The 113,755-nt window shown below is 67.0% G+C and carries 104 protein-coding genes, 1 tRNA gene, 1 other RNA gene and 1 riboswitch (2 of these 107 only partly in view); of the genes, 41 read left to right on the top strand and 65 right to left on the bottom strand.

The window, feature by feature from the left end; all coding sequences use genetic code 11:
• The 3 genes from QMF22_RS05430 to QMF22_RS05420 form a co-directional block, all read right to left on the bottom strand.
• Positions 1–753, bottom strand: the 5' portion of a protein-coding gene (locus tag QMF22_RS05430; RefSeq protein WP_283451164.1) for a hypothetical protein. Its footprint begins 663 nt before the window's first position; the window shows 753 of its 1,416 coding nt (coding positions 1–753); its start codon is at positions 751–753; its stop codon lies off the left edge, out of view.
• 82 nt (positions 754–835) lie between these two features.
• Positions 836–2,152, bottom strand: a complete 1,317-nt coding sequence (locus QMF22_RS05425; RefSeq protein WP_283451162.1) for a sensor histidine kinase — start codon at positions 2,150–2,152, stop codon at positions 836–838.
• Between the two features lie 96 nt (positions 2,153–2,248).
• Positions 2,249–3,430, bottom strand: a complete 1,182-nt coding sequence (locus QMF22_RS05420; RefSeq protein WP_283451160.1) for an Rv2578c family radical SAM protein — start codon at positions 3,428–3,430, stop codon at positions 2,249–2,251.
• 259 nt (positions 3,431–3,689) lie between these two features.
• Between QMF22_RS05420 and QMF22_RS05415 the strand changes: the two genes are divergently transcribed.
• From QMF22_RS05415 to QMF22_RS05405, 3 genes are all read left to right on the top strand, one after another.
• Positions 3,690–4,856 (top strand): DNA topoisomerase IB, encoded by a 1,167-nt coding sequence (locus QMF22_RS05415; RefSeq protein WP_283451158.1) that lies wholly within the window; start codon positions 3,690–3,692, stop codon positions 4,854–4,856.
• On the top strand, positions 4,856–5,365 hold the full coding sequence (locus QMF22_RS05410; protein ID WP_283451156.1) for a collagen-like domain-containing protein: 510 nt from the start codon (positions 4,856–4,858) through the stop codon (positions 5,363–5,365). The genes QMF22_RS05415 and QMF22_RS05410 overlap by 1 nt, the downstream gene beginning before the upstream one ends.
• Before the next feature lie 125 nt (positions 5,366–5,490).
• The gene (locus QMF22_RS05405) at positions 5,491–5,772 is read left to right on the top strand and encodes a hypothetical protein (RefSeq protein ID WP_283451155.1); all 282 of its coding nucleotides are present in this window, start codon (positions 5,491–5,493) and stop codon (positions 5,770–5,772) included.
• An 88-nt stretch (positions 5,773–5,860) separates the two neighbouring features.
• On the opposite strand, the gene QMF22_RS05400 is transcribed toward QMF22_RS05405, so the two are convergent.
• Together QMF22_RS05400 and QMF22_RS05395 are read right to left on the bottom strand one after the other, a co-directional pair.
• Positions 5,861–6,157 (bottom strand): hypothetical protein, encoded by a 297-nt coding sequence (locus QMF22_RS05400; RefSeq protein ID WP_283451153.1) that lies wholly within the window; start codon positions 6,155–6,157, stop codon positions 5,861–5,863.
• Positions 6,158–6,342: 185 nt separating this feature from the next.
• The gene (locus QMF22_RS05395) at positions 6,343–7,821 is read right to left on the bottom strand and encodes a malate:quinone oxidoreductase (RefSeq protein WP_283451151.1); all 1,479 of its coding nucleotides are present in this window, start codon (positions 7,819–7,821) and stop codon (positions 6,343–6,345) included.
• A gap of 87 nt (positions 7,822–7,908) precedes the next feature.
• Between QMF22_RS05395 and QMF22_RS05390 the strand changes: the two genes are divergently transcribed.
• Positions 7,909–8,871 carry a response regulator transcription factor gene (locus tag QMF22_RS05390; protein ID WP_283451149.1) on the top strand — a complete coding sequence of 321 codons (963 nt, stop codon included), beginning with the start codon at positions 7,909–7,911 and terminating at the stop codon, positions 8,869–8,871.
• A gap of 141 nt (positions 8,872–9,012) precedes the next feature.
• Here the strand turns inward: QMF22_RS05390 and QMF22_RS05385 are convergent, their stop codons facing one another.
• The 8 genes from QMF22_RS05385 to QMF22_RS05350 form a co-directional block, all read right to left on the bottom strand.
• Positions 9,013–9,363 (bottom strand): Hpt domain-containing protein, encoded by a 351-nt coding sequence (locus QMF22_RS05385; protein WP_283451147.1) that lies wholly within the window; start codon positions 9,361–9,363, stop codon positions 9,013–9,015.
• Between the two features lie 115 nt (positions 9,364–9,478).
• Complete coding sequence (locus QMF22_RS05380; RefSeq protein WP_283451144.1) at positions 9,479–10,657, bottom strand: GGDEF domain-containing protein; 1,179 nt, start codon at positions 10,655–10,657, stop codon at positions 9,479–9,481.
• 22 nt (positions 10,658–10,679) lie between these two features.
• The gene (locus QMF22_RS05375) at positions 10,680–12,314 is read right to left on the bottom strand and encodes a sensor histidine kinase (protein ID WP_283451142.1); all 1,635 of its coding nucleotides are present in this window, start codon (positions 12,312–12,314) and stop codon (positions 10,680–10,682) included.
• Entirely contained in the window at positions 12,311–14,680 is a 2,370-nt protein-coding gene (locus tag QMF22_RS05370; RefSeq protein ID WP_283451140.1) for a putative bifunctional diguanylate cyclase/phosphodiesterase, read from the bottom strand. Before QMF22_RS05370 ends, QMF22_RS05375 begins: the two co-directional genes overlap by 4 nt.
• 188 nt (positions 14,681–14,868) lie before the next feature.
• Complete coding sequence (locus QMF22_RS05365) at positions 14,869–15,939, bottom strand: aspartate-semialdehyde dehydrogenase (RefSeq protein WP_283451138.1); 1,071 nt, start codon at positions 15,937–15,939, stop codon at positions 14,869–14,871.
• Between the two features lie 100 nt (positions 15,940–16,039).
• Positions 16,040–17,317, bottom strand: coding sequence for an aspartate kinase (locus QMF22_RS05360; protein WP_283451136.1), 1,278 nt, complete (start codon positions 17,315–17,317; stop codon positions 16,040–16,042).
• Between the two features lie 240 nt (positions 17,318–17,557).
• Positions 17,558–18,157: a recombination mediator RecR gene (gene recR, locus QMF22_RS05355; protein ID WP_283451135.1), complete on the bottom strand. Its 600-nt coding sequence runs from the start codon at positions 18,155–18,157 to the stop codon at positions 17,558–17,560.
• A 3-nt stretch (positions 18,158–18,160) separates the two neighbouring features.
• Positions 18,161–21,004 carry a DNA polymerase III subunit gamma and tau gene (locus QMF22_RS05350; protein ID WP_283451134.1) on the bottom strand — a complete coding sequence of 948 codons (2,844 nt, stop codon included), beginning with the start codon at positions 21,002–21,004 and terminating at the stop codon, positions 18,161–18,163.
• A gap of 373 nt (positions 21,005–21,377) precedes the next feature.
• Here QMF22_RS05350 and QMF22_RS05345 point away from each other — a divergent pair, with 373 nt between their 5' ends.
• From QMF22_RS05345 to QMF22_RS05325, 5 genes are all read left to right on the top strand, one after another.
• On the top strand, positions 21,378–21,995 hold the full coding sequence (locus QMF22_RS05345) for a SipW-dependent-type signal peptide-containing protein (RefSeq protein WP_283451133.1): 618 nt from the start codon (positions 21,378–21,380) through the stop codon (positions 21,993–21,995).
• 6 nt (positions 21,996–22,001) lie between these two features.
• Positions 22,002–22,658, top strand: coding sequence for a SipW-dependent-type signal peptide-containing protein (locus QMF22_RS05340; RefSeq protein WP_283451132.1), 657 nt, complete (start codon positions 22,002–22,004; stop codon positions 22,656–22,658).
• A gap of 56 nt (positions 22,659–22,714) precedes the next feature.
• Entirely contained in the window at positions 22,715–23,407 is a 693-nt protein-coding gene (locus QMF22_RS05335) for a S24/S26 family peptidase (protein WP_283451130.1), read from the top strand.
• On the top strand, positions 23,404–23,919 hold the full coding sequence (locus tag QMF22_RS05330; protein ID WP_283451128.1) for a hypothetical protein: 516 nt from the start codon (positions 23,404–23,406) through the stop codon (positions 23,917–23,919). The genes QMF22_RS05335 and QMF22_RS05330 overlap by 4 nt, the downstream gene beginning before the upstream one ends.
• Positions 23,920–24,292: 373 nt before the next feature.
• On the top strand, positions 24,293–25,138 hold the full coding sequence (locus QMF22_RS05325) for a putative endonuclease domain-containing protein (RefSeq protein WP_283451125.1): 846 nt from the start codon (positions 24,293–24,295) through the stop codon (positions 25,136–25,138).
• A 109-nt stretch (positions 25,139–25,247) separates the two neighbouring features.
• Here the strand turns inward: QMF22_RS05325 and QMF22_RS05320 are convergent, their stop codons facing one another.
• The 4 genes from QMF22_RS05320 to ffs form a co-directional block, all read right to left on the bottom strand.
• Positions 25,248–26,498: an acetate/propionate family kinase gene (locus QMF22_RS05320; RefSeq protein ID WP_283451123.1), complete on the bottom strand. Its 1,251-nt coding sequence runs from the start codon at positions 26,496–26,498 to the stop codon at positions 25,248–25,250.
• Positions 26,495–28,699, bottom strand: coding sequence for a phosphate acetyltransferase (pta, locus tag QMF22_RS05315; protein ID WP_283451121.1), 2,205 nt, complete (start codon positions 28,697–28,699; stop codon positions 26,495–26,497). The genes QMF22_RS05320 and pta overlap by 4 nt, the downstream gene beginning before the upstream one ends.
• A gap of 47 nt (positions 28,700–28,746) precedes the next feature.
• Complete coding sequence (locus QMF22_RS05310) at positions 28,747–31,218, bottom strand: phosphoketolase family protein (protein ID WP_502846907.1); 2,472 nt, start codon at positions 31,216–31,218, stop codon at positions 28,747–28,749.
• A 248-nt stretch (positions 31,219–31,466) separates the two neighbouring features.
• Positions 31,467–31,563: signal recognition particle sRNA small type (gene ffs / locus QMF22_RS05305), an RNA gene on the bottom strand.
• Between the two features lie 121 nt (positions 31,564–31,684).
• Here ffs and QMF22_RS05300 point away from each other — a divergent pair.
• Positions 31,685–31,772 (top strand) — tRNA-Ser (locus tag QMF22_RS05300).
• A 151-nt stretch (positions 31,773–31,923) separates the two neighbouring features.
• Here the strand turns inward: QMF22_RS05300 and QMF22_RS05295 are convergent.
• The 8 genes from QMF22_RS05295 to QMF22_RS05260 form a co-directional block, all read right to left on the bottom strand.
• On the bottom strand, positions 31,924–32,436 hold the full coding sequence (locus QMF22_RS05295) for a mycothiol transferase (RefSeq protein ID WP_283451119.1): 513 nt from the start codon (positions 32,434–32,436) through the stop codon (positions 31,924–31,926).
• A 407-nt stretch (positions 32,437–32,843) separates the two neighbouring features.
• Entirely contained in the window at positions 32,844–33,347 is a 504-nt protein-coding gene (locus QMF22_RS05290; protein ID WP_283451117.1) for a hypothetical protein, read from the bottom strand.
• Positions 33,344–35,095, bottom strand: a complete 1,752-nt coding sequence (locus QMF22_RS05285; RefSeq protein ID WP_283451116.1) for a hypothetical protein — start codon at positions 35,093–35,095, stop codon at positions 33,344–33,346. Before QMF22_RS05285 ends, QMF22_RS05290 begins: the two co-directional genes overlap by 4 nt.
• Positions 35,096–35,097: 2 nt before the next feature.
• Complete coding sequence (locus tag QMF22_RS05280) at positions 35,098–35,361, bottom strand: hypothetical protein (RefSeq protein WP_283451115.1); 264 nt, start codon at positions 35,359–35,361, stop codon at positions 35,098–35,100.
• A 70-nt stretch (positions 35,362–35,431) separates the two neighbouring features.
• Positions 35,432–36,595 (bottom strand): sulfate/molybdate ABC transporter ATP-binding protein, encoded by a 1,164-nt coding sequence (locus QMF22_RS05275; protein WP_283451114.1) that lies wholly within the window; start codon positions 36,593–36,595, stop codon positions 35,432–35,434.
• A 181-nt stretch (positions 36,596–36,776) separates the two neighbouring features.
• Positions 36,777–37,559 carry an ABC transporter permease gene (locus QMF22_RS05270; protein ID WP_283451113.1) on the bottom strand — a complete coding sequence of 261 codons (783 nt, stop codon included), beginning with the start codon at positions 37,557–37,559 and terminating at the stop codon, positions 36,777–36,779.
• A gap of 283 nt (positions 37,560–37,842) precedes the next feature.
• Positions 37,843–38,610 carry a molybdate ABC transporter substrate-binding protein gene (gene modA / locus QMF22_RS05265; protein WP_283451112.1) on the bottom strand — a complete coding sequence of 256 codons (768 nt, stop codon included), beginning with the start codon at positions 38,608–38,610 and terminating at the stop codon, positions 37,843–37,845.
• A complete protein-coding gene (locus tag QMF22_RS05260) occupies positions 38,607–39,011 on the bottom strand; it encodes a TOBE domain-containing protein (RefSeq protein WP_283451111.1) in 405 nt (134 codons plus the stop codon). Before QMF22_RS05260 ends, modA begins: the two co-directional genes overlap by 4 nt.
• A gap of 328 nt (positions 39,012–39,339) precedes the next feature.
• Here QMF22_RS05260 and QMF22_RS05255 point away from each other — a divergent pair, with 328 nt between their 5' ends.
• The 6 genes from QMF22_RS05255 (at position 39,340) to QMF22_RS05230 (ending at position 44,059) form a co-directional block, all read left to right on the top strand.
• A complete protein-coding gene (locus QMF22_RS05255) occupies positions 39,340–40,629 on the top strand; it encodes a ThiF family adenylyltransferase (RefSeq protein ID WP_283451110.1) in 1,290 nt (429 codons plus the stop codon).
• 3 nt (positions 40,630–40,632) lie between these two features.
• Positions 40,633–42,204, top strand: a complete 1,572-nt coding sequence (locus QMF22_RS05250) for a molybdopterin molybdotransferase MoeA (protein WP_283451109.1) — start codon at positions 40,633–40,635, stop codon at positions 42,202–42,204.
• On the top strand, positions 42,201–42,710 hold the full coding sequence (moaC, locus tag QMF22_RS05245) for a cyclic pyranopterin monophosphate synthase MoaC (protein ID WP_283451108.1): 510 nt from the start codon (positions 42,201–42,203) through the stop codon (positions 42,708–42,710). The genes QMF22_RS05250 and moaC overlap by 4 nt, the downstream gene beginning before the upstream one ends.
• Positions 42,711–42,867: 157 nt before the next feature.
• Positions 42,868–43,551 (top strand): molybdenum cofactor guanylyltransferase, encoded by a 684-nt coding sequence (mobA, locus tag QMF22_RS05240; RefSeq protein WP_283451107.1) that lies wholly within the window; start codon positions 42,868–42,870, stop codon positions 43,549–43,551.
• Positions 43,548–43,820, top strand: coding sequence for a DUF6457 domain-containing protein (locus QMF22_RS05235; RefSeq protein ID WP_283451106.1), 273 nt, complete (start codon positions 43,548–43,550; stop codon positions 43,818–43,820). The genes mobA and QMF22_RS05235 overlap by 4 nt, the downstream gene beginning before the upstream one ends.
• Positions 43,820–44,059, top strand: coding sequence for a MoaD/ThiS family protein (locus QMF22_RS05230; protein WP_283451104.1), 240 nt, complete (start codon positions 43,820–43,822; stop codon positions 44,057–44,059). The genes QMF22_RS05235 and QMF22_RS05230 overlap by 1 nt, the downstream gene beginning before the upstream one ends.
• 123 nt (positions 44,060–44,182) lie before the next feature.
• On the opposite strand, the gene QMF22_RS05225 is transcribed toward QMF22_RS05230, so the two are convergent.
• Together QMF22_RS05225 and QMF22_RS05220 are read right to left on the bottom strand one after the other, a co-directional pair.
• Complete coding sequence (locus tag QMF22_RS05225) at positions 44,183–44,623, bottom strand: molybdenum cofactor biosynthesis protein MoaE (RefSeq protein WP_283451102.1); 441 nt, start codon at positions 44,621–44,623, stop codon at positions 44,183–44,185.
• The gene (locus QMF22_RS05220) at positions 44,623–45,138 is read right to left on the bottom strand and encodes a MogA/MoaB family molybdenum cofactor biosynthesis protein (protein ID WP_283451100.1); all 516 of its coding nucleotides are present in this window, start codon (positions 45,136–45,138) and stop codon (positions 44,623–44,625) included. Before QMF22_RS05220 ends, QMF22_RS05225 begins: the two co-directional genes overlap by 1 nt.
• 128 nt (positions 45,139–45,266) lie before the next feature.
• Here QMF22_RS05220 and QMF22_RS05215 point away from each other — a divergent pair, with 128 nt between their 5' ends.
• Complete coding sequence (locus tag QMF22_RS05215; protein ID WP_283451098.1) at positions 45,267–46,592, top strand: MFS transporter; 1,326 nt, start codon at positions 45,267–45,269, stop codon at positions 46,590–46,592.
• Positions 46,593–46,686: 94 nt separating this feature from the next.
• The gene (locus QMF22_RS05210) at positions 46,687–46,824 is read left to right on the top strand and encodes a hypothetical protein (protein WP_283451095.1); all 138 of its coding nucleotides are present in this window, start codon (positions 46,687–46,689) and stop codon (positions 46,822–46,824) included.
• Between the two features lie 231 nt (positions 46,825–47,055).
• Here QMF22_RS05210 and QMF22_RS05205 read toward each other — a convergent pair whose 3' ends face one another.
• The 7 genes from QMF22_RS05205 to QMF22_RS05175 form a co-directional block, all read right to left on the bottom strand.
• Complete coding sequence (locus QMF22_RS05205) at positions 47,056–48,468, bottom strand: dicarboxylate/amino acid:cation symporter (RefSeq protein WP_502846906.1); 1,413 nt, start codon at positions 48,466–48,468, stop codon at positions 47,056–47,058.
• 133 nt (positions 48,469–48,601) lie between these two features.
• Complete coding sequence (locus QMF22_RS05200) at positions 48,602–48,952, bottom strand: DUF488 domain-containing protein (protein ID WP_283451091.1); 351 nt, start codon at positions 48,950–48,952, stop codon at positions 48,602–48,604.
• 9 nt (positions 48,953–48,961) lie between these two features.
• Complete coding sequence (gene narI / locus QMF22_RS05195; RefSeq protein WP_283451089.1) at positions 48,962–49,720, bottom strand: respiratory nitrate reductase subunit gamma; 759 nt, start codon at positions 49,718–49,720, stop codon at positions 48,962–48,964.
• Complete coding sequence (narJ, locus tag QMF22_RS05190; RefSeq protein WP_283451086.1) at positions 49,717–50,487, bottom strand: nitrate reductase molybdenum cofactor assembly chaperone; 771 nt, start codon at positions 50,485–50,487, stop codon at positions 49,717–49,719. Before narJ ends, narI begins: the two co-directional genes overlap by 4 nt.
• Positions 50,484–52,145, bottom strand: coding sequence for a nitrate reductase subunit beta (narH, locus tag QMF22_RS05185; RefSeq protein ID WP_283451084.1), 1,662 nt, complete (start codon positions 52,143–52,145; stop codon positions 50,484–50,486). Before narH ends, narJ begins: the two co-directional genes overlap by 4 nt.
• On the bottom strand, positions 52,145–55,957 hold the full coding sequence (locus tag QMF22_RS05180) for a nitrate reductase subunit alpha (RefSeq protein WP_502846905.1): 3,813 nt from the start codon (positions 55,955–55,957) through the stop codon (positions 52,145–52,147). Before QMF22_RS05180 ends, narH begins: the two co-directional genes overlap by 1 nt.
• A 138-nt stretch (positions 55,958–56,095) precedes the next feature.
• Positions 56,096–56,806 carry a helix-turn-helix transcriptional regulator gene (locus tag QMF22_RS05175; RefSeq protein WP_283451081.1) on the bottom strand — a complete coding sequence of 237 codons (711 nt, stop codon included), beginning with the start codon at positions 56,804–56,806 and terminating at the stop codon, positions 56,096–56,098.
• Between the two features lie 152 nt (positions 56,807–56,958).
• On the opposite strand from QMF22_RS05175, the gene pdhA reads away from it, so the two are divergent.
• Genes pdhA through QMF22_RS05160 form a run of 3 tightly spaced genes read left to right on the top strand, consistent with a single transcriptional unit; the run spans position 56,959 to position 60,365 of the window.
• On the top strand, positions 56,959–58,035 hold the full coding sequence (gene pdhA, locus QMF22_RS05170) for a pyruvate dehydrogenase (acetyl-transferring) E1 component subunit alpha (protein ID WP_283451079.1): 1,077 nt from the start codon (positions 56,959–56,961) through the stop codon (positions 58,033–58,035).
• Entirely contained in the window at positions 58,035–59,048 is a 1,014-nt protein-coding gene (locus QMF22_RS05165) for an alpha-ketoacid dehydrogenase subunit beta (RefSeq protein WP_283451077.1), read from the top strand. Before pdhA ends, QMF22_RS05165 begins: the two co-directional genes overlap by 1 nt.
• Positions 59,049–59,057: 9 nt before the next feature.
• Positions 59,058–60,365 (top strand): dihydrolipoamide acetyltransferase family protein, encoded by a 1,308-nt coding sequence (locus QMF22_RS05160; protein WP_283451075.1) that lies wholly within the window; start codon positions 59,058–59,060, stop codon positions 60,363–60,365.
• Here the strand turns inward: QMF22_RS05160 and QMF22_RS05155 are convergent.
• Genes QMF22_RS05155 through QMF22_RS05145 form a run of 3 tightly spaced genes read right to left on the bottom strand, consistent with a single transcriptional unit; the run spans position 60,362 to position 62,668 of the window.
• On the bottom strand, positions 60,362–60,595 hold the full coding sequence (locus QMF22_RS05155) for a putative acetyltransferase (protein ID WP_283451073.1): 234 nt from the start codon (positions 60,593–60,595) through the stop codon (positions 60,362–60,364). The genes QMF22_RS05160 and QMF22_RS05155 overlap by 4 nt on opposite strands.
• Positions 60,592–61,290 (bottom strand): potassium channel family protein, encoded by a 699-nt coding sequence (locus QMF22_RS05150; protein ID WP_283451071.1) that lies wholly within the window; start codon positions 61,288–61,290, stop codon positions 60,592–60,594. Before QMF22_RS05150 ends, QMF22_RS05155 begins: the two co-directional genes overlap by 4 nt.
• Positions 61,283–62,668 carry a TrkH family potassium uptake protein gene (locus tag QMF22_RS05145; RefSeq protein ID WP_283451068.1) on the bottom strand — a complete coding sequence of 462 codons (1,386 nt, stop codon included), beginning with the start codon at positions 62,666–62,668 and terminating at the stop codon, positions 61,283–61,285. Before QMF22_RS05145 ends, QMF22_RS05150 begins: the two co-directional genes overlap by 8 nt.
• 217 nt (positions 62,669–62,885) lie before the next feature.
• Here QMF22_RS05145 and QMF22_RS05140 point away from each other — a divergent pair, with 217 nt between their 5' ends.
• Positions 62,886–63,383 carry a hypothetical protein gene (locus tag QMF22_RS05140; RefSeq protein WP_283451065.1) on the top strand — a complete coding sequence of 166 codons (498 nt, stop codon included), beginning with the start codon at positions 62,886–62,888 and terminating at the stop codon, positions 63,381–63,383.
• Between the two features lie 29 nt (positions 63,384–63,412).
• Here the strand turns inward: QMF22_RS05140 and QMF22_RS05135 are convergent, their stop codons facing one another.
• The 4 genes from QMF22_RS05135 to QMF22_RS05120 form a co-directional block, all read right to left on the bottom strand.
• The gene (locus tag QMF22_RS05135) at positions 63,413–64,810 is read right to left on the bottom strand and encodes an NAD(P)/FAD-dependent oxidoreductase (protein WP_283451063.1); all 1,398 of its coding nucleotides are present in this window, start codon (positions 64,808–64,810) and stop codon (positions 63,413–63,415) included.
• Positions 64,811–64,853: 43 nt separating this feature from the next.
• The gene (locus QMF22_RS05130; protein ID WP_283451061.1) at positions 64,854–65,558 is read right to left on the bottom strand and encodes a phosphatase PAP2 family protein; all 705 of its coding nucleotides are present in this window, start codon (positions 65,556–65,558) and stop codon (positions 64,854–64,856) included.
• Positions 65,559–65,731: 173 nt separating this feature from the next.
• Positions 65,732–67,009, bottom strand: a complete 1,278-nt coding sequence (locus QMF22_RS05125) for a multidrug effflux MFS transporter (protein ID WP_283451058.1) — start codon at positions 67,007–67,009, stop codon at positions 65,732–65,734.
• Between the two features lie 94 nt (positions 67,010–67,103).
• Positions 67,104–68,294 (bottom strand): ROK family transcriptional regulator, encoded by a 1,191-nt coding sequence (locus tag QMF22_RS05120; protein ID WP_283451057.1) that lies wholly within the window; start codon positions 68,292–68,294, stop codon positions 67,104–67,106.
• A gap of 136 nt (positions 68,295–68,430) precedes the next feature.
• On the opposite strand from QMF22_RS05120, the gene QMF22_RS05115 reads away from it, so the two are divergent.
• A complete protein-coding gene (locus tag QMF22_RS05115; RefSeq protein ID WP_283451055.1) occupies positions 68,431–69,435 on the top strand; it encodes an aldo/keto reductase family protein in 1,005 nt (334 codons plus the stop codon).
• Between the two features lie 35 nt (positions 69,436–69,470).
• Positions 69,471–70,316 (top strand): NAD-dependent epimerase/dehydratase family protein, encoded by an 846-nt coding sequence (locus QMF22_RS05110; protein ID WP_283451053.1) that lies wholly within the window; start codon positions 69,471–69,473, stop codon positions 70,314–70,316.
• 93 nt (positions 70,317–70,409) lie between these two features.
• On the opposite strand, the gene QMF22_RS05105 is transcribed toward QMF22_RS05110, so the two are convergent.
• Positions 70,410–71,723: an FAD-binding protein gene (locus QMF22_RS05105; protein WP_283451052.1), complete on the bottom strand. Its 1,314-nt coding sequence runs from the start codon at positions 71,721–71,723 to the stop codon at positions 70,410–70,412.
• A 195-nt stretch (positions 71,724–71,918) separates the two neighbouring features.
• Here QMF22_RS05105 and xylA point away from each other — a divergent pair, with 195 nt between their 5' ends.
• On the top strand, positions 71,919–73,133 hold the full coding sequence (xylA, locus tag QMF22_RS05100; protein ID WP_283451050.1) for a xylose isomerase: 1,215 nt from the start codon (positions 71,919–71,921) through the stop codon (positions 73,131–73,133).
• Positions 73,134–73,369: 236 nt separating this feature from the next.
• Here xylA and QMF22_RS05095 read toward each other — a convergent pair whose 3' ends face one another.
• Together QMF22_RS05095 and QMF22_RS05090 are read right to left on the bottom strand one after the other, a co-directional pair.
• Positions 73,370–74,566 (bottom strand): ROK family transcriptional regulator, encoded by a 1,197-nt coding sequence (locus QMF22_RS05095; RefSeq protein WP_283451047.1) that lies wholly within the window; start codon positions 74,564–74,566, stop codon positions 73,370–73,372.
• 95 nt (positions 74,567–74,661) lie between these two features.
• Entirely contained in the window at positions 74,662–75,654 is a 993-nt protein-coding gene (locus QMF22_RS05090; RefSeq protein WP_283451045.1) for an IS1595 family transposase, read from the bottom strand.
• 250 nt (positions 75,655–75,904) lie between these two features.
• Between QMF22_RS05090 and QMF22_RS05085 the strand changes: the two genes are divergently transcribed.
• On the top strand, positions 75,905–78,067 hold the full coding sequence (locus QMF22_RS05085; RefSeq protein ID WP_283451044.1) for a PQQ-dependent sugar dehydrogenase: 2,163 nt from the start codon (positions 75,905–75,907) through the stop codon (positions 78,065–78,067).
• Between the two features lie 32 nt (positions 78,068–78,099).
• The gene (locus QMF22_RS05080; RefSeq protein ID WP_283451043.1) at positions 78,100–79,080 is read left to right on the top strand and encodes a sugar phosphate isomerase/epimerase family protein; all 981 of its coding nucleotides are present in this window, start codon (positions 78,100–78,102) and stop codon (positions 79,078–79,080) included.
• Between the two features lie 79 nt (positions 79,081–79,159).
• On the opposite strand, the gene QMF22_RS05075 is transcribed toward QMF22_RS05080, so the two are convergent.
• Genes QMF22_RS05075 through QMF22_RS05045 form a run of 7 tightly spaced genes read right to left on the bottom strand, consistent with a single transcriptional unit; the run spans position 79,160 to position 87,583 of the window.
• Entirely contained in the window at positions 79,160–80,572 is a 1,413-nt protein-coding gene (locus tag QMF22_RS05075) for an alkaline phosphatase family protein (RefSeq protein ID WP_283451042.1), read from the bottom strand.
• Complete coding sequence (locus QMF22_RS05070) at positions 80,569–81,447, bottom strand: TatD family hydrolase (protein WP_283451040.1); 879 nt, start codon at positions 81,445–81,447, stop codon at positions 80,569–80,571. The genes QMF22_RS05075 and QMF22_RS05070 overlap by 4 nt, the downstream gene beginning before the upstream one ends.
• 53 nt (positions 81,448–81,500) lie before the next feature.
• Positions 81,501–82,262: an EboA domain-containing protein gene (locus tag QMF22_RS05065; protein WP_283451038.1), complete on the bottom strand. Its 762-nt coding sequence runs from the start codon at positions 82,260–82,262 to the stop codon at positions 81,501–81,503.
• Positions 82,259–83,146, bottom strand: coding sequence for an SCO3242 family prenyltransferase (locus QMF22_RS05060; protein WP_283451037.1), 888 nt, complete (start codon positions 83,144–83,146; stop codon positions 82,259–82,261). Before QMF22_RS05060 ends, QMF22_RS05065 begins: the two co-directional genes overlap by 4 nt.
• Entirely contained in the window at positions 83,143–85,035 is a 1,893-nt protein-coding gene (locus tag QMF22_RS05055) for an FAD-dependent oxidoreductase (protein WP_283451035.1), read from the bottom strand. The genes QMF22_RS05060 and QMF22_RS05055 overlap by 4 nt, the downstream gene beginning before the upstream one ends.
• The gene (locus tag QMF22_RS05050; protein ID WP_283451034.1) at positions 85,032–86,066 is read right to left on the bottom strand and encodes an ABC transporter permease; all 1,035 of its coding nucleotides are present in this window, start codon (positions 86,064–86,066) and stop codon (positions 85,032–85,034) included. The genes QMF22_RS05055 and QMF22_RS05050 overlap by 4 nt, the downstream gene beginning before the upstream one ends.
• Positions 86,063–87,583: a sugar ABC transporter ATP-binding protein gene (locus QMF22_RS05045; RefSeq protein ID WP_283451033.1), complete on the bottom strand. Its 1,521-nt coding sequence runs from the start codon at positions 87,581–87,583 to the stop codon at positions 86,063–86,065. The genes QMF22_RS05050 and QMF22_RS05045 overlap by 4 nt, the downstream gene beginning before the upstream one ends.
• A gap of 189 nt (positions 87,584–87,772) precedes the next feature.
• On the opposite strand from QMF22_RS05045, the gene QMF22_RS05040 reads away from it, so the two are divergent.
• From QMF22_RS05040 to QMF22_RS05025, 4 genes are all read left to right on the top strand, one after another.
• Positions 87,773–88,813 (top strand): substrate-binding domain-containing protein, encoded by a 1,041-nt coding sequence (locus QMF22_RS05040; protein ID WP_283451031.1) that lies wholly within the window; start codon positions 87,773–87,775, stop codon positions 88,811–88,813.
• 83 nt (positions 88,814–88,896) lie between these two features.
• The gene (locus tag QMF22_RS05035; protein ID WP_283451029.1) at positions 88,897–90,075 is read left to right on the top strand and encodes a Gfo/Idh/MocA family protein; all 1,179 of its coding nucleotides are present in this window, start codon (positions 88,897–88,899) and stop codon (positions 90,073–90,075) included.
• A 9-nt stretch (positions 90,076–90,084) separates the two neighbouring features.
• Positions 90,085–91,089, top strand: a complete 1,005-nt coding sequence (locus tag QMF22_RS05030) for a sugar phosphate isomerase/epimerase family protein (RefSeq protein ID WP_283451027.1) — start codon at positions 90,085–90,087, stop codon at positions 91,087–91,089.
• Positions 91,090–91,261: 172 nt separating this feature from the next.
• Entirely contained in the window at positions 91,262–92,149 is an 888-nt protein-coding gene (locus QMF22_RS05025; protein ID WP_283451025.1) for a DsbA family protein, read from the top strand.
• A gap of 36 nt (positions 92,150–92,185) precedes the next feature.
• Here QMF22_RS05025 and QMF22_RS05020 read toward each other — a convergent pair whose 3' ends face one another.
• The 4 genes from QMF22_RS05020 to QMF22_RS05005 all read right to left on the bottom strand — a co-directional run bounded on the left by QMF22_RS05020 (position 92,186) and on the right by QMF22_RS05005 (position 94,148).
• Positions 92,186–92,566: a fluoride efflux transporter FluC gene (locus QMF22_RS05020; protein WP_283451024.1), complete on the bottom strand. Its 381-nt coding sequence runs from the start codon at positions 92,564–92,566 to the stop codon at positions 92,186–92,188.
• Positions 92,563–93,000 (bottom strand): CrcB family protein, encoded by a 438-nt coding sequence (locus tag QMF22_RS05015; protein ID WP_283451023.1) that lies wholly within the window; start codon positions 92,998–93,000, stop codon positions 92,563–92,565. Before QMF22_RS05015 ends, QMF22_RS05020 begins: the two co-directional genes overlap by 4 nt.
• A gap of 41 nt (positions 93,001–93,041) precedes the next feature.
• Positions 93,042–93,111: riboswitch (Fluoride riboswitch) on the bottom strand.
• 9 nt (positions 93,112–93,120) lie between these two features.
• Complete coding sequence (locus tag QMF22_RS05010; RefSeq protein ID WP_283451022.1) at positions 93,121–93,621, bottom strand: universal stress protein; 501 nt, start codon at positions 93,619–93,621, stop codon at positions 93,121–93,123.
• A gap of 152 nt (positions 93,622–93,773) precedes the next feature.
• Entirely contained in the window at positions 93,774–94,148 is a 375-nt protein-coding gene (locus QMF22_RS05005; protein WP_283451021.1) for an ArsR/SmtB family transcription factor, read from the bottom strand.
• Between the two features lie 180 nt (positions 94,149–94,328).
• Here QMF22_RS05005 and arsB point away from each other — a divergent pair, with 180 nt between their 5' ends.
• Together arsB and QMF22_RS04995 are read left to right on the top strand one after the other, a co-directional pair.
• Entirely contained in the window at positions 94,329–95,357 is a 1,029-nt protein-coding gene (arsB, locus tag QMF22_RS05000) for an ACR3 family arsenite efflux transporter (protein ID WP_283451641.1), read from the top strand.
• Between the two features lie 16 nt (positions 95,358–95,373).
• Entirely contained in the window at positions 95,374–95,775 is a 402-nt protein-coding gene (locus QMF22_RS04995) for an arsenate reductase ArsC (protein ID WP_283451019.1), read from the top strand.
• Positions 95,776–95,875: 100 nt separating this feature from the next.
• Here QMF22_RS04995 and QMF22_RS04990 read toward each other — a convergent pair whose 3' ends face one another.
• From QMF22_RS04990 to QMF22_RS04970, 5 genes are all read right to left on the bottom strand, one after another.
• Positions 95,876–96,166: a metal-sensitive transcriptional regulator gene (locus QMF22_RS04990; protein WP_283451017.1), complete on the bottom strand. Its 291-nt coding sequence runs from the start codon at positions 96,164–96,166 to the stop codon at positions 95,876–95,878.
• 1 nt (position 96,167) lies between these two features.
• The gene (locus QMF22_RS04985; RefSeq protein ID WP_283451014.1) at positions 96,168–96,470 is read right to left on the bottom strand and encodes a rhodanese-like domain-containing protein; all 303 of its coding nucleotides are present in this window, start codon (positions 96,468–96,470) and stop codon (positions 96,168–96,170) included.
• The gene (locus QMF22_RS04980) at positions 96,467–98,131 is read right to left on the bottom strand and encodes an FAD-dependent oxidoreductase (RefSeq protein WP_283451012.1); all 1,665 of its coding nucleotides are present in this window, start codon (positions 98,129–98,131) and stop codon (positions 96,467–96,469) included. Before QMF22_RS04980 ends, QMF22_RS04985 begins: the two co-directional genes overlap by 4 nt.
• A 142-nt stretch (positions 98,132–98,273) precedes the next feature.
• Positions 98,274–100,508, bottom strand: coding sequence for a heavy metal translocating P-type ATPase (locus QMF22_RS04975; protein WP_283451010.1), 2,235 nt, complete (start codon positions 100,506–100,508; stop codon positions 98,274–98,276).
• Positions 100,508–100,729, bottom strand: coding sequence for a heavy-metal-associated domain-containing protein (locus QMF22_RS04970; RefSeq protein WP_283451008.1), 222 nt, complete (start codon positions 100,727–100,729; stop codon positions 100,508–100,510). The genes QMF22_RS04975 and QMF22_RS04970 overlap by 1 nt, the downstream gene beginning before the upstream one ends.
• Before the next feature lie 131 nt (positions 100,730–100,860).
• On the opposite strand from QMF22_RS04970, the gene QMF22_RS04965 reads away from it, so the two are divergent.
• Both QMF22_RS04965 and QMF22_RS04960 read left to right on the top strand, forming a co-directional pair.
• A complete protein-coding gene (locus tag QMF22_RS04965; RefSeq protein ID WP_283451005.1) occupies positions 100,861–101,169 on the top strand; it encodes a metal-sensitive transcriptional regulator in 309 nt (102 codons plus the stop codon).
• A gap of 92 nt (positions 101,170–101,261) precedes the next feature.
• Positions 101,262–101,948: a response regulator gene (locus tag QMF22_RS04960; RefSeq protein ID WP_283451004.1), complete on the top strand. Its 687-nt coding sequence runs from the start codon at positions 101,262–101,264 to the stop codon at positions 101,946–101,948.
• Here the strand turns inward: QMF22_RS04960 and QMF22_RS04955 are convergent.
• Together QMF22_RS04955 and QMF22_RS04950 are read right to left on the bottom strand one after the other, a co-directional pair.
• A complete protein-coding gene (locus QMF22_RS04955) occupies positions 101,848–103,602 on the bottom strand; it encodes a GAF domain-containing sensor histidine kinase (RefSeq protein WP_283451003.1) in 1,755 nt (584 codons plus the stop codon). The genes QMF22_RS04960 and QMF22_RS04955 overlap by 101 nt on opposite strands.
• A gap of 63 nt (positions 103,603–103,665) precedes the next feature.
• On the bottom strand, positions 103,666–104,520 hold the full coding sequence (locus tag QMF22_RS04950; RefSeq protein WP_283451002.1) for a universal stress protein: 855 nt from the start codon (positions 104,518–104,520) through the stop codon (positions 103,666–103,668).
• Positions 104,521–104,774: 254 nt separating this feature from the next.
• Between QMF22_RS04950 and QMF22_RS04945 the strand changes: the two genes are divergently transcribed.
• The 3 genes from QMF22_RS04945 to QMF22_RS04935 all read left to right on the top strand — a co-directional run bounded on the left by QMF22_RS04945 (position 104,775) and on the right by QMF22_RS04935 (position 107,406).
• On the top strand, positions 104,775–105,830 hold the full coding sequence (locus QMF22_RS04945) for a zinc-dependent alcohol dehydrogenase family protein (protein ID WP_283450999.1): 1,056 nt from the start codon (positions 104,775–104,777) through the stop codon (positions 105,828–105,830).
• A 26-nt stretch (positions 105,831–105,856) separates the two neighbouring features.
• Positions 105,857–106,417, top strand: coding sequence for a flavodoxin family protein (locus tag QMF22_RS04940; protein WP_283450997.1), 561 nt, complete (start codon positions 105,857–105,859; stop codon positions 106,415–106,417).
• A gap of 125 nt (positions 106,418–106,542) precedes the next feature.
• The gene (locus tag QMF22_RS04935; protein ID WP_283450995.1) at positions 106,543–107,406 is read left to right on the top strand and encodes a universal stress protein; all 864 of its coding nucleotides are present in this window, start codon (positions 106,543–106,545) and stop codon (positions 107,404–107,406) included.
• A gap of 107 nt (positions 107,407–107,513) precedes the next feature.
• Here QMF22_RS04935 and QMF22_RS04930 read toward each other — a convergent pair whose 3' ends face one another.
• On the bottom strand, positions 107,514–107,870 hold the full coding sequence (locus tag QMF22_RS04930) for a VOC family protein (RefSeq protein ID WP_283450993.1): 357 nt from the start codon (positions 107,868–107,870) through the stop codon (positions 107,514–107,516).
• Between the two features lie 264 nt (positions 107,871–108,134).
• On the opposite strand from QMF22_RS04930, the gene QMF22_RS04925 reads away from it, so the two are divergent.
• Positions 108,135–109,061: a hypothetical protein gene (locus tag QMF22_RS04925; RefSeq protein ID WP_283450991.1), complete on the top strand. Its 927-nt coding sequence runs from the start codon at positions 108,135–108,137 to the stop codon at positions 109,059–109,061.
• Positions 109,062–109,209: 148 nt separating this feature from the next.
• Here QMF22_RS04925 and QMF22_RS04920 read toward each other — a convergent pair whose 3' ends face one another.
• Positions 109,210–109,941, bottom strand: a complete 732-nt coding sequence (locus QMF22_RS04920) for an NUDIX hydrolase (RefSeq protein WP_283450989.1) — start codon at positions 109,939–109,941, stop codon at positions 109,210–109,212.
• Between the two features lie 153 nt (positions 109,942–110,094).
• Here QMF22_RS04920 and QMF22_RS04915 point away from each other — a divergent pair, with 153 nt between their 5' ends.
• Both QMF22_RS04915 and QMF22_RS04910 read left to right on the top strand, forming a co-directional pair.
• Positions 110,095–111,150 (top strand): 2,3-butanediol dehydrogenase, encoded by a 1,056-nt coding sequence (locus QMF22_RS04915; protein WP_283450987.1) that lies wholly within the window; start codon positions 110,095–110,097, stop codon positions 111,148–111,150.
• 64 nt (positions 111,151–111,214) lie between these two features.
• Positions 111,215–111,979 carry an MBL fold metallo-hydrolase gene (locus QMF22_RS04910; RefSeq protein WP_283450985.1) on the top strand — a complete coding sequence of 255 codons (765 nt, stop codon included), beginning with the start codon at positions 111,215–111,217 and terminating at the stop codon, positions 111,977–111,979.
• A gap of 520 nt (positions 111,980–112,499) precedes the next feature.
• Here the strand turns inward: QMF22_RS04910 and QMF22_RS04905 are convergent.
• On the bottom strand, positions 112,500–113,755 hold the 3' portion of the coding sequence (locus tag QMF22_RS04905) for a class I SAM-dependent methyltransferase (protein ID WP_283450982.1). Its footprint extends 58 nt past the window's final position; 1,256 of the gene's 1,314 nt are visible here — the last part of the coding sequence; its start codon lies beyond the right edge, outside the window; it ends in the stop codon at positions 112,500–112,502.

Raw genomic sequence — 113,755 nt, 5'->3', positions numbered from 1 at the left:
GGTGAGCTCCTGCCGCTCGAGGACGTCGGCCAGAAAGGGCAGCACATCGGTGCCGAGGTTCTTCAGACGCTGATCGACCACCTCGGTAGCGAGGAGACCGCGGCTCTCTTCGGTGCGCGCGCGGATGGCGCGGCGGGCATCCGTTTGCCAGCGGTGAATGGAGTTGACGACCTGGCGAGAATAGGCCGCCGAGGCCAGGGCGGGGGCGAGCACCTGGGTCATGGCGATGATGGCGAAGAGGATAGGCGGGGTCTGGATGCCGAGAAACGGCGATTGGGCCAGGGCCGTGACGCCGACGACGAGCGCGGAGCAGACGCCGAGCGCGAGGATCTCTTTCCACGGGCGGAACGGGGCGAGGGCGAGGAGCAGCAGGCCGAGTCCGATCGGGGCGAAGTCGTCCTGGATCATGCCGTTGAACTGCCAGGTGCTCGCCGCGGCGAGCAGGTGCGCCGCGAGCCCCAGGGAGACGATCACAACGGCGCGCGTGCGGGTGAACGGGGCCAGGTCGGGGCGCGCAGCCCAGACCAGCAAGGCGGCCGCGATCGTGAGCACGGCGACGGAAGCCGCGGCAAGCTCAGTGATCTGGATCTCGTGCATGCGCGAAATCGTCGCGACGATGGCGTAGGTCACGACGATGAGGGCGACGACCGGCGCGAGGGGCCAGGCGGCGAGGCCGCCGATGGGGTCGAGGCGCTGCTGCGATGCGGATGCCGGCGCGCGAGGCCGGCGCGGAGTGGGGGTCGCGCGGGTCATCGGGGGCTCCGCCGGGTCGGGCAGTTGGGGCTGGGCGGGGTCGCGCGGGTCATTGGGGCGTGGCCGGGCGGGGTCGCGCGGGTCATCGGGGCGTCCGCGGGGTCGGGCGGTTTCGCGCGTTCTGGCTGGTGGCAGGGTTCATGGTCGTGTGTGTTGCGGCCGGGACCGTCAGGCGCACGCTGGTGCCGGCGCCGGGGCGGCTCCAGATCAGCACGGATCCGCCGAGCTGTTCGATGCGGCGCCGCACGGACTGCCGCAGACCGAGACGGTCTGCGGCAGATTCCGATTCGGTGAAGCCGCGGCCGGCATCCGTTATGAGCAGTGAAATGGTGGTTGCGTCGGATTCGATGGCGACCTCGGCCGAGGCGACTCCGGCATGCAGGATGACGTTGACGAGGCACTGCTCCCCGGCGAGGCCCACGTCGCGGTCGCTGCCGGCGTCGAGGCGGGCGAGGGCGGCGCGGTCGCCGGTGACTTCGACCACGAGTCCGCGGTCGCGTGAACGCTCGATGGCGGTGTAGACGGCGCTCGACAGCCAGGCGTCGCTGGCGGCCGGAGCGGCGAGAGGCGGTTGCGGGGCGATCTCAGTGGCTTTGCGGGTGAGGGTCGGTTGCGGGGCGGTGTTGGTGCGGGCGTCGATGTCGGTGAGCCAGTTGGTGTCGTGCAGGGTCGCGAGCGTGTAGTTGAGGCTCGCCTTGAGGCCCGGCGAGAGGGCGCCGGGTTCGGCCAGGGACAGAGCCACGAGCTGGGCCACGGTCGTGTCGTTGAGTAGGGCGATGGCGCGGGTGTCGAGGGCGTCGCGGAGCTGGCGGTTGGATCCGTCTTGCACGGCACGGTGGATTGCGGGCTGGGCGGCGTTACTCGCGCGCCGGTCGATTCCGGCGAGCACCATGGCGCCGACGAGCACGAGGTAGGTGGAGAGGGTGAACAGGTCGGGTCGGTAGGGCACGGTGGTATTGAGGATGCCGAGGAACGCGGCGGTCTCGGCGAGCATGAAGGCCGCGGTGCTCCACAGCACCCCGGCGAGGGCGGTGGTTCCGGCTCCGCCGACCATGACGAGTGCCATTTTCGGCAGGGCCACAAGGAACATATTCGACGCCGGGAATACTTCGGGAACGCCGAGCACGTTCCTGGTGAAGACGTATACGCCCAGGGTTCCGACGATGAGATAGGCGACCGCGAGTGCGATTCGGCGGTGCCGGGTGAAGAGAATGAGCAGGGCACCCATGGCGGCCACGACCACGATGGTGATCCAGAGTTCGGGGCTGCGGGTGAGGCTGAGAATGCCGACAGACACGACCGCGGCCATCAGGCAGGTCAGCGCGAACCAGTGCGCCGCCCGCGCGAGGGCGCGCGCCAGCGTCAACTGCACCAAGTGGCCGGGTAGACCTAGCGACATATTTTCCCCCTGGTCAAGTATGCCACCGGGGCGGAGTGGGGCGGTTGTGCGGGTGGGACCCAGTTTTCGGGCCCGGGGCCCGTAAATTTTGACCGGTCAGAACAGGGTGGGTGAGAGTTCGGGCGGGAGCTCGGCGGCGATCAGCGACCGCGGGGACTCGGAGCCCAGGGCCCACCCTGCGACCCCGGGCCCAGTTTCTAAACTGGGTGCTGCGCCTGGGCCCGGTGCCGGGAACTGAGCGGGCGCGCGGGAGGCGGGCGCGGGCATCCGATCCGGGGAGGACGGGAGGGCGCTGGAGCGCAGCCCGCCGGTGGAAGGGTCGACGACCCCGCGCTCGAGGCCGTGCGCCCGAATGAGGGGTGTGATACGGGCGGCGAGCCAGGTGCGGTACTCCTTGGGGGCGTACTGTCCGCGGGCGTAGAGCTCCCGGTAGCGGCCGACCAATTCGGGATGCTCGCGGTCGAGCCAGTGCAGATACCAGTCCTTGACTGCGGGCTTGAGGTTGAGCCCCGAGTAGAGCACGCTCGTCGCCCCGGCAGCCTTGGCCTGGCGCAGCGCCTCGTCGAGGTGGGCTCGGGTGTCGGTGAGAAAAGGCAAAATGGGCATAAGAAAGATGCCGCAGTCCAGGCCGCGTTCGCGCACCGCGGTGACCGTGGCGAGGCGTGCCGTGGTCGTGGGGGTGCCCGGCTCGACCGATTGCTGCAACTCGTCGTCGTAGATGGCGATCGACATGGCCAAATCGACCGGAACATGCTCGCTCGCCTCGACCAACAGGTCGAGATCGCGGCGCAGCAGGGTGCCCTTAGTGAGAATGGAGATGGGTGTCTTGCTGTCGGCGAGGGCCGCGATGATGCCCGGCATGAGGCGGTAGCGTCCCTCGGCGCGCTGGTACGGGTCGGTATTGGTACCGAGCGCCACCGGATGCTTCCCCCACGTCGGTTTCGCCAACTCTTTTCTCAAGACCTCGGCCACGTTCACCTTCACGATGATCTCGCTGTCAAAATCCTTGCCGGCATCAAGGTCGAGGTATTGGTGCGTCGGGCGGGCGAAGCAGTAGGTGCAGGCATGGGAGCATCCGCGATAGGGATTGATCGTGTAGCCGAACGGCAGCGCGCTCTGCCCGGGCACGTGGTTGAGCGCCGACTTGGCGAGGATCTCGTGGAACGTGATCCCCGCGAACTCGGGCGTCTGCACGCTGCGCACGAGGTTGTTCAGGCGGGCCAGTCCCGGCAGGGCGCCTGGCCGCTCGGTCTGTAGTTCTTGTGAGCTCCACCGCATGCGGCAAGTCGAACACAAGTACGATTGAATTGCAAGTGTCGGTCGAGAAACCCGGAGCGAGCGGATGCCCGCTGCCCGCGCCTTGCTCGCGGCACTCAGTAGAGTTCGCGGAACTCCTACGTAGGGGTGCCGCGAGCAGTAACAGGTGCCGCCAGCGCGTTCAAGGGTCACGAGCGGGCACGGGCGGGCCGCGCCCACGGCATCCGCTCGGCTGCGAATCGCACTAGTGTGCCGGCATGCGACCAGAAGCCACACCGGCATGACCCGGCTACGACGCAGTGACCCGACCCGGCCGGGGTACACACGAAGGCGCGCCGGCACGGGCTTCAGCTACCGCGACCCCGCCGGGCAGAACGTCACCGAGACGGCGCTGCGCGAGCGATTCGCGGCGCTCGCGATTCCGCCCGCGTGGAACGACGTTTGGATCTCGCCGCACCCGAACGGGCATATCCAGGCGATCGGCATCGATGCCGCCGGGCGCCGCCAGTACATCTACCATCCGGTTTGGCGCGAACAGAAGGACCGTCTCAAGTTCGAGCGCGCGCTGCAGCTGGCCGAATCGCTGCCACGGGTGCGCGGCCAGGTCACCCGGGAGCTGCGTGGCGACGGCCCGCCGCGCACCCGGGCCCTCGCGGCCGCGTTTCGCATGCTCGACCTCGCCTCGCTGCGCATCGGCAGCGAGCGCTACGCCGACACCTACGGCAGCCACGGCCTTTCCACCCTGCTCTGCTCCCACGTCACGGTACGCGGCCACGTCGTGCGGCTGAATTTTCCGGCGAAGAGTGGGCAGCAGTTTCAGGGCGTCATAACGGATGCCGACCTCGCGTTGTATCTGCGCGCCCGCCTGCGCGAACGGCCGGCCGCACCGCTACTGTCCTGGGTGCTGGACGACATCGAGGACATCGTGTCGGCCGCCGACATCAACGAGTTCATCAAGGAACGAACCGGCGGCGAGTTCACGGCCAAGGACTTTCGCACCCTGCGGGGCACGGCCGCCGCCGCGCAGAGTCTGGCGGTCAGTCTCGCCGAGAGCTTGAAGTCAACCTCGGAGTCGACCGGGCTCCCGGCGGTATCCGGTGCGGCGGGCTCTGCTGGGCGGCCACGCTCGTCTGGCGGCGCAGGTGCTGCAGGTTCGCCGGGCGCGCAAGCCTCAGCTGGTGGGCCGGCGGGATCGACCGCGCCCGCGGCATCCGCTGCCCGGCCGCCGCGTGCTGCGACGCGCAGCCGGCGTCAGGACAACCGTGCCATCGCCGAAGCCATGCGGCAGGCAGCGGATGCGCTGGGCAACACGCCCGCGATCGCTCGCACCAGCTACGTGGATCCGCGTGTGGTCGACCTGTATCTTGCCGGCGAGACCATCGACCCCGTGGGCCGGGTCTCGGTCGAGACGGCGCTTCGTACACTTTTGCTCGGCGATGCGACCTGATGGATGTCACCCGTTCGGGGTATAACTTGAGTGCCGCCCGCCCGGTCGCCGCCGCGACCCGACCGAACCAGAAAGGTATCACCGTGAATAACGACTCCGACCCCGACAACCAGCCGCCGCTCGACGCCCCCGACACGCAATCTGCGCCCGACGCCCCGGCGTCGCCGACCAACCCCGACCAGCTGGTCGGGCCGGACGGGCCGGACGGGCCTGACGAAGAGCACGCAGATTCAGCCGTTCCGGCCCCGAGCGCGGGCACCGGTCCCGACGGGCCGGCCCCGAGCGACGACGGTTCGACCGCCGGGGAAGCCGCCGCGGCCCAGCCCGACAGCGATGCCGAAGACGAGCAAGACAACCTCGACAACGAGCCGAACCTCGACGACATCGACCCGGCAGACAACGAGCCGAACCTCGACGACATCGACCCGGCAGACAACCCCTCGAACCCTGATCTCGTCGGACACGACGCCGACGAGGAAGACCCCCGCCTCGCTGAACCCACGGCGTAGACCCGCCGCGCGTATCCTCGAGGCCCGATCTCGTCAGCCGCGACCGGCCGACGGCGACGCCACCCGCGCCGAGCCGACCGCCCGACGTCCCGACCTCTATACCCCGCAACCCCTAAGGAGTTCCAATGAAAGGCAAGCTGTTGTTCCTCGCCGGTACCGCGACCGGCTTCGTTCTCGGATCCAAGGCCGGCCGCCAGGCCTATGACCGGCTCAGCGCGAAAGCCCACGAAATGTGGGGCGACCCGGCCACGCAGAAGGTCATCTCGCAGGCCGAGACGATCGCGCGCGACGCCGCCTCCGTGGCGCAGACCAAGGTAAGCGATCTGCTGGATCGCACCGAAGCATCCGTCAAGAAAGAGGAGCGCAAGACCGACCCCTCAACAGATGGCGATAATTACGAGGTCTAGACCGCCTCGCGTCACCCCGCGAGGGCGCGCAAGTGCCCGGTTGAGATGCTCAATCGGGCACTTTTTGCGCTCTCGCGACCCGGCGAAGCTAGTCGGTGATCTGGGAGACTCGCTGGCGCGTCTGCCGCGGGGCGGCGGTGCCGCGCACCAGAAAGCTGGCCTGGGCCCGATCGAACGAGGAATAGAACCACCTCGTGGTCAGCACGCCGAGCTTGGTCACCTCATAAGCGTCTCCGCTCTGCTGGATCACTCCGAGCAGGGCGGCTGGGTCGCCATCGAGCATTTGCGAATCTCGCACCAACCATTCGGTCGGGGTGAGCTGGAGAATGCCGAGCTGCGATACGCGCAGATTCTGGGCATCCGAAACGCCATTGTTCGGGTTCACGTGCCGCCTCCTGGGCCGCTTTGGGCCTTAAGTAGACATCTGCTGACTCTCGCATTCAAGGGGTTGACAGCACCCTCCTACGCGATTCCCACCCGGCTCCAATTTTCGTTCCGCGAGAGCGCAAAAAGTGCCCGATTGGACACTCCAATCGGGCACATTTTGCGCTTTCGCGAGGCGAGCTGGTACTAGTTCGTGAGGTTCAATACTTCGGCGGTGGCGGCCAGGGACGCGGCAGCAGCAGCAGGGTCGTCAGACAGGCGGGTGCCGTAGCTCGGGATCATCTGACGGATGCGCGGCTTCCAGCCCTCGATACGGTCGGGGAAGCAGCGGGCCAGCAGATCCACCATAATCGGCGCGGCCGTCGAGGCTCCCGGCGAGGCGCCGAGCAGGCCGGCGATCGAGCCATCGCTCGAGGTGATGACCTCGGTGCCGAACTGCAGCACTCCCCCAAGCTTGGGATCCTTCTTCATGACCTGAACGCGCTGGCCGGCTGTGATCAGCTCCCAGTCCTTCGAATCCGCAGCGGGAATGAACTCGCGCAGGGCCTTGATCTTGGCGGACCGCGACGCGAACACCTCGCCGATCAGGTATTTCATCAGGTCGAAGTTGTTCTTCGCGACGGCGAGCATCGGGCCGAGGTTGTGCGTGCGAATGGAGAACGGCAGGTCGAACCAGGTGCTCGTCTTCAAGAACTTGGGACTGAACCCGGCGTACGGGCCGAACAACAGCGACATTTCACCATCGACCACGCGGGTGTCCAGGTGCGGCACCGACATCGGCGGGGCACCCTTGGCCGCCTTGCCGTAGACCTTGGCCTGGTGCTGGGCGACGAGCTTCGGGTTGGTGGTGCGCAGAAACTGGCCGCTGATCGGAAAGCCACCGAAGCCCTTGATCTCGGGAATCCCGCTCTGCTGCAGCAGCGCGAGTGCGCCGCCACCGGCTCCGACGAACACGAAGCGGGCGTTGACGGTACTGCGGGTCTGCCCGACCTGGCGCAGCAATTTAAGGTTCCAGGTGCCATCCGCTTTGTGCTTGAGGCCGACGACCTGCTCATTCATGTGCATCGTGGCTCCCTGCTGTTCGAGATTCTCGAATAGGAGCCGGGTGAGGGCACCGAAGTCGACGTCGGTGCCGCTCGTGATGCGGGTGGCGGCGATTTTCTGGCCGGCGGGGCGCTTGCGGGTGAGCAGCGGGGTCCAGGTGCCGATGGTGGCGGCGTCATCACTGAATTCCATGCCGGCGAACAACGGCTCGGGCGCGAGCACGGCGTGACGCTTGCGCAGGTATTCCACGTTGGCTTTGCCGTGCACGAAGGTCATGTGCGGAGTGGAGTTGATGAACTTACCCGGCTCAGGCAGGGCGCCGATCGAAACCAGGTGCGCCCACAGCTGGCGGCTGATCTGAAACTGCTCATTGATGACGACGGCTTTGTCGGCGGTGACCGAACCGTCCGCAGCCTGCGGCATGTAGTTGAGTTCGCAGAGCCCGGCGTGGCCCGTGCCGGCGTTGTTCCACGGGTTCGAGCTCTCCTGGGCCAGCTCGCCGAGGCGCTCGTACACCTCGATGCGCCAGTCGGGCTGCAGCTCCTTCAGGAGCGTGCCGAGGGTGGCACTCATGATGCCGCCACCAATGAGGACTACGTCAACGGTTCCCTGAGAATTCACACTGTCGAGTGTATCGCTGCGAGCGGATGCGCCCGACCGCTCCAGATGGTCCCCAAACCGCCCCCTGTATAAGGGATACTGGTGGGTATGCTTTCTGACAACGCCGAGCGGCGCGTCGCCGTCATCATTGAGGATGACGCCGACATTCGCAACCTGCTCGAGGCCGTGCTCACCCAGGCGGGGTTCGAGACGATCGCCACGAGCAACGGCCTCGACGGCATTGCTGCGGTGCGCGCTTACGATCCGATCGTCACGACCCTCGACGTGAGCATGCCCGGCATGGACGGCTTCGAGACCGCCAAACGCCTGCGCGCCTTCAGCCCCACCTATATCGTCATGCTCACCGCCCGCGACGACGAGATCGACACCCTGCAGGGCCTTGAGGCCGGCGCCGACGACTACCTGACCAAGCCGTTTCGCCCACGCGAACTGCGCGCCCGCATCGAAGCCATGCTGCGCCGCCCCCGCCACCCCGTCACCGCGGATGCCGCTACCTCGTCCGCGCCGACCGCCTCACCTCCCGCTGTGGTCGTGGCCCCGCAGCAGGTCGCCGCGCCCGCCGGCGGGGCCGCCGCAGATCCCCTCGATGCCCCGTTGACCGCCGCCGCGTCGCTTCACACCGCACCCACTCCGGTATTTCGGCAGACTCCCGTCGCATCCGCTCCCACGTTCGTGCCGGCGCAAGATGCGGCGAACCCGGTGGTCGATGCCGCACCGCACGGCGGCTGGTTCGAGCACAACGACCTGCGGCTGAACCCGGCAGAACGCCTCGTGCGACTGGCCGGCGCCCAGCTCGAGCTGACCCGCACCGAGTTCGACCTGCTCGCCGCGCTGCTCGAATCCCAGCGGAGGGTGCGCAGCAAGAATGATCTGGCCCTGTTGCTGCGAGGCGAGGCCTACGCGAGCGCCTTTCCGGTGAACGAGGCGGACCGCCGCGCGGTAGAAGTGCACATGGGCAACCTGCGGCGCAAACTCGGTGACAGCAGCGCCACTCCGCGCTGGCTGGAAACCGTGCGCGGTGTCGGCTATCGCCTCGCCGCCCACGAGTAGCAGCCCCGACGTCGTGCCGGCTGCGGGGCCCCCGGGCCGGGCCGCGCACTGACGTTCTCCGGTACTGAAGGCCACCGGGCCCACCGTGCAGCCCGGGCCCAGTCCCCGGGTCTCGTCCCTGGAGCGGGGCGAGGCAGGGGGCTAGGCGGAGATGTGGCGGGACAGCGCCAGGCAGGTGTCAAGGCCGACCTCGCTCAGGTGCGGCAGCTGCTGCCGGCAGCCGGCCAGGTCCTTGCTCTTCAGCGTGCTGTGCAGCCGACCGGCAGCGTTTTCAAGGCGTACGGCTCCGAGCATCCGGCTGCTTGACCGGATGCTCAGCAGCACGATGTCGGCATCCTCGAGGTCAGCCGAAGCCAGCGCGGTCTGCAGGCGCAGCTCACGCAAGTTCCACAGGAAGAGGAAGTCTGTGACGAAGCGGTTCTGCACGGTGACATCACCGCCGAGATCGTGGCGCAGCCGCTGCAGCGGCGCCGGATCGACGAGCGGACTCATGCCAGGCATCCGCTGGTCGGCATGGTGTCAGTCAGGGGCAGGATCACTCTGCCAACTCTGACAGGTCGACCCCTGTTGTAGGGGCAGTTTTGGTCTGCTTCGCGTCAAGATCTGATCAAGATCGGGCACTGTCGGTCGCCGCGAGCTCGACCGCGATGTCGTTGCCGCCGGCCGTCTTGACGGTGTCGATGGCGGTATTGACCGCGATGCTGAGCGCGGGGAGGGTGAACCCGTGGTCGAAGGTGTCGGCGATGCCGAAACTCGCGGTCAGGCGAATCAGGGAGGCCTCCGTCAACGTTTCGTCAACGAGGGTCGTCTGGATGCGTTCGGCGAGCGCGCGTGCCTCTGCCGCCGATGCCGCCCCGGCCAGCACGAGAAACCGTCCGCTGGCCCGGTGTCCGACGATCGAGAGCACCGGCGCGCTCGCGCGCAATTTCGTGGCGAATCGGGCAATGGCCTCGTCGCCGGCGACCCGGCCGAAGGCGATGTTGATTTCGGGCAGGTTGTCGATATCGGCGCCGATCAGGGCCAGGCCGACCCCGGCATTCTCAGCCCGATCGAGGTGGTCGGTCGCGGCCTGCACGAATGCAGCGGCCGACAGCACGCCCGCCGCCGAGTGGATGCCGTCGGTCACGTCGCCGACGGCGCTGCCCGACCCCTGCTGGGCGCGCAGGGCGGCGGCGGCAACGGTCATCAGCACGACGAGGCACAGGCTGAGCGCCGCAAACTGTGCGGTGCTGAAGTAGGTCGCGAACACCGCTCCGCCCACACCGTCAACAGTGAAGACGACGGCACGGGCCGTGGCAGCCACCGCGACGATCCAGAGGACAACAGACAGGATGCGTGCGCTCAGGTCGCGGCGCAACCGTGCGCGTACCGCTTCGAGCGCACCGAGCACCGCGAGCACCGCGAGGCCCATCCACAGCTCGGCGGCGCCGGCCCAGCGCCCAGCCACTTCGCCGTGCAGCAACGTCGCGGCGAGCACAAGCACGCTGAAAGCGGCGATCACCCAGAAGCCGCGGCTGCGGCCGTTGTACCGACGCAGGCCAGCCCAGACCGACCCGACGGCGATGGTCAGCGCCACGTTGGCCACGACGATGGCCCACCAGATCATCTGCCCGGTCTCGGAGGCTCCGTGCGCGATGGTGACCATCATGCCGGCGATGAAGGCAAGGCTCCAAATGCGGCCGACCGAATCGTTGCGATTGAACGCGGTGTTCAGAATGAAAACCACTCCGCACAGTGCGATGACGACACCGTTCAGTTGGAGCAGTGTCATGGTGTCCAGTTGCATTCGCCTACTCCTTGAAAGCTGTTCATGATGTGCGCGGCAGCGTCGCGATCGCGGTGGTGCCCTTGCCCGGAGCCGATTCGAGCCTCAGATCCCCGCCGTGCTGGCGGCAGATCTCCCGGCTGATGCTGAGTCCAAGCCCGGTGCCGTGGATGCTCGATCCGCGCACCGAATCGGCGCGGTAGAACCGATCGAACAGGTTCACCTGCTCGCCAGGCGTCATGCCCCGGCCGGTATCGGCAATACGCAGCTCGACCTGGCTGGTGGAATCGAGCAGGGTCACCTCGATGCGACCGCCGGAGATGTTGTACTTCACCGCGTTGGAGAACAGGTTGTCGACCACCTGGCGCAGGCGCAAGGCATCCGCTTCGAGCCGTACCGTTGGCAGGGCATCCAGCACGAACATAATGTTGCGGTCAGCGGCCACCGGTCGCAGCGATTCGATGGCGTCGGTGACGATCACCGACAGGTCACACGGTGCCAGGGTGATCGCGAGTTCGTGCCTGGCAGCGGCGGCGGTGGTGAGCAGGTCAGCAACCAGCGCCTGCAGCCGGTCGGAGTTCTTCGACGCCACCTCGAGCATGCGCCGAGTCGACGGATCGAGGGTGTCGTCATCGAGGGCGAGCTCGAGATAGCCCAGGATTGAGGTCAGCGGGGTGCGTAATTCATGCGAAACGGATGCGACCAGGTCATCCCGCGCTTTGATCGCACGCAGTTCGGCGGTCACGTCGCGCGACACCATGACGCCGCCATCGTAGTTGTCGTTCTCGTCGAGAATAGGCCGGGCCGAGATGAGCACGGCAGCCTGCTGCTGGTCCGGCTCCCCCACCCAGAGGGTCATGCGGTCGACCGTCTCGCCGCGCATCGCCCGCTGAAACGGCCGGTCCTGCTCTGCGAAGGGGGTGACCTGGTCTTCGTGGTAAACCGCGATAGTGGAGAGCTGGCCGTCTTTCACCCCGAAGCGGGAGAACATCTCGCGCTGGGCCCGATTGATGAGATTGGGCCTGGCCTCGCGGCTGAAACCGACAACGCCGAAGTCAACGGTGTTGAAGATCGCGTCGAGGGTGCATTCCTGGCGGCGGGACCGGCGCAGGGCCCCCTCGAACAACACGGCCTGCTGGGTGAGCAGCACCCGCTGCGCCGCCGCACGCTTCGTGGTCGTGTAGGTCGTGGCGGCGACGAAGGCCAGCACGATCGGTACGATGGCCAGCCGCGGAATCTCGGTGCCCGATACCGGCTCGACGCGCAGCAGCCCTGCGGTCCAGAGCAACGCCGTCGTGAGAACCACGCCGCCGATCGCGCCCCGGCCGCCGAAGTGCGTCGACAGCCAAATGATGGGAAAGACCAGGAGGAACGTCGTGCCGAGAAGGGGTGCTCCCTCGCGGGCGATGACCAAGCCGACGACGTCAACGATGGGCAGGACGATAATCCACTTCTTGTCGACCTGCCGCCATGGCACCCCGGCGGCGACCGCGGTGGCGACGAAGATGATGAGGATACCAGCCAGGAACAACTGGTTGGTGAAAAGTTGACGGTCGAGCAGCCCCGAAACGGCCACCAACAGCAGGGTCGATGATCCGACCAGCAGTTGGGAGAGAAAGACTGATCGTTCTACCCGGTACCGGCGTGCCTGGTCAGGTCGCAGGCGGATTTGCATCATGATGGCGCCACCCTGGCGTGCGCGCTCTGGGTGGGCAGCACGGCCTTCGCCCCGAATTCGTCGAGCCGGTCGGCGGTCTCGGCGAACCCCTGCGGCACCCCAAAATGGAAGCCCTGAGCGCTGCGAATGCCGAGCTGGGCCAACTGCTGGGCCATGAGTTCGTTCTCAACCCCTTCGACGATCATCGAGTACTCGAGCTTGTCGCCGAAACTCTGCAGCGCCGTGAGAACCTCGCGCTGGCGAATATCAGCGAGGTCGTCGACCAGGCTGCGGTCGATCTTGAGGATATCCATCGCAACACGCACGAGCGAATCGACCGAGGAGTCTTCGGAACCGTAGTCGTCGAGTGCGATCAGAACGCCGAGATCACGCAGCCGGTTGACCTGCTCGCGAATCTCGGCCGACACCCGCACGACCGAGCGCTCGTTGAGTTCCAGGCAGAGCGAGATCTCGGGGTAGCGATTGTTCAGATCCTCCACGAACAGGCCGAGCCGATCCGGCGCGAGCTGCCCGGCTTCCACATTGACGGTCATGCAGACGATGCCCGGTTCGACCAGGCGGAATTCGGCGGCTGCGGCCATCGCCGTCTCGGCGATCTGACGGGTCAGCTTGTCGAACCGGCCCAGGCTCTTGGCCTTTTCGACCAGCGACGGTGGTGAGATCGCACCAAGTTCCGGGTCGACGTAGCGCAGCAACGCCTCGAACGCCCAGATTCGACCGGTGACGAGACTGACGATGGGCTGGTAGGCCAGCGGCAGCCGGTTCTCGTCGATGGCACGGGCGATCGTGTCGTTGAACTGCGAGGAGCTGTGGCCGGAGACGTTGATGCTCGCCTCGCCGTCGGCGCTACCACGCCGGCGGCTTTTCTTGACCATGAGCATGCTGTGGTCGGCGTCGTGAACGAGCGACGCAACATCCGTTTCTATGGAAACGGAGTAGGCCAGGCCGATGCTGAGTCTGGGACTGATCGTGTCGGCACCGACGGCGAGCGGCAGAGCGGATGCCGCGAGCACTCTCTCGGCGACCGACTTGGCTTCGGCGAGGGACGCCAGGCGGGTGAGGATGATGACGAATTCGTCGCCGCCGACCCGCGCGACGACATCGTGGGGGCGCACCGACTGGCGCAGCCGCTGGCCGAGAACCCGCAGCACCTCGTCGCCGGTCTGATGCCCGTAAGTGTCGTTGAGGCGTTTGAAACCGTCGACGTCCATGAAGAGCACAGCGATGGCCTCGGCGTCGCTGCGGGTGCTGTTGATGGTGTCGAGCGCCTCCTGAAAAGCGCCGTAGTTGGGCAGGCCGGTGAGCGGATCGGTATTGGCCTTCATCGTCAGGCCGGCCACATTCTGCCTGGCCTGCACGGCAAGTTCGGCAGTGGCGGCGAGTGCCTGCAGGGCGCGGCGATCAACGCCGGAGAAGGAGCCGTCCATCGGGTCGCGGCGGGCGACGAGAAAGCGCGGTTCACCGGGAACGAACATGACCGGTACCCCGACGGCGCCGCCCTCGGCGGGGCCATCCTGTACGACGATCGACTGCACACCCACCGCGGTGGCAGCCGCATCGCAGAGCGCCTCGGCCACGTTGTCGATGCTGCGGGTGGTGCTCAGCGCGCGGCTGCCGACCACGAGGCCGTTGAGGCGCCGCCGCATGTCCCACACCGTGCGCAGCACGATGGCGATCAGCGCCACGGCGAAACTGCCCATCAGCGTGCCGACCGCGGTTTGGATGCTGGTGCGGCCCTCGCCCGGGGTCGGCAGGCCGATCTCGGCCCAGCGCGCCGAGAACGCGGTCAACGCAGCGACCGTGACCAGCAGTGCGCCGAGCCGCAGGGGCGAGACGAGCGGCCGGCCGCCCCGGTCGGCCGGGGCGTTGGTCAGGCGCACCCTGATAATTTCCAGGGCCAGCACGACCAGTACGTACCCAACGGATGCCGCGGCCACGGTCGGCAGCGCCGCTACCCCGACCCGGTCGAGCAGCCAATCGATGCAGAAGTAGATCGTGCAGCCGATGCCCACCAGGCCGGCGCTGTAAACGGACACACCGATGCGGCGGGATTCGACGAGCAGCACGACGAGGATTCCGAGCATGACGACGCCGATGATGGCCGGGCTCGGCAGCACCGGAACGAGCGCCGGCACGGCAAGCACGGGCACACTGATAGTCGGCGTGCGATGGGGCACACTGCCGACGCGGATCCAGGCCAGTTCGAGGGCGGCAACGCACACGATTCCGGTCACTGCGGCGGCGATTCTGGTGCCCGGATCAGCCAGAACGGTGGCAACGGCACCGGGAACGAACACCAGCAGCATGGCCGTGAACACGCCGAAGGAGACGCGCTGCAGCACGCCCGACACCCCACTTCGGCTCACGCAGTCAAAGCCTACGCGACTTGGCCCCCAATGAGGGCGCGTGGGTGGGAATTGGTGCCTTGATCGTCCGGCCGCGCCCGTGCTCGGGGCGTACCTAAATCGGGCCGGGCCCATGTTATGAAACCGGGACCATGATATATCGTGGTCCCGGTTTCCGGGCTCAGGCCCGGACAGTAAAAAGAGGGCGATTACGCTACGACGAGATCGGCGGCGATGAGCTCGGCGATCTGTACGGCGTTCAAGGCCGCACCCTTCCGCAGGTTGTCGTTGCTGATGAAGAGGGCAAGGCCGCGGCCATCCGCTACGCCTTCGTCCTGGCGGATACGACCGACGAAGCTCGCGTCCTGGCCGGCTGCCTGCAGCGGCGTCGGAATGTCGGTGAGTTCGACGCCGGGGGCGGTCTTGAGCAGCTCCTCGGCGCGGGCGACGCTGATCGGCCGGGCGAACTCCACGTTGATTGAGAGCGAGTGGCCGGTGAAGACGGGCACGCGCACGCAGGTTCCGGAAACCAGCAGCTCGGGCAGGCCGAGGATCTTGCGGCTCTCATTGCGCAGCTTCTTCTCTTCGTCGGTTTCGAACTGTCCGTCGTCGACGATGCTGCCGGCCAGCGGAATCACGTCGAACGCGATCGGGCGGGCGTAGATGGTGGGTTCGGGCAGGGTGACGGCGCTGCCGTCGTGCACGAGCTGGAACAGGTTCTCGTCTTGCGCGGCAACCCGCACCTGGCTGGCCAGTTCGAATGCGCCGGCCAGGCCGCTGCCGGAGACAGCCTGGTAGGTGCTGACGATGAGTCGCTTGAGGCCGGCCTCGTCGTGCAGAACCTTCAGCACGGGCATGGCGGCCATGGTGGTGCAGTTCGGGTTGGCGATGATGCCCTTGACGGCCAGCTTGATGGCCTCGGGGTTGACCTCGCTGACGACGAGGGGCACGTCGGGGTCCATGCGCCAGCCGCTCGAGTTGTCGACAACCAGCACGCCGGCCGCAGCAAAGCGCGGAGCCTGCGCCTTCGAGAGCGTGGCTCCGGCCGAGAAGATGGCCACATCGAGGCCGGTCGGGTCGGCGACCGAGGCGTCTTCGACCGTGATCGGCTCACCCCGGAAAGTCAGCGTGGTGCCGGCCGAGCGCGCAGACGCGAAAAAGCGGATGCTCCTCACCGGAAAATCGCGCTCCTCCAGCAGACGACGCACGACGGCGCCGACCTGTCCGGTGGCTCCGACGACGCCGATATTGATGCCTGGGGTGTTGGCTGAGCTGGTCACGTGTGGTTCCTAACGTCTGTGGGGATGCCTTCCGGGGCATCCGTGTGGCGAGGTCTGAGTAGTGAAGCCAATTCAGGGCTCGAACTCACACCGCGGCGAGTTAGCGGCCGGAGCCGCCGTGCACGACAGCTTCGATCTCGCCGTCGAGCCCGAACGCGGTGTGCACCACGCGGAGGGCCTCGTTGATGGTGTCTGCGCGGGTGACCACCGAGATGCGGATCTCACTGGTCGAGATCATCTCGATGTTGATTCCGGCCTCGTAGAGTGCCTCGAACAGCTTCGCGGAGACCCCCGTGTTGGTGCGCATTCCGCCGCCGACCAGGGCGAGCTTGGCGATCTGGTCGTCGTACTGCAGGCTCTTGAATCCGATGAGCTCTTTCTCGTTGGTCAGCGCGGTCAGCACCTGCTGGCCTTCCGACTTCGGCAGCGTGAACGAAATGTCGGTGAGGCCGGTCGAGGCGGCCGACACGTTCTGCACGATCATGTCGACGTTGGCGTTGGTGCGCGCGACGATCTTGAAGATGAGCGCAGCCTTGCCGGGGATGTCGGGCACACCGACCACGGTGACCTTCGCTTCGCTCAGGTCAGCGGCGATTCCGGCGATGATTGGCTCTTCCACGATTTCTCCATTTTCTCGCGCGGTCGCGGCGTTGTACACGATGGTGCCGGTGTTGTTGTTGAACGAGGAGCGCACGTGCAGCGTGACGCCGTGGCGGCGGGCATATTCCACAGCGCGAATATACAAAACCTTGGCCCCGGCAGCGGCGAGTTCGAGCATTTCTTCACTCGTGACGCGCTCGAGTTTGCGGGCGCGGGGAACGACGCGCGGGTCGGCGGTGAAGACGCCATCGACATCCGTATAGATTTCGCAGATGTCGGCGCCGAGGGCGGCGGCCAGGGCCACCGCGGTGGTGTCGGAGCCGCCGCGGCCGAGGGTAGTGATGTCCTGGGTGTCGCGGTTGAAGCCCTGGAAGCCGGCGACGATGGCGACGGCGCCCTCGTCGAGTGCCGAGCGGATGCGCCCGGGCGTGACGTCGACGATGCGCGCTGAGCCGTGGCGGGCATCCGTGATCATGCCGGCCTGGCTGCCGGTGAAAGAGCGGGCGTCGTAGCCGAGGCTCTTGATGGCCATCGCGAGCAGCGCCATCGAGATGCGTTCGCCAGCGGTGAGCAGCATGTCGAGCTCACGCGGGGCGGGCAGCGGGGTGACCTGGTGGGCGAGGTCAAGCAGCTCGTCGGTGCTGTCGCCCATCGCCGAGACGGCGACGACGACCTCGTTGCCTGCCTTGCGGGTATCGACGATGCGCTTGGCGACCCGCTTGATGCTTTCGGCGTCGGCGACGGATGATCCGCCGAACTTCTGCACGATCAAGGCCATGGGACTCCTGAGATGGGGGTGTGCGGCCTGTTGTGCGGGCCGCGTCCAAGTTCCCATCCTAAATGCTGGTGCTGGCGGGCGGGTGCCATGTGACGTTGCGCGGCGGAGGTGTGCGGAGTGGGCGCGTGCCGGGGCGGACGTGCGGGGGTGGCATCCGCTCGTCGGGCCCACCTTCGGGAACCAGGCCCATGATCTAGCCTGGGCCCAGTGTCCGGGCCCAGGCCCGGGAAGGGGTGAAGGCTAGTTGGTGACCTCTCGGCGCCCCTCGAAGGCCCGGCCGAGGGTGACCTCGTCGGCATACTCAAGGTCGCCGCCGACGGGCAGGCCGGAGGCCAAGCGGGTGACCTTGATCTCGAGCGTGGTGAGCAGGCGCGAGAGGTACGTTGCGGTGGCCTCCCCCTCGAGGTTCGGATCGGTCGCGATGATGACCTCCTGCACGGTGTTGTCGGCGAGGCGCTGCATCAGCTGGCGGATGCGCAGGTCGTCCGGGCCGACACCGTCGATCGGGCTGATGGCTCCGCCCAGCACGTGATAAAGCCCCTTGAACTCGCGGGTGCGCTCGATGGCGACGACGTCCTTGGCCTCTTCGACCACGCAGATCGAGGTCGGGTTGCGCCGCGGATCCCGGCAGATCAGGCAGGTGGGCTGCTCGGAGACGTTGCCGCAGATGTCGCAGAACCGCACCTTGTCGCGCACCTCGAGCAGCACGTTGGCAAGCCTGGTCACGTCGAACTTCTCGGTCTGCAGAATGTGGAACGCGATGCGCTGCGCCGACTTCGGCCCGATGCCCGGAAGCTGGCCCAGCTCGTCGATCAGTTCCTGAACGATTCCTTCATACATGGTCTAGTAGTCGTTTCTGGTTCGGGGCGCAGCGGAGTACGGCTGCTCTTCGATGAAAGTGGCACCGAGAATCTCACGCACGACAGCCTCGCCGTAACGCTGCTTCTCGGCGAAGGACGGCGCCCGTGACGGATCCTTCGTTGCGCCGCGCTGGGCCGACGCGTTCGGGTGCTGGCGCTGCGCCGGGTCGGTCTGCGCGCCGGCTTGCTGCTGGCCGGGGTTGTGCTGGGGCGCACCCGGAGACTGCCGGCTCGGCTGAGCGTCGGTCGAGAAAGCGGCGCTCGCGCCCGCGTTGCTCGACACAGCGTTGCTCGACCCCGCGTTGCTCGACACTGCGTTGCTCGGCACTGCGTTGCTCGACACTGCGTTGCTCGGCACTGCGTTGCTCGGCACTGCGGATGCCTCGGCCTGCGCCTCGTAGTTCGGCACTCGCTCGTCGGCGGGCGCGTCCATCTCGGGCGGCACGTCGTCGTCGAACGGCGGCGGCACGTCATCGAACGGCGGCTCGTCGGCGGACTGCGAATCGAGGGACTGCGGCTCGGTGAGGGACTGCGGTACAAAAACCGTCGCGGCCCACGGTTCGTCTGACGCCGCTCCCCCGGATGCACCCGCCCCAGTCGAGTGCGCCGGAACGGAAGACAACGATTCGGGGACCGTGGCGGCATCCGCTTCCGGCAGCGCGGGGTCGAGAGAAGCGGCAGCCGTGGTGTCGTCGTCAACGACGGGCAGTGCCGGTCCGTTGGGCGAGCCGGGGATAGCCACGGTGGCCCATCCGCTCGTGGATGCCGCGACCGTGGACGCGCCGGCGGCGGCCGACGGTGCCGTCACTCGCGCAGCAGCTGGAGGGGCCGGCGCGGTGCGCGACACGGTCGGCACGGTCACAGTAACCGCGCTTACTGCCGGTGCGGTTACTGTCGGTGCGGTTACTGTCGGTGCGGTTACTGTCGGTGCGGTCGCGGCGGTCGAAGGCGACTGCGAATCCGCGGCCTCGGCGTTTCGGGCGGCCGAGCTGACGGCATCCGCTGCGGGTGGTGCTGGTTCAGTCGCTGCGGGAACCGCTGGCGCAGGCTCCGCGGCGACGGTCGGCGAGCCGTCGGATGACGTGCTGGACGAGGACGCCTCACGGCCGACTTCGACCCGCGCGATGAACTTGACCCGCAGTCCGAGCACGGCAACGATCGCGGTGCGCAGAAAATCGCTGGTTCCCATTCCGGGAACCTTCTGCTGCTTGAAGCTGTCGACGTCGGCCTGGCTCGGGAAAGAGAGGGCGAGCACGTCACCGTTGAGTCCGAGCACGTGCGCGGTGTAGACGACGAGCCACGCGGTGGTCTTCTCGTTCTTGACGACTTCGAGAATCTCGGGCCAGGCGTCTTTGAGCTGCTGCAGGGTGACGGGAGCGCCGGGGACGATGCTCGCCGGGGATGGCTGGGTTGCCGAGGCAGCCTGCGTTCCCGGAATGGCGGTCTCGACAGGCTCGACCAGCGGATCGGGGGCGGACGCGGGGGCAGCAGCGGGCCTAGCGGCGCCGACGGATGCGGGGGCAACGGCGGACCCGCGGGCACCGGCCGACGCAGCGACAGCGGCGGGCCGACCAGCGGGCGCTCCGGCGGGCACAGCGGCGGCCAGGGCACCCGGCGCCGCGGCGGGCGCAGCATTAGGCGCAGCCGCAGCCGCCACGCCGTCGACTCCGATGCGACGCTCCAGGCGCTCGACCCTCGCGAGGGCGCCGCGAGTCGAGTCATCGGTCGCGGGAATCAGGGCACGGGCGATCATGAGCTCGAGGTGCAGGCGCGGCGAGGTGGCCCCGCTCATCTCGGTGAGCGCGGCGTTCAGAATGTCGGCGGTTCGCGAGAGTTCGGCCGGCCCGAAGGCGGCGGCCTGCCCGCTCATGCGCTCCAGTTCGTCTTGCGGAACCCCGCGCAGCACGGCCGCGGCCCCCGCGACACTCGTGGCGGCGACAATGATGAGGTCGCGCATGCGCTCCAGCAGGTCTTCGACGAACCGGCGCGGATCTTGCCCGGTCTGAATGACCCGGTCAACCGCATCGAACGCGGCGGAGGAATCGCGGGCACCGATGGCGTCGACCGCCTCGTCGAGCAGCGACGCGCTGGTGTAGCCAAGCAGCGCCACAGCGCGCTCGTATTCAATGGATTGACCATCAGACCCGGCCATGAGCTGGTCGAGCAGCGACAGGGTGTCGCGCGGTGAGCCGCCGCCGGCGCGCACCACGAGCGGCAGCACGCCGGGCGCGACAACCATCTTCTCGGTGTCGCACATCTGCTGCACGTATTCGAGCATCGGCCCCGGCGGCACCAGCCGGAACGGATAGTGATGTGTACGTGAGCGGATGGTTCCGATCACCTTTTCGGGTTCGGTGGTCGCGAAGATGAACTTCACGTGTTCCGGCGGCTCTTCGACGATCTTCAGCAGCGCGTTGAAGCCCTGCGGCGTGACCATATGCGCCTCATCAAGGATGAAGATCTTGTAGCGGTCACGGGCGGGCGCGAAAATGGCACGCTCACGAATGTCGCGGGCATCGTCGACACCGTTGTGGCTGGCCGCGTCGATCTCGACAACATCTAGGGAGCCGCCACCGTCACGCGCGAGCTCGACGCAGCTCGGGCAGACGCCGCAAGGCGTGTCGGTGGGGCCCTCGGCACAGTTGAGACAACGGGCCAGGATGCGCGCCGACGTGGTCTTGCCGCACCCGCGCGGTCCGCTGAACAGATAGGCGTGATTCACCCGGTTGGTGCGCAGCGCCGTCATCAGCGGATCGGTCACTTGGGACTGGCCGATCATCTCGGCAAAGGTCTCTGGCCGGTAGCGGCGATACAGGGCGGTAACCACGTTCTCAATGGTACTTGCCGCAACCGACACTCGCCCCCGCGCAGCATTCGCTGTGCACTCGTCACGCGGATGCCGTTTCACACATTGGCTCAGCCATGCGTCTGATCCAGCCGAAAGAAACATGCCTTGGGATAAAGATCAAGCCCTAGTTCACGGGTGTACACAGTAACTACCTGAGTGCCGAGTGGGAGTCTGAGAGATTAAAGGTACCCCTCGTATGGGGGGCGGGTAGAGTACTTCAACATCGCGGTTTCATTCGAAAAATCGTCACCGCCTCGCTCACCGAGCGAGCCATCCGCTGGCCTTGCAGGCGCCTCGTGCTCTTGAAGCGACCTTGCGCATGCCGTCATTGCTTGCACCAAGGGTCGTCGCCATGTCTACTTCGTCCAACAATTCTCCCGGCCTGACCGGGCGCAAGGTCAAGGCAGTTCTGGCCGGCGGCCTCGTGCTCGGAATCGGCGCCGCCGTCGTACTGGCGGCCTGGAACGATTCCGAATTCGCCACCAGCCCGTTCACCACCGGCACGTTCGAACTTCTCGGCAGCGTCGACGGCGCAACCTTCAGCATCCACGACGACCAGACACCTGCGACGTTGGCGTTCAGCACGCCGGTCAGTGAAATGTCTCCCGGGGATGTGCTGGCGGCTCCGTTCGTCTTGCACCTCAGCGCCGCGACAACCCAGGATGGGTCGCTCACCGTTGCATCCGCTGTCGGATCCGGAACCGCCGAGAGCGAGTTGACCTACGGACTTATCGCGGTCGCCAGTGTTGCGGCGTGCACGCCGACAGCTGTCGGAACCGAGATAGTCGCCGCCGGAACCGCCCTCGACGCGGTGGGCACTCCCGTCACGGCCTCGCTGGCGCGAAGCGTTGACGGGGTCGTCCCCGGAGCCGACGTGTTCACCTGTCTGCAAGTGACGGCGAGCCCCACCCTCGGCCAGGGCACGGCCGCCGTAGGCACCTGGCAGTTCGAAGCCGTTTCCGTTCCGTAGGTTGTAATGGACCCCGCAGGATTACGCCGTCGATTCGGTTCTGAGCTCTCGACGAACCGCGCGCCCAGCCGAGCGGATCGGCACCGCCGGTTCGTGCGGGTGCGCGCCATTCTGGCCGGTGGTCTCGTTCTCGGCATCGGCGCGGCCGCGACGGTCGCCGCCTGGACCGACGAGGAACACGCCAGCGCCACCCTCACCGCCGGCACCTTCTCGATCGTCGGAGCCACCGACGGGGCTACCTTCACCGATCATCCGACGGCGCCGGGCGCCACCCTCGCATTCGCGGTCTCGCCGTCGGCGATGGTTCCCGGCGCGGTCGTCTACGCGTTGTACTCGGTGAAAACCACTCCCACCAGCGTGGCCGGCACACTGCAGCTCACAGCGGATGCCGCGAACGGCTCCGGCCTCGGCGCCTACCTCACCTACGGGGTCACCGCCATTGCCGGAACGATCTGCTCGGTAGCGACCTTCGCCGGCGGAACCTCGATCGTGGCGCCGGGATCGGTGCCGACCGTCAGCGCGGCCGCCACGCAGGCGGTGGCGGCGGCCGGGGCGTCCGTTGTGAATTTTTGTTTCGCGGTGACGCTGCCGAGCTCGGCGGTGAATGCCGCGCAGGGCACGACCGTGACGCTGCACTATACGTTCGGGGCGGTCGCGTCGTGATGGGTCGAGGGCCGGGCCCTGCCGGGGATTCTGGTGGGGCATCCGTTCGCCGAGCCGTGAGTTTCGGCCCCGAATCGGGCCACATCGGTGCCGAAACTCACGGGCCGGCGGTTGAAACTCACGGGTCGGCGCGTCGAGCCGGAAGGTTCATCGCCGGCACTGGGCTCAACCTCGCCGCGGTCGGCGGAGTCGTCTGCCTCGTGCTCGTGGTGATGGCGGTCGGGTTCAACCTGACCCTGATCATGTTCCGCACCGGGTCGATGGGGCCGGGTATTCCGGCCGGATCCGTCGCGCTCGTGCACGAGATTGCGGCGAGTGAGATTCGCGTCGGGGACGTCGTGACGGTTGATCGCGCGGGCGCGCTGCCGATCACGCACCGGGTCACCTCGGTCACAACCCTGCCCGAAGCCCCAGCCGGTGCGGATATCAGCGCCACCTCCGGGGGAGCCCCGCTTACTCAGCCCAGCGAAGCCCGGGTGATCACGCTGAAGGGCGACGCGAACACGGCGGCCGACCCGGCGCCGTACACCGTCACCCTCGTGCGCATCGTGCTCGCGTCGGTGCCGGGGCTCGCCGTTGTCGTGGTCTGGTTCTCGAACCCGTGGGTGCTCGCCGCGCTCGCGGTCGGGGCGGCCGTGCTCGTGACCTGGGCGTTCTGGCCGCGCGACGAACGGGATGACGCCGACCGCGATGACGACCGCGACGGGTCGGCTGCTGATTCGCCGCAGCATCCGGACGGCCGGCCATGATCCCGCGGCAGCTCGGCGTTCTGGTCATTGCGGCGGCGCTGGCCAGCGTGCTCGTGCCGGCCGGCGCGCACTGGACCGACGCGACATTCACGGATGCTGAGCACGCGTCGTCCGCTTTGACTGCCCTCGTGGTTCCGGCGCCGGTGATCGATACCTGCACGGCGTCGAGCGTGCTCGTATCGGTCAGTCTCGTCGCGCCACGAGTCGTGCTGACTTGGCATTACCCCACAGCCGGGTATACCGCGGGCAACGCCCGCTATTACAACTCGAATAGCGGCGTCGGAGGGCTCACGCCGGTTGCCCTCGGCAGCGGTGTGAGCACGACCGGTCCGATGACCGGAACGTACACGACGACGTTTGAGGGCTCGCTTCTGGGCGGGCTGCTCGGGGGTTCCGGCGACGTCGGCGTTGCGGCCGCCCACGCGAGCGGATGGCGCTCGCTCATCTCGAGCGCGCACGCCACGTTCCCGCTGCTCGCGGGCGCCGGAACCTGCACGATCGCGAACGCCTGACCCGCCGGGATGAAGGTCCCGTTTACAACTGCGGAGATCTGGCTGATTTCAGCTCGAATCCGACAGAATCGACCTCCACGAGGCAAAAACTCCGCAGTATTGAACTGCACCCGGATAGGGCGCGGCTGTCGCCGCTGAACCACCGTGATCTTTGCCTCGTCGTTCGACCCGCACACACAGTGCACAACTGCGGAAATTCTCCACGGACGCGGTCGCAGCAGGCAACGATAGGCACGATCAGGCATCTTTTTACGCACATCTGACCACCACCGAAGACAGGGCGACCTCTCCTCCCCAAGCGCCGCTTGCGGGGGTGTTCCACATCTGGCAAGCACTCTGCCAAGTGCAGCCTCCGTGGTCGCACAATGCAGGCATGGGCTACGACCTTGCCACCGTTCTGTGCCATCTAGGGCACGTCGCCACCTCCCTGCAATTAGCTACAACCGGGGCCACCCGGCGATCAGTGAAATCTGCCGTCGACTCGGGGCTGATTCGACACAGCGCCAAGGGCGTATTTTCCTGCACGCACCTCGATCAACCGACAGTCACCGCATTGCAGGTTGGCGGCCGAGTCGATTGTCTGACGCGTCTGTCCCAGCTTGGAATCTGGAGCGGAATCGCGCGGCCAGGCCTTCACTTGCGCTTGCGTCCGCACCACCATCAACGACGATTGGAACCTGGCGCAGCACTCCACTGGAGTCGTGCCGTCCGCGAGTGGGGGCCGGTGTTCGAGGTATCGCCGTTTGATGCTGTGCTGCAGGCTTTGACGTGCCTGGAGGATGTCGACGCGTTAGCGTGCCTGGAGTCCGCGCTCTTCAAGAAATTCATCTCCGACGACGACCTCGGCGAACTCATCGACGCGGCACCAGACCGCCTGAGAAAAATTCTGAGTCTCATAGACCGCGGTGCCCAATCCGGTTTCGAAACATTCAGCCGGGTGGGTTTCATCCGCGACGGCTTTCGGGTCGAGACCCAGTTTTATGTGCCGGGAGCCGGCCACGTCGACATGCTTGTCAATGGCTGCGTCGGAATTGAGACTGACGGTGAAGAATGGCACGGCGCGGATCGATTCCTGCCCGACCGCACCAAAGACCGCGAAGTTGAGCGGCATGGCATCCGCACACTCCGTCTGGCCCGACCACACATTTTCGATACCTGGACCACAACCCTTGAGACCGTGCATCGCATGGTGCGTGACGCCGAGGACGCCGCATCCTGAAAGCGCCATCCGTAACTGCGGAGAAATGGCAGAAACACCCCGCCCGAGCCAGATTCTGGCCCAAACGCGACATTCTCCGCAGTTCTGCACGGCGAATGCGAAGATCTCGCTAGCGCACCGTCGCCAAGGTCTGGCGGGCGATCTCGAGCTCCTCGTTGGTCGGAATCACGAGCACCGTGACCGCTGAGTCGTCGGCACTGATCACGCGGGCACCACGGGCGGCTGCCGCGTTGCGCTCGGGGTCGATGCGAATACCCATGGCCTCGAGGCCGGCGAGGGCGCGCTCGCGCACGAGTGGCGCGTTCTCGCCGACACCGGCGGTGAACGAGATCACGTCGACCCGGCCGAGCTGCGCGTAATACGCCCCGACATAGCCCTTGACCCGGTGCACGTAGACGTCGATCGCGAGCTGCGACGGCCCGTCGCCGGCGGATGCCGCCACGATCACGTCCCGCATATCGCCCCGGCCAGTGAGGCCGAGGAGTCCGCTACCCCGGTTGAGCAGCTTGTCGATCTCGGGAAAGTCCAGGCCGGCCCGGCGATGCAGGTGGAACAGCACGCCCGGGTCGATGTCGCCGGAACGGGTGCCCATGACGAGCCCCTCGAGCGGCGTCATGCCCATGCTGGTCTCGACCGAACGGCCACCCTGAACCGCGCAGGCCGACCCGCCGTTGCCGAGGTGCAGTACGATCTGGTTCAGGTCTTCGACCGGTCGCCCTAGGAACTCAGCCGCCTCGCGCGCGACGAAGCCATGGCTGGTGCCATGAAAACCGTAGCGGCGGATGCGAAACCGTTCGGCCAGGTCGGCATTGATCGCGTAGGTGAAGGCTTCGGGCGGCAGCGTCTGGTGGAACGCCGTGTCGAAGATGGCCACGTGCGGCACATCGGCGAAGGCTTCGACGGCCGCGACGATGCCCTGCAGCGCGCCCGGATTGTGCAGCGGCGCCAGGCCCGACAGCTCGTCGATGTCCCGCTCGACCTTCGGCGTGACGAGGGTCGGCTGGTGAAAACGTGCCCCGCCGTGCACTACGCGGTGCCCGACGGCGACCGGAGCGTGCTTCGTCAGTGACGGCCCGTGCGTCGCGAACGCTTCGAGCATCACGGCGAAACCGGCCGTGTGGTCGGGGATGGGCAGCTCGCGCTTCCACTTTCGATCCGCGGATGCCGGAACGTGCGTCTCTGCAGAAGCCTCCGCCGCCGAGACCTCGGCCTTCACCCCGGCGATGGAGTGCACGGAATCGCCGACGACCTCGCCGATGCGCTCCACCAGGCCGCTGGCCAGGGTGGTCTCGGTGTCCATCTCGATGAGCTGGTATTTGAACGAGCTCGAGCCGGAGTTGACGACCAGAACGGCCGTCATCGGGTGGCTCCGGCCGGGGTGGCGTCCAGGGCCGCGGCACTCGTCAGCCCGGCCGCCTGGATGGCGGTGATCGCGACGGTGTTCACGATGTCCTGCACCAGGGCGCCGCGCGACAGGTCGTTGATCGCCTTGCGCAGGCCCTGCAACACGGGGCCGATCGCGACCGCGCCGGCGCTGCGCTGCACGGCCTTGTACGTGTTATTGCCGGTGTTGAGGTCGGGGAAGATGAACACGGTGGCGCGGCCAGCCACGCTGGACCCGGGCATCTTGGTGGCGGCTACTGCGGCATCCGCTGCGGCATCGTACTGGATGGGACCCTCGACCAGCAGGTCGGGGCGGCGTTCCCGCACCAGGGCGGTGGCGGTGCGCACCTTTTCGACGTCGGCGCCCTCGCCGGAAGACCCGGTGGAATACGACAGCATGGCGATGCGCGGCTCGATGCCGAACTGCACCGCTGTGGCAGCGGCGGAGATGGCGATGTCGGCGAGCTGCTCGGCGGTCGGTACCGGAATGACGGCGCAGTCGCCGTAGACCAGCACGCGGTCGGCGAGCGCCATGAGGAACACACTCGACACTACGCCGACGCCGACCTGCGTCTTGATGATCTCGAAGCTTGGCCGAATGGTGTGCGCGGTGGTGTGGGTGGCGCCGGAGACCATGCCATCGGCGAGCCCAAGCTGCACCATCATGGTGCCGAAGTAGCTCACGTCGGTGACGGTTTCATTGGCCTGGTCGAGGGTGATTCCCTTATGTGCCCGCAACTGCATATATTCCTGCGCGAATTTGAGGCGCAGCAGGTCGTCATAGGGGCTCACGACGTGTGCCTTGGAGATGTCAAGGCCGAGGCCGATGGCGCGCGAGCGCACCTCGAATTCCTCGCCGAGAATGGTCAGCTCGACTACATCGCGGGCCAGCAGGGTCGCGGCGGCGCGCAGCACGCGGTCGTCCTCCCCCTCGGGCAGCACGATGTGCTGGCGATTTTGGCGCGCTCGCTCGAGCAGCGCATATTCGAACATGAGCGGCGTGACGACCTCGGCCCGACTCACATCGAGCCGGTCGAGCAGGGCTGCCGCGTCGACGTGCGTCTCGAACAACGCCAGTGCCGTGTCGTGCTTGCGCTGCGAGTCGGCGGCGAGGCGTCCGCGGGTGCGGGTGATGCGCATGGTCGTGTCGTAGGAGCCGAGCGAGGTGCGAATGATCGGCAGCGAGGGCGCGAGGCCCTCCATCAGTTGCTGAATAGCGTCGGGAAGGTCGAAACCGCCGTTCAGCACGATTCCGGCGATCGAGGGGAAGGTGGCGGAGGCGTTGGCCAGCAGCACGGCCAGCAGCACGTCTTCGCGGTCGCCCGGTACGACGACGACGGCGCCTTCGATGAGGCGCGGCAGCACGTTGACCATGGACATAGCCGCGACAACGACGCCGAGCGCCTCGCGGGCGAGCAGGGCGGGGTCACCCTTGATCAGGGTGCCCTCTGTCGCTTCCATGATGCTCTGCATACTCGGGGCGACCAGGTAGGGATCTTCGGGAATGGCCCAGATCGGCACGCCGAAGGCTCCGCCCGAACGCGCCGGCTGGGCGTTGGTCGTGGCGCGCACCGAGCCGATGATCTCGGCCAGTGCCTTTTCGTCGGCGCGGTTGACGATGATCGCCAGAATGGATGCGTGCTCGTCGCGGAGTTCCGCGAGCGCCACGTCGGTCTGGTGGCCGATGTCCACGGCCGAACGGGCGTCACTCTGGCCGAGGCGTTCGCCCTCGCCTGGACCGACGCGACCGCCGAGCACGAGTAGTACCGGGGCGCCGAGGTTCGCTGCGATGCGGGCGTTGAAGGCGAGTTCGGTGGGGCTGCCGACGTCGGTGTAGTCACTGCCGATGACGACGACCGTGTCGCAGTTGGCTTCGATCGCCTTATAGCGGGCGACGATCACGGCCAGTGCCGCATCAGGATCGGTGTTGACGTCGTCGTAGCTGACACCGATGCTCTGCTCGTAGGTCTGCCCGGCCGCGGCACCGGGGCCGGCGTTGGACTGCAGGTGACGCAGCAGGAGCTCGACGACGTAGTCGGGTTCGGTTGCGGTGCGGGCGACCGGGCGGAACACGCCGACGCGCTCGACCAGGTGGGTGAGCGTGTCGACCACGCCGAGAGCGATCGAGGATTTGCCGGTGTTGCCTTCGGCGCTGGTGATATAGATGCTTCGAGCCACGATGTCCATTCAAGCGTATTCGGGTTGGGAGGGTGTCGGGCGCGGGGTTACACGTTGTCGCTGCCGGTCTCGTCGGCGCGGGCGGCGGCGTCCGCTTGCGACGACCAAGCCCAGTTCGTGATGGCCGGAACGTCTTCGCCGTGGTCGCGGGTGTACTGGCGGGCGGCGAGGCGGGCATCCTGCATCTGCTGCCGCAGCAGTCCGGCCCGGGCGGCGAGCCCGGGAGTGCGGTCGATGACGTCCATGACGAGGTGGTACCGGTCGAGGTCGTTGAGCATGACCATGTCGAACGGCGTCGTCGTGGTGCCGATCTCCTTATAGCCGCGCGCGTGCAGGTTCTCGTGGCCGTGGCGCTTGTAGGTGAGCCGATGGATCAGCCACGGGTAGCCGTGATAGGCGAAAATAATCGGCTTGTCGGGCGTGAAGACAGCGTCGAAGGCGCTGTCGCTGAGACCGTGCGGGTGATCGTCCTCCGACTGCAGCCGCATGAGGTCGACGACGTTCACGACCCGCACCATGAGGCCCGGCAGGTTCTCGCGCAGAATCTCGGCGGCGGCGAGTATCTCGAGCGTCGGCACGTCGCCGGCGGCGGCGAGCACGACATCCGGGGCGAGGCCGGCAACCTCGGTGCCAGCCCAGTCGAAGATGCCGAGGCCCCGGGTGCAGTGCGCGACAGCCTGCTCCATGGTGAGCAGGTTCGGCGCCGGCTGCTTGCCCGCCACGACGACGTTCACATAGTTGACGCTGCTCAGGCAGTGGTCGTAGGTGGAGAGCAGGGTGTTCGCGTCGAACGGCAGGTAGACGCGCACGACGTCGGCGCTCTTGTTGACGACGTGGTCGATGAAACCGGGATCCTGATGGCTGAACCCGTTGTGGTCCTGCCGCCAGACGTGCGAGCTCAGCAGGTAGTTGAGGCTCGCGATCGGCGCTCGCCACGGAATGTCGGCGGTCACCTTGAGCCATTTGGCGTGCTGGTTGAACATGGAATCGACGATGTGGATGAACGCTTCGTAGCAGTTGAACAGTCCGTGCCGCCCGGTGAGCAGGTAGCCCTCGAGCCAGCCCTGGCACTGGTGCTCGCTCAGCATCTCCATGACCCGACCGGCGCGCGCCAGGTTGGTGTCACCGGGAAGCATCTCGGCGTCCCACTGCTTGTCGGTGGCCGCGTAAACCGCGGGCGCCAGCCGGTTCGACGCGGTTTCATCCGGGCCGAAGATGCGAAAATTCTGCGGGTTCAAGCGGATGACCTCGGCCAGATAGCCGCCGAGCACCCGCGTCGCTTCGTTCAGCGTCGCGCCCGGCTGGGGAACATCGACGGCGAAATCGCGAAAGTCCGGCAGGTGCAGGTCGCGGCGCAGGAGTCCGCCGTTGGCGATGGGGTTGGCGCTCATGCGCAGCTCGCCGTGTGGGGCGAGGTCGGTGATCTGTTTCACGGGAGCACCGCTGGCGTCGAACAGGTCTCGGGGACGGTAAGACAGCATCCACTGTTCGAGCAGGGCGGTGTGCGCCGGGGTGTCGCGGGCATTGGCCAGCGGAACCTGATGTGCGCGCCAGGTATTCTCCACCTGCACGCCGTCGATCACGGCGGGGCAGGTCCAGCCCTTGGGGGTGCGGAGGATGATCATGGGCCAGCGCGGACGGGCGAAGTCTTCGGTGTTCTTGTCGGCCGCGGCGGCTGCTGCCTTGATGTCGGCGATCTGGTTGAGCACCAGGTCGATGGTCTCGGCCATGCGCGCGTGCACGAGCATGGGGTCTTCGCCGTCGAAACCGCCGGAGACTATATATGGAGTGTGACCGTAGCCGCGCATGAGATCGAGCAGCTCGTCTTCGGGGATGCGCGCGAGCACGGTGGGGTTGGCGATCTTGTACCCGTTGAGGTGCAGAATGGGCAGCACGACGCCGTCAAGCAGCGGGTTGATGAACTTGTTGGAGTGCCAGCTGGTGGCGAGCGGGCCGGTTTCGGCCTCACCGTCGCCGACCACGGCGGCCACGAGCAGGTTCGGGTTGTCGAACGCTGCGCCGTAGGCGTGGCTCAGGGCGTAGCCGAGTTCGCCGCCCTCATGGATGGATCCGGGCAACTCGGGCGAGGCGTGGCTGGGGATTCCACCGGGGAAGGAGAACTGGCGGAACAGCTTCTGCACGCCGTGGGCGTTCTGCTCGATGTCGGCGTAGACCTCGGTGTAAGTGCCGTCGAGGTAGGCGTTGGCGACCATGCCGGGGCCACCGTGGCCGGGGCCGGTGATGAAGATCGTGCTCTGGCTACGTTCCGCGATCGCGCGGTTGAGGTGCGCGTAGAGAAAGTTGAGTCCGGGGGTGGTGCCCCAGTGGCCGAGCAGGCGCGGTTTGACGTGGTGGCGGGTGAGCGGCTCGGTGAGCAGGGCGTTGCCGAGCAGGTAGATCTGGCCGACCGCGAGGTAATTAGCAGCCCGCCACCAGGCGTCGATGCTCGCCAGGGCCGCAGCGCTGAGGGGTTTTTGCGCGCGTGAAGGCCAGGTCATGGTGCCGGAATCGTCGATCATCGGTCCTCCGCGTTGTCGCGCGGCGACAACGCCGCGCTCCTTCCCATCCTATTGAGCCGCGGCGTCTACCCCAGTGCCAAAGGTCCTGACTCCCGCGTTGTCGGCCAAATGGGGGGCAAGAATCGGTGCATTCTTCGCCTGATCTTCACGCGAAAGCGGGTGAAACGTTGCCTTGACGGTGCCGAAGCAACCGTTCACCCGCTTTCGCGGCCGTGTGGGCAGACGTTTGGGTACAGACGTTTGGGTATAAAAAAGACTCCTCGCGCACCCGCCAGAGCCCGGTTACCCTTGCTACGTTTCCGTCCTGGGGGAATTGGCCAAGGTGGCGCCACGCGAGGAGCCGAAGTTCAGTTTAGGGTACGACGCTGGACGGCACCAACCGGGGATGGTCTGCGGAGGTGGCGGCGGCATCCGCTGGAAACAGGTAAGATTCTCTGGTGCCGTTGCTTTATCGCGACGGCGGCCAGGAGAATTCGCCTAGTGGCCTATGGCGCACGCTTGGAAAGCGTGTTGGGTGAAAGCCCTCGGGGGTTCGAATCCCCCATTCTCCGCCACGTATTCAGCCCGCCGAACGAGGCGCGAGCTTGGGAGCGATCGAGATCAAGGGCTGGAAGGTCTCGATCGCTCGTGCCTCGACCAGCGGATGCTCATTCCTCGCACCTCGACCAGCGGGTGCTCGCACCGCGACCAGCGGGGTGAAGACCGCTAGACGCCGGCGCGGTCGGCGAGGCCGCGCACGAAGGCGGCCTGCCCGGCGTGCTGCAGGTCGTCGGAGAGCACACTGGCCAGACGCACACCGACGGTGACGGCCGGAGTCCAGGATTCGTCGACGACCCGGTCGAGATCATCACCCGACAGCGTGGCCAGGTAGGCGACGCTCGCCGTGTGCACGGCGTCGTAGTAGCCGCCGAGCAGGTCAGCGTCGGCGCGCACGGCCGCGACGTCGGCGGAGGTGTGCCCGTAGCCGGTGGCCGTCGGCCCGAACGGCAGATCGAATCGTTCGACCCAGCCCTGCCCGGTGTACACCTGAGCGGTGCTGGCGAGGTCGGCGAGGTGGTCGTCCTGCACGCGGGCCAGGTGCCAGATGAGCCACGCAATGGTGTTGGCGTCGGCATCCGCTCGAAAGGTGAGCGTGGCGACGGTGGCATTTTTCAGGGTGCGGTGCACGGTGCCCTGGATGCGGGAGAATTCTTCGATGAACAGTTCGGACGGGGTCATGGGTCTCCTTGGTCGTTGTTTTAACGTACCCCGGCTGGCTATTCTGCCGCCCTAATACTCCTCCGACGGATGCTGTCCTTCCTCCAGCTCGAAACACGGTGAGAACGACGTAATTTTCAGTTCGGTGCCGGGAGCCCAGATCGACGCGCTCTAGAAGTCGCCTTGAGCGCCCGTCATATCCACCCGCGGTGCCCCCTGCCTGGAACGAGGGCCGCAGTCTCGTCTTCCATCGCCATCGCGATGCCCTTCGCTGTTCGAAGATCCATGGTGGCTGCCTCGTTCGTTGACACGCACGACGACAGCGCGACGGAGCACGCGACGGCAAGCACTGCGGCCCCGATGCGGCGACGACTTACTCGCGAATTCCGCCCTGCCGGCCTGCCGCCTGCGTTCACCATCCGACGCGCCTAATATTCATCCGACGGATGCTGCCCCTCCTCAAGCTCGAAACAGGGCGAGAAGGAGTCGATTTTCAGTTCGGTGCCAGGGGCCCAGATTGACGCACTGTAGGAGTCTCCCTGAGTGCCGGTCATGTCTACTCGCGGGGCTCCTTGCCGCGTTTTCAGCCGCTTTACGACGACTCCATCCTTCTTCTCCCATGCTGACGCAATGACTTCGATCATGGCCTCAGCATCGACGTCACCAATCAGGGTGACCGTTGTTAGACCGGGCCACGACAATCGGCCATCCGCGCAGCCGAAGAGGTGTGCCGTCTGCTTCTGGGTCTGGTCGCCGACATTCTCGGGGGGAACGAGCGCGGCGGTCTCATCCTCCGTCGCCATTGCGATGCCTTTCGCCGTCTGGAGATCCATGGTGGCCTCACTTCCCTCTTTCATCATTGTGCACGACGCCAACAACGCCGTAAGGGTAAGCATCCCGAGGACAGCCACGAATTTTTGCTTGGGATTCATCCGTAAATCAGCTCCTGAAGGTCTCTGACAACTTCTCGATTATTCACATTGTCGGTGGCGACGAGGTTGTGGTTGTCCATCAGCACGGTCGGGTGCCAGATCAGTGTCCCGTCGCCATCCACGGTATAAGCAGGCTTCGGCCCCTCGTAGAAGGCTCCTGCTTGAAATGCGTCGCTGGAGCGCGGATTGTTGCCGTCGCCCACGGCCCCAGTGCCCTGTGCTACTTGCAGAATATCTTCGTAGGAAAAATCGGCGTAGTTGGTCGTTGGATCGGCTCCCCAATCCTGTGGCATCCACGCTCCCGACAGGGACACCACTGAGTCGTAGTGGGCCCCGGCCACCTCAGCCGAAGTGATGTTGGCGAGTCCCCAGCTGTGGCCGATGGCCGTCGAGGTTGCGTCGGTGAGCAGGGGGTCCGTGGCCAGGCCCGTCTCGAAGTCGGCCAGTACCGGGCCGGTCTGCTTGGCGAAGTCTGCCGAATTCGCATCAGCTACTCCCTTCGTCAGGCCACCACGAGTGCCGCCCGAATCTCCGGGGAAGAGACCATCTTTATAGATGAACGCAACGGTGTCTGGATGATTATCGACGAACCAATCGGACAGCGGCTGGACCGAGCCATCGTAGAACATATCCATATTGCTCATCGTGCCGGGCACGTAGGTGATGCGCTCACGCGTTTCACTGGACGGCGTTCCGCGCATTTCCACGATGCGCGCGCCCTCATGATCGTAAAGGTAGAGCTGATTCTTACCGTCGACCGTTCGCTGCAGGTAGCTGCGCTCGTCCTCCAGCTGTTCGAGTTCCTTGGCGATCTGATCACTTCTGCCGTAACTCTGCTCCCACCGGCCCCGTGTGCGGTCCATACCGGCGTTTTCAGCGTCGAGCTTGGCGGATTCGGCGTCGATTTCGGTGATCCTGGTGCTGGCGTTGAGGCGGTTGGCGGCGACGCGGGCGAGAGCCGGCAGACCGTTCAACGATCCGAGCAGGGCCGGGGCCCCGGCGATGAGGGCGAGCCGGGCGGGTTCGCCCAGCTGCTGCCACCGCTCGGCGACGGTCTCAGGGGTGGCCGTCAGCATCCGCTTCACCAGGTCGGGATTGGTAGCGATCAGCACGGCCAGATCGGCCTCGGACAGCGTATTCATGCGGGCGATCAGATCATCAACTGACGACCCGGATGCCCAGGACGAGCCAAACCAGGAGGTTGCACCCAGAACCTGATCGGACCCCAGATCGCGCACGCAGACGTCATCGGCGGTGCGACGCCGCGTCGCCAACTCGTCCCACAACACATCGATGCCGGCGATCGCCGCGTAGGCGACCTCGAACGCTTCCTCCCGGCGAGTCTGGAGAACTGTGGTGGGCATGAAGATGAAGGTGTCACCCGGCTGGGCGAAGTCGGTCTTGCCGAGTTGCAGATCGTAGAGGTCAGTGTCGGCGGTGGTGCGCTGCGCTTCCAGCAGACGCTGCTCACCCTGAATCTCATCGACCGTGACGGAATACGTCTCGAGGGCGGCGGCCTGAGCGTCCAACCCTCGAATCAGCAGATCGATCTCCGGTACCAGCCCCACGAGCCGCTCAACAAACGCGTCACGCGAGAGGGCGGTCCACCCGGTCGTTTCAGCGTGGGACCGCGCGCTGGCCAGCGTCGTCTGCAACGTGCGCAGATTCGCGGCCTTGGCGGAGCGAACTCTGGACTCGGACAGAATGCTATCCGGCTCGCCCAGCCCCGGATTCGCGACGGTCCACACGGTCAGTTCAACTTTCGGCCGAGGGCGGTATCGGTGGCCTGAAACGTTTCGGCCACGGTCGCCGGAAACAAGCTGAGCTCGGTCACCGTGAGCGCGGCGAGTTCGGCGCGCTCGACCTGTTGCGCTTGGCCGCCTCGCAACGCTGCTGCGACCGCATCGCTCTGCAACCCGCCCTCCGGCCACCGAAAAGTCCAGTCCGAAAAGCTCAGCTGCCCGGCCGCCCCCGACAGCGTCGACGACAGATCGTCGAGCACCGAATCAGTCACGCGCAAAGCCGCCATCAGCATCCCCCAGCCAGACTCGACATACCCCTTGTAGCACCGTACTGGCTCGAGCTTAGCGGCGGTAGGCGCTGACCTCGGTGGCCTTGACCGAGAGCCAGACGGTGGAGCCGAGTTGCAGGCCGAGGTCGGCAACGGCGGCGGGCGTGAGTTCGGCGATGACCTCGGGGTCACCGCTCGTGCGCAGGCGCACGCCGCCGCTGCCCGGCTCGATGCCGGTCACCCTGGCCGACCAGACGTTGCGCGGGCTCGCGCGCCGCGGCTGCTCGGTTTGCACGACGACGGATGCCGGACGAAAGACGGCCGCGGCCGGAACGTTCTGGTCGGACCCGGCGAGAACGAGGGCGCTCGCCGACGCCGTAGTGCCGGAAGACGTGGGCGCGAGGGCGGCGGCATCCGCTGGGCGAACGTGAAAGATGCGGCCGTCAGGGGCGGCGACCGCGCCGTTCTGCACGCTGCCGACCACGAGGTTGACGCCGGCGAGGGCCGCGACGAACGGGTTGCGCGGGGCAGCGAGCACCGCTGCGGTCGTGCCCTCGTCAATGAGGGCGCCGTCGTGCAGCACGGCGACACGATCGGCGAGCACGACGGCGTCGACGATGTCGTGGGTGACGATGATGGCGCTGGTTCCGGTTTCGGCGAGCTGCTCGCGGATGAGTTGGCGCATGAATGGCGCGGTTTCGGCGTCGAGGGCGGCCATCGGCTCGTCGAGTAGGAGCACGCGCGGCCCGGCCGCGAGGGCTCGGGCGAGAGCGACGCGCTGCTGCTGGCCGCCGGAGAGCGCCCCGGGTTTGCTCTCGCCGAAGCCTGCCAGACCTACGCGGTCGAGCCAGTGGTCTGCCTGTGTGCGGGCCTGTGCCGAGGTCAATTGCGCTTCGCCGACGCGAAGAGCGAAGGCGATATTGTTGCGGGCGCTGAGGTGCGGAAACAACAGCGGCTCCTGCCCGAGCAGGCCGATGGCACGTCGTTCGGGCGCCACGAAGCGGCCGGGGGCGGTGAGTACGGCGCCGTCGATGGTGACGGTGCCGCGGTCGGGCGCGGCGAGGCCGGCGATCAGGTCGAGCACGGTCGATTTGCCCGAGCCGTTCGGACCGAGGAGCGCCAGCACCTCACCGGGCTCAAGGGAGAGCTGCACGTCGAGGGTGAACGAGCCACGAGTGAGCTGCAGGTTTGCCTCAAGTAGGGCGTTGGCAGCGGATTTCCAGAGGGCAGGCGTCATGAGAGCACGCTCCGATTCCGGGCCGGGTTCGGCTTCGGGGCTTGGCCTTGGGCCGGTGCCTCGGTCGGCCGGTGTCTTCTCGTGGGTCGGCAGCGGCCGGAGGAATTCCTGGTCATCGGGGAGCCTGCGGGAGACGAGGGCCGGAGCGGGCGGGAGCTGCGAGTATCCGTTCTGATGAGGGTCATGAGAGCACGCTCGCCCGGCGGGTTCCGACCAGCACGAGGATGATCACGGCGACCGCGATGAGCAGCAACGACAGTGCCACGGCCTGGTCGGTCGTGACGCCAGAACCGTTGAACGCGGTGTAGATGGCGAGGGGCATGGTGCGGGTGACTCCGGCCTGGTTGCCGGCGAACAGGGCGGTCGCACCAAACTCGCCGAGGGCGCGGGCGAAGCTCAAAACCGTACCGGCGAGCAGGCCGGGACCGACGAGCGGCAGCGTGATGCGGGCGAAGACGGTGCCGCGGTGGGCGCCGAGGGTGGCGGCGACGCGTTCGTAACGCACGCCGGCGGTGCGCAGCGCACCCTCGACCGCGATCACGAGAAAAGGGAGCGCCACAAAAGTTTGCGCGATGACGACCGCGGTCGTTGTGAACGGAATGCGCAGCCCGGCGAGCTCCAGGGTGTTGCCGAGCGCGCCACCGCGACCGAGCAGGGAGAGCAGTGCGATGCCGCCGACGAGAGGCGGCAGCACGAGCGGCACGGTCACGAGCGCCCGCAACAGGCCGGCCACCCGCGACGTCGATCGGGCGATGACGACGGCGAGCGGCACGCCGAGCAGCAGACACAGCACGGTCGAAATCGATGCCGTCGCGAGCGAGAGTCCTAGCGGCTGCAGGGCCTCCGGCGAGAGGAGCAGGGCGGGGAGGCCTGGCCAGTCGACCTTGAGCAGGAGTCCGGCGAGCGGAAGCACTAGTAGGGCGAGGCCGATGCTCGCGGGCACGTACAGCAGGCGCGGGATCATGCGCGACCGGCCAATCTGCTGGGTCCGCGGGGATCTGCCCCTTCGTCTCTTGCTTTCCGGGCCCGGGCCCGGTCGCTGGGCCCATGATCTATCGTGGGCCCGGTTTCCGAAGGTGGGCCCGGGCTTGAGCCGCACCCCTTCACGTTCGGGTTGCCGCGTTTGTCGGCGCAGATCTCGAAGGTCCGCGAGCGGACCAATAGTTTCCGGGCCCGGGCCCGGTCGCTGGGCCCATGTTCTATCGTGGGCCCGGTTGCCGGGCCCGGGCCCGGGAAGTCACTCCAGGTCACGGAGCGAGGAAACCGTGGGCGGCCAGCACGGCCTGGCCGGCGGGAGAGAGCACGAGGTCGACGAAAGCCTGAGCAGCCTCAGCGTGTGTGCTGTCCTTGACGACGGCGATCGGATAGTGCCCGACGACCGCGTCTGCTCCGGCCGGGGTCACGCCCTCGATGCGGCCGGGGTTGGCGGCGACGTCGGTCGCGTAGACGAGGCCGGCATCTGCTTCGCCGCCGGCGACCTTGGTGACGACGGCGGTGACATTCTGCTCCTCGCTGGCGGGCGTGAGGGTGACTCCAGCGTTGGCGAGCAGGGTAGCGGATGCCGCCCCGCACGGCACCTGCGCCGCACACAGTACGGTGATGACCTCGGAGAGGTCTTCGAGGTTCTCGATGCCCAGCGGGTTGCCGGGGGCGACCGCAATGCGAAGCGTGTTGCCCGCGAACAGGGTGCCCGGGCCGGTGAGCTCGTCGTCGGCGAGCGGCTGCAGGTTCTTCTGGTCGGCGCTTGCGAAGACGTCGGCGGGAGCGCCGGCGGCGATCTGGGTGGCGAGGGTGGAGGATCCGTCGTAGGTGACCTGCACGTCGACGCCCGGATTCTGCTGTTCCAGCAGGGTGGCAAGCTCGTCGAAGGCCGGATTGAGGGAGGCAGCCGCGTAGACAGTGAGGGTTTGGTCTGCGGTCGCGCTGGCAGCGGCGATACCCGGAGCGGTCGACGGCGCGCAGCCGGTGAGGGAAAGGGCGAGCACGGCCAGGGCGGCGACGGCCAGGCGGGTCACAGCATCCGTCCCGGGGTTTCGACGATCACGTTGGTGGCCTTGATCACGGCCACGCTGAGCGAACCGATCTCGAGACCGAGTTCGCGCACGGCCTCGCTCGACATGAGCGAGACGACGCGGTGCGGGCCACACTGCAACTCGACCTGGGCCATCACCGTGTCCATGGTGATGGCGGTGACGATGCCGACGAACCGGTTGCGGGCACTGCGGCCCACGCTCGACGGGTCGGCCGGGGTACTCGCCTGGTCGACGGCGAAGGCAGCGAGCGCGGCGCCGTCAATGGCGAGCCGACCGGATGCGTCGGCATCCGCTGCGAGACGGCCACCATCGACCCAGCGTCGCACAGTGTCATCGCTGACGCCGAGCAACTCGGCGGCCTCACTAATCCGATATTGCGTCATAAAAGGCACAATAGCACCGCATCTGCGGTTTGGGCAGCCTGTCTGTTGAGCGGTGCCCCGGCGCCCGTGGCTAATTCAGGAAATCCCGGTCGAACCTGCCACGTTGAGGCTGCTTGGGCCCATCCGGCCGACGATTTCCTGACTGAGCCACCGAGGCACGACGAAACCTTCGGCACACCTCCTGCACATTGCTCGCCGCGCCTCTCGACTCCCGCTGAAACAGGGGCATGCCGGCTCGGGCCTCGAGAAATTGCAGGAGTTATGCCGGTTGAACACCGACGACCGGATGCGGGTGGCCGCCCGGCCCCGCAGCGCCTAGCGTTAAGCCATGGCTATTCCTCCCCTTGTTGAGCCCGTTGATCAACTCAGCGCGTCCGAATCCGCGCGTACCGCCCGGCAGCGTCGCCTCCCCCAGCTCAATGAACTCGGCCAGCGCCGCCTCGCCAATGCCCGGGTGCTCGTGCTCGGCGCCGGCGGGCTCGGCTCGCCCGCCCTGCTCTACCTGGCCGCGGCCGGTGTCGGCACCATCGGCATCGTCGACGGCGACGACGTGGAACCCAGCAACCTGCAGCGCCAGATTGCCCACGGGCAAGCGGATGTCGGCCGCCCAAAAGTAGACAGCGCCGCCGAGCGCATCATGGAGATCGCCCCCGAGACCAGGGTCGTTCGGCACGCCGAACGCCTCGTCGCGGCCAACGCCGCCGAGATCATCGGCGGCTACGACGTGGTCATCGATGGCACCGACAATTTTCCGACCCGGTTCCTCGTGAACGACACCTGCGCCCGGCTCGGGCTACCGCTGGTGTGGGCATCCGTTTTGCGATTCGACGCCCAACTCTCGGTGTTCTGGGCCACCCCGCCGGAGGGTTCCGGCGTGACCGGTGTGCACCTGCGCGACCTGTTTCCCACGCCGCCAGCCGCGGGCGAAGTACCGAACTGCGCCGACGCCGGTGTGCTCGGCGCGCTCTGCGGCCAGGTCGGGTCGCTCATGGCTACCGAAACCATCAAGCTCATCACCGGGATCGGCTCGCCGCTGATTGGCCGCGTACTCGTGATCGATGCGTTGTCGGGCCGGTTCAGCGAGATACCGCTGCTCGGGACCGGCATTGCCGCCGAGCCGACCGCTGCCGAACAAGCCGAGGAAGCCGCTCGAATGGCGATGACCAGCACCCCCGAGGTCACCAGCGTCGAGCTCGTCGACCGCCTCGCTGCCCAGAGCGCCGGTACCGACAACTTTCTCGTCGTGGACGTGCGCGAGCCGAGCGAATTCGCCGAAAGCTCGATCCCCACGGCCCGACTGCTGCCGCTCGGCGAACTGTTGACGGACGGCGTACTGTCGACCAGCGGCCGGGCTGCGCTGCCGACGGACGTGCCGCTGATTGTGCACTGCCACGCTGGCGGTCGCGCCGCGCGGGCGGCCAACGCCCTGCGTGAGGCCGGATTCACCGATGTGTCGGTGTTCACCGGAGGGATCCTCGCCTGGGATGACCTCGTCACAGCCGGGCGAGCTCCCGGATTCGGCAGTCGCTGGGCCGCGCCAGAGCCCGCCCCGGCTGGGCGGCACGCCTCCGCGCGAGACGACGCCGGCAGTACCGGCCAGTCCGACAGCCTGGTCTGAGCGGTGACCGACAACGAACGTCTCGCCGCCGCCTCCGGGGCACGCGAGATCACGCCCGGCCCCCCAGAGAACGGCCACACCCACACCGACCGGGCGGATGCCTGCGCCCCCGCGGCGACCGCGCGCACCGTTCCCGAGCAACTCGCTGTCGTGCTCGGCAGCCTGGCTCCCCTGCCGCCCGTGCGGGTCACGCTCGACGCCGCCCGCGGACTCGTCCTGGCCGAAGACGTGCTCACGGTGACCGACACGCCTCCGTTCGACAACTCCGCGATGGACGGCTACGCCGTCATCCGTGCTGACCTGATGGGGGCATCCGCTCAGAATCCGATCACCCTGCCGGTCGTCGCCGATCTCGCGGCCGGCACCGCAGAGAACCCACGCCTCGTTCCCGGGCAGGTGGCGCGCATCATGACGGGCGCGCCGATTCCCGACGGAGCGGATGCCGTCGTACCGATCGAAGACACCGACCAGGGCACCGAACTCGTCACCATCGTGCAAGCGCCCGATGTCGCGGCGCACGTGCGTCGTGCCGGCGAAGACGCCCACGCGGGCGATCGGGTGCTGCGCGCGGGCAGCGTGCTCTGGCCCACCCGGGTCGCCGCAGCGGCGAGCGCCGGAACCAGCTCGGTGCTCGTTCACCCCGCTCCGCGCGTGGCCGTCATCTCCACCGGAAGCGAACTCGTCACCCCCGGCAGCCCGACCCGCCGCGGCCAGATTCCCGACTCCAACTCCTTTCTGCTCTCGGCGGCCGTCGCTGAGGCCGGCGGCATACCCGTGCGGATCGGCGCCGTACCCGACGACGATGACGTGCTGCGCGCCCTGCTGACCGAGCTGGCCGGCACGGTCGATGTGATCGTGCTCTCCGGCGGTGTGAGCGTCGGAGCGTACGACGTGGTCAAAGCGGTGCTGAAACCACTGGGAACGGTGAACTTCGGCCCGGTCAAGATGCAACCAGGCAAGCCCCAGGGCTTCGGGCGCTGGCCCGCGACCGAAGACGTGCCCGGACCACTCATCTTCGCCCTGCCCGGCAACCCGGTGAGTGCGTACGTGTCGTTCGAGGTGTTCGTGCGGCCCGCTCTGCGGCGTCTGCTCGGGCACGGCCTCGCCGACCCGATCGACCCGACGAACGAAACGGCGGACGCGCCGAACGACGAGACCACACGCCCACACCTGCGCACAGACTCCGACACTGATGCCGACACCGCGGCCACTCGCCTCGGCACCACAGCCACATCACGAGACCGCCTATCACTGGACCACCCAGCTCTGCACCGCCGCACGGTCACCGCCACCGTTGTTGACGGCTGGAACTCGCCACCCGGACGCGCCCAGTACATGCCTGTGATCGTGACGCACCGAACCGTGATCGAGCACCCACCCACCGTCATCACCGCCGAGGGAAGCACGAGTGCCAGCACCGGCAGCATCCGCGTCGAAGTACGCCCGGCCTCCCGGGGAGGGTCGGGTTCGCACCTCGTCGCCGGCCTGGCACAGGCCAACGGACTCGCCATCGTGCCCGAAGACACGACTCACATTCGCGGCGGCGACCGCATCACTGTCATGCTGACATCATGACGCACACCACCGACACGGCCGGCGCGACCGTTCCCGCCCAGCTGTTCACCCACCTCGACTCGGCCGGACAGGCCCGCATGGTTGACGTGACCAACAAAGTTCCCACCGTACGCAGCGCGACCGCCGCCGGCTTCGTGCGCTGCGGCCCCACGGTTATCGCGGCCCTCCGTGACGGCACCGCGCCCAAGGGCGACGTGCTCGCCGTGGCCCGCATCGCCGGAATCCAAGGAGCCAAGAAGACCGCCGATCTGCTCCCCCTCGCCCACGTGATCGGCGTGCACGGCGCCGTCGTCGACCTCGTCGTCGGGGATGACGGCGTCAGCATCACCGCCACGGTGCGCACCGCCGACCGCACCGGCGTCGAGATGGAGGCATTCACCGCCGTTTCGGTCGCCGCCCTCGCCGTCGTCGACATGGTCAAAGGCCTCGACAAATCCGTCACGATCGAGAACGTGCGCCTGCTCGCCAAGAGCGGCGGCAAGAGCGGCGACTGGCTGCGCGCGTGACCGTGCCGGCGGCGGTTCCCGTGGCGCATTTCGTCGCCCAAAACGGATGCCCCGCACCCACCACCACCACCGTCACCGCGCCAAAAACCGGTGGCCGCTACGCCCGTTACTCGAGCGCGCACCAGTATCAGACGCGGCCATCCGCTCGCCACACCTCATGACTGTACAACCCGACCTGATCGTGCTCGCCGGCGGCCGCGGCACCCGCCTCGGCGGCGCATTCAAGCCGGCGGTCGAGGTGGCCGGACGCACGCTCCTCTCCCGCGTGCTCGACGCGCGCCCCCTCGCCCGCCACACGGTCGTGGTCGGCCCGCCCATTGCTCGAGCCGCCGCGACACAAGCCCCCACCGCGCCGACACCGAACTCCGCCATCATCTGGGCACTGGAAGACCCGCCATTTGGCGGACCGGTCGCCGGCATCGCCGCCGCCCTCGCCGCACTCGACGCCGACACAGCCAACCCTGAAAAACCGGCCGACTGGCTGCTCGTGCTCGCCTGCGACCTGCCGCGGGGAGCGGATGCCGCGCGCCTTCTGGTCGCGGCAGTATCCGGTCTCGAGAGTATCGGGGACCAGCGCGACGGCGTACACCTCAACGACTACAACGGTCACGCCCAGTGGCTGGCCGGGATCTACCGTGCGACGGCGCTGCGCGCAGCAGTGGACCGGCTCGGCGACCACGTCACCGGCGCCAGCATGCGTGCGCTGCTCGCGGACCTCAACCTCAACGGACTGCTCGACGAATTCGGAGCCGGAATCGACGTGGACACGTGGCAGGATGTTGAGAGAAGTTCCGCACGTCTCACCGAGACTCAGCCCGACCAGAGGAGTGACCCCCAATGAGCTCAACACCGCTGCCTCCCGAAGCGCTCGACGACTGGCTCACGGCACTCGCCGATCGACTACAGCTTGACCCGGCGGATGTTCCGGTCGGCGATCTGCTCGACGTGGCCCGCGACGTCGCCCACAACGTAGCCCGGCCGGCCGCACCGCTCAGCACCTTTCTGATCGGGCTCGCCGCCGCGAAAAACGGCGGAACCGGAGCCGACATTGAAGCCGCGTGCGCCGCCGCGAGCGAACTCGCCCGCGACTGGGCACCCGAAAAACTGTGATGGCAACCCTGCGCTTCTTCGCCGGCGCCGCCGAAGCCGCCCAGACGGAGACGGCCACGCTCGACGCCTCCACGATCGGCGAACTCCGCGTCGAGCTCGGCGGGCGCTACGGCAGTGAGTTCGTGCGGGTGCTCGGGCTGTGTTCCCTGCTCGTGAACGGCACGCGCGCCACGGATGACGCGGTCGCTCTCGCCCCCACCGACGCGGTGGACGTGCTGCCGCCCTTCGCCGGCGGCTGATAAACCGTTCACAACCGCGGAGATTTCCGCTGAATGCCCTGATCATCGCGCGCGCTGAAACGGCCGATTTCGCGCAGGTCTTCGCAGTTCTGCACAGTCACCGGGCTACAAACGCTACAAACGCTACAAACCGACCCAGGAATGCGTTCCGTCGACCTCATACTGTTTCTTCCAGATCGGAACCTCAGCCTTCACGGCCTCGACCAGGCTCTCGCAAGCGGCGAAAGCGTCGCCGCGGTGCGCGCTCGCGACCGCCGCAACGAGGGCCAGGTCGCCGACGTCGAGGTGTCCGATACGGTGGCTGACTGCCAAGACCACGAGCGGATGCTGCGCCCGCACCCTCTCCGCGATCTCGCCGATAATGCGCTCAGCGTCGGGATGCGCACTGTAATCGAGGCCGGTGACGCGGCCGGCGGCATCCGGGTCGTGGTCGCGCACCTGCCCGATGAAGGTCACCACGGCGCCGTGCGACCGTCCGGAAACGGCAATAACGTGCTCGCCGACGTCGAGTAGCGACTCGGTCACCCGGGCGAAGCCCCGCGCGGAAGCACCCACAGCACTCATCAGTGGTCGCCGCCGTCGAGCTGGTCGATGATGTGCCGCACGAGCGGCGCGAGAATGGCCACACCGTCGCGCACCGCGCCGGCCGAACCGGGCAGGTTCACGACCAAGGCTCCGTTGTTGCCCACCGAGTCGGCGATGCCGGCGATGCCGCGGGACAGCATTGCGGTGGGGATGGTCGCGACGCTGACGGCGCGCATCCGCTCGGAAATGCCCGGCAGAATTGTGTGCAGCAGGGTGGCGGTACCCTCCGGCGTGAGGTCGCGTGCCGAGACTCCGGTGCCTCCGGTGGTCACGACGAGGCGGGCTCCGTCGCCGAGCGCCGCCGAGATCGCGCCGGCCACGCTCTCGATGCCGTCGGGCACGACCCGCGGCGGCCCGCACGGGATGCCGACCTCGCCGAGCGCATCAACGGCGACCGGACCGGACCGATCCTCGCGTTCGCCGCGCGAACAGCGATCAGACACGGTGATCACGACGGCCCCGAGTTCGGCCCCAAGTTTGAGCTGAGTTTTCACCGTTCCACAGTACCGCGGGCATCCGCTGGAATCATTTGTCACGGTGTTTGCCCGATGCACCACGAACCCTGAGCGAACAAGCTGGTTACGAACCGGGCAGCAGGCCCGACCAGGCAGCCGAGGAAACCATGTCAACCGTCTCACCACCACGCGTCACGTCCACGCTGAAGCCGGACCTCTCCAACTGGGATCCGGAACATGAAGAAACGTGGGACTCGCACCTCGCCTGGCGCACCCTGTGGATCACGACTTTCAGCATGACCCTCGCCTTCGCGGCCTGGTATCTGGTCAGCGCGATCGCCCCGCGACTCAATGACATCGGCTTCGACCTCAGCACCACCCAGCTGTACTGGCTGGTTGCGCTGCCGGGCCTCGCTGCGGGGTTACTGCGGCTCGTGTTCATGTTCCTGCCCCCGATGCTCGGAACCCGCACCCTCGTTGTTTTGGCGAGTGCCCTGCTGCTGCTGCCGATGATCGGCTGGACGCTCGTCGCTCGCGATACCTCCACCCCCTACTGGGTGCTGCTCGCGCTCTCGTTTGCCGCGGGCGTCGGCGGCGGGAGTTTCTCGGGGTTCATGGCCTCCACCAGCTATTTCTTCCCCAAGCGCCTCGCCGGAACCGCCCTCGGCCTGCAGGCAGGGCTGGGCAACTTCGGTATCGGCCTGATCCAGCTGCTCACCCCGTGGGTGGTCGGTTTCGGACTGCTCGGCACCGCAGCTCTCACCCCGGAGAGCGACTCCAACGGTGAACTGGTCTGGCTGCACAACGGCGGACTCGTGTTGGTGCCGTGGGTGATCCTCGCGATCATCCTCGCACTCGTCTTTCTGCGCCGCGTGCCGATCAAGGCTAATTTTCGGCAGCAGCTCGACATCTTCAAGGTCAAGCACACCTGGATCATGACCGCCATCTACCTCATGAGCTTCGGCGCGTTCAGCGGCCTCGCCGCGCAAATGGGGCTGATCATTCTCAACGTCTACGGCGACTTTCCGGATGCGCCCAACCCGCTCGCCTTCGCCTTCATCGGCCCCGTCGTCGGTGCGTTGGTGCGCGCAGCCTGCGGTCCGCTCTGCGACCGGTTCGGCGGCGCAATCTTCACCTTCGTCGGCGGCGCCGGCATGACCGTCGGCACGATCGTCACGGTGTTCTTTCTCACCCCGACGAGCGTCGACGAGTTCTACGGTTTTCTCACCGGCATGCTCATCATCTTCTTCTTCTCCGGACTGGCCAACGCGGGAACCTTCAAGCAGATGCCGATGATCTTCCCCAAGCGGCAGGCCGGTGGAGCAATCGGCTGGACAGCCTCGATCGCCGCCTTCGGACCTTTCATCGTTGGTATGGCCCTCACCGCGATGAGCCCGACCGCCTTCTTCATCGGCTGCTCGGTGTTCTGCCTGTTCTGCACCGGGCTGGCCTGGTTTTACTACGCACGACCCGGCGCACCCAACCCGAGCTGACGCTCGACGCCCACCCGAAGTCCCTCCTCCTCCAGCGGGGGCTTCGGGTTTTTTCCTGCCCGCAGAGGGTCATACTGAAACGAGGAGGTCAACGATGACCAGATCTGACGAACCGATCGGCGGCGACCCGGTCTGCTGGCTCGAGCAAGTCTGCCCCGAGTGCGGCGCCTACGTTTCCGGCGAACTGCCCGCGCCGTGTTGGCGCTGCGACACTGTGGTCTCGCCGAGCTGAGCCGGCGCGCAGGTGCCGCTCGGGGCATCCGCCACCGCCCGCCACAAGCGACAGCGCGAGTCCCGCGACAGCCAGTTGGCGGTCGCGCGGGAGTTGCGCCGCCGCGCGGGAGGCGCAACTCGCACGCACTGGCGCAAGTCCAGCGCGACGCGAAGCGCTGGACTTCTGGCCAGATCCGAAGTCCCGCGCATCGGCGGACCTCCCGCGCAGTGTGAAGCGGCCGGGACCGAGCTACGCCTTCTCGTCTACCAGCTCGCTCGGAGTCGATTCCACGGCATCGTCCGTGAACGGCTGCGACGTGCGCGGCGCGTTGTAGAGCTTCTCGTCGAGGATGCCCTGACGCTTCGCCACGATGGTGGGCACGAGCGCCTGACCGGCGACGTTGACGGCGGTGCGGCCCATATCGATGATCGGGTCGATGGCCAGCAGCAGGCCAACCCCGGCCAACGGCAGGCCCAGGGTGGAGAGGGTCAGCGTCAGCATCACGACGGCGCCGGTGGTGCCGGCGGTCGCAGCGCTTCCCAGCACCGAGACGAGCACGATCAGCAGGTACTGGGTGAGGTCGAGCTGAATACCGAAGAACTGGGCCACGAAGATGGCGGCGACAGCGGGGTAGATGGCGGCGCAGCCGTCCATCTTGGTCGTCGCTCCGAGCGGAACGGCGAAGGAAGCGTAGGCGCGGGGCACACCGAGGCTGCGCTCGGTCACGCGCTGGGTCAGCGGCAGGGTGCCGATGGAGGAGCGCGACACGAAGGCCAGCTGCACGGCCGGCCACACGCCGGAGTAATACTGCTTCACGGACAGGCCGTGGGATTTGATCAGAATCGGGTAGACCACGAAGAGAACCAGCACCAGGCCGATGTAAATGGTCACCGCGAACTTGCCGAGCGATCCCATGGTGTCCCAGCCGTAGACCGCGACAGCGTTGCCGATCAGGCCGATCGTGCCGAGCGGTGCGACGCGAATGATCCACCAGAGCACCTTCTGAATGACCACTAGAGCGGATGCGTTCAGGTTGAGGAAGGGTTCGGCCGACTTGCCGACCTTCAGCGCGGCGATACCCACGACGATGGCGATGACCAGAATCTGCAGAACGTTGAAGCTGATATTGGTGGTCGCGGTGCCGTCGACGACGCTTGTCGACGCTCCGAGGCCGAGGAAGTTCTTCGGGAACAGCCCGATCAGGAAGGCCCACCAGTCGCCGGTCCGGCCGGAGTACTCGCCGCTTTCAGCCATGCCGGTTCCGGCTCCCGGTCGGATCAGCACGCCCAGGCCAATGCCGATCATGACGGCTACGAGCGCTGTGATGGCGAACCAGAGCAGCGTGTTCCAGGCCAGCTTGGCCGCGTTCGACACCTGGCGCAGATTGGCGATGGAGCTGACCACGGCCGTGAAGATCAGCGGCACGACAGCGGCCTGCAGCAGTGAGACGTAGCTCGACCCGATGATTTTCAGGGTTGCGCCGAGGCCAGTCGGGTTCTCTTGGGTGCTGCCGGAGTATTTGGCGAGCAGCCCGAGGCCCAGGCCGATGATCAGCGCGGCGATGATCTGCACGCCGAAGGAACGTGCCCACTGAGGGATCCTGCTGCCGACGGTGCTGACGCGCGCTGCTGAAGTCACTGGTACGACACTTTCTATTGTCATTCGTGGTGCCGCGCACGCGTGGTCGCTCCGTGCCCCGGGAGCTGCAGGGAGCACGTCGAAGGGAGCGCCGCATGCGGGCGGCTCTAGGTGCAAGCCTGAATGGGGGCGCACTATTCCGGTTGGTTGTCAGACCCTACTCCGCGAGGTACTCCGCCAGCACTCGCGCGTGATTCACCTGTGGGTCCTTAGCACCGTAGATCAGGGTCGTGATGCCGGCGGCGGCGAGCGCCCGCAACGCGGCGACCGCCACCTGGGTCTCAGCCACAGAATCGAGCTCGGCCCGATAGCGCAGCGCGAACTCGTGCATGCGCTCCGGGTCGTGGTTCCACCAAGCGCGTAGTGCAGGCGACGGCGCGACCTCCTTCAACCATTCGTCGAGCTGGGCGCGCTCCTTCGAGACCCCGCGCGGCCAGAGTCGATCAACCAGTACCCGGCATCCATCCGAAGCGGATGCCGCCTCGTAGGCCCTCTTGATACGCACCATGAAAAAAGACTACCGGCGCGAACGCTCGAGCGGGCGTTCGCTCTTCTCCCAGCCGCGACGCGGTGGGCGCGCCCCGGCACCGCGGGGGTTATCCCGCGACCGATAAACCACGTAAGGGCGCACGAGGTAGCCGAGCGGCGCCGAGAACACGTGCACCAGCCGGGTGAACGGCCAGAGCAGAAACAACGTCGTGGCGGTGAGCACGTGCAACTGAAAGAAGAACGGCACGTCGCTCATGAGCGACGGGTCGGGCTGAAAGCTGTACAGCGAGCGGATCCACGGGGAGATCGACCCGCGATAGTCGTAGCCGCCGCCGAAGATTTGATAGAGCACCGTGGCGGTCGTGCCGAATGCGATGGTGCCGGCCAGGAACACGTACATGACCTTGTCCATCACGGTCGTAACCAGCAGCACCCTTTTCGTCAGGCGGCGCCGGTAGATCAAGATGGCCAGCCCGGCCACCGTGAGTACCGCGGCGAAACTGCCGAGCCAGGTGGCGCCGAGGTGGTACATATGCTCGGTCACGCCGAAGAATTCCAGCCACGGCTTGGGAATGAACAGGCCGACGACGTGCCCGCCGATGACCATGAGAATGCCGTAGTGGAACATGGGCGAGCCCCAGCGCAGCAGGCGGTTCTCGTAGGTCTGACTCGACCGGCTGGTCCAGCCGAACTGGTCGTAGCGGTAGCGCAGCAGGTGCCCCACCACGAAAACGCCCGTGGCGGCGTAGGGAAAGGCCACCCAGAGCAGGTAATCCCAGGCGGTCATCGGCTGACATCCTCGTTGGTGTGCGCGGAAAACGGCTTCAGATTGCCGAGGTAGGTCATGCCGACCGTCTCGGTCGGCGGCCCCTCGTTCACGAGGTCGAGGTAGCGTTCGCGGGTCTCGTCGTCGATCAGCGGCAGCGACAGGCACACCGCCTCCACCAGATGGGCGTAGGGGCTGTCGAACTTCTCCAGGGCGGAGCGCAGCACTTCGATGCCGTCACGGTGCGCCGCGAGCAGTTCCTGCGCGATCGGTGAGTCGGACAGCGCCGAGAACTCGAGCACCATCGGCAGGTAGTCGGGCAGCTCATCGGCATCAACCTGCCAGCCGGCCGCGCGGTATGCCTCCACAAATCGCACGAGCGCCATGCCGCGGCGACGGGTATCGCCCGCCGCGTAGTAGGTGAGGTACGGGCAGCACTTGCGTTTCAGGTCGAAGGTCGCGGTGAAGTGCGTCTCGAGCTGCTGCTGGCTGCGCGTGTTCACGGCCCGAAAGAACGCGTCAAAGCTGCTGTGCAGCTCGCCGGGCAGATCCACAACGGATGCTTCCACCAGCGCAAACTGCGCGCGTCGCTGGGGCGTCGGGTAGTCGAGCAGAATGGACGCCGCCATGTGCGCGATGACACCCTGCTCGGGCGTCATCGGAACGGCCGCGATCGCTCGCGGAGCGATCTTGGGTGCCCGAAAGCCGAAGTTCAGGCGCGCCGCGACGGCTCCCGCAATGCCGGCAGCTCCGAGGCGGGTGGCGGGCTGTCGGGTGGCGGTGCTCATGCCGCGCTCCCGGCATCCGCTGCCGGCGGGAACATGCCCTGGGGTACGCCTCCGCCGTTCCAGTTGAGCAGGTTGACCCGGCCCGGAGTCGTCGGGGTACCGGCCTCACCGCGCATCTGGTTGTAATTGTCGACCGTGGCGCCGAGCGGCATCCCCACAGTGTTGCCGTACGGGCCGCTGTGCCCAGCAGAACCGGGCCCGCCCATGCCGGGGCCGCCGTCGGTGTCGAGCGAGCAGCCGAGTTCTTCGAGCTCGCGCGCGGTCTCGACGTGCGCCTTCGGAATGACGTAGCGGTCTTCGTATTTGGCGATCGCGAGCAGCCGATACATGGCCTGGATGCTCTCACCGGTCATGCCGACAGCGTTCGGAATGCGCTCGTCGGGCTCGTTACCGAGGTTGAGGTCGCGCATGTAGGCGCGCATCGCGGCGAGCTTGCGCAGTGACAGTTCGACCGGAACGACGTCGCCGGCTGAGAACAGTCCGGCGAGGTATTCCACCGGGATGCGCAGCTTGTCGATCGCGGCGAACAGGGTGCGCGCGTCTTCGCCGTCGCTGCCGGAGTTACTCACGACGTCGACCACGGGCGAGAGCGGCGGGATGTACCAGACCATCGGCATGGTGCGGTATTCCGGGTGCAGCGGCAGCGCAATCTCGTACTCGGAGATGAGCTTGTAGATGGGGCTGTTCTGGGCGGCTTCGATCCAGTCATCGGCCATGCCCTCCGCCTTGGCGGCGGCGATGACCTCGGGATCGAACGGGTCGAGAAAACACGCACGCTGGGCGTCAAGCAGGTCCTGATCGTTTTCGATCGAGGCTGCGGCGAGCACTGCATCGGCGTCGTACAGCATGAGGCCAAGGTAACGCAGACGTCCGACACAGGTTTCGGAGCAGATGGTGGGCTTACCCTGCTCGATCAACGGGTAGCAGAGCGTGCACTTCTCGGCCTTGCCCGTTCTGTGGTTGAAGTACACCTTCTTATAGGGGCAGGCGGAAACGCACATGCGCCAGCCGCGGCATCCGTCTTCGTCCACGAGCACGATGCCGTCTTCTTCACGCTTGTACATGGCGCCGGAGGGGCAGGCCGCGACGCAGGCTGGATTGAGGCAGTGCTCGCAGATGCGCGGCAGGTAGAACATGAAGGTCTCTTCGAACTCCATCTTCACGTGCTCGCTCATGGTGGCGAGAATCGGGTCCTGGGCCGCGGTCTCCTGCGACCCGCCGAGGTTGTCGTCCCAGTTACCCGACCACTTGATGTCCATATTCTGGCCGGTCAGCAGCGACTTCGGGCGGGCGACCGGGCTCTGCGTGCCGGCCGGGGCGGTGGTGAGCATGTCGTAGTCGTAGGTCCACGGTTCGTAGTAGTCGTCGATCTGCGGCAGGTTGGGGTTGTTGAAGATCTGCGAAAGCTTCTTCAGCCGCCCGCCGGCCTTTAGTTGCAAGCGGCCGCGCTTATTGCGCACCCAGCCGCCCTTCCACTTTTCTTGGTTTTCGTACTCGCGCGGGTAGCCGATTCCGGGCCGCGTCTCTACGTTGTTGAACCAGGCGTATTCGACGCCGGTGCGGTTGGTCCAGACCTGCTTGCAGGTGACCGAGCAGGTGTGACACCCGATGCACTTGTCGAGGTTCATGATCATCGACATCTGGGCCATGACACGCATTAGTAGTCCACTTTCTGGCTGCGACGACGAATCACGGTGACCTCGTCGCGTTGGTTCCCGGTCGGGCCGAGGTAGTTGAAGGCGAAGGACAGCTGGGCGTAGCCGCCAATCAGGTGGCTGGGTTTCAGAAGGATGCGGGTGAGCGAGTTGTTGGTACCGCCGCGCATACCGCTGGTTTCGGCAACCGGCACGTTGATGGTGCGATCCTTCGCGTGGTACATGTACACCGTGCCTTCCGGCATGCGATGCGAGACAATCGCCCGCGCCACGACGACGCCGTTGCGGTTGTACGATTCGATCCACTCGTTGTCGCGCACGCCGATCTTGTCGGCGTCCTGCGGGCTCATCCAGATGGTGGGGCCGCCGCGGGACAGCGAGAGCATGAGCAGGTTGTCCTGGTATTCGGAGTGGATCGACCACTTCGAGTGCGGCGTCAGGTAGCGCACCGCAACCTCGGCTCGACCGGTCGGGGTCTTGCTGGTGGCGCCGACGATCGAGTCGTCGAACAGTCGGTGCATGTCGAGCGGCGGGCGAAAGATGGGCAGCTGTTCGCCGAGCTCGATCATCCAGTCGTGGTCGAGATAGAAGTGCTGGCGACCGGTGAGGGTGTGCCACGGCTTCAAATGTTCGACGTTGATGGTGAAGGCGCTGTAACGGCGACCACCGTGCTCCGAACCCGACCATTCCGGGGAGGTGAGCACCGGGACCGGCGCACCCTGCACATCCGGGTAGCTGAAGCGTCGGCCCTCGTTGTCGCTGGCCAGCTGGGCGAGCTTGACGCCGGTGCGTTCCTCGAGCTGCCGAAAACCCTGGGTGCCGAGGCGGCCGTTGGTCGTTCCCGAGAGGGCGAGCACCATTTCGCAGGCGTGGATCGCGGTCGACAGGCGCGGGCGCCCGGCGGCCGGACCACTCGTAACCAGGCCGTTCTTCTTACCGAGGTAGGCGACCTCCACGTCGGGGTTGAATTTCACGCCCTTGGTGACCATGCCGAGTTTTTCGGTGAGCGGACCGAGCGCACCGAGCTGCGCGGCGAACGACGGATAGTCGCGTTCCACCACGACGAGCTTCGGCATGGTGACCCCGGGAATCAGCGGCTGGTCATTCAGCACGGTTCCGTGCGGGGTCGCCATGCCGTCTGGGGTGTCGTGCGCGAGCGGCGCTGCGACGAGGTCCTTGCGCACGCCGAGGTGCTTCACCGACATCTCCGAGATCTTGGCGGCGAGCACGTGAAAGATGTCGAAGTCGGTCTTGGCCTGCCACGGCGGGGCGATCGCAGGGTTGAACGAGTGAATGAACGGATGCATGTCCGTCGTCGACAGGTCGTTCTTCTCGTACCAGGTGGCCGGCGGCAAGACCACGTCGCTATAGATCGTCGTCGAGGTCATGCGGAAGTCGCTCGTGACGAGCAGGTCGAGCTTGCCTTCCGGCGCGCTCTCGTGCCACTTCATGGTCTTCGGGCGGCGAGCCGGCATCGATTCGACGGCACGTACGGCAGAGGGCGCCCCGAGCAGGTGTTTGAGAAAGTACTCGTTGCCCTTGCCCGAGGAACCGAGCACGTTGGCCCGCCACACCACGAGCACCCGCGGAAAGTTCTCTGGCGCGTCGGGGTCTTCGCAGGAGAACTCAAGCGAGCCGTCCTTCAGAGAATCGACGACGTATTCGGCGGGTTCCTGTCCAGCCGCGACGGCATCGTCAACCAGGTCGAGCGAGTTGCGGTTGAAGGTGGGGTAGCTCGGCATCCAGCCGCGCTTGGCCGATTCGACCATGGTGTCGGCGGTGGTGCGGCCCTTGAAGATCCCGGTGCCGAGCGGGCTGGCGAGGGTGTCGGCGCTCAGGCCGTCGTAGCGCCACTGGTCGGTGGCGAGGTAGAAGAAACCGGTGCCGATCATCTGGCGCGGCGGTCGCACCCAGTCCAGGCCGAACGCGTACTGACCGTACCCGGTGAGCGGGCGCACCTTTTCCTGGCCGACGTAGTGAGCCCAGCCGCCGCCGTTGACGCCCTGGCAGCCGGTCATGGTGGTGAGCGCGAGAAAGGCGCGGTAGATGGTGTCCGAGTGGAACCAATGGTTGGTGCCTGCACCCATCAGAATCATCGAGCGCCCCTCGGAGTCCTCGGCATTCTGGGCGAATTCGCGGCCGATACGCGCGGCAGCCTGCCATGGCACCGAGGTGATCTCCTCCTGCCAGGCTGGCGTACCGGGGGTGGAGGCGTCGTCGTAGCCGGTGGGCCATTCGCCCGGCAGACCCGGACGACCGACGCCGTACTGCGCGAGCAGCAGGTCGAACACCGTCGTCACGAGCACGCCGGCGACAACGCGCACCGGCACTCCGCGGCGCACAATGCCGGCGGCGCCGGCGTGCTGCTCGCCGGGGCTGTCGGCGCCTGGCGTTTCGTCAAAGCGGGGCAGGTCGATGGCGACAGTTCTGCCGTCGTAGTCGGGGGCATCCGCTATGGAGAGCAGCGGGTCGCGGCCTTCGAGGTCGAGGTTCCATTTGCCCTTGTCGGCCTCGCTGAACCGGTGCCCGATCGACCCGTTCGGTACGAACGCCTCGCCGTTTTCGTCGAGCATGACTGTCTTGAACGCAGCACTCGAAACGGATGCGTCGGTGCCGGGCAGCGCGTCGGCCGTCAGAAACTTGCCGGGAACCCAGGCGTCCTGGCGCGGGGTGAGCGCGATCAGGTAGGAGGAGTCGCTGAACTTCTTCATATATTCGACAAAGCGCGGGGTGCGACGGTCGACCAGAAACTCCTTGAGCACGACGTGGCCCATGGCCAGGGCGAGGGCGCCGTCGGTGCCGGGATGCACGGCCAGCCACTCGTCGGCGAACTTGGAGTTGTCGGCGTAGTCGGGCGAGACCGTGATGACCTTCTGACCGCGGTAACGGGCCTCGACCATGAAGTGGGCGTCCGGGGTGCGAGTGACGGGAACGTTGGAGCCCCACATGATGAGGTAGCTCGAGTTCCACCAGTCGGCCGATTCCGGCACGTCGGTCTGGTCGCCGAACACCTGCGGGCTCGCCACCGGCAGGTCGGCGTACCAGTCGTAGAACGAGAGCATGGTGCCGCCGAGCAGAGAGATGAATCGGTTGCCGACGCCCTGCGACACGATCGACATGGCCGGAATCGGGCTGAAGCCGACGACCCGGTCTGGGCCGTATTGCTTGATGGTGTGCACGTGGGCGGCGGCGACGATTTCGGCGGCTTCGTCCCAGCTGGCGCGCACGAGGCCGCCCTGGCCGCGGGCGCTCTTGTACTGGCGTGCGGTCTCTGGGTTGCCGGTGATCTCGGCCCAGGCCAGCACCGGGTCGCCGAGGCGAGCCTTGGCCTCGCGGTAGAGGTTCAGCAGTACGCCGCGCACGTAGGGGTAGCGCACCCGGGTGGGTGAGTAGGTGTACCAGCTGAAAGCGGCGCCGCGAGGGCAGCCGCGCGGTTCGTACTCGGGTGAATCGGGGCCGACGCTCGGATAGTCGGTCTGCTGGGTTTCCCAGGTGATGATGCCGTCCTTGACGTACACCTTCCAGGAGCAGCTGCCGGTGCAGTTCACGCCGTGGGTCGAGCGCACCTCTTTGTCGTGGGTCCAGCGGTCCCGGTAGAACGCGTCGGCGGCGCGACCGCCGGTCTTGAACACGCTGCGCAGGTCTTCGCTGGTCTCGCCGCGGCGCAGAAAGCGACCGAGTTTCAGCAGCGAGTCGGCGACCGGGCCGTCTGTGCCGGGTTTGCTGGTGCCGGGTTTGCTGGTGCCGGGCTTGCTGCCGGTGGTACTGGTGCGCTTGTTCACGGCTGTCCCTTGCTTGTGCGGGCACTGCCACATCGGCACTCACCCTCAGAACGAGCTAAGCCGCTGGCTCACACGCCGACAACCGCAAACCACCGTGAATAATGTTCCGCGTGCTTTCTCGCGCACGCGAGATGCCATCTCAGGCAGGCGAGATCTCGCGCGAGCAGGCCCTCAGGCAGGCGAGACGACGGCGCCCGGCGCCCGCGCAGCGGACACGTCGTCGCTCGCGCCGTCGCTGGCGTCGCTCGGCGCGGGGATGGCGACGACGTCGATCACACAGAGGTGCGGGGCGTCGATGAGGTTCAGGCCGATCGCGCGCAGCGGGCCGTCGGCCTGTTCGAGCACGCCCTGGATCAGGCGATAGTGCACTCCGCAGACCTCCGGGTGGTCCTTGACCATCGCGGAGTACGGGCAGTCGCGCAGGTTGAGCTGTTCGCCGCTCGCGGCGACGCTCGCGTCGAAGCCGGCCTGGTCGAGGTGGTCGTCGAGGGCATCGAGCTGCCGCTGGGCGGCCGGGCCGGAGCAGCCGGCCAACGCGCTCTGGCCGACGGGAAGATGCGGCAGCATCCGTCGCAGCTGGTCGGCGCGCTCCTGCGCTGCCGCAATCTTTCGGGCGCGAATAGAACCCAGTTCGGTGCTGACCCCGCCGGCAGCGCTGTACAGCATCTTTGGGCGACCCTTGCTGTCACGAGCTTCGGGCGCACAGGTGACGAACCCATCGTTGATCAGCCGGTCGAGGTGTTCGCGGGCGGTGTTGGGGTGCAGGCCGGCGGCTTCGGCGAGGTCGTTCACCGTCATTGTTCCGCGGCTTTGGAGCTGGTAGAGCAAGTTCATGCGGCTCAGACTGGCGAGCGTTTTGTAACTCGGGGGTTGGGCGGCCATGACTCCATTATGTGCCCCCCTTGTGGGCAGCCGCAGAATTCGCGAATTCACCCCAACTCTCCCGCGGATCCTTCCGCTGACCGCTTAGAAAGGAAAATATTCAGCACAAAGCAATAGTCTTAACAAACGAAACACGCAGGAAGTGGGACCACATGGCGGCAAAAGCCCGCACGCGACCGAAGGCAGTAGTCGAGTCAACGGGTGGTGAACCCGCTGACACCCTGCGTGACTATTACGAACGGATGTCGCTGGTGCGGGCCTTCGAGCTGCGCTCCAGCGAGATGTATGCACGGGCCAAAATCGGCGGCTACTGCCACCTGAATCTTGGCGAAGAGGCCACGGTGGTCGGCCTGATGGCCGCGATCGAGGCCCGCGATTACCTGTTCACCGGCTACCGCGACCACGGTTACGCGCTGCTCCGCGGCCTTGCGCCCGAACGTGTCATGGCCGAGCTGTTCGGCAAGGTCACCGGCGTCTCCGGCGGACGCGGCGGCTCGATGCACCTGTTCGACGAAGAAACGCGCCTGTTCGGCGGCTACGGCATTGTCGGCGGGCAGATTCCCCCGGCCACCGGCGCCGCGCTCGCCTTGAAATTTCAGGAAGCGGCCGGCCCAGACGCTGCAGCGGTAATGTGCCTGCTCGGCGACGGCACAACCAACATCGGAGCGTTCCACGAATCGCTCAACCTGGCCGGACTGTGGAAACTGCCGATCGTCTACGTGATCGTCAACAACGGCCTCGGCATGGGAACGACGGTGGAGAAGGCATCCGCTGAACCCGATCTGTACAAGCGCGGCGCGTCGTACCGTATGCCCGGCATTCGGGTCGACGGCGACGACGTGCTCGCCGTGCGCGACGCCGCCCGCGACGCTCTCAAGCAGGCCCGCGAGTCGCGCCAGCCGGTGCTGCTCGAGGTCATGTGCTACCGACTGCGCGGCCACTCAGTGGTCGACCCGGCTCGCTACCGCTCGAGCGAAGACACGACGATCGCGCAGCAGTCCGACCCGGTACCGAGTTTTCGCGCCGAGTTGATCGCTTCCGGCGTGCTCAGCGAAGCGGATGCCGCCGCCATCGACGACGCTGCCGACGCGCGCGTATCCGAGGCGGTCGTGTTCGCCGATGGTAGCCCCGAGCCCGACGTCGCCGACCTGTTCAAATATGTCTACGCAACCCCGGTGGCGAATGCGCCAGCCGCCTTGCCCGGAGAACCCGTTATGGACGCACTGTGATGACTGAAACTGTGAATACTTCCCGCACGATCACCTACCGCCAGGCCCTGAACGAGACCCTGCGCGCCGAGCTCGAACGCGACGAGAAGGTCTTTCTGGTCGGCGAAGAGATCGGGGTGTTCGAGGGGTCCTACAAGATCACCGCGGGGCTGCTCGAAGACTTCGGGCCCGAGCGGGTCCTCGACGCCCCGATCGCCGAAGAGGGCTTCGTCGGCGCCGCCCTCGGCGCCGCGATGCTCGGCATGCGGCCCGTGGTCGAGATCATGACCATCAACTTCAGCCTCATCGCGATCGACCAGATCGTGAACCACGCGGCCAAGATGCGGTCGATGTTCGCCGGCCAGGTCTCGATTCCGCTGGTCATTCGCATGCCTGGCGGTGGCGGCCAGCAGCTCGCCGCCACCCACTCGCAGAACCTCGAGGTCTGGTACGCGCACATTCCCGGACTCAAGGTGGTCGCCCCGTCGACCCCGGCCGACGCGAAAGCGCTGCTCACCGCCGCCATTCGCGACGACGACCCGGTGATCTTTCTGGAAAACCTTTCGCTGTACAGCGCCAAGGGCGAGGTGCCAGACGGCGAACAGGTCGCCGAGATCGGCAAGGCCGCCGTCGTCAAAACCGGCACCGACCTCACGATCGTGAGCTACTCCCGCGGCACCACGACCGCCCTCGAGGTGGCGCATCAGCTCGAAGGCGAGGGCCTCTCGATCGAGGTCGTCGACCTGCGCAGCCTGCGGCCGCTCGACCGCGACACCATCTGCGCGTCCGTTCGTAAGACCGGTCACGCCGTGGTCTTCGAAGACGACTGGCTCAGCTACGGTATCGGCGCCGAGATTTCGGCGACCATCGGCGAGGGAGCCTTCGACTTTCTCGACGCCCCGGTTCGTCGCGTTGCCGCCGCGGAGGTGCCGTTGCCCTACGCCAAGGCCCTCGAGAAGGCCGCACTGCCGAGCGCAGCCGACCTCGCCAGGGTTGTGCGCGAAGTCCTCAACATTTCATCGAACGACAAGTAGGAGCCGGCTATGCCCGACGTCATCATGCCCCGCCTCTCCGACACCATGGAAGAGGGCGAACTCAGCCGCTGGATGAAGCAGGTCGGCGACGAGATCCACAAGGGCGACGTACTCGCCGAGATTGAAACCGACAAGGCAACGATGGACCTCGAGGCCTTCGACAACGGCATTCTCGAGCAGTTGCTCGTCTCTGCCGGCGCGCTCGTGCCGATCGGCGCCCCGGTCGCCCGCATCGGCGACGGCAGCAACATTGTCGAGGAGAGCGCCGCGCCCGCAGCTCCAGCTGCGAGCGCTGCCCCCGCTGCAACCACAGTTCCGGTAGCGGATGCTGCGGCCGAGCCCACCGCCGCCGTTTCCGCCCCGGCAACGCCCGCCGTCGTGGCACCCGCGTCGGCAACGCCCGCCGCCCCGGCGTCAACCGGCGAGCTGCGCACGTCGCCGCTGGCGCGCAAGATCGGCCGCGAGCACGGCATCGACCTGCACACCATCGCGGGCACCGGGCCGCAGGGCCGGATCACCCGCACCGACGTCGACGCGGCCATCGTCGCGCAGGAGGCCGCAGCATCCGCTTCGGCACCGGCCGCTCCCGCCGCAGCACCAGCGGCAGCACCAGCGCCGGCCGCCGGTTCGACCGACTCGGTCTCCGTGCCGGTCAGCCGCATCCGCGCTGTCACGGCCCGTCGACTCACCGAAAGCCAGGCCGTGCCGCACTTCTTCCTCACCAGCGTGGTCAATGTGGAGCGGCTCGTCGCCTTCCGCGCCGACGTGAACAAGTCGCTTGAGACGCTCGGCAGCAAGGTCAGCCTGAACGACCTGTTCGTGCGGGCCAGCGCGGTCGCACTGCGCGCGCACCCCGAGGTGAACGCATCCTGGGGCGACGGAGTCATTTTGCGTCACCAGCACGTCAACGTGGGCGTGGCGGTCGCCACCGATGACGGACTACTGGTGCCGGTCGTCGCCGATGCCGACCAGAAGTCGCTCGCCGCCATTGCCACCGAGACGCGCGCCCTGGCCGGTCTGGCACGCACGGGCGGCCTGTCGCTCGCCCAGATGTCGGGCGGAACCTTCACCATCAGCAACCTCGGCATGTTCGGGATCGACTCGTTCACCGCCGTGCTCAACCCGCCCGAAGCTGGCATCCTGGCGATCGGTGCGGCCAGCGACGTGCCCGCCGTGCGTGACGGCGTGCTCGTGTCGGTGCCCATGGTCAAGATCACCCTGACCGTCGACCATCGGGTACTCGACGGAGCCGTCGCCGCCGCGTTCCTGCGCGACCTGACGACCCTGCTCGAGGAGCCGCTGCGCATCGTTCTCTAGCCCGGGCCGCGCCGCCCGCGCGGCTCGGGCGCCGGCGGCACCTCTTTCGCAGCCACGACGTCGGCCATCGCGAGCGTAACCAGGCCGCGCTTGGTTTCCACCGAAACGGATGCCGCGGTGCGGCCGCGCAGAAAGCCCAGCGCGTCGGTGTAACCACCCGGGATGCGGGTGCGCACGACGAGCCTGGTGCCGAGCGGGGCGTCCGCCAGAAAGGCGACGGGCGAGGTCATCGCATGAGGCTGTACTCTTCGACCCGCGCCGATTCGCCGGCGATGAGGATGATGTCGCCTTCTTCGATCACGGTGTCGAGCGAGGTGTAGCTCCAGCCAGCGCCGGGCCGGTGAAACGCCGTGACGGTGATGCCGTAGCGCGCACGCACCTTGGCCTGACCGAGGGGCACGCCGATCAGCGCGCGCGGCGGGGTCGTCTTGACCAGGGCGAAGTTCACGCCGATCTCGATGTAGTCCTGCATGGCGCCGCGTACCAGGTGAGCTACCCTCTGCCCCATGTCCTTCTCGGGGTAGATGACGTGGTTGACGCCGAGCTGGGTGAGGATCTCTCCGTGCGGGTCGCTGACCGCCTTAGCCCAGATGTTGGGAATACCCAGCTTGAGCAGCAGTGAGGCGGTGAGAATATTCGCCTGGATGTCGCCGCCGATCGCCACGACCACGCTGGAGAAGTCCGGCACCGCGAGTTCCCGCAGGGTCGCCTCCTTGGTCGAATCGGCGCGAACCACGTGGGTGAGCAGGCGGTTGTGCAGCTGCACGACCTCTTCGTCGCCGTCGATGCCGAGCACCTCGGTGCCGCTCTTCATGAGCTCGAGGGCCAGGGCGCTGCCGAACCGGCCCAGCCCGATGACGACGACCGACTCAGCCTCGGCCAAGCGGGAAGGGTCGCGATGCCCGAACAGCGAATATTTAGCCAATGATCGGCCTTTCTTTGGGGTACTCGTAGGTAGAGCGCCGCTCGCGCAGGGCTATGGCCGAGGCGAAGGTGATGGGTCCGAGCCGGCCGATGAACATGAGCAGAATCAAAATTATCTGCCCCTCCCACGGCAACCCCGCCGTAATGCCGGTGGATAGTCCCACGGTTGCGAAGGCGCTGATGGTCTCGAACAGCAGCGCGTCCATGGAGATATCCGTCATGAGCATGAGTGCCGCGGTGGCGGCAATGATGACGCCGACAGCGAGCAGGGCGATCGTGATGGCCTCGCGGTGCACCGCACGCGAGAGCCGCTTGCCGAACACGTTGACGGCGACCTGGCCGCGCACCTCAGTCCAGAGGATGAAGAACAGCACGGCGAACGTCGTGATCTTGATACCGCCGGCGGTTCCGGCCGGGCCACCGCCGATCAACATTAGAACGTCCATGCCGAGCAGGCTCGCGGAGTCCAGCTGGCCGATGTCGACGCTGTTGAATCCCGCAGTACGAGTCTGCACCGACTGAAAGAAGCCGGCCAGCAACTTGCCCGACCAGTCCAGCGGGCCGAGCGTATTCGGATTCGACCATTCAACCGCGGTGATATAGGCCGTTCCGAGAATAAGCAGCACAAAGGTGCCGGCAAGGACGATCCTGGTGTTCATGGTCCAGGTTCGAATCGACCAGCTGAACGGACGCTTGCGCAACTGCCGCCGTAGCTGCACGATCACCGGAAAACCGAGGCCACCGAGAATGACGGCCGCGCAGATCGGCAGGGAGATCCAGGCATCCGTCGCGTAACCCATCAGGCTGTCGCTGAACAGCGCGAAACCGGCGTTGTTGAAGCTCGACACCGAGTGGAACACCCCAAGCCAGATGGCCCGACCCACGGGCTCGCCATAGCCGAGCATGAACCGCAGCGCGAGCAATACGGCCACGGTGAGTTCGATCGCGAGTGAGATGCGTACGACGCCGAAGACGAGCCCCTTCACGTCTTCGAGCCCGACGCTCTTGGTTTCGGCAGCCGCTGTGATGCGCGATCGGAGGGAGAGCTTGCGGGCGATCGCCAAACCCACCACCGAGGCGAACGACATGATCCCGAACCCGCCGATCTGAATCAGCAACAGAATGACGATCTGACCGAATGGCGTCCAGTACACCGCGGTGTCAACGACGGTCAGCCCGGTGACGCAGACCGCGCTCGTCGCGGTGAACAGTGCCTCGAGAAAGGACGCGCCGCCGGGCCCGACACGGGAATTCGGCAGCGTCAGCAGCGCTGTGCCGCCAAGAATGGTCAGCGCAAAGCCCGACACGACAACCTGCGCCGGATGCAGCCGGTACCGCTTCGTTGTATTGCCGCGTTCGCCGACGGCCCGTGAGTGCACGCAGCCAACTCTACGCCGAGCGTGCCACATCGGGTCGTTGTCGATTCGTTCACATAGAACTTACTCGTTTCAGACCGACTCGTCTACCCCCTCGAATCAGGAGAAGGATTTCCGCTCGAGGTGCGGGATACTCAATCTGAGGGGTGGGACGAAAGACATGGTGCGCGAGGGGATCGAGCCGGACGGAATGCAGATTTTGCGACCCCGGCGAAAGCTGGTGGAGCGGTCTATCATCGCTGCGCTGTCGTTCATCGTGCCCCTGTTGATCGTGCTGTACTGGCTCGCCATTCCCCGCGACACTTGGATCTTTGTCGCCGCCGTTCAGCTCGGCCTGACCGTACTCGGAGTGGTCGCCGTGTTCGGAGCCCGCAATATGTGTGTCACCGTGACGGGTACGCGCTTGGAGAGCAGAGACCTGTTCGGCCGACTGACCACGATTGGCACGGCCGATATCGCCAGCGTCGTGCTTGTCGATCTGTACCAGAACGGGATGGTCGACACGCTCCCGCACCTGTACCTGCTGGACTCAGAGGGCGACGTGCTGCTCCGCCTCCGGGGTCAGATTTGGCCCCGATCGGGCTTCGAGAACATGATCGACACGCTCGGGGTTACCGTCGTGCGCCCGCCCGACCCGCTCACCCTGGCCGAGCTTGGGCGACTGCGCCCGCAGCTGGTGCACCGCTGGACGAGACACGCCGCTCGCCTGGGCCTCTAAAGCCTCCGCCGGGAAGTGCGGCTCCCGGTTTAGTGCCCTCGGCCTGACACGACGTCGGCTACCCGCGCGAGCGGCGACGTCGTGCGACGCCCGGCGAGCTCGGCTCGATCCGCCAGCGAATAGGCCCGGTAGAGCGCGGTGACGGCGATCCAACGCAACGGTTCCGGCTCCCACCCGCGCACCCGGTGGTTCACCCACGGCAGGTGTACAAGGTTGCTGTCGCGGCCGAGAATCAGATCGGTCAGTGTGCGCCCGGCCAGGTTCGTGGTGGCGACTCCGGTGCCCACATAGCCGCCGGCCCACGCCAGTCCGGTCTGCCGGTCGAGACCGACGGTTGCAGCCCAGTCTCGGGGAACGCCAAGCACGCCGGACCAGGCGTGGTCGATGCGAGCGCTCTTCGTCGCCGGAAAGAAGCGCACCAGAATATCGCGCAGAGAATCGACGGTGGCCTGCGGGGTCTGGCCGTCGGCATCCGTTTTCGAACCGAAGCGGTACGGCACGCCGCGCCCACCGATCGCGATGCGGTCATCGCTCGTGCGCTGTGCGTACATGTAGGCGTGGGCCATATCGCCCAGGGTCTCCCGGCCCGACCAACCAATACTCGCCCAAACGGATGCCGCGAGCGGCTCGGTCGAAATCAGTGACGAATTCATCGGCAGCCAGGTTCGGTGCAGCCCTTTAAGGCCGGCGGTGAACCCCTCTGTGGCACGCACGACGTAGGTGGCGTCGACGGTTCCGGCAGCGGTCACCGCGCGGTGCGGCGCGATCTCGCTCACCGGGGTGTCCTCGAAGATCTCCACACCGAGCGATTCGACCGCGCGGGCCAACCCGGCCACGAGTGCGGCCGGGTTGATGCGGGCGCAGTGCGGATGCCACAGGCCACCGGTCGTGCCCGCCACGTTGATGCGGTTTTGCGCTGCGGTTTTCGAGAGCAGCTCGACGTCGGTGTGCGGCCAGGCCTGCTCGGCGCGGGCGGACTGCTCCAGTCGGTGCTGTTGCGCGCGGCCATAGGCCACGGTGAACTCGCCGCCCTTGACGATTGTGGCATCGATACCTTCGAGGGCGGCGACCCGGATGACCTCGTCGACCGTGTCGTTCATGGCTGCCTGAAACCGTTCGGCGGCTGCGCGTCCGTGGCTTTTCACGTACTGCTCGCGACCGCCGGTGACCGAGTTGGTCAGCCAGCCGCCGTTGCGACCGGAGGCGCCGAAGCCGGCGAATCGTGCTTCGAGGACGACGATGCGCAGCTGCGGTGCCGCCTTCTTGAGGTAGTACGCCGTCCACAGCCCGGTGTAGCCGGCGCCGACGATGACGACATCCGCCCGGGTTGCCCCGGCCAGGGGCGCGCGCGGCGCGGGCTGACCGAGCTGGTTCCACCAGAACGAGACATCCCCGTTGCGCGCGGCTGCGCGCAGCACGTCAGTCATGATCCCGCCCGACGCCGGCGCCGAGCGGGGAACGGCACATCCGTCATGCTGGGGTCCCCTTCTGGCGGGCGCGCTCGAGCCTCCTCCGTGCGGCGATTTCTCGTTCACCGTCAAGTTTCGCCGCGACCGGAGCCCACAGCACAACAGCGACCCCGGCACCGAGCAGCAGGCCACCGATGGTATCGGTGAGCCAGTGCGCGCCGAGGTAGGTGCGACTGAGCAGCATCACGATCGTGTAAGCGGCCCCGGCAATGGCCACCCACAACCGGGGAAAAATGATGGCGAGGCAGACGGCCATGGTCGCCGCATTAGCGACGTGTCCGGACGGAAACGAGCCGAAATCAGAGGTGACCAGCATATCTTCGGGTCGAGCTCGTCCGAACAATTGCTTGAGCAGTTGCACCCCGCCAGCGCTCAGCACGGTTGCTACGAGGTAGTACCCGGCGGCCCAGGGCCGTTTGATGAGCACAATCGCGAGGGTGATGGCCAGTGGAACGATGAGCACACCGAACAGTCCGCCGCCGAGCGCGTTCATGAACAGCGACGGAATTTCCCAGATCGGCGAGCGGTGCTCGATGATCTCGTCCATCCACTCGGTGTCGACCTCGAGGGCGACACCGTTCGCGCGCACGACCACGACGAGACCGAGCAGGGCCGCCAGCGCCACGGCAGAGAGCCCGCTGATGACGGGCCAGCGGCGGGAGATGCGGCGGACCGCTGGGTCGGCGGCGCGCTCCGGGTTAGTCATCCCGCCATCGTAGGGGTGCCCGCTGTATTCGGCCATGCACCGGGCCGAACCCGCAGGCATCCGTTTGCTGCATTATTTTCCGGGCCCGGGCCCGGAAAGCGGGACCATGATAGAACATGGGCCCGGTTTCCCAAGGTGGGCCCGGGCGCGACACAGGGCCGGGCCGCACCAACCTAGTGGTCCAGCGCGGGCACGGTGCGCGGGCGCACGATCAGCCAGAGCGAGAGGAGTGAAATCACCGCGGTGACACCCATGACGGATGCCATCGGTATCGCCGTTCCCACTCCGAGCACTCCCACAATCGGCGAGATCAGACCGGCCACGCCGAAGTTGGCCGCACCGAGCAGTGACGCTGCGGTACCGGCCTCATGTCCGTGCGCGTTCAAAGCGATGACCTGCACGCTCGGCAGAGTGAAGCCGCAGGCCGCGATGAAGAACCAGAGCGGAACCAGGGTTCCCCACAGTCCCATGCCGGCCACATCGAGCAGCACGATCGCGGCGGCCGTGAGCAGCAGCACGACCGTTGAGACCGAGAGAATCCACTGGGGTCCAATGTTGAAACGGTGCATCAGGCGGGAGCTCAACTGCACTCCGGTGACGACTCCGAGGGAGTTGATCGCAAACAGCAGGCCGTACTCCTGCGGGCTGAACTGGTAGACGTCCTGGAACAGGAACGGCGACGCCGACAGGTAGGAGAACAGCCCGGTGAACGTCATCGCGCCGATGATCGCGACGCCCACGAAGGTGCGGTCGCTCAGCACGGCCTTGTAGCGCTGGGCCAGGGTATTGTGCCCCTTGGCGTGGCGCTCGTTTTCGGGCAGGGTCTCCACGATCCAGAAGGCGACGGCCAGAATCACGATGACACCGTAGGCGGCGAGCACCCAGAAGATGCCGCGCCAGTTCATCACGAGCAGCAGCTGCGACCCGATCACCGGCGCCAGAACGGGTGCGAGGCCGCTGACCAGGGCGAGGCGGGAGAGCATGCGCACGAGCGGCTTGCCGCCGAACAGGTCGCGCACCATGGCCATAGCGACGACCGCGCCGGCCGCGGCGCCGAACCCCTGCAGCACGCGGAAGATGGCGAGCATGAAGATCTCGTTCGACAGCGCGGCGCCGACGCAGGCCAGAATGTGCACACCGGTCGCGAGCATCAGCGGCAGACGGCGGCCCACCTTGTCGCTCCACGGCCCTACCACCAGCTGCCCGAATCCGAACCCGATCATGGTGCCGGTCAGCGTCAGCTGAATGACTGACGGCAGTACCCCGAATTCGCTCTCCAGGGTCGGAAAGGCCGGCAGGTAGAGGTCGATCGTGAACGGGCCGAGGGCCGTGAGCGCGCCGAGAATGAGGATGTAGACGATGCGCTGGCGCCTGGTCAGTTTGTCCCCGGGGTGCGCGGCTTTGGAGGCGAGTTGCGCGGCGCTAACCACGGGAATGCTGGCAGTGATCACGAAAGCGGATGTCCTTGGCTGGTCAGGCGGGCAGGCTTATGGCCTGCTATATGGTCGCAGCGACCGATCAGGCCGCTCTGGTCGTAAGAACGGATCACCCCGAAATATTCCCCACGATTGTCTGCGGATCGAGCAACAACGCTTCGAACGCCAGCTCCGCGGCGGCGATCACGAGCAAATTCGACCCCAGCTGCGCTGGGGTAATCTGTACGCCCTCGAACGCCGCTCCGAGGGCCAGCGCGCCTACTGCGCTGCTGAGGCGGTCGGCATCGGCCGCGTGCAGCGCGGCGAGAAAGCCGCCGAGCACGATCAGCTGCGGGTTGAGCACGTTCACCGCACTGGCCAGGGCAACGGCCAGAAAATCGAGCTGGCGGGCGACCTCGGCGCGCACCACCGGGGAGTCGGAGGCGAGCAGCGCGCGTTCGAGCGCATCGGCATCCGTTTCGCTGCCACGCAGGCCGAGCACGTCGAGCAAGGCGGCGCGGGTCACCTCGGCTTCGAGGGTTCCGGCAATACCGGCGGAGTCGGTGCTGCTGCCGGAACTCACCCGGGTATGCCCGAATTCGCCCGCATAGCCGGCCAGGCCGCCGGCCACGGCTCCGCCCACGATGAGGCCACCGCCGATGCCGCTCGCCCCACCGTTGAGATAGATGACATCGGTCATGCCCCGCCCGGCGCCAAAATAGCGTTCCGCGTTAGCACCGAGACTCGCATCGTTGGCCGCGACGACGGGCAGCCCGGTGGCGGCGGCCAGCAGGTCACAGAACGGCTCATCGACCCAGCCCAGATGCGGGGCGAGGCGAACCAGGCCGTCTGACGCCCGCACCAATCCGGGCACGGCCACGCCTATTCCAATAATGGAATATTGCTCGAGATCGCGGCGCAGCTCGGTCACGATGCCCGCCGTGAGGCTCACGGCTTCTGCAGCGCTCGGCACCGACGACACAGCCCAGCGGATGCGCCGGTGCACAACGCCGCTCAAAGCGACGACTCCCACAGTGACCGCGTCGATTTCAGGGTTCACCGCAATGGCGACCACCCGGTCGCTCGCGGCGACGATCGGGCTCGGGCGACCGGCCAGTTTGGTCGGGTCCGGTGTGCGCTCCTCGACCAGGCCGTGTTCGGCGAGCTCGGCGACTAGGGCGCCGATGGTCGACCGGTTCAGGCCGGTCAGGCGGGTGAGCTGGGCACGTGACGCCGCACCGTCGCGGTGCACGAGACGAAGGATGATCGACAGGTTGTGCCGACGCACGTCGTCGTGATTATTGCCCTGCATGGCGTCCATTGCTCACTCCTCCCGACTCATTTCCTGGTAAGAATTCAGGCTACTGCCCCGGGCGGACTCGGTTGGGTGATACGTTGCCCACCTCAACAAATTAGTGACGGCGCTGACAGACAGTGAGTGCCAGATAAGGAATGACATGAAATTTCGATATCTCGGTAACAGCGGATTGAAAGTCTCGGAGATCACCTACGGCAATTGGCTCACCCACGGCTCGCAGATCGAGAACGACACCGCGACGGCCTGCGTGCGCGCCGCCCTCGACGCCGGAATCAGCTCTTTCGACACCGCAGATGTGTACGCCAACACGATGGCCGAGAAGGTACTCGGCACCGCTCTCAAGGGTGAACGGCGCCAGTCCCTCGAGATCTTCACTAAGGTCTTCGGCCCGACCGGCCCCAAGGGCCACAACGACGTCGGCCTCTCTCGCAAGCACATCCTGGAGTCGATCGATGGTTCGCTCGCCCGGCTGCAGACCGACTACGTCGACCTCTATCAGGCTCACCGCTACGACGTGGAGACCCCGCTCGAAGAGACGATGCAGGCCTTCGCCGACGTCGTGCGTCAGGGCAAGGCGCTCTACATCGGGGTGAGCGAATGGAACGCAGAACAGCTGCGCGCTGGCCATGCCCTCGCGAAAGACCTCGGTATCCAGCTCATCTCGAACCAGCCGCAATACTCCCTGCTCTGGCGGGTCATCGAATCCGAGGTGGTTCCGGCCTCCGAGGAGCTCGGCGTGTCGCAGATCGTTTGGTCCCCCGTAGCTCAGGGCGTGCTCACGGGCAAGTATCTGCCGGGTGCCGCGCCGCTCGCCAGCAGCCGGGCAGCGGATACTCAGGGCGGCGCCAACATGATCAAGCGTTGGATGAGCGAACCGGTGCTCACCGGCGTGCAGAAATTGCGCCCGATCGCTGACGAGCTCGGCCTCACCATGGCGCAGCTCGCGCTCGCTTGGGTGCTCGCCAACAAGAACGTCGCCTCCGCCATCATGGGCGCCTCGCGCCCCGAGCAGGTCGCCGACAACGTCAAGGCCGCCGGGGTGCACCTCGAGTCCGACGTGCTGGCGAAGATCGATGCCGCCGTGCGCGACCTGGCCGAGTTCGACCCACGCAAAACCGTGTCGCCGGAGCAGCGCGAGGCGTAAGCCAGCGGCATCCGCTTTAGAAGCAAGGAGAATTCATGAGAATCGCCGTCACCGGTGGCAGTGGCAAGCTCGGGCGCAGCGTTGTTGCGCGCTTGACGAACGAGGGCCACGTCATCACCAACCTCGACCGCGCGGGATCTCACGGTTCGGGATTTACTACGATCGACCTGACTGATTATGGCCAGGTCGTCGACGTCATGTTCGGCATCGACGACCGCACAGACGGATTCGACGCCGTCGTGCATCTGGCGGCCATCCCGGCACCTGGCCTTCTGTCCGATGTGGCCACCTTCCACAACAACATGCTCGCGACCTTCAACGTCTTCCAGGCCGCCCGCCGGGCCGGAATCAAGACGATCGTCTATGCCTCGAGTGAGACGACCCTCGGTCTGCCATTCGATATCGACCCGCCCTACCTTCCCGTCGACGAGGAGTACCCGGCCCGGCCGGAGAGCACCTATTCGCTCGTGAAGCACCTTGAGGAGCAGATGGCTATCCAGCTCGTGCGCTGGGATCCGCTTTTGAGTATCACGGCGCTGCGCTTCTCCAACGTGATGGACGAGGACGACTACGCGGCCTTCCCCGCATTCAACGACGACGCCACCCGGCGCAAGTGGAATCTGTGGGGCTACATCGACGGTCGCGACGGCGCCCAGGCCGTGCTTCGGGCGCTCGAACGAGCCAAGCCGGGTTTCGAGACGTTCATCATCGCGGCCGCCGACACGGTCATGAGCCGGTCGAGCGCGAGCCTGGCTGCCGAGGTCTTTCCCAGCGTCAGCGTCGTCAAGGCGATCGGCAAACACGAAACCCTGTTATCGATCGACAAGGCGAAACGGATGCTCGGATTCGCCCCCGAGCACCGCTGGCGCGACCACGTGTAATTCGCCACTATCTTTAGTCAACGTGGGCGCTCGCCCCTGGCCGTCGGCATCCGTACGCTGCGGTGACAACGAATGCCGCGGTCGGCGTGAGCGTCAGGGGTGTGCGCGGTCCAACACCGTGCGCGCGATAAACGCGTTCCGAAACTTGCCCACCGGGTCGAGCCGATCAGCAAGAACTCGAAAATCGCCGAGCCGGGGAAAGCTGGTCGCAAGCGTCTTGGCATCCGTCTGAAAGAGTTTGCCCCAATGCGGCCGCACCGCGAAGGGGGCCAGCGCCGCTTCGAGGGTCAGCAGCAGCGCCTCAACGGCAGGCTGCTCGGGCTTCCAAGTAAAGTGCAACGCCACGCCGGCCCGTTCGAAGTTCGGGCTGAGCCAGAGGTCGTCGGCCGCGATGCTGCGAACCTCACCGACCAGCAGCAGCGGCGCGATCCGGGCGGAGAGCGTGCGAATCGTTTCGATCGCTGCGACGGCATGCTCGCGCGGCACGTGGTATTCGCTTTGCAACTCGTCGCCGTTGCTCGGAGTGAAGGCCATCCGAAAGTGCGCCAATCGCTCAGACCAGGGTCCGACCACACCGAGCTGTTCGGTACAGTTGACCGCTGTAATACCGGGAAGCGGATGCCGCGCAATGGTCGCCGCCGTCCCCCCGAAAAACGACGGGCCGCCGGTAAATGGCATGGTCCCGACCGACGCCAGATCGCGACGGGCCTCACCCGGGGCGTCACCGACTCGGCTCTTCACCCAGGCCTGATCAGCTGACTCGCCTTGCCAGTCCGTGAACAAGCTCACGCTGTAGGCACTACCCAACACGGCATCAAAATTCTCCAGCACGCTGGTCCATGGCAGGTTCTCGTAGACGACCTGTCGCACGGTGAAAGAGGGCTGAATGTCAAGCGTGACCCGGGTGACGATGCCCAGGGCACCCAGTGACACGACCATGCCCGCAAAGTCGGGCGTCGAACCCCGACTGACCCGAAGCAGTTCGCCGGAACCCGTCACGATCTCCAAGGCCGTCACTGCGGTAGCGAGACTGCCGTTCTGATCGCCGGAGCCGTGGGTTCCCGTGGCGATAGCACCGGCCACGCTGATGTGCGGCAACGAGGCGAGATTGTGCACTGCGTAACTATGCTCCTCAAGCTCCACGGCGAGCGTGCCGTAGGTCGTGCCGCCAGAAACTGTCACGCTCATCGCGACGGGGTCGATCACGATCGCGTCGTCAAGCCGGTCGAGCGCCAAGAGAATGCCGGTGGAATCAGCGATCGCGTTGAAGGAGTGGCGCGAGCCGAGCGCGCGTACTCGAGTGGCCCCAGCCACGAGCTCTTGTACTTCATTGATCGATGTCGGGTGCACGATGGGAGCCGCGTAGCGGTAGTTCCGAGCCCAATTGCGTTCATCCGCCTGATTCATGCCGGCCGCCTCACGTAATTTGATGTTTGGGACAACGTACCGGACCAGTAGGTTCACCCGGCGTGATTGCACTCGAATTCTGGAGCTACCCGAATGCGGCGGATTCGCTAGTCCGGCTATTGACGACTGCACCCCCTCCCGGTATATGTTTGCGTAATCAACAAATCATCGATGCTGCTGAATTGGACGTCCGACATGACACTGAGCAACCGACCACTAAGCGACCTGACCCCCACCCGCGACGACAAATTCTCCTTTGGACTCTGGACCGTCGGCTACAACGGCAGTGACCCGTTCGGCGGCCCCACCCGGCCGAAGCTCGACGTCGTCGACGCTGTCACCAACCTGGCCGAACTCGGCGCCTACGGGCTCACCTTCCACGATGACGACCTGTTCGATTTCGGTTCGACGGATGCCGCGCGCCAGTCGCAGATCGACCGCCTCAAGCAATCGCTCGCCGACACCGGCCTCGTGGTGCCGATGGTCACCACCAACCTGTTCAGCGCTCCGGTCTTCAAAGACGGCGGATTCACCTCGAACGACCGGGCCGTGCGCCGGTTCGCGCTCCGCAAGGTGCTGCGCAACATTGACCTCGCCGCCGAGCTCGGCGCGAAGACCTTCGTCATGTGGGGCGGCCGCGAGGGCGCCGAGTATGACTCGGCCAAAGACATCCGTTCGGCGCTCGAGCGCTACCGAGAGGCCGTGAACCTGCTCGGCGACTATGTCACCGACAAGGGCTACGACATCCGCTTCGCCATCGAGCCCAAGCCCAACGAACCCCGCGGCGATATTCTGCTGCCGACCGTCGGGCACGCGATGGCCTTCATCGAAACTCTCGAGCGACCCGAAATGGTCGGTGTGAACCCCGAGGTCGGGCACGAGCAGATGGCCGGACTCAACTTCGCCGCCGGCATCGCCCAGGCGCTCTACCAGGGCAAGCTGTTCCATATCGACCTCAACGGGCAGCGCGGCATCAAGTACGACCAGGACCTGGTCTTCGGCCACGGCGACCTGCAGAACGCCTTCGCCCTGGTGGATCTGCTCGAAAACGGCGGCCCAAACGGCGGCCAGACCTACACCGGTCCGCGTCACTTCGACTACAAGCCTTCACGCACGGAAGACGTCGCCGGGGTGTGGACCAGCGCCGCGGCCAATATGCGCACCTACCTGCTGCTCAAGGAGCGGGCTGCGGCGTTCCGCGCTGACCCCGAGGTGCAGGCGGCCCTCGCCGCGTCGAAGGTTCCTGACCTGTCGAACAACACCCTGGCCGCCGGCGAAACCTACGACGACCTGCTGGCCGACCGCAGCTCCTACGAGGACTTCGACACCGACGCGTACTTCGGCGGCAAGGGCTTCGGCTTCGTGCACCTGCAGCAGTTGGCCCTCGAGCACCTGCTCGGCGCCCGCTAGCCTCTGCCACTGTCTCGTGTTGCTAATTCAGGAGATCGGCACGCGTTGGCCGCTCCCGCCCCGTAAATTAGGGGGCGGGTGCCAACCAGCACCCCCGTTTCCTGAATTAGCCACTCCCGAGGCGCATAACGCCTGCAAATCATCGACGATCCACTGAACAGCAGCGCCACTCCACGGCAGTCCGGCGGGGGCCGCACAGATTGCAGGAATTATGCCGCCCGGCCGCGGCCAGACGGTCACCCGGCCAGCGACAGGACCATGGCCTCGATGCGCCCTGGCGAGAGCGCGTGGTGAATGGCGAGCATGCTCGCGCCCAAGATGGCGGCGTTGGCCCCGGCGCTGGACTGGGTTATCTGCAGGTGCTGGGTGGCGAGCGGGTTGGAGCGAGAGTAGACGACTTCGCGCACGCCGGCGATGAGGTGTTCTCCGGCCTGCGCCATCGACCCGCCGAGCACGATGACCGAGGGATTGATCAGGTTGACGCACATGGTGAGCACCTCGCCCATGTCGCGCCCGGCCTGGCGCACGGCACGGATGGCCTCGAGGTTGCCCTGCTTCACGAGGTCGACCACGTGCTGGCTCGTGGTCACCGGCAGTCCCTGGGCGGCAAGCAACCGGGTGAGGGCCGCTCCGGAGGCGACGGCTTCCAGGCATCCGTCGTTGCCGCACCGGCACGGCACGCCGGCGCCGCGCGCGATCTGCACATGGCCGAGGTCGCCGGCGATGCCCTGCGCGCCGCGCTGCAGGTAGCCGCCGGAGATGACGCCGGCGCCGATGCCGGTGGCCACCTTCATGAAGATGAGGTGGTCGGTGCCCGACCAGGCGTATTCCCGTTCGCCGAGCGCCATGAGGTTCACGTCGTTGTCGACCAGCACGGGAACGTGAAAGTGCTGCCGCAGCCAGCCGGGCACGTCGAAGCGGTCCCAACCGGGCATGATCGGCGGGTTGATCGGCCGTCCGCTGGTGTGCTCGACCGGCCCGGGCAGGCCGACGCCGATGGCGAGCAGGTCGGCCGTGGACCGTTTGCTGTCGCTGAACAACCGGGTGCCGGCCTCGATAACCCAGTTCAGCACGACTTCCGGCCCCTCCGAGATCTCCAGAAAGGTGGAGTCCTGCACGAGGGTGCTTCCGCCGAGGTCGCTCAACGCGATGCGAATATGGCTCGCGCCGATGTCCACGGCCAGCACGAACTTGTTGCCGGACTGCAGCGCGAACTGCGACGACGGCCGGCCGCCAGTCGACGTCGCGTTGCCGGCCGGACCGACCAGGCCGAGCCGCGTGAGCGCATCGACGCGCAGGGCCACGGTCGACCGGGCCAGTCCTGACAGGTCGGCGAGCTCGGTGCGGGTGCGCGGATGACCGTCGCGCAACACCTGGAAAAGGTCACTCGCCCCGGCCGAACCGAGGGCATTGACGTGACTTATGTCGACCATCAGGCAATTCAACCACACGAATCATCCGAACTTCGGTACTTTCCCAGCGGGTGCCGCGCGCCGGCCCCGCAAGCCGTCCGCGACACCCAGGCCGGTCACCGCCACGGTAGCGCCAGCGACCCCGACTCGACACGTGGAACCGGCAGGCTCGGCGCCGGACGGGTACGCCCGGTCTTCAACAGCGACTGGTAGGTGACCGGCGCCCCGGCCACGGCGTAGCCGAGCAGGGCGTGAAAGAGCTGGCCGCGACTGTCGGAGTGGCGGCGATTGAACCTGAATACCCATTCGTCGACGTAGGCCGGCAGATGTTCGGCGCTGACCGCGCCCTGCCGCGGCCCCATCAGCCAGTGGTTCGCCTGGAACACCACCCGACGCACGGCGGGAAGCACCTGGCGGGTGGGCGAACCCGGCGCCACGATCGGTCGGGCCACGTGCACGTACCGGTCCCGGATTCCGGCGGGATACGCCGACCAGTCGTGCGTGACGACCCGGCTGCCCGGCTCGACCGAATCCAGCAGGAAGGCGGCCAGCTGCGCTGTACCTGCGGAGGGAATCAAGGCGACGATCGTGCGGCCGAGACCATCGGCATCCACTTCGACGGCGACCGCGAACAGCACCCGCCCAAGCGAACCGCGGCCCGGAACCGACCCGCCGAGGTAGGACACGTCGACCTCGACATTACCGCTCAGGCGATCCCGGCCGGGCTGCGCCATGACCGAGCGGTAGCGGTGCAGCATCGCCCACGCCGTCTGCAGCGAGCCGAGCTCGGTCTCCCGGTGCAGCTGGGTGGCCGAGAGCCCGGCCTTGCTGTTCACCAGCAGCCAGGCGGCGCTGAACCAAACTGAGAGCGAGGTGCGCGTGCCGTGAAAGATGGTGCCGGCGAGGGCGGACACCCGTTTGCCGCAGCCCGCGCAGCGCCAGCGGTGGTCCGGCGCCTGCCAGCCGTGCGCATTGGCGCAGGCCGGGCAGGAGAAACCGTTCGGCCAGCGCAACCAGTCCAGGTAGTCGAGGCACTTCCACTCCTCGTCGAACCACAGGCGCAGGTCGGCGTAGGAGTTCGGGTAGGCGGGTCGTGCCGGCGTTGGCATACCCCCCAGACTAGGGCACTGAACGCGAAACCCCGGGAGGCCAAAAATAAGGGGGTTTCCACTCCGGTGCCGTAGAGCGGATGCCCCGCCGCGGCGTTTGCGCGGCGCCACCGGGGCCGCCGCGCGGCATCCAAGCACAAATACGTTCGGGGGCTTCCGGTTATTCAGACACTGAAGTGTGCACTTACCGTGGCGACAGCGGCCCGCTCACCTGCGAGTGAGGCCGTGATCTCAACGAGGAGAACCAGATATGCGCACGAAGCACGGACTTCGACTGCCCGTGGGGGTCGTGATGGCCACCCTGATGGTCGCCGCCCTCTCCGCAACGCCGGCCGCAGCGGCCCCCGGCGATAAGGGCGCGCCGGGCAAGCCCGGCACGCCCACCCCGTCGGCCCCGGCCGACTCGGCCTTTCAGAAGGTCACCCTGGACGCCACCCCCGGCGAACCGCTCGACCTGGCCGTGCTGCCGAACAACGATGTGCTGCACACCACCCGCGGCGGCGACATCTGGCTCAACGACGCGAAGACGGGCCTGAACACCCTGGCCGCTTCGATCGACGTGTATGAGCATGACGAGGAAGGGCTGCAGAGCATCGCGCTCGACCCGAAGTTCGGCACGCCAGGCAACAACTGGATCTACCTGTACTACTCCGCCCCGCAGAACACCCCGCTGGATGACCCGGCCACCGTGGGGGTGAACGAGGGCGACGCCCCGATCAGCGGAACAGCGGCGGACTTCGCACCCTTCGAGGGTTCGATCACCCTGTCCCGGTTCCAGTTCGACGGCGCCGTGTTCGACCTCGCGAGCGAGCAGAACATCATGGAGGTCGACGTCGACCGCGGCATCTGCTGCCACGTGGGCGGTGACATCGTCTTCGATGAGGCCGGAAACCTCTACCTCTCCACCGGCGACGACTCCAACCCGTTCTCCTCCGACGGTTTCACACCGATCGACGAGCGCATGGAGAGCAACCCGGCCTTCGACGCCCAGCGCAGCGCCGGAAACACGAACGACCTGCGCGGCAAGATTCTGCGCATCACCCCGGGCGCCGACGGCGGATACACCATTCCCGAGGGCAACCTGTTCGCACCGGGTACCGACCTCACCCGACCGGAAATCTACGTGATGGGCATGCGTAACCCGTTCCGTATCGAGCTGAACCAGAAGACCGGCGAGCTCTACGTTGCCGACTACTCCCCCGATTCCCGCACCGCCGATGTCACCCGCGGACCGGCCGGCACCGGCAAGTGGACGAGCATCACCGAAGCCTCGAACTACGGCTGGCCGTACTGCGCCACCGCCGAACTGCCGTACGTGGACTTCGACTTCGCGACCGGCCTGTCCGGCGAGGCCTTCGACTGTGCCGCTCCCGTGAACGACTCGCCCCGCAACACGGGGCTGCGCGAGCTGCCTCCCGTGGTGCAGCCCGACGTCTGGTACGGCTACGGACTGTCCGCCGAGTTCCCCGAGCTCGAGACCGGTGGTATCGGCCCGATGGCCGGGCCCGTCTACAACTACGACAAGAAGGCGTCGAAGGGCAAGGCATCCGTTGCCTGGCCGAAGTACTACGACGGAATGTCGATGATGTACGAGTGGACCCGCGATTACATCAAGGGAATGACACTCACCGACGGCGAGCTGGAGAAGATCGAGGCCGTGGTCGATTCGATCATCGTCGACAACCCGATCGACATGGAGTTCGGCTCCAACGGCGCGCTCTACGTTCTTGAATATGGTGACGGCTACTTCGCCCAGAACCCCGACGCGCAGCTCTCGCGCATCGACTTCATCGGCGACACGGGCAACCGTTCCCCCATTCCGATGGCCTCCGGCACCCCGACCGCCGGCGCGTCACCGCTCACCGTGGAGTTCTCCAGCGAGGGAACCACCGACCCCGAGGGCGACAAGCTCAGCTACGCCTGGGACTTCGACTCGAACGGGGTCGTCGACTCCCTCGAGCAGAACCCCACGTTCACCTACGAGACGGATGGCGCCTTCACCGCGTCGCTGCAGGTGACCGACGCCGGCGGCAAGGACCGCGGACGTTATGCCTCGGCCGAGGTCGACATCGAGGTGGGCAACCAGGCCCCGGTCGTGACCTTCATCACCCCCGTCGTCGGCCAGGACTTCGAATTCGGCGACACCGTGGCGTATGAGGTTCTCGTCACCGACGACCAGGCCGTGGACTGCGCCCTCGTGAGCGTGACCTACATTCTGGGCCACGACTCGCACGGCCACCCGATCACCACGTCGAGCGGATGCTCCGGCACCATCACCACCACCGTCCCCTCCGGCCACAACCCGGAGACCGACGACCTGTCCGGCGTTTTCAACGCCTCCTACACGGATGTCGGCGGAGACTCCTCCGGACCCCTCACCGGCAGCGCTGAAGTCGTTCTGCACTCCAACTAGTCCTGCCTCGCAGACCCACGAAAGGTAATCCCATGTGTTATGGATTTGACGGAGCGACTGAGCTGTACAAGTCGCTCGAAAGCACGAAGAACCTCGGCCGCCGCAACTTTCTGCGCGGAGCGCTCGCGATGGGTGCCGGTGCCGGCCTCGCGGTGGCCGGCGCCGGCTCGGCCATGGCGGCGCCGGGCGGTGAGCCCGGCCACGATCTGAGAGGCAAGCCCGGAAAGCCGAGGAAGGGCCGCAAGGTGCCGCCGGGACTGATCAGCATTCAGCTCTACACGCTGCGCTCGATCATGAGAGGCGACGGCGTGGACGCCACGTTCGAAGCTCTCGCGGACTATGGCTACACCAAGGTGGAACTCGCCGGGCTGTACGGCCGCACCCCGGAAGCCATGCGCACCTACCTGGACGAGTTGGGCATCACGCCGAGCTCGAGCCACGACGGCATCAGCAATTCGCCCGCGGCGCTGCAGGCGAAGATCGCCGGCGCGGTGACGCTCGGCCAGACCTACATGAACGTGCCCTACCTGGCGTCGAGCGTGGCAGACGACTGGCGCCTGTGGGCCGACCAGATGAACGCCGAGGCGGCGCTCGCCCAGCAGAGCGGGATCAAGTACGGCTACCACAACCACGCGCACGAGTTCACGACCGACCTGGGCGGCGGGCTCACTCCGTGGGAGGTCTTCACGTCGCGGCTCGACCCGAAGCTCGTGCACCTCGAGGTGGACCTGTACTGGGCCGTGACCGGCGGTGTCGGCGTCGGCGCGGCCGACCCGGTGCAGTTCGCGATCGACGTTATCAGGGACGCGCCGCAGAAGGTGCTCGAGTACCACGTGAAGGATCGCGACGCTGACGGCGGTTTCGCCGACCTCGGCACCGGCGCGATCGACTTCGCGCGCATCTTCGACGCCCACCCGGTGAAGCTGTACGCGGTCGAGAACGATCAGCCCGACGTGACCCCGCTACAGACCGCTGAGGTGGGCTACAACTACCTGCGGAACGTGCGCTTCTAGGCTCCGCCGCCCCCACAGCAATGGCGCCCCCTCGCGGGGGCGCCATTGCTGTGCGCTTTCAGAAAGGCTCAGGGGCGGGCTAGACGGGGGCTGGCTGCGCGAGGCCGGCGAGTTGCAGCAGCAGGTCGCGCACCTCGGTGGCGGCAAGGCTGGTGCGTATGGCCGAAGGGTCGGAGCAGAGCAGCACCGGGCCGTCGGCGGCGGTCTCCGGCAGCCGGCCGTGGGAACCGCGAACGCACGAGGGATCCAGCGGCACGACGTCCATCGCGTAGCGCAGCCCCAGTTTCTTCTTCGCGAGGTTGCGGGCGGCCCGCAGCTTGACGAACCTGTCGTCGGGGTCGAAGAACAATTCGGCCGGGTCGTAGCCGGGCTTCTTGTGGATCTCCACACCGCGAGCGAAGTCGGGTGCCTTCGCGTCGTCGAGCCAGTAGTAATAGGTGAACCAGGCGTTCTTTTCGGCGACGGCCACAAGCTCGCCGCTTCGCTCATGGTCGAGGCCGTAGCCGGCCTGCCCCTCGGCATCGAGCACCTCAGCCACCCCGGGCAGCGCCGCCAGCAGGGCGCGCACCCGGGGCAGGTCAGCCGCATCCGGCACGTAGACGTGCGCGAGCTGGTGGTCGGCCACGGCGAAGGCACGAGACGTCCACGGGTCGAGCAGTTCACCGCTCGTGTTGTGGTGCACCTCGAGCAGGCCTTCACGCCGCAGCATGCGGTTCAGGTCGACCGGCTGGTCCACGTTCGTGATGCCGTATTCGCTGAGCACCACAACAGTCACGCCCCGCCGGTGCGCATCATCGAGCAGCGGCGCGAGCACGGCGTCGAGATCGCGCGCGGCGTCGAAGGAGCGCTCGTCGTCGGGGCCGAATCGCTGCAGGTCGTAGTCGAGGTGCGGCACATAGACGAGCGTGAGGTCGTGGTGGGGCAGCACGTGCCGGGCCGCGCCCACGATCCAGCGTGAGGAGGCCAGGCCGGCGGTCGGGCCCCAGTAGGTGAACAGCGGAAAGGCGCCGAGCTTGGCGACCAGTTCGTCGTGCAGCTCGGGCGGGCGGATGTAGGCATCCGGTGATTTGCGTCCGTCGGCATGATAGACGGGCCTCGGGGTGATCGTGACGTCGGTCGTGGCGCCCATGGCATACCACCAGCACACGTTCGCCACTCGGTAGCCGGGATTGGTGCGGCGGGCGGTCTCCCAGATCTTCTCGCCGCCGACCAGCCGGTTGTGCTGGCGCCAGAGGTTGACCTCGCCGATGTCGCGCAGGTACCAGCCGTTGCCGACGATGCCGTGTTCGGCCGGCGTGAGTCCGGTGAGAAAGGTGGACTGTGCGGAGCAGGTGACGGCGGGCAGCACGGTGCCGAGTTCGGCGGCGAAGCCGCGGGACGCGACGGCCTGCAGCTGCGGCATCACGGCGAGTAGCCGCGGGGTCAGCCCGGCGACGTCGATCACGAGCAGCGGCGTGGGCGTGGCCTCCTCGCCTGTTACCGGGGTGCTCATGCGCGGGCACCGCGCATGATGGAGTTGCCGGCATATTCGGCCGGCACCGCGGCATCCGCTGTCTCGGTCGAGTCGAGTGTTTCGGCGAGGTCGAGGCGGCCACTCTGGCCGTAGAACTCGATCGGGTTTCGCCAGAGGATGCGGTCGACCGCGTCGTCGTCAAACCCGGCGGCGAGCATAGCGTCGCCGGTGCGCCGGGTGGTGAGCGGGTCGCTGCGGCCCCAGTCGGCGGCCGAGTTGACGAGCACCCGGTCGAGTCCGATGTCGTTCAGCACCGCAACCATGCGGGTGGGGTCCATCTTGGTGTCGGGGTAGATGCTGAAGCCCATCCAGCAGCCGGAATCGACGACCGCGTGCACGGTGACCTCGTTGAGGTGGTCGACGACGACCATGCCGGGTGCGATGCCGCTCTCCCGCACCACGTCGAGGGTGCGGCGGGTGCCGGCGAGCTTGTCGCGGTGGGGAGTGTGCACGAGCGCCGGCAGCTCGTGGGCGACGGCGAGCGCGAGCTGGGCGGCGAAGGCGTGGTCTTCCTGCGGGGTCATCGAGTCGTAGCCGAGCTCACCCACGGCCACGACGCCGTCCTTCTCCAGGTAGCGCGGCATGATGTCGAGCACCCCGGCCAGGCGCGGGTCGCCGGCCTCCTTGGGGTTGAGGCCGATCGTGCAGAAGTGCCGCACGTTGAACTGGCTGGCCCGAAAAGGCTCCCAACCGACGAGCGCGTCGAAGTAGTCCATGAACGATTCGACGCTCGTGCGGGGCTGGCCGAGCCAGAACGCCGGCTCCACGACGGCCCGCACCCCGGCGGCGTACATGGCCTCGTAGTCGGTGGTGGTGCGGGAACTCATGTGAATGTGCGGGTCCATGATGCGCATGTGTCGTCCTTTTATATGGTGTGTTCTCTGCGGTGAGTTCTGGGCGATGGGTTCTATGCCACGGGTGAGGGCAACAACGCGGCGAGCAGGGCTGCCGGGAGGTCGGGGCGATCGAGGCAGGCCGGGAAGGCTGCGACCACGGCGTGGATATCCGGGGGGATGCCGCGGCCGGCGGCGGCGCGCTCGTGGGCGAGGTCAACGAGCATGCGGGCGAGTTCGGGCCCCTGTCGCTCGGCGAGATTGCCGACGACGTGCAGCGGAACGCCGGTGAAGACGCACTTGACTACGGCGTGGCGGTAGGCGTCGGCTCCGAGGTAGTGCGCACCGTAGGGCTGCACGGCGGCCGCGATTAGGCGCAGGTCGTTGGTGCGGAGGGCGTCGTCGATGAGCGCAAGGAGCGCCGGGCCGATTCCTGGATCGGTGCCGGGATCGGCGCTGGGGTTAGCGGGATCGGCGCCGGGGGTGTCGAGCCGGTGCAGTCCGCGCAGCACACCGCGCTTCTCGCCGGCATCGCCGTGCCGATACAGGTCGTCGAGAAGGTCGACGCGCGCCTGGCCCGACACCCTGAGCGCACCGAGCAGCACGCCGCGGGCGGCGTCGTCGACGGTGCCGTGTCGCAGTCCCTGCGGGTCGCCGGCCTCGAGCGGTGCACGCCCGCAGCGGCGGGAGACGACGGGAAAGTACCGGGTGATCAGCGCCGGGTTCTGCTGCACGTCGGCGCGGGCGCCCTCGAGCCAGGTCGACGCGGCGTCGGTGAGGTGGTCTGCGAGGGTGGTCGCAGCGCCGGACGAGGCGCCGGATGAGGCGCCGGTCATGTCGCCGACACCCGCCGGGTGAGGCGCCGGCCGAGCGGCAGCAGGGCCGCGACGGTAAGGCCTATTCCCACGAAGCCGGACCGCGCGATGAGCGCGGCCTGCAGGCCGATCGTTCCGATCACCGAGGCCCCGACAGCGCGACGCACGTCCGCGGCCGCGCGACTGTTGCGGGCCCGTAGTTGGGCGGGGGCCACCGCGCCGAGGTAGACAGCGGCGAGGGCGGCGCCGACGAGGCGGGGCAGGCATCCGTTGGTGGGGTGTCGGGCCGGACCGGCGGCGGCGACCACCGCAGCACCCAGCGTTCCCGCGAGGGCCAGGGTACCCACAACGCCACTGGTCGAGCCGTGCACCTCGTCGCGACTGAGCGTGGTGGTGCCGAGGGTATGGGTGAACACGGTGAGGGCGGCCGGCAGGGCAAGGCGCAGCGACCCGGGCCGCGCCGACGCCGCACCGAGCAGCACGTCGAGCAGCCGCGTCGAGGCCATTGCGACCGGGCCGAGCCGGGTGGATTTGAACGCGAGGTCGTAGGCCCAGACGCTCGCGGCGAGCGGAACGGCCACCGCGAGGGTGCGTCGCCCGCCGGCCAGCGCGGCCAGGCCGACACCGGCCGTGGTGAGCACGATGGCCACGGTGAGGGCTTCGGCGGGGGTCACGTCGCCGGCCGGAATCGGGCGTTCCGGGCGCTCCACCGCGTCGAGGGCCCGGTCGGCGTAGTCGTTCAGGGCCATGCCGGCCCAGTAGATGAGGGTCGAGCAGAGCGGCAGCAGCACGGTGTCGGCGCCGGGCGCCCGCCCGGAGGCGGCGGCTCCGGCGAGGGTGTCGCCGGGGGCGGTGAGCGCCGCCGGCAGGCGAACGAGGCGGGCGAAAGCATCAGGCGTCATCATGAGCGCACCGCGCTGGCGACCAGGCTGACCTGAGCGTCAACCAGGCTGTTCAGCAGACCGTCCGACACGCTGTCGCCGCGGCTGAGCAGCGCGGTCATCGCGGCGAACAGGGCGCCTTCGGGGTCGTCGGCCATGGCGAGCGATCGCCAGCCGATGTGTTTGTCGGGGCGCACGAGCACGGCACCGTCCTCGGAGACCTCGCGCAGCCGTGCCCAGTCGAAGTACAGGTCGGTCACGGGCTGGCCGGGGCCGATGATCACGGCTTCGAGCCGCACGCCGAGGCGCGCGCCCACCCGCGCCGCGGCATCCGCCCAGGCTGAGCCGGTGATTCCGGTGATGACCGTGAACTGGGTGAACGGTGCGAGGTCGTGGGTCGACACCTTTCGGGCGCTGTCGCCCACCCAGGCGTGCGGCAGGCGCGAGCCGGGTACGGTCGAGGCTTGGTAGTACAGTTCGGGGTCGCGCTCCGGCTCGGGACGGCACCAGCCGTCGGCGACGATGGCGGCCGATTCGTAGAACTGTCCGATCTCGACGCCGTGGGCGTTGAACTCGTAGTTCTTGACCTCCATCGCGGCCTGGATGGCCTGCCGTTTAGCAGCGCCGGCCGGAGTGTTCGCCTTGCGTTCCTCGATCAGCTCGATCATCTCCGTCTCGGTGCGGGCGCCGGTGATGCCGAGGGCTTCGAAGAGCTGCCCGAACTCGCCGGCCGACTTATTGGCGCGCAACACGATCTGCCTAGCGACCGGTGCACGCTCCTCGGTGTAGGTGCGCAGAAGTTCGGGGCCCGCTGTGCCGGCGAGCACTGCGGCGAGTTTCCAGGCGAGGTTGTAGGAGTCCTGGATGGACGTGTTCGACCCGAGGCCGTTGCTCGGCGGATGCTTGTGCACGGCGTCGCCGACGCAGAACACCCGCCCGTGCTGCAGCCGGGTGGCGTACTGCGCGTTGTTGCCCCACAGCGAGGTTCCGGTGATCTCCACCTCGAGTTCGGGCAGTCCGAGCAGGTTGCGTACGATCTGTGTGGCCGCGGCCGTATCGATCACCGGGGGTTCCTCGGCGATGTCGTAGCCCCACACCACGAGCCACTGGTTCCACGGCCGGATCATGCGCACGAGGCCGGTTCCAATGCCGCCGATGTTCGAGCCGGGCTGCACCACCCAGTACAGCACCGAGGGGCGGTGCCCGACGAAGGGTGAGATATCGGCCGTGAAGGTGATGTTCATCGAGCCGGCGATATCCATCTCCCCCTTCATCGGCAGCTCCAGGTCGGCAGCGACCTGGGAACGCGCCCCGTCTGCGCCGATCAGATACTTCGCACGGATGCTGAACTCGGCCCCCGTAAGCCGGTCCAGTACGCGCACGCTCACCCCGGTCGCAGTTTGCACGTGCGAGAGGTATTCGGTCGAGAACCGGGTCTGGGTGCCTCGCGCAGTGGCGTTCTTCACCAGGATCGGCTCGAGGTAGGTCTGCGGGATGTCGCAGGTGCTGGCGGCCGAGGCCAGCTCGTAGTCGGCGTGACGGGCCGGATGCGTGCCGAAGGTCAGGATGCGTCCGAGTTCCTCGCCGGCGATCGAGGTGCAGAACACGGTGTCGCCCATCAGCTCGTTCGGGGTCGACTCGGCGCGCACGGCGTCGTCGATGCCGACGTCGCGAAAGATCTCCATCGTGCGCTGGTTGGTGATGTGCGCCCGCGGCGTGTTCGCCGTCCACCGGTATTTGGTGATCATGATGTTCGGCACGCCGAGCGTGGACAGGAACAGGGCGGCGGCCGAACCGGCCGGCCCCGACCCGACGATCAGCACGTCGGTTTCGACCACCGTGCAGTGCGGCAGGGCGGTCTCGGTGATCCCGTCGTCGAAGACGGCCGGCGCCCTGCTGCCCGGCCTGCTCACTTGCCGCGGCTGCCGCGGGAGGCGAAGCGCTGTTGCAGCAGCACCGCGGCCACGATGATGACGCCCTTCGCCACGTTCTGCACCGAGGTCGAGAGGTTGTTCTGGGTGAACACGTTGGTGAGGGTGCTGAAGATGAGCACGCCGAGCACGGTGCCCACGATCGTGCCGCGCCCGCCGATCAGCAGCGTGCCGCCGACCACGACGGCGGCGATGGCGTCGAGCTCGTAGAGCGTGCCGTGGGTCGCGGTGCCGGCGGTGGTGCGGCCGAGCATCATCACGGCGGCAACGCCCGAGGTGAGGCCGGCGATCATGTAGATGTAGACCATGTGGCGCTTCACCTTGATGCCGGCGAGGCGGCTGGCCTCCGGGTTGCCGCCGACCGCGACGGTGCGTCGGCCGAAGGTTGTGCGGTTGAGCACAATCCAGCCGGCGATCGCCACGACCAGGAAGATCCAGATCAGAATGGGCAGTCCGAGCAGGTCGGAGCGGAAGAAGCCGAGAAAGTCCTGGTTGTTGACGATCTGGGTCGACCGGTTCGAGATCAGTTCGGCGAGACCGCGCGCCCCGACGAGCATGGCGAGGGTCGCCATGAACGCGACGACCTTCCCGTAGGCGATCACGATGCCGTTGACGAAGCCGGCCAGGGTACCCACGGCGAGCGCAATGACGACCATGAGCAGCCACGAGGTCTGGGTTGACGCGAGCTGCACGGCCGCCAGGCTCGCCACCACGGTGGACAGGCCCATCACCGAACCGACCGAGAGGTCTATGCCCCCGGCCGTGATCACAAAGGTCATGCCGATGCTGATCACGCCGATGATCGAGGCAAAGCGGATGATCGTGATGACGTTGTCGAGACTGGCGAACCGGTCGCCCGCGGTGATGGCCCCCACCGCGATGAGCACGGCCAGGGCGATGACCAGGCCGAGGTTGCGGCCGGCCGAGCCGCCGAGCATCCGTTTGATGACGCCGGGTGGCGCGTCGACGCCTGCGGGGGCCGGCGGGGCCGCCTGGGTGATCTGCTCGCTCATGCGGCACTTCCTCTCATGACCAGGTCGAGAACACCGGGTTCGTCGATTTCGCTGGAATTCGTTGTGGTGAGAACGTCACCGTCGCTGATGACCAGCACGCGATCGGCCAGGCCGAGCACCTCGTCGATCTCGCTGGAGACCACGATGATGGCGGTGCCGGCCGCGGCCAGTCGCCGGATCAGGGCGTAGATCTCGGCGCGAGCACCGACATCCACCCCCCGGGTCGGCTCGTCGAGCAGCAGCACGGCCGTTCCGTGCACGAGCCAGCGTGCGAGCAGAATTTTCTGTTGGTTTCCGCCGGAGAGGCTGCGTGTGGCCAAGTCGGGGTCGGCCGGCCGCAGTTCGAGAGCCTCGATCTGTTCCCGGGCGGCTTCGCGTTCGGTGCCCTCCCGGAGGAACCCGCCGCGGGCGAACCGGGCAAAGGACGACAGGGTGACGTTCTTGAAGATGGGTTCATCGAGGATGAGGCCCTGGCTCTTGCGCTCCTCGGGCGACAGGCCGATCCCCGCGCGGACTGCGGCGTCGACGGAGCCAGGACGCAGTACCGTGCCGTTCACGGTGACGGTGCCACTCGTGCTGCGGCGGGCACCGTAGATGGCCTCGAGAATTTCGGAGCGGCCGGAACCCACCAGCCCGGCGAAGCCGACGATCTCGCCGGCGCGCACCTCGAGCGAGACGTTGCGAAAGATCCCGCGCACGCCGAGGGCGTCGCAGCTGAGCACGACCGGCGCATCCGCTGGCACAGGTCCGGCCGTCGGAAAGACGTTGGCGACCTCATGACCGGTCATCAAGCGGATGAGGTCTGGCGTGGGGGTATCGGCCACGCTCAGGCCGGTTGCCATGGTCTTGCCGTCTTTGATCACGGTGATGCGGTCGCCGATGCGGCGAATCTCGGCGAGGCGATGGGAGATGTAGACCACGGCGATGCCCTGCATGGTGAGCTCCTCGACGACGCGGAACAGGTTTTCGACCTCGTGCGAGTCGAGTACAGCACTGGGTTCGTCCATGATGATCAGCTTCGTGTCGCGGCTGAGCGCCCGGGCCATGCTCACGATCTGCTTGTTCGCGGCCGAGAGCTGGCCGACCTCGGTGCGCGGCGAGATTTCGCTGTGGCCGAGCCGTGCGAGAATCTCCTGGGTTCGGGCATTGGCCGAAGCGACGTGCAGCAGACCGCCGGTGGCCTGCTCGTGCCCGAGAAAGACATTCTCGGCGATGGTGAGACCGTCGACCACGTCGAGTTCCTGGTACATGGTGGCGATGCCGAGTTGGAGAGCGGCGACCGGACCCCCGATGGTGACCGGCTCGCCCTGCCAAAAGATCGCTCCGGAGTCGGGCTGGTAGGCACCGGACAGGGTCTTGATGAGGGTGGACTTGCCGGCGCCGTTCTGGCCGAGTACACAGTGCACCTCGCCGGCGCGCACCGTGAGGTCGACGCCCTGAAGCGCCTTCACCCCGGCGAAACTCTTTCTAAGCCCGCGAACCTCGAGTAATGCTGCGGAATGGTCGACAGTGATCATGCAAAAAACCTAACACAATGTCGGCACTTACGTCGATCAACATCAATAAGTTGCGCGCCAACTGTCATCATCTGCTATCGTTCAACTCGTCAGCGTCGACGCCTTCTCAATTGTTCGACAATTGCCCCGCACGATCGCCGGCAGCACAGCACAACTCCTGCAGCTCTTCACCGATCCAGAGGGAACAACATGCTTGCACCACGCACGCTCCGCAGAATTCTCTACGCCGCCGGCACCTCGCTGGCTGTCGTCGGCCTCATCACAGGGTGCACGTCGGGTACCGCCACGAACACGCAGCCCACGAACGCCAGCGTCGAGGGCAACGAGGCCCAGGGCGACACCATCGTCATCGGTTACTCGGGCCCCGCCTCCGACCATGGCTGGCTCGGCGCCATCAACAGCGCGGCGATCGCCGAGGCCGACAAGTACGACGACATCGACCTGCGGGTGGCCGAGGGCACCAACGACGCCAACCTGCAGATCAGTCAGGTCGAGGGCTTCATCAACGATGGCGTCGACGCCATCGTGCTGCTGCCCACCGACGGTGCCGCGCTGACCCAGGTGGCCACCCGAGCCATGGAGGCGGGGATCCCGGTGATCAACGTGGACCGCGAGTTCTCCAGCACCTTCGCCGCCCGCGCTACCATCCTCGGCGACAACTACGGCATGGGCGTCAGCGCCGGTACCTACATCTGCGGAGAGCTCGGGGACAACCCCGACGCCGTGATCGCCGAGATCGCCGGCATCGACTCGCTCCCCCTGACCCAGGATCGTAGCGCCGGCTTCGCGCAGGCGCTGAGCGACTGCGGGCTGTCGGTCACCAACCGCGTCTCCGCCGACTTCACCGTGGCGGGCGGCGAGGCCACAACCTCGCAGTTGCTCGCTGCCGCCCCGCAGATCGACGCGCTCTGGAACCACGACGACGACCAGGGTATCGGCGTACTCGCAGCAATCGACACCGCCGGACGCGACGAGTTCATCATGGTCGGCGGCGCCGGATCCGCCAACGCCATGCGCCTGATCCAGGCCGGCGACAGCGTCATGAAGGCCACCGTGGTCTATCCGTCCACCCAGGCGGCCGACGGCATCCGCTTGGCCCGCCTGCTCGTGCAGGAGAAGGCGATGAGTGACCTGGTCGAGGTCGAGATTCCCAGCCGGATCGTGCTCAACGCCCCGGTCGTGACGAGCGAGAACGTGGACAAGTACCTGCCGACCGCCTTCGAGTCCTAAGCGGCACTCTCGCGCAGGAGTAGGCCGAGCCTGCTCCTGCGCGACATCACCAGCCCGCGACGACCAACAGAAAGAGTTCCCTCATGAGCGCACCCCTCCGCGTAGCCCTGATCGGCCACGGATTCATGGGCGCAGCGCACTCCCAGGGCTGGCGTGTGGCCCCACGATTCTTCGACCTGCCGACGCAGCCCCAGATGAGCATCCTCGTCGGGCGCGACCCGGTCTCGGCGGCCGCGGCCGCAGAAAAGTGGGGCTGGGCCGAGTCCTCCGCCGACTGGCGGGCCGTGATCGACCGGCCCGATATCGACGTGATCGATATCTGCACCCCCGGCACGTCGCACGCCGAGATCGCCATCGCAGCGCTCGACGCTGGCAAACACGTGCTCTGTGAGAAACCGCTCGCCAACACCGTCGCCGAGGCCGAGGCGATGACGGATGCCGCCGGTCGCGCCTCCGCGCGCGGCGTGTACGCCATGGTCGGGTTCACCTATCGCCGCATTCCCGCCGCGACGCTCGCCCGCGACTTCGTGGCCGCCGGCAAGATCGGCGACGTTCGCCAAGTGCGGGTGAACTACCTGCAGGACTGGCTGGTCGACCCGGAATCCCCGCTGACCTGGCGCCTGCAGAAGGACCTTGCCGGCTCGGGAGCGCTCGGCGACATCGGCGCGCACGCCATCGACCTGGCCCAGTTCATCACCGGTCAAAGCGTCACGAGCGTCTCCGGAATTATCGAGACCCTCGTGAAGGAACGCCCGCTGGTCGGCGCCCGCCACGGACTCTCCGGCACCGTCACTGCAGAGCGCGGCGCGGTGACTGTCGACGATGTGGCCCTGTTCACCGGCCGGTTCGAGGGCGGCGCGCTCGGCAGCTTCGAAGCCACCCGCTTCAGCACCGGCCGCAAGAATTCCTTCCGCATCGAGGTGGCCGGCTCGCTCGGCGCGATCTCGTTCGACCTCGAAGACCTCAACGCACTGGGATTTTTCGACGGAACCGCCGCGATCGGGCAGCAGGGCTTCACCAAAATTTTGGTCACCGAGCCGCAGCATCCGTACCTGGCCGCGTGGTGGCCGCCCGGGCATACCCTCGGGTATGAGCACGGTTTCACCCACCAGGCCCGGGACTTCGTCGAGGCGATCGCTGCCGACGTTCAGCCGACGCCCTCGTTCGCCGACGGACTGCAGGTGCAGCGGGCGCTCGCCGCGGTCGAGGCCAGCTCGAACGCTGGCAGCGCCTGGACCCCCATTCTCGCCCGCGAAAAATAGGAGCACATCATGGCCCGCCCGATCACCCTGTTCACCGGCCAGTGGGCCGATCTTCCCTTCGACGAGGTAGCCCGGCTGGCCTCCGGCTGGGGCTATGACGGGCTCGAGATCGCCTGCTGGGGCGATCACCTCGACCCGCATCGCTGGAACGACGCCGACTATGTCGCCAGCAAGCTCGCCGTGCTCGAGAAGTACAACCTCAAGGTCTGGGCTATCTCCAACCACCTCAAGGGACAGGCCGTCTGCGACGACCCGATCGACCAGCGCCACCGCGATATCCTGCCGGATTCGGTCTGGGGCGACGGCGACCCGGAGGGGGTGCGCCAGCGCGCCGCCGAAGAGATGAAGAACACCGCCCGCCTCGCCGCGAAGCTCGGCGTGAAAACCGTCATCGGCTTCACCGGTTCGGCAATCTGGAAGTACGTAGCCATGTTCCCTCCGGTGTCGCAGCAGCTCATCGACGCCGGATACCAGGACTTCGCCGACCGCTGGAACCCGATTCTCGACGTGTTCGATGAGGTCGGCGTGCGCTTCGCCCACGAGGTGCACCCGAGCGAGATCGCCTTCGACTACTGGACCACCCATCGCGCCCTCGAGGCCATCGGGCACCGCCCGGCCTTCGGCTTGAACTGGGACCCGAGCCACTTCATCTGGCAGGACCTCGACCCGGTCAGTTTTCTCTGGGACTTTCGAGATCGCATTTACCACGTGGACTGCAAAGACACCAAGAAGCGGATGTCCAACGGCCGCAACGGCCGCCTCGGCTCGCTGCTGGCCTGGGCAGACCCGCGCCGCGGTTGGGATTTCATTTCCACCGGCCACGGCGACGTACCGTGGGAAGACAGTTTTCGCATGCTCAACACCATCGGCTACGACGGCCCGCTCTCGGTGGAGTGGGAGGACGCCGGAATGGACCGCCTGGTCGGCGCTCCCGAAGCACTCGCCTTCGTACGGTCGCTCGCCTTCGACGCGCCGACCGATGCATTCGATGCGGCGTTCAGCACGCGGCGCTGACCGCGTGCGTGCTGCGGGCATCCGCTTATTTTGTGTGCCCCGTTCGGTCTGGCCGCGCCGCGCTCCCAGCCGCCTCCCAGCCAGCGTGAACCTGACCGTTAGGCGGGACCACTAACGTCGTAGGCAACGGCTGCTTCGGCGGCGCAGCGACGAACGAATGGTGAACTCCCGCATGAGCACTTCCGGCCAGGCCCGTCCGCCCAAAAAAGACCGTCGCGAGGAGGCCCGCGAACACGCACGGCTGATGCGGGCCGAACAGGTCAAGCGGGACAAACGCCGGCGCCTCTTTCTGCGCGGCGGCATCGGTATCGGCCTGCTCGCCGTGGTTGCCGTCGTGGCCCTCGTCATCGTGAACAACGTCAACGCACCGGCGGCGCAGGGTCCGGCGAACATGGCCAGTGACGGCATTCTGCTCGGCAGCGACGGCACCACGGTCTCCGCCGCGACGACAGCTGCCCAGAGCGCTGACGCGAAACCGATCGCGACCGACCAGACGGCCCTCACGAACACGGCCAACATCGTGGTCTACCTCGACTATCTCTGTCCGATCTGCGGCACCTTCGAAACCACGAACGGCGACCAGATTACCAAGTGGGTCACCGCCGGCAACGCCACGGTCGAGTTCCACCCCATCTCGATCCTCGACCGCGCATCGTCGGGCACGAAGTATTCCACCCGCGCCGCCAACGCCGCTGCCTGCGTGGCGGACTATGACCCGAACAAATTCCTGGCCTTCAACACGGCTATGTTTGCCGGCCAGCCCGCCGAGAACTCAAGCGGCCTGACCGATGCCGAACTGACCAGCCTCGTGCAGGGCGCCGGCGTGACCTCGACCGATGTCGCCAGCTGCATCACGGACGAGACCTACTCGGGCTGGGTCGCCGCGTCGACGCAGCGCGCGCTCGACGGCCCGATCGCCAACGCCGACATTCCCAAGGTCGAAGGAACGCCCACTGTGCTGGTGAACGGCGTGAAGTACACCGGTTCCGTCTCTGATGCCGCCGCCTTCGAGGCTTTCGTCACCGCGCAGACGACCGCTGCGGCCGGCGCGGGCGAGTAGCCACCCGCCCGCACTTGGGACGGGGCCCGTGCCCCGTCAGCCGAGGGCGAGCCCGGCCCAGAGCCCGAGCGCAGCCGCCAGAACAGATGCCGCCAGCATGCCGAGTCCGTTGGCCAGCGCGGCCAGATACCGATGCGCCTGGGCCAGCCGCACGGTCTCGAAGCTGGCCGTGCTGAACGTCGTATACCCGCCGAGCAGGCCGACGCCGAGCACGAGGCTCCACTCCGGCGTGAGCACGAGGTTCAGGGCCAGGCCGGTGACAAGGCCGAGCAGCAGCGAGCCACTCACGTTGATGATCGTGGTGCCATAGGGAAACGCCCCGCCGAGGCGGGTGCGAACGAGGCCGTCCAGAATCAGGCGGGTGGCCGCACCCACTCCGCCGGCCGCAGCGACGCCGAAGAACAGGAGCGGGGTCATCCGTTTCCCCCCCGAGAGGATTCCCCGCGACGGTGCAGCGCCGCGCCCAGCACGATTCCGAGCCAGGTCGCGAGGCCGCCGAGCAGAACCGTGGCGAGCGCATAGGCGATGGCCGGTGCGATGGCGCCGCCGTGAAGGAGCAGCGCGGTGTCGGTGGCGAGGGCGCTGTAGGTCGTGAATCCACCGAGCAGGCCCGTGCCGAGCAGCAGGCGCGCGGTGCGGCGGCCACCGGCGTCGTGTCCGCGGCGCACGAGCGCTTCGAGCAGCAGCCCGAGCAGCAGGGCTCCGAGCAGGTTGATGCCGAGAGTGGTCAGCGGCAGGCGGGCGCCGGCCAGATCGATGGGCGGCAGCAGCAGCCCGAGCGCTTCGCGGAGGGCGGTGCCGACGGTTCCGCCGAGAAAGACGAGGGCGAGGTAGCGCCAGTTCAGGTGCACGGCTCGTGGCGTGTTCGTGGCGATGGTTCACCTACCTGTTGCACTCAGCAGGAACCATCAGCACGGGCAGTTTGAGCGGATGCTCGGGCGGGATCCATCGCCGTGGCCAGAATACACGCCCTAATCGGTGGACTCCCACGGTAGTTCGTCGCGAAAGGCCACCGGGGCCAGGGGAATGACCACGACGGGTCGGTGCTGCCGGTGCGCGAGGTGCACGGCCACGGAGCCGGCGAAGAACTCTTGCACGCTGGCCCGCACGCCCCGCTCGCGTGTGCCGACCACGATCATCGCGGCATCAAGGGTGTCGGCGAGATGCGCAAGCGCGCGGGCCGGGTCGCCCGCGACAGCCCGGGTCGACCAGGTCAGGGTGCGACCGGCGAGCAGGGTCGTCAGGTGGGCTCGCAGGGCAACGGGAAAGCCCTCGTCGTCCAGATCGAGCAGGTCGGGGTCGACCGGCAGCGAGAGGATGCTGCCGTCGGCGAACTCATCGATCACGTAGCGGCCGGGCTCGACCGTGGCGCAGACCAGCTCGGCCTGAAACCGGTCCGCAAACGCGGCGGCCTCCAACACAACCACGTCGGGCTGGCCGGGTGTGACTCCAACGATCACATAGGTACTCATGTGGGCTCCCTTCGGGCTCCGCCCCGGGACCAGCTTGGCCGCGTTCCCCTCATCGGGCTAGTGGCGCGCGGGTGGGGCAGTCGGCCAAGCAGTCGCGCGGTGGCGCACGGCCGCCAAGCAGGTCGAACGGATGTCGCGCCACGCGCCGGGCGTCAGACGTCGGCGAGCACTCCGACTACGGAGTTCAGCGAGCCGGGTACCACGCTGTAGTACGACCAGGTGCCGCGCTTAGCCCGGCTGAGAAAGCCGGCCTCGACGAGTACCTTGAGGTGGTGCGAGATGGTGGGCTGGCTCAGGGTGAGCTGGTCGGTCAGGTCGCAGACGCAGGCTTCCTGGTCGGTGTGGGCCGAGACGATCGAAATGATGCGCAGCCGGGCCGGGTCGGCGAGGGCTTTGAGAGAGCGGGCCAGGGCATCGGCGTGGTCGGGGGCGATGGACGCGCGGGCTAACGGCGAAGAGCAGGCATCCGCTTCGTCGGTTGAACGGCGAGAAATGTCGGTCAGTGGCAGGGTCTGGGTAACCGACACGCGAACACACCCTCCTTAGATTGACATCGGTCGATCCAGTGATCTAGCGTGGACATCGACAACGATCAATGTTACCGCGAATCGCTGTCTAAGACTTGGAGATTCGTGAACAGCACCGCCCCAGCCCCCACCCGACTCGGCGCGATCGACCGGCTGCTGCCCGTCTGGATCCTCGCCGCCATGGCCCTCGGCCTGCTGCTGGCCGGATACGTTCCCGCCGTCGGCGAGCTGCTGCACTTGTGGACGATCGGGTCGATCAGCGTGCCGATCGCCCTCGGGCTGCTCATCATGATGTATCCGGTACTCGCCAAGGTTCGCTACACGGATGCCCGCGCCGTCGCCAGCGACAAGCGCCTGCTGGTCTCCTCCCTGCTGCTGAACTGGCTTGTCGGCCCGGCCCTCATGTTCGCCCTGGCCTGGATTTTTCTGCCCGACCTGCCGGAATACCGCACCGGCCTGATCATCGTCGGGCTCGCCCGCTGCATCGCCATGGTGCTGATCTGGAACGACCTGGCCTGCGGCGACCGCGAAGCCGCCGCCTTTCTCGTGGCCGTGAATTCGGTGTTCCAAGTCGTCGCGTTCGGCGCGCTCGGCTGGTTCTACCTGCAGGTGCTGCCAGCGTGGCTCGGCTTGCCTACAACGAGCGCCGAGTTCTCGATCTGGGCAATCACCGCGAGCGTGCTGGTGTTCCTCGGCATCCCGCTGCTGGCCGGCTATCTGTCGCGCCGCATCGGCGAGGCGCGCCGCGGGCGCGACTGGTACGAGGCGCGCTTCCTCCCCCGGGTCGCCCCGTTCGCACTATGGGGCCTGCTGTTCACCATCGTCATGCTGTTCGCGCTGCAGGGGCAGCTGGTCTCTGACCACCCTGGGGATGTCGCGCGCATCGCGCTGCCGATGCTGGTCTACTTCGCGGTCATGTTCCTGGTCGGTTTTCTCACCGGGCGCCTGCTGCGCATGACCTACGAGCGAACCACGACCCTCGCGTTCACCGCCGCCGGCAACAACTTCGAGCTCGCCATCGCCGTCGCGATCGGCACCTTCGGCGCGCTCAGCGGCCAGGCCCTGGCTGGCATCGTCGGTCCGTTGATCGAAGTGCCGGCGCTCATCGCCCTGGTCTACGTGGCACTCTGGCTCAAACCCCGCTTGTTTCCCGAGCGGATGCCGGTGGCGGCGTCGCCGACGCCCGCCGCGGCATCCACTCTCGTTTAGACGAAAGAAGACTCCAATGAAACCCTCCGTACTCTTCGTCTGCGTGCACAACGCCGGACGCTCGCAGATGGCTGCCGGCTATCTGACCGCGCTCGCGCAGGGACGCGTCGACGTGTTCTCGGCCGGCTCCGAGCCGAAGGACCAGATCAACCCGGTGGCCATTGCTGCGATGGCCGAAGAGGGCATCGATATCGCGCACAACGTGCCGAAGATTCTCACGACCGAGGCGGTCAAGCAGGCCGACGTCGTCATCACCATGGGCTGTGGCGACGCCTGTCCGATCTTTCCGGGCAAGCGGTATGAGGACTGGGAACTGGCCGACCCGGCCGGCCAGGGTCTCGAGAGCGTGCGCCCCATTCGCGATGAGATCAAGGCGCGCATCGAGGCGCTTCTCGCGGAGATTCTGCCGGTCGTCTGACTCGTCGCTGAGCTTTCCGGCCCCGGGCCCGGAAACCGGGACCACGATTGATCATGGGCCCAGTTGCCCAAGGTGGGCCCGGCGAGCGGATGCCGCCTCGCTACGCGAGCGTCAGGAACAACTTCTCGAGCTCGGGCACCGTCATTGAGTTCTCGTTGTCGGGGTTCGCGATGCAGTCGCGCATCGCGGTCGACACGATGACGAAGCCCGCCTTGTCGAGCGCGCTCGACACTGCGGCGAGCTGCGTGACCACGTCGCGGCAGTTGCCGCCGCCCTCGACCGCGGCGATCACCGCGGTCAGCTGCCCCTGCGCCCGGCGCAACCGGTTGAGAATCTTCTTCTGCTCGGCGGCCCTGGCCGTCGTGTCATCGGCCGTCGACGAGATCGCCACCTCAGGCCCCCTGTTCGGTGGGAAGCCCGGCCTGCTGCCAGGCCGTTGTCCCTCCGGCGATGTTCACGGCGTCGTGGCCGTGGGCCGCCAGATACTCGGCGACCTGGGCGCTGCGACCGCCGAGGGCGCAGATGACGTGCACCGGGACATCCGCTGGAATCTCACCGATTCGTGCCACGACCTCGCCCATCGGAATGTGCACAACGCCGGGCACGTGGGCTGCTTCGTACTCCCACGGTTCGCGCACGTCGATGACGACGGGTTCGGTGAGCGCGTTCAGCTCGGTGGCGGTGATCTCTTTCATGCGAGGGCCCTTTCCAAAATGGGGGAAACAACAAGGCTAGACGTTCCGGCGAGCCAGGTGCGATAGCCGCCGTCAAGATTGCGCACGTCGAATCCGTTCTGGGCGAGAATGCGAGCGGCGGTATGGCCGCGCTGACCCACCTGGCAGTGCACGATCAGCGGCACACGCGGCAGCTCATCGAGCCGGCCGCGCAGGTCGTCGAGCGATACGTTGAGCGCGCCCGGAATGCTGCCGGCCGCGAATTCGCCGGCCGATCGCACGTCGACGAGCACGGCGCCGCGGCCGCGCGCTGCCGCCAGCTCGTGCCATTGCAGGTTCACGCTCGTGCCCTGCGCGAGGTTCGACGCGACGTAGCCGAGCTGGTTGATTGGGTCCTTCGCGGAGGCATACTGCGGCGCGTAGGCCAGTTCGAGACGCGTCAAAGCGGATGCGCTCAGCCCCGCCGCCATCGCGACCGCCAGTACGTCGATGCGTTTGTCCACCCCGGCGCCGCCCACTATCTGGGCGCCGAGGATCGCGTCGGACTCGGCGTCGATGAGCAGTTTGATGGACATTCCCTCCGCGCCGGGAAAGTAGCCGGCATGGTTGGCGGGGTGGGTGTGCGCGATACGGTGGGCGCGGCCGGCCTCGACCAGGCGTTTCTCGCTCCAGCCGACCAGCGCCACGGTGAGGCCGAAGATGCCCAGGATTCCGGTGCCGAGCGCGGGGGTGGCCTGCTCGGGGGTGCCGGCAATGCTGTCGGCCACGGAGCGGCCGTGTCGGTTCGCGAGGCCCGCCATGGTGAGGAGCGTGCCGGTGCCGCTGACGGCATCCGTTTTCTCCACGCCGTCGCCGACCGCGAAGATATGCGGGTCGCTCGTGGCCTGGGTGCCGTCGACCCAGATGCCGCCGCTCTCGCCGAGGCGGAGGCCGGCCTGTTCGGCGAGGGTGACGTCGGGGCTTACGCCGCTCGCGTCGATCACGAGGTCGGCGGGCACGCTGCGGCCGTCGCTGAGCATGATGCCGAGGGCTGACGTTCCGGTGACCGTGGTGTTCAGGCGCACGTCGACGCCGCGTTCCCGCAGGCGATCGAGTACAGAAGCGGCCATCTCGGGGTCGAGCGGGGTGAAAATCTGCGGCCCGCGCTGCACGAGGGTCACGTGCACGCCGCGGTGCACGAGGTTTTCGACGGCTTCGAGGCCGATGAACCCACCGCCGATCACCACAGCGGATGCCGCTGCGGCGCCCGCCAGCACCGCGGTGATGTGATCGACGTCGTCGACCGTGCGCAGGGTGCGCGTGGGGACGGTGGTGTCTTCAGCCGCGGTGGATCGTGCCGAAGCGCCGGCCGCGAGCACGAGGCGGTCGTAGTGTTCAGCGCTCGTTTCGTCGGTCAGCAGATTGCGCACCGAGACGGTCTGGGCCGTGCGGTCAATCTGCACGACCTCGGTGTCGACGCGCACGTCGAGTGCGAAGCGTGCCCCGAGGGATTCGGGGGTCTGCAGCAGCAGGTCACCGCGATCCCGAATGATTCCCCCCACGAAATAGGGCAGCCCGCAGTTCGCGAACGACACGTAATGGCCGCGCTCGAACACGATGATCTCGGCGCTCTCGTCGAGTCGGCGCAACCTGGTCGCCGCCGACATTCCGCCCGCAACTCCGCCTACAATGATGATTTTCACGTGTGCCTCCGGATCAAGGATACCCCAAGGGGTATAAAGAGCACAAGCCTGCGGTGCGCGCCGCCTGCGCTCATGGGGCCCTCGTTAGGAAACCGGGACCACGATAGATCTTGGGCCCACTTTCCGGGCCCGGAAAGCACACTCAAGCAGGCTGGGCTCGGAAACCGCGCAGGCGCAGGCTGTTCGTCACCACGAAGATCGACGACAGGGCCATCGCGGCCCCGGCGATCAGAGGGTTCAGCAGCCCGGCCATCGCGAGCGGAATCGCCGCGACGTTGTAGGCGAAGGCCCAGAACAGGTTGGCCTTGATCGTCTTAAGGGTGCGGCGGGCCAGCCGTATCGCATCCGCTGCGGCGAGCAGGTCGCTGCGCATGAGCGTCAAGTCACTCGCCTCGATGGCCACGTCGGTGCCCGACCCCATGGCAATGCCGAGGTCGGCGGTCGCCAAAGCGACGGCATCGTTCACGCCGTCCCCGACCATGGCCACCACGTGGCCCTGCGCCTGCAAAGAAGCGATCGCCCGAGCCTTGTCGGCCGGCAGCACCCCGGCGGTCACATCGGTAATGCCGACGAGCGAGGCGACACTCTGCGCCGCGGCGAGATTGTCACCTGTCACGAGCATCGGAGTCAGCCCGAGGGCACGAAAGCGAGCTATCGCCGCGGCGCTCGTAGGCTTCACCGTGTCGGCGACGGTGAGCACGCCGCGCACCTGGCCGTCCCAGGCCACCATGACCGCGGTCTTGCCGAGTGCCTCCGCGGTGCCCATCACGGCCTGCATCTCAATCGGCACGACAAGGTTCCAGCGCTCGATCAGCCAGACGGGCCGTCCGACCAGCACCAGGCGTCCATCCACCAACGCCTGCACGCCGAGCCCCTGCTCGGACAGAAACTCCGACGAAGCGCGCACCGCGCCCAGCCGAGAAACCGCGCCGGCCGTGATCGCCCGGGCGATCGGATGCTCGGACCCGCTTTCGGCCGCCCCCGCCAGCCCCAGCAGATCGTCTTCAGACCCGCACTCGCGCGCATCGACACTCGACAGCGTCATACGCCCGGTGGTGACCGTGCCGGTCTTGTCGAGAACAATCGTGTCGACCCGGCGCGTGGATTCCAGAACCTGCGGCCCCTTGATCAGGATGCCCAGCTGCGCGCCGCGCCCGGTTCCCACCAGCAGCGCCGTCGGTGTGGCCAGCCCGAGCGCGCACGGGCAGGCGATGATCAGCGTCGCCACGGCCGCGGTGAACGCCATCGCGGCGCCAGCCCCGACCAGAAGCCAGCCGGCCAGGGTCGCGAGGGCGAGCAGGATCACGATCGGCACGAACACGCCGGAGACGCGGTCGGCCAGGCGCTGCACCTCGGCTTTGCCGGTCTGGGCCTGCTCCACCAGCCGGCCGATGTGGGCCAACTCGGTGTCCGCACCGACCTGCGTGGCCTGCACCACGAGTCGCCCGCCGGAGTTCAGGGTGGCGCCCACAACACTGTCGCCCGGACCGACCTCGATCGGTACCGATTCGCCGGTGAGCAGGCTCGCATCGATAGCGCTCGAGCCATCAACGATCACCCCGTCGGTCGCGACTTTCTCCCCCGGCCGCACCACGAACTGGTCGCCGACCACGAGCAGCGCGGTGCTGATGCGACTCTCGACACCATCACGCAGCAGCGTGGTCTCCTTCGCGCCGAGCTCGAGCAGCGCCGCGAGGGCCGCGCCGGAGTTGCGCTTTGCCCGGGCTTCCGCGTACCGACCAGCCAGAATAAACACGGTGACAGCGGATGCCACCTCCAGGTAAATCTCGCTGGTGCCGCTTCCCGGCGTGGCCGAGAAGGTGAAACTCATGGTCATTCCAGCCATGCCGGCCGTGCCGAAGAACAGGGCGTAGAGCGACCAGCCGAGGGCGGCGAGCACGCCGACGCTGACCAGGGTGTCCATGGTTGCGGCGCCGTGGCGGGCGTTCACCCAGGCGGCGCGGTGGAACGGCCAGGCGCCCCAGATCGCGACCGGGGCCGCGAGGGTCAGGGCCAGCCACTGCCAGTTCGGGAACTGCAGCACGGGAATCATTGACAGAACAGCGACGGGAACAGTCAGCGCGGCAGAGATCAGCAGGCGCTGGCGCAGGGCCGCCAACTCGGGGTCGACGGCGGTCGGGGCCACGGTGACGGGGGCCGGCAACGCGGCCGTATACCCGGTGGCTTCGATGGTTTTGATGGCGTCGTCGATGCTCGTGCCGGCCGGCACGAAGACGTTCGCCTTTTCGGTGGCGTAATTGACACTGGCTTCAACCCCGGGCATCCGGTTGAGCTTCTTCTCGATGCGGGCCGCACACGAGGTGCAGGTCATACCCCCAACGAGCAGGTCCACCTGCTGGCCCGCATCGGCAGACATCAGGCGGCTACCAGCTGGTAGCCCGCCTCCTCGACGGCCGCGGCGACCAGGGCGCGGTCCAGCGGGGCGGCGCTCGTGACGGTGACCTGCGAGGTGCCACCCTTGACGACGTCGACCGTGACGTTCTCGGCGCCCGCGAGCGCGGTAATCTCTTCGGTCACGCTGGCGACGCAGTGGCCGCAAGTCATTCCGTCAACGCTGTAAGCGGTCGTGGTGCTCATCGAAAATTCCTAACTGTTTCCCCGAATGGGTATTTATTCGAGCATACCCCTTGGGGGTACCCTTTCCCCTACTATACCCCGAGGGGGTACAGTTAAGCATTAAGTTCACGAACGACGCAGAGGATAATGTCATGACCGAGTCAGAGAGCCACGACGGCCCGCACGGCTACATCTCCAACAAGGACGCCTATCTCAAGCGCCTGCGCCGCATCGAGGGTCAGGCCCGCGGCTTGCAGGGCATGGTCACCGACGACAAGTACTGCATCGACATTCTCACCCAGATTTCGGCCATGACGAGCGCCCTCGAATCGGTCGCTCTGGGCCTGCTCGATGACCACCTCAACCACTGCGTTCTGCACGCGGCCATGGCCGGCGGTACCGAAGCCGAGGCCAAGCTGCAGGAGGCATCTGCGGCCATCGCCCGGCTGGTTCGCTCCTAAGGACCGGACCTTTGGCCCTAGTCGCCGCGCCGCGCCGCGCGCGACACTGTTAATACAAATACAGCCAGCGTGCCCATTCGGGAAGGACCACCATGAACCTGCCGCACAGCGCGCCCCAGACGACGGCTGAGGCATCATTCGCCGTTCCCATCCGCGTTTTCATTCTCGACGACCACGAACTGGTGCGCCGAGGTCTGCGTGAGCTGCTCGAGGGCGAGGGTTTCGACGTCGTCGCCGACACCGGTTTGGCGGCGGAAGCCACCGTGCTGATCCCGACGCTGCGACCCGACGTGGCCATTCTCGACGCCCGCCTGCCCGACGGCACCGGCATCGAGGTGTGTCGCGACGTACGCTCGGTCGATCCGGCCCTGCAGTGCCTCATTCTCACGAGTTACGACGACGAGCAGGCGTTGCGCGGCGCCGTGCTCGCCGGCGCGGCAGGCTACGTACTGAAGGAAATTCGCAGCACCGACCTGCTCGACAAGATCCGTCGCGCAGCCGCCGGTGAGTCGCTGTTCGACCCAACCGTCAAGGCGGGCATCATCACCGGCCTGGCTGACCCGCAAGACGCCCGTCTCGCGTCGCTCACCGCGCAGGAGCGCAAGGTGCTCGACCTGATCGGAGAAGGTCTGACCAACCGTGAAATCGGTCAGACCATGTTTCTGGCCGAGAAAACGGTCAAGAACTACGTGTCGTCGATGCTGGCGAAGCTGGATTTTCAGCGCCGAACCCAGGCTGCCGTGTACGTTGCGACACGTGGAGACGAACACCAACGGTAATCTCCGGCACCGGCGCAGACCAGCGCAGCCGGGTGCCCTCGCCCGGGGTGCTGCGCACCGAGAATTTGCCGCCGAGCAGCGCCGCTCTCTGTTTGAGGTTGTCCAGGCCGCTGCGGCGGGTGGGCTTGCTGAAACCACAACCATTGTCGGCGATGACGAGCTTGATGCGGTCGTCCTGGGCATCGACCGAAATGTCGATCATGCTCGCCTGCGAATGCCGCGCAGCATTACTGAGGCCCTCCGAGATCACGGCGAGCAGGTTGCTGGCGAGGTCATCGGCGAGCGGCGCATCGATCGGCCCGGACAAGCGGATGCGCGGCGCATACGGCAGGCTCGCCGCCCCCTCCTTGATCACGGCCAGAATGCGACTGCTGAGCATCCCGGTGTCCTGCGCCATGCCGCGCAGCGAATAGATCGTGTCGCGCAGTTCCCGAATGGTGTCATCGAGCTCGTTCGTGACGGCGTTGATGCGGTCGAGCGCAATCGGATCGTTGGTGAACCGCCGCAGGCTTTGCATGCTCAGCCCGGCGGCGAACAGCCGCTGAATGACCAGGTCGTGCAGGTCGCGGGCGATGCGGTCGCGGTCGCCGAGCACGGCCTGCTCTTCGCGCATGCGGTGCACGGAGGCCAATTCGAGCGCGAGTGACACCTGCGTGCCGAAGACCGCGCTCATCTCCACATCGGTGACGCTGTATCGAGCGGATGCCGGTGCGCGCGACAGCAGAATCACGCCCTGCCCGTCGCCGGCCGGCCCCAGGGCGGCAATGAGGGTGGACCCCAGGTGCGACCAATGGGCGGCCGAGCCGGGCGCGGCATCCGCTACCTGGAGGGGCGGAGTGGCGAGCGTGGCGGAGCGGCCGGTGGCCTGCAGCTCGGCCAGCACACCGGGTTGCAACAGCACGGTCGTGCCGAGCAGTCCCGCCGCAGTCGTGCCATCCGTGCCGGCCGCAGCCGCACAGTACAGGCTGTTGTCGGTGGGAAAACCAATCACGGCCAGTTCGGCACCGGAGGCATCGAGTACGCGCTGAACGACGAGGTCAAGGCCGTTGTCCTCACCGTCGACCGGTCGCAGCAGGTCGCGGCCCATCGCGGCGACCGCTTCGAGCCAGCGAGAGCGAGCACGGGCCTCGTCGTAGAGGCGGGCGTTCTCGATCGTGACGCCGGCGGCCGCGGCGAGCGCCACGGCCAGAGTCTGATCTTCGTCGGTGAAGTCCCCTCCGCCCTCTTTCTCGGTGAGGTAGAGGTTGCCGAAGACCGTGTCGCGCACCCGCACCGGAACCCCGAGGAACGACTTCATTGGCGGATGGTGGGCGGGAAAGCCGAAGGAGTCGGGGTGATCGTGCAGGTCGTGCAGGCGAATCGGGTTCGGCTCTCGAATGAGCAGGCCGAGCACGCCGTGCCCGGTGGGTAGCGCGCCAATCTGGCGCACGGTTTCTTCGTCGAAGCCCACGGTGACGAAGTGGCTGAGCGCCTGGCCCTCGCCGATCACGCCGAGCGCGCCGTAGCGAGCCCGCACGAGCTGGCAGGCCGCTGTAACGACGCGTTCAAGAACCGCTTCGAGGCTGAGGTCTTCAGCCACCGAGACGACGGCGTCGAGCAAACCGCGCATGCGGTCCTGGGTGAGGGCAAGTTCGGCGGCAGTCTGATCCGTCATCGTCGTCCCCCACCCTCATGCCGTCCGGTGATCTAACCTTGGCATGACTTGGTGGTAGTGAACCTACTTATGGGTGGTTCTGGTGACAATTGTCGGGCAGGAGATGTGCAGCAGCACTTCGTGGCTGACCGAACCCATGAGCAGGCGCTGCAGCGAGCCCCGTCCGCGACTGCCGACGACGAGCAACTGGGCGTGCTGCGCGGCCGCAACGAGTGCGCGGGCCGGCGATTCGTCGGTCTCCAGAACCTGGTGCACCACGAGGTCAGGGTACTGCGTGGTGAGGCCGGCGACAGACTCGGCGAGCACAACGCGCTCCTCCTCCATGCGCTCGGTCACGGCGTCGGCCGGAATGCTGCGCAGAACGCGACGATTCGGCAGGTGCACCGCGTAGAGGGCATACAGCTCCTGGCCGGTGCGGTCGGCCTCGGCGGCGGCGAACGCCACGGCGGTCAGCGAGTCGGCCGAGCCGTCGACGCCGACGTAGACGCCGGTTCTCTCGGTCTCGGGCAGGGAGGGAATCACGGCGACCGGGCAGGTAGCCAGCGCGGCGATCTGTAGGCTCACGCTGCCGAACAGTTCGCCCTCGACGCGGCCCTTCTGGTCGGTTCCGACGACGACGAGGTCGGCGTCTTTCGAGAGTTCGCTCAGCACGCGCGGTGCGCTGCCGGTGCGCAGTTCGGTGTGGGTGGTGACGCCGGGGGCGAGGGCCACGGCGCGGGCGCCGGCTTCGGTGAGCAGCTTCTTCTCGGCGTCGAGGATGGAGTCGTAGTAGCCGTAGCCATCGGCCAGCCAGGTTTCGTACACGGTGTGCATGAGCGTCACCGGGCTCTTGACTCTCTCAGCGCGGGCCATGGCCCACGCGAGGGCGGTCTCGCCGGCGGCCGAATCGTCGATGCCAACCACAATCATCCGGTTCATTGCTCTACCTCGTTCTTGATCAGGTCGCAGCAGTGGAGTCCCCCGCCACGAGCGCGGAGCTGATGCCCCATCGCCTCACACTCATCCTGTCAGCAGCGGGTTGCAACAAGTAGGGCCGGAAGTCCCGATTAGGTGCCCAATCTGTGGCCGCACAGGGCGGGACTTTCGGCCCTAGTCGCCCTCGGCCCGTCGGTCTTAGCGTAGTTCTGACGGGTCTTCTGCCCGCCCACATTGTAAGAATCAAGGAGATACCCGTGAAGGCATTGGTTTATGGCGGTCCCGGTCGAAAGAGCTGGACCGAGGTTCCCGACCCGAAGCTGCACAGTTCGACGGATGCCATCGTGCGCGTGGATACCACCACGATCTGCGGCACGGACCTGCACATTCTCAAGGGTGATGTGCCCGCCGTGACGGTCGGGCGCATCCTCGGCCACGAGGGCGTCGGCACGATCACCGAGGTCGGCTCAGCGGTGAGCAACCTCACGGTAGGCGACCGGGTCATCATCTCCTGCATCAAGAGCTGCGGCCACTGCAGCAATTGCAGCAACGGGCTGTACTCGCACTGCCTCGGCGACGAGGGCGCCTCCGGCATCGGCTGGGTCTTCGGCCACCTCATCGACGGTACCCAGGCCGAGTTCGTGCGCGTTCCCTACGCCGACAACTCCCTGCACAAGCTGCCCGAGGGCGTCAGTGACGACCAGGGCGTCATGCTCAGCGACATCCTGCCGACCGGTTTTGAAATCGGCGTGCAGTACGGCCGGGTCAAGCCCGGCGATGTCGTCGCCGTGATCGGCGCCGGTCCGGTGGGACTGGCCGCCATCGCCACCGCCGGCCTCTACGGCGCCGCGAGCATCATCGCCATCGACCTCGACGAAAACCGCCTCGAACGGGCCCGCGACTTCGGCGCCACCGACACGGTCGTCTCCGGCGCAGCGGATTGGAAGGAACAGGTTCTCGCGCTCACCGACGGCGCCGGCGTCGACGTCGCCATCGAAGCCGTCGGCATCCCCCAGACGTTCACGATGGCCACCGAGATCGTGCGCCCCGGCGGCAACGTCGCCAACGTGGGCGTGCACGGTAAAGCGGTCGACCTGCACCTGGAGAACCTGTGGATCCAGAACATCAACATCAGCATGGGCCTGGTCAACGCCAACACCACGAAGATGCTGCTGAAGCTCGTCGCGAGCAAGAAGCTGGCCGCAGAGAAACTCGTCACGCACCACTTCAGTTTCGACCAGTTCCTCGAGGCCTATGACACTTTCGGCCGCGCGGCCGAAACCAAGGCCCTCAAGGTCATCATTTCCCGCTAGTTCCGCGTCCACTGCCTGGAGGTTTCATGCGCGCCCTGATCGTCTACGAATCGATGTACGGCAACACTCGTCTCATCGCCGAGGCGATCGGGCGCGGCCTGGCCCCGGCCGAAGTGATCCTCGTGCCCACGAATCAGGCCGCGGGCGTTGACCTGTCGCAGGTCGACCTGCTCGTGGTCGGCGGCCCCACCCACGTGCACGGCATGAGCCGACCGAGCACCCGTCAGGGCGCGATCGACGCCGCCGTCACGCCCCAGCACACCCTGCACCTCGAAGCGAATGCCGCCGGCTCCGGCGTGCGCGAATGGCTCGCGTCCCTGAACGGGCTGGCCTGCCGCGCTGCGGCGTTCGACACCCGGCAGGAGGGCCCGATCCTGCTGACCGGGCACGCCGCCAAGAGCATCGGCAAGAACCTGCTCGCCGCCGGGGCCGACGTCATCGCCGACGCGACGAGTTTTCTGGTGAACAAGAGCATCGCGCTGGTGCCGGGCGAGGTGCGCCGCGCCGAGGCGTGGGGCACCATGCTGCGGGAGCGGTCGGTGCCCGGGCCGCAGCATCCGTTCACGGGCTTAATCAGCACCGCCTGAATCACTCGGGATGGGGCTTAAGGCCCTACTCGGGGGTGCCGCCGACGGCTAACGTGAAGAACACTCGTTGGTGACGATCACACGACATTCCCGCTCGTGGCCCGCCCCGAAGAAGGGATTTTCTCATGACACACACGCTCACACGGAGCCAGACGGTGGTTGCCTGGGACGGGTCGGAACCCGCCAGGGCAGCCCTCGACTGGTCGCTCGCCCGCAGCAACCACGGCGAACTCAATCTGGTGCGCATCCTCGATCGCACCGTGTCGTCGGCTGATTACTTTACCGAGGAATCCACCACGGTGCGCGCCCGCGAGATACTCAAGGACGACGCAGACCGGGTGAGGGCAAAATACCCCGATCTAACCGTGAATGCCGATCTGCGCTCCGGCGACCCGATCACCGAACTGCGCGCCCTGAGCGGGGCCGACACCCTCGTCGTGGTCGGAACGCACCGCCGCCGCGGGTCGACCCTGCGCTACGAATGGTCGATGGGGGCCAGGCTGGCCGGTTCGGCCAACGGACCGATCGCAATCATCCCGCAGGGTGACAACAAACCTCACTCGGGCATCGTGGTCGGCATCGACGGCTCGGCCGCGTCGAATGCCGCCGCCGACTTCGCCGCCGAGGAGGCCGACCGCACCGGTCAAGAACTGCACGCGATCCACGCCTGGCAGGAACCGCTGGTCTGGCGCGACACGACCGAACCCGACGCCCGGTTCCTCCAGTCGCTCGAGACCTCCCATCGGCGCATCCTCGACGAATCTCTGCTGGCCGTCTCTCGCCGCTTTCCGTCGCTCGTCATTCGGGCCTCCCTCGTTCGGGGAGCCCCACAATCGGCGCTGCTCGACGCCGCCCGTGGCGCTGCGCTGCTCGTCGTGGGCGACCACGGACAGAAGGGCATCTCGAAACTGCTGCTCGGGTCGGTGAGCCACTCGATCGTGCTGAACATCCAGTCGCCCATGGTGGTCATCCCCGCGCCGTCCGCCTGACCGGTCGCCGCCCGCGCCCGGCTGCGCCGGTGCGCGGGACCTGCGCCAGTGCGCCCCAGTTTCGCCTCGCGCGCAGCGGCGTAGCTACCGCGCAGGCAGAAACAGGGCTAATAGACCTGGCGAAAGTGCCCGATGAAAGTGATCGTGTTGCCCTCCGGGTCGACAATGGTGGAGAGCTGCACGCCTTTGTTCGCCTGCACGATCTCGCCCGGCGCCAGCCCGCGACCGTGCACTGCGGCGAGGTGCGCCAGCAAGTCATCGACGGCGAAATTGAGCAGACCGGTGCCGGCGCGGGCCGGATCGTGCGTGAGCTGCAGCCATCCGTTCTCGGTCACCCGCCATTCCACGAGCAGGCCAGCCATGGGAGCGTTGTCGGCCGGGCGGCCGATGAGTCGTTCGTACCAGCGGTGTGCGGCCTCAAAATCGGCCACCGGAACGACGGCGAGCAAATGATTGATGGTCATGGGGCCTCCTCGGTGCACGCCAGGTGTCGCCACCGTACCCCGACCGGCCGCGAATGGCCCGGATCGCGTCGGTCGGTGCGGCCGGAACCGCTGGGCGAGCTCGCGGCACTCCTTGAAGATGGCGGCCCCCCTAGGAACGAGTGCCCGGTTCTAGAAGGAGTGCCGCGAGCAACTACTGCCCGGCTCGCGCAGAGGTGCCGCGACGAGCGGATGCCCGGCTCCCGCAGGTGCCGCGGGCCGGCCTAGCCCGGTTAGGGTTTTGATATGAGCACCTTTGCGCTGTCCCGCCGCTCCCTGCGCGTTCTCGCGACGGGAGTGGCCCTCCTCGGGCTCGCGGCGACGCTCATCGCCAGCCCGACCTCGCCAGCCACAGCCGCCCCAACCGGTGCAGCGGTGGACGCCACCGACCCCACCCCGATCGACCCGGCCACCTTCGACCCCGGCCTCATCATCAGCGATTACAACTTCTTCAACCCGGACGCCCTCACCGAGAGCGGCATCCAGGACTTTCTCGAGGCTCGCTCCTGCCGGCCGAGCGACGGTGTGCCGTGCCTCTGGGAGTACCGCGAGACCACAACCAGCCAGCCGGCCAAGGGCGACGGGCACTGCCTGCCCTATCCCGGCGCTGAGAACGAAACGGCCGCCCGCATCATCACGAAGATCGCGGCGGCCTGCACGATCAGCCCAGAGGTCCTGCTGGTGCTTCTGCAAAAGGAGCAGTCCCTGCTGACCCGGCCGAGCGCATCCGGTTATCTGCGTGCGACCGGCTACGGTTGCCCGGATACCGCGGACTGCGACGCCCAGTACTTCGGCTTCTTCAATCAGGTCTACAACGCCGCCTGGCAGTTTCGGCAGTACACCCAGGAGCCCGACCGGGCGTTCCAGATCGGCAGCGTCGACGTGGGCTTCAACCCCAACGCCGAGTGCGGGGCCTCCACCGTCGCCATCAAAAACCAGGCTACCGCCAACCTGTACAACTACACGCCGTACCAGCCCAACCCGGTCGCCGTCGCGAATGCCGGCGAGGAGGGCGACGGATGCTCGACCTACGGCAACCTCAATTTCTGGCTGTTCTACAACGCCTGGTTCGGCGATTCCACCCTCGAACCGTTCTCGGTGCTGTTCGACGACTGCCTGAACTTCGTCGGCGGCCAGGGCTGCCGCGTGCCGTCGCTGCTTCCCACACCGTGAGCCAGCACGCGCGCGGTACAAGCCTGGGCGGCGCCGAGCTGACCTACCCTGGTCTCCCGGTGGCAGCGCGAGTCCGGCTCGCCTCCCGCTACGGCACCCCCTGCGGGGCCTGGGCGCACTCCGAGACCCACAACTGGTACTGAGAAGGTCACTCGCGAACGCTGTACACCCAAGGCACCTGGCCGATTTCGAGACGGTGCCGCCCGCCATCCCGCTCGGCGAGCGCGTCATCGGCGTAGGCAACGTCTCCCGCCCAGAACAGCGCCGGCCCGCGCTCGTTCGCGCCAAGCCGGGTTTCGTAGTGCGCCAGCCCGCGCTGCCCGGCACTGGCCACGATTTCGGCCACCGTCCCATACCCCTGCAGCCCGTGCAGGGTCACCCAGGTCGGCGCGACCAGGGTCATCTGAGCGGATGCGTGCCGCGACAGCGCCGCTTCCGGCCGCAGCCAGGCGTAATCGATGACTTCGTCTTCGGCGAGCTCGATGGTGCCGGGCGGCGCCGTCGTGAGGTAGAACCAGGTGCGTAGCCGCTTCGGGGCACTCGACGGCGGAACCCAGAGCGCCGTGGCTACGAGAGAGTCCGGCGCGACGTCGAGCCCGGTCTCTTCGCGCACCTCGCGCACGGCGGCCCGACGTGCGGCGAGCTGTTCGGCGGCCTCGGTGCGCGAGACCGAACCGGCGTCGTCGGCCGGCGCTGCGGCATCCGCTTGCCGGCGATCACCCTGGTCGACGCCGCCGCCCGGAAACACCCAGGCGCCGGCGAACGAACCGCGGTGGCGGGGGCGTTCGAGCAGCAGCACTTCGGGCCCGGCGGAACTGTCACGCAACAGAACGACGGTCGCCGCGACTCCCAGGGGCGCTGGTTCGGTGTCGTTCGTCATCGCCGGTCCTTTGGTATCGGGTCGTGCAGTGTGATCCACCCTAACGTCCGATATTCGCGGCGCCCCGGCCAGTAGGCTGAAAGTACGCCGAAGCGTATCGCCGGTGCCACGAGGGTACGGTCGCTGTTTCGGTGCAAGGAGTAGTGAAGCATCATGAAGGCAGCTCGTTTTCACGGCCCGGCAGACATTCGCATCGAGGACATCCCCGCACCCGAACTTCGACCGGGAGCCGTCGCCATCGACGTCGCCTGGTGCGGAATCTGCGGAACCGACCTGCACGAGTACCTCGAAGGGCCGATCTTCATTCCGGCCGAGGGACACCCTCACCCGCTCTCGCACGAAGAAGAACCGGTCACGCTCGGGCACGAGTTCTCCGGCACCGTCACCGCGCTCGGCGAGGGTGTGACCGACCTCGCGGTCGGCGACAACGTCGTGGTCGAACCCTATTTCGTCTGCAACGAATGCGCTCCCTGCCTGGCTGGCAACTACCACCTGTGCACGAAGATGGGCTTCATCGGCCTGGCCGGTGGAGGTGGCGGACTCAGCGAGAAGGTCGTCGTCGACCGCCGCTGGGTGCACGCGATCGGCGATATCCCCCTGGACGAGGCCGCGCTCATCGAGCCGCTCTCCGTTGCCCACCACGCCTTCGTGCGCAGTGGCGCCAAGGCCGGCGATGTCGCCCTCATCGGCGGGGCCGGTCCGATCGGCCTGCTCGTCGCCGCCGTGCTCAAGGCCGAGGGCTTGACCGTGATCATGTCCGAGCTCAGCGAGGCTCGCAAGGAGAAGGCTCGGGTCACCGGGGTGGCCGATCACGTGCTCGACCCCAGCAAAGAAGACGTCGTCGCCCGGGTGCACGAACTCACCGGCGGCAACGGAGCTGACGTCTGCTTCGAGTGCACGAGCGTGAATGTTGTGCTGAACCAGCTGTTCGACGCGGTACGTCCTGCCGGCGTCATCGTGAACGTGTCGATCTGGGGCAAGCCAGCCAGCATCGACATGCAGAAGCTGGTGCTCAAGGAGATCGACCTGCGCGGAACGATCGCCTACGTGCGCGACCACCCCGCCACGATCAAGCTCGTGCAGGACGGCCGGGTCAAGCTTGCCCCGTTCATCACCGGCCGCATCGCCCTCGATGACCTGATCACCCAGGGCTTCGACACCCTGATCAACCACAACGAGACCGCGGTCAAGATCATCGTTCACCCGTAACCAGCGTCAATCGGCGGCGCTTTCAGACGGAGGCGCCGCCGATTGCGGCAGTAGGCTGCCTGTCATGCCCGCCATTATGCGCACGAGCCCGCTCACCCGCAGCCTGCTCGCACCCAACGCCGGGCCGATGACGCTCGACGGCACCAACAGCTATCTCATCCGAGCGCCCGACTCGAGCGGCATCGTCGTGGTTGACCCGGGGCCGCTTGACCAGGGCCACCTCGCGGCCCTCGCCGCCGCCGGTCGGGTGGAACTCGTGCTGATCACCCACCGGCACGCCGACCACACGGCGGCCAGCGTTCGTTTCGCCGAGCTCTCCGGCGCCCCGGTTCGAGCGTTCGATGCGGCCTATTGCGTGGGTGGTGACCCGCTCAGCGACGGGGAGCTGCTCTCGGTCGCTGGCACCAGCATCCGTGTTCTCGCCACCCCCGGCCACACCGACGACTCGGTCTGCCTGCACCTGCCGGGCGACGGCATGGCCGGCTCTGTACTCACCGGCGACACCGTTCTCGGCCGCGGTACGTCGATCGTCGACGCCAGCCTCGCCGACTATCTGGCGTCGCTCGAGAACCTGCGCGCGCTCGGGCCAGCCACGGTTCTGCCGGCGCATGGCCCGGTTCTGCCCGACCTCGCGGCCATCTGCATGGCCTACCTGGCTCACCGCCACGAGCGTCTCGATCAGGTGCGCGCCGCGCTGGGTGAACTCGGTTCCACAGCGACCGTGGCGCAGGTCACCGATCTCGTCTACGCCCAAACGGATGCCGCGGTGCGGTTTGCCGCCGAGGCCTCCGTGACAGCGCAGCTGGTCTACCTGCGCACCGAGCACTGACTGAATTCGCGAGGCTACTGGTCGGGCTTTTTGTCGTCAGCACTCCGAGCCGCACGGGCCCGGGCCTCGAGGGTTCGGGCCGTCAGTGCCCGCGCCCGCGCAGCGGCAGTGTCCGCTGCAGCGCTGAACCGGGCATTTCTGCCCCCTGAGCTGGCTGCTCGTGCGACCTTGTTGCTCTGTTTGGGGTTTTGGGCCATGGTGCATTCTCCAATCACGTGAAACGGGAGCTGACTCCTGGTTGAACCCTATCCGCTGAAACCTGCAGCAGCTGTGTGGAGCGCACGCGCTGTGAGCGGCGAGCATCCGCTCTACTGGGCTGTTGAAATAGCCAGCCAATCCACGGCGCCGAAGGCGAGCACACGCAATACTGGGGCCATGGCCGAGACTTAGACAGCCGACGGATGCCTCCGTTGACGACTTCCTCGACGCGGCAACCCCAGCCCGTCGCCGCGACGACGGCAAAAACCTCGCCGTGATCTTCCGTGAGGTGCCGCCGCGCCTTGAACCGTTTTCCCACCGGTTACGGCGTCCACCATGGCCGCAACGGCAGTTCGCCGACACGGCCAAGTTCGTCGGGCCTGGTCATCAGTACCTGGTGCAGCTGGATCCCATTGCTCTCGAACCCGAGCCTCGAGCCCGCCATATACAGCCCCCACACCTTTGCGGTGGGGAGCCCGACCTCCTCGACCGCCTCGTCCCAATGCTCGACCAGGTTGGCGCACCAGTCGCGCAGCGTCAGCGCATAGTGCTGGCGTAGGTTTTCCTCGTGCAGCACCTCCAGGCCCACATCCTGCGCCTCGCTGATGATCCGGCCCGAGCCGGTGAGCTCGCCGTCGGGAAAGACGTAGCGATCGATGAAGCCGCGGGTCGCCGGCTCGGTGCGGTTTTCCGGCCGGGTGATGCAGTGATTGAGCAACAACCCTCCGGGGCGCAGCCTGGCCTGGAGAAAGCCGAAGTAGGACGAATAGTTGTGCACACCGATGTGCTCGAGCAGCCCAATGGACGACACCGCGTCAAATCCGCTTTCGGTGATGTCACGGTAGTCACCGAAACGAACGTCTGCCAGATCGCTCAGGCCCTCGTCGACGATGGCCCGCTGCGCCCACGCGCCCTGCTCTCGCGACAGCGTCACACCGGTAGCGCGGATACCGCGGCGCGCGGCGTAGCGCACCATGCCGCCCCAGCCGCACCCCACATCGAGCAACATGTCGCCGGGGTTCAGCCGCAGCTTTTCGAACACGAGCCGGTACTTGTTCTCCTGCGCCTCGTCGAGGGAGGCGTCGCTGTCTGGATAGCAGGCGCAGGTGTAGGTCATCGATGGCCCGAGCACCCACTCGTAGAACCTGTTAGACACGTCGTAGTGGTGGTGGATCGCGTCGGCGTCACGGGTCTTGCTGTGCCGCAGCCCGCTGGCGACGCGCCGCCATCGGGCCTGCGCTTCTTCCGGCGGCGGGCTGATCGGGCGCAACTGTCTGACACCGATGGATCGGATGATGTCCACCATCATGCGCGCCGGTGGCCGAGTGAACTCTAGGCTGTCGGCGAGCGCTTTGAGGAGCTCGTACGGATCGCCGGGGTGAACCCCGTTCAGGGCGAGATCGCCGGCAATATAGGCCCGGGCCAGGCCGAGGTCGCCGCGGCCGGTCGCGAGGTAGGTCGTGCCGCGCGGGGCGAGTAAGTCCAGCCTGAAAGGCGCGTCCGGCGGTCCCGCCGTACTCCCGTCGTAGGCGGTGAAGCTCACCGGGAGGCGGCCCCCAGCCAGAATCTCCAGGACCT

It is taken from the genome of Cryobacterium sp. PH31-L1 (assembly GCF_030063145.1).
Classification (GTDB): Bacteria; Actinomycetota; Actinomycetes; order Actinomycetales; family Microbacteriaceae; genus Cryobacterium.
The sequence above is the reverse complement of the archived record's forward strand: the minus strand, read 5'-3'. Positions and strand labels throughout refer to the sequence as shown.

Bases quoted from the DNA above. Each gene is read 5' to 3' on its own strand.
- QMF22_RS05050 (WP_283451034.1), bottom strand. From the start codon at position 86,066: ATGAGCGAGCAGATCACCCAGGCGGCCCCGCCGGCCCCCGCAGGCGTC.
- QMF22_RS05215 (WP_283451098.1), top strand. From the start codon at position 45,267: ATGTCAACCGTCTCACCACCACGCGTCACGTCCACGCTGAAGCCGGAC.
- QMF22_RS05205 (WP_502846906.1), bottom strand. From the start codon at position 48,468: ATGACAATAGAAAGTGTCGTACCAGTGACTTCAGCAGCGCGCGTCAGC.
- QMF22_RS04940 (WP_283450997.1), top strand. From the start codon at position 105,857: ATGCGCGCCCTGATCGTCTACGAATCGATGTACGGCAACACTCGTCTC.
- QMF22_RS04960 (WP_283451004.1), top strand. From the start codon at position 101,262: ATGAACCTGCCGCACAGCGCGCCCCAGACGACGGCTGAGGCATCATTC.
- QMF22_RS05405 (WP_283451155.1), top strand. From the start codon at position 5,491: ATGAAAGGCAAGCTGTTGTTCCTCGCCGGTACCGCGACCGGCTTCGTT.
- QMF22_RS04965 (WP_283451005.1), top strand. From the start codon at position 100,861: ATGACCGAGTCAGAGAGCCACGACGGCCCGCACGGCTACATCTCCAAC.
- QMF22_RS05040 (WP_283451031.1), top strand. From the start codon at position 87,773: ATGCTTGCACCACGCACGCTCCGCAGAATTCTCTACGCCGCCGGCACC.
- QMF22_RS05165 (WP_283451077.1), top strand. From the start codon at position 58,035: ATGACTGAAACTGTGAATACTTCCCGCACGATCACCTACCGCCAGGCC.
- QMF22_RS04920 (WP_283450989.1), bottom strand. From the start codon at position 109,941: ATGACGAACGACACCGAACCAGCGCCCCTGGGAGTCGCGGCGACCGTC.
- QMF22_RS04995 (WP_283451019.1), top strand. From the start codon at position 95,374: ATGAAACCCTCCGTACTCTTCGTCTGCGTGCACAACGCCGGACGCTCG.
- narJ (WP_283451086.1), bottom strand. From the start codon at position 50,487: ATGAGCACCGCCACCCGACAGCCCGCCACCCGCCTCGGAGCTGCCGGC.
- QMF22_RS05020 (WP_283451024.1), bottom strand. From the start codon at position 92,566: ATGACCCCGCTCCTGTTCTTCGGCGTCGCTGCGGCCGGCGGAGTGGGT.
- pdhA (WP_283451079.1), top strand. From the start codon at position 56,959: ATGGCGGCAAAAGCCCGCACGCGACCGAAGGCAGTAGTCGAGTCAACG.
- QMF22_RS05075 (WP_283451042.1), bottom strand. From the start codon at position 80,572: ATGAGCACCCCGGTAACAGGCGAGGAGGCCACGCCCACGCCGCTGCTC.
- QMF22_RS05045 (WP_283451033.1), bottom strand. From the start codon at position 87,583: ATGATCACTGTCGACCATTCCGCAGCATTACTCGAGGTTCGCGGGCTT.
- QMF22_RS05180 (WP_502846905.1), bottom strand. From the start codon at position 55,957: ATGTGGCAGTGCCCGCACAAGCAAGGGACAGCCGTGAACAAGCGCACC.
- QMF22_RS05065 (WP_283451038.1), bottom strand. From the start codon at position 82,262: ATGACCGGCGCCTCATCCGGCGCCTCGTCCGGCGCTGCGACCACCCTC.
- QMF22_RS05330 (WP_283451128.1), top strand. From the start codon at position 23,404: ATGATCCCGCGGCAGCTCGGCGTTCTGGTCATTGCGGCGGCGCTGGCC.
- QMF22_RS05410 (WP_283451156.1), top strand. From the start codon at position 4,856: ATGGATGTCACCCGTTCGGGGTATAACTTGAGTGCCGCCCGCCCGGTC.
- QMF22_RS05135 (WP_283451063.1), bottom strand. From the start codon at position 64,810: ATGACTGACGTGCTGCGCGCAGCCGCGCGCAACGGGGATGTCTCGTTC.
- QMF22_RS05060 (WP_283451037.1), bottom strand. From the start codon at position 83,146: ATGATGACGCCTGATGCTTTCGCCCGCCTCGTTCGCCTGCCGGCGGCG.
- QMF22_RS05035 (WP_283451029.1), top strand. From the start codon at position 88,897: ATGAGCGCACCCCTCCGCGTAGCCCTGATCGGCCACGGATTCATGGGC.
- QMF22_RS04955 (WP_283451003.1), bottom strand. From the start codon at position 103,602: ATGACGGATCAGACTGCCGCCGAACTTGCCCTCACCCAGGACCGCATG.
- QMF22_RS04985 (WP_283451014.1), bottom strand. From the start codon at position 96,470: ATGAAAGAGATCACCGCCACCGAGCTGAACGCGCTCACCGAACCCGTC.
- QMF22_RS05360 (WP_283451136.1), bottom strand. From the start codon at position 17,317: ATGGCCTTGATCGTGCAGAAGTTCGGCGGATCATCCGTCGCCGACGCC.
- QMF22_RS05110 (WP_283451053.1), top strand. From the start codon at position 69,471: ATGAGAATCGCCGTCACCGGTGGCAGTGGCAAGCTCGGGCGCAGCGTT.
- QMF22_RS05155 (WP_283451073.1), bottom strand. From the start codon at position 60,595: ATGACCTCGCCCGTCGCCTTTCTGGCGGACGCCCCGCTCGGCACCAGG.
- QMF22_RS04910 (WP_283450985.1), top strand. From the start codon at position 111,215: ATGCCCGCCATTATGCGCACGAGCCCGCTCACCCGCAGCCTGCTCGCA.
- mobA (WP_283451107.1), top strand. From the start codon at position 42,868: ATGACTGTACAACCCGACCTGATCGTGCTCGCCGGCGGCCGCGGCACC.
- QMF22_RS05080 (WP_283451043.1), top strand. From the start codon at position 78,100: ATGTGTTATGGATTTGACGGAGCGACTGAGCTGTACAAGTCGCTCGAA.
- QMF22_RS05235 (WP_283451106.1), top strand. From the start codon at position 43,548: ATGAGCTCAACACCGCTGCCTCCCGAAGCGCTCGACGACTGGCTCACG.
- QMF22_RS05010 (WP_283451022.1), bottom strand. From the start codon at position 93,621: ATGAGTACCTATGTGATCGTTGGAGTCACACCCGGCCAGCCCGACGTG.
- QMF22_RS05375 (WP_283451142.1), bottom strand. From the start codon at position 12,314: ATGATGCAAATCCGCCTGCGACCTGACCAGGCACGCCGGTACCGGGTA.
- QMF22_RS05295 (WP_283451119.1), bottom strand. From the start codon at position 32,436: ATGACCCCGTCCGAACTGTTCATCGAAGAATTCTCCCGCATCCAGGGC.
- QMF22_RS05270 (WP_283451113.1), bottom strand. From the start codon at position 37,559: ATGATCCCGCGCCTGCTGTACGTGCCCGCGAGCATCGGCCTCGCCCTA.
- QMF22_RS05275 (WP_283451114.1), bottom strand. From the start codon at position 36,595: ATGACGCCTGCCCTCTGGAAATCCGCTGCCAACGCCCTACTTGAGGCA.
- QMF22_RS05105 (WP_283451052.1), bottom strand. From the start codon at position 71,723: ATGAATCAGGCGGATGAACGCAATTGGGCTCGGAACTACCGCTACGCG.
- narH (WP_283451084.1), bottom strand. From the start codon at position 52,145: ATGCGTGTCATGGCCCAGATGTCGATGATCATGAACCTCGACAAGTGC.
- QMF22_RS05085 (WP_283451044.1), top strand. From the start codon at position 75,905: ATGCGCACGAAGCACGGACTTCGACTGCCCGTGGGGGTCGTGATGGCC.
- arsB (WP_283451641.1), top strand. From the start codon at position 94,329: ATGGCCCTCGGCCTGCTGCTGGCCGGATACGTTCCCGCCGTCGGCGAG.
- QMF22_RS05230 (WP_283451104.1), top strand. From the start codon at position 43,820: ATGGCAACCCTGCGCTTCTTCGCCGGCGCCGCCGAAGCCGCCCAGACG.
- QMF22_RS05200 (WP_283451091.1), bottom strand. From the start codon at position 48,952: ATGGTGCGTATCAAGAGGGCCTACGAGGCGGCATCCGCTTCGGATGGA.
- QMF22_RS05345 (WP_283451133.1), top strand. From the start codon at position 21,378: ATGTCTACTTCGTCCAACAATTCTCCCGGCCTGACCGGGCGCAAGGTC.
- QMF22_RS04915 (WP_283450987.1), top strand. From the start codon at position 110,095: ATGAAGGCAGCTCGTTTTCACGGCCCGGCAGACATTCGCATCGAGGAC.
- QMF22_RS05260 (WP_283451111.1), bottom strand. From the start codon at position 39,011: ATGACGCAATATCGGATTAGTGAGGCCGCCGAGTTGCTCGGCGTCAGC.
- QMF22_RS05340 (WP_283451132.1), top strand. From the start codon at position 22,002: ATGGACCCCGCAGGATTACGCCGTCGATTCGGTTCTGAGCTCTCGACG.
- QMF22_RS05225 (WP_283451102.1), bottom strand. From the start codon at position 44,623: ATGAGTGCTGTGGGTGCTTCCGCGCGGGGCTTCGCCCGGGTGACCGAG.
- QMF22_RS05175 (WP_283451081.1), bottom strand. From the start codon at position 56,806: ATGGCCGCCCAACCCCCGAGTTACAAAACGCTCGCCAGTCTGAGCCGC.
- xylA (WP_283451050.1), top strand. From the start codon at position 71,919: ATGACACTGAGCAACCGACCACTAAGCGACCTGACCCCCACCCGCGAC.
- QMF22_RS05390 (WP_283451149.1), top strand. From the start codon at position 7,909: ATGCTTTCTGACAACGCCGAGCGGCGCGTCGCCGTCATCATTGAGGAT.
- QMF22_RS05310 (WP_502846907.1), bottom strand. From the start codon at position 31,218: ATGATCGACGATTCCGGCACCATGACCTGGCCTTCACGCGCGCAAAAA.
- QMF22_RS05255 (WP_283451110.1), top strand. From the start codon at position 39,340: ATGGCTATTCCTCCCCTTGTTGAGCCCGTTGATCAACTCAGCGCGTCC.
- QMF22_RS05090 (WP_283451045.1), bottom strand. From the start codon at position 75,654: ATGCCAACGCCGGCACGACCCGCCTACCCGAACTCCTACGCCGACCTG.
- QMF22_RS05425 (WP_283451162.1), bottom strand. From the start codon at position 2,152: ATGTCGCTAGGTCTACCCGGCCACTTGGTGCAGTTGACGCTGGCGCGC.
- QMF22_RS05415 (WP_283451158.1), top strand. From the start codon at position 3,690: ATGACCCGGCTACGACGCAGTGACCCGACCCGGCCGGGGTACACACGA.
- QMF22_RS05385 (WP_283451147.1), bottom strand. From the start codon at position 9,363: ATGAGTCCGCTCGTCGATCCGGCGCCGCTGCAGCGGCTGCGCCACGAT.
- QMF22_RS05160 (WP_283451075.1), top strand. From the start codon at position 59,058: ATGCCCGACGTCATCATGCCCCGCCTCTCCGACACCATGGAAGAGGGC.
- QMF22_RS04925 (WP_283450991.1), top strand. From the start codon at position 108,135: ATGAGCACCTTTGCGCTGTCCCGCCGCTCCCTGCGCGTTCTCGCGACG.
- QMF22_RS05290 (WP_283451117.1), bottom strand. From the start codon at position 33,347: ATGAATCCCAAGCAAAAATTCGTGGCTGTCCTCGGGATGCTTACCCTT.
- QMF22_RS05420 (WP_283451160.1), bottom strand. From the start codon at position 3,430: ATGCGGTGGAGCTCACAAGAACTACAGACCGAGCGGCCAGGCGCCCTG.
- QMF22_RS05130 (WP_283451061.1), bottom strand. From the start codon at position 65,558: ATGACTAACCCGGAGCGCGCCGCCGACCCAGCGGTCCGCCGCATCTCC.
- QMF22_RS05380 (WP_283451144.1), bottom strand. From the start codon at position 10,657: ATGCAACTGGACACCATGACACTGCTCCAACTGAACGGTGTCGTCATC.
- QMF22_RS04975 (WP_283451010.1), bottom strand. From the start codon at position 100,508: ATGTCTGCCGATGCGGGCCAGCAGGTGGACCTGCTCGTTGGGGGTATG.
- narI (WP_283451089.1), bottom strand. From the start codon at position 49,720: ATGACCGCCTGGGATTACCTGCTCTGGGTGGCCTTTCCCTACGCCGCC.
- QMF22_RS05320 (WP_283451123.1), bottom strand. From the start codon at position 26,498: ATGACGGCCGTTCTGGTCGTCAACTCCGGCTCGAGCTCGTTCAAATAC.
- QMF22_RS05210 (WP_283451095.1), top strand. From the start codon at position 46,687: ATGACCAGATCTGACGAACCGATCGGCGGCGACCCGGTCTGCTGGCTC.
- QMF22_RS04935 (WP_283450995.1), top strand. From the start codon at position 106,543: ATGACACACACGCTCACACGGAGCCAGACGGTGGTTGCCTGGGACGGG.
- QMF22_RS04930 (WP_283450993.1), bottom strand. From the start codon at position 107,870: ATGACCATCAATCATTTGCTCGCCGTCGTTCCGGTGGCCGATTTTGAG.
- QMF22_RS05030 (WP_283451027.1), top strand. From the start codon at position 90,085: ATGGCCCGCCCGATCACCCTGTTCACCGGCCAGTGGGCCGATCTTCCC.
- QMF22_RS05070 (WP_283451040.1), bottom strand. From the start codon at position 81,447: ATGCGCATCATGGACCCGCACATTCACATGAGTTCCCGCACCACCACC.
- recR (WP_283451135.1), bottom strand. From the start codon at position 18,157: ATGTATGAAGGAATCGTTCAGGAACTGATCGACGAGCTGGGCCAGCTT.
- QMF22_RS04950 (WP_283451002.1), bottom strand. From the start codon at position 104,520: ATGAACCGGATGATTGTGGTTGGCATCGACGATTCGGCCGCCGGCGAG.
- QMF22_RS05025 (WP_283451025.1), top strand. From the start codon at position 91,262: ATGAGCACTTCCGGCCAGGCCCGTCCGCCCAAAAAAGACCGTCGCGAG.
- QMF22_RS05115 (WP_283451055.1), top strand. From the start codon at position 68,431: ATGAAATTTCGATATCTCGGTAACAGCGGATTGAAAGTCTCGGAGATC.
- moaC (WP_283451108.1), top strand. From the start codon at position 42,201: ATGACGCACACCACCGACACGGCCGGCGCGACCGTTCCCGCCCAGCTG.
- QMF22_RS05325 (WP_283451125.1), top strand. From the start codon at position 24,293: ATGGGCTACGACCTTGCCACCGTTCTGTGCCATCTAGGGCACGTCGCC.
- QMF22_RS05120 (WP_283451057.1), bottom strand. From the start codon at position 68,294: ATGGACGCCATGCAGGGCAATAATCACGACGACGTGCGTCGGCACAAC.
- QMF22_RS04970 (WP_283451008.1), bottom strand. From the start codon at position 100,729: ATGAGCACCACGACCGCTTACAGCGTTGACGGAATGACTTGCGGCCAC.
- QMF22_RS05095 (WP_283451047.1), bottom strand. From the start codon at position 74,566: ATGGTCGACATAAGTCACGTCAATGCCCTCGGTTCGGCCGGGGCGAGT.